The organism is Mesotoga sp. Brook.08.105.5.1 (assembly GCF_002752635.1).
Classification (GTDB): Bacteria; Thermotogota; Thermotogae; order Petrotogales; family Kosmotogaceae; genus Mesotoga.
Map to the genome: position 1 here is coordinate 1 of NZ_AYTW01000006.1, position 115,343 is coordinate 115,343.

Annotated in this window: 103 protein-coding genes, 3 tRNA genes and 1 pseudogene (1 of these 107 running past the window's edge); 60 read left to right on the forward strand and 47 right to left on the reverse strand. The window is 45.5% G+C overall.

Annotation, left to right across the window (positions count from 1 at the left end; genetic code table 11):
- Window positions 1-204: 204 nt before the first annotated feature.
- The 12 genes from V512_RS03185 to V512_RS03240 all read right to left on the reverse strand — a co-directional run bounded on the left by V512_RS03185 (window position 205) and on the right by V512_RS03240 (window position 12,183).
- A complete protein-coding gene (locus tag V512_RS03185) occupies window positions 205-1,476 on the reverse strand; it encodes a pitrilysin family protein (RefSeq protein WP_099829021.1) in 1,272 nt (423 codons plus the stop codon).
- 7 nt (window positions 1,477-1,483) lie between these two features.
- Window positions 1,484-3,667, reverse strand: coding sequence for a polyribonucleotide nucleotidyltransferase (locus V512_RS03190; RefSeq protein WP_099829022.1), 2,184 nt, complete (start codon window positions 3,665-3,667; stop codon window positions 1,484-1,486).
- Window positions 3,668-3,770: 103 nt separating this feature from the next.
- Window positions 3,771-4,031, reverse strand: coding sequence for a 30S ribosomal protein S15 (rpsO, locus tag V512_RS03195; RefSeq protein ID WP_099829023.1), 261 nt, complete (start codon window positions 4,029-4,031; stop codon window positions 3,771-3,773).
- A 169-nt stretch (window positions 4,032-4,200) separates the two neighbouring features.
- Entirely contained in the window at window positions 4,201-5,070 is an 870-nt protein-coding gene (locus tag V512_RS03200; protein ID WP_099829024.1) for an L-serine ammonia-lyase, iron-sulfur-dependent, subunit alpha, read from the reverse strand.
- Window positions 5,067-5,735 (reverse strand): L-serine ammonia-lyase, iron-sulfur-dependent subunit beta, encoded by a 669-nt coding sequence (sdaAB, locus tag V512_RS03205; protein ID WP_099829025.1) that lies wholly within the window; start codon window positions 5,733-5,735, stop codon window positions 5,067-5,069. Before sdaAB ends, V512_RS03200 begins: the two co-directional genes overlap by 4 nt.
- Window positions 5,736-5,794: 59 nt before the next feature.
- The gene (eno, locus tag V512_RS03210) at window positions 5,795-7,078 is read right to left on the reverse strand and encodes a phosphopyruvate hydratase (RefSeq protein ID WP_099829026.1); all 1,284 of its coding nucleotides are present in this window, start codon (window positions 7,076-7,078) and stop codon (window positions 5,795-5,797) included.
- Between the two features lie 13 nt (window positions 7,079-7,091).
- Window positions 7,092-7,793 (reverse strand): uridine monophosphate kinase, encoded by a 702-nt coding sequence (locus V512_RS03215; protein ID WP_099829027.1) that lies wholly within the window; start codon window positions 7,791-7,793, stop codon window positions 7,092-7,094.
- Window positions 7,794-7,839: 46 nt separating this feature from the next.
- Window positions 7,840-8,445, reverse strand: coding sequence for a translation elongation factor Ts (gene tsf / locus V512_RS03220; RefSeq protein ID WP_099829028.1), 606 nt, complete (start codon window positions 8,443-8,445; stop codon window positions 7,840-7,842).
- Between the two features lie 78 nt (window positions 8,446-8,523).
- A complete protein-coding gene (gene coaD, locus V512_RS03225) occupies window positions 8,524-9,000 on the reverse strand; it encodes a pantetheine-phosphate adenylyltransferase (protein WP_099829134.1) in 477 nt (158 codons plus the stop codon).
- Window positions 9,001-9,062: 62 nt separating this feature from the next.
- A complete protein-coding gene (locus V512_RS03230; protein ID WP_099829029.1) occupies window positions 9,063-9,527 on the reverse strand; it encodes an Rrf2 family transcriptional regulator in 465 nt (154 codons plus the stop codon).
- A gap of 2 nt (window positions 9,528-9,529) precedes the next feature.
- Window positions 9,530-10,441, reverse strand: a complete 912-nt coding sequence (gene ftsY / locus V512_RS03235) for a signal recognition particle-docking protein FtsY (RefSeq protein WP_099829030.1) — start codon at window positions 10,439-10,441, stop codon at window positions 9,530-9,532.
- Window positions 10,441-12,183: a proline--tRNA ligase gene (locus tag V512_RS03240; RefSeq protein WP_099829031.1), complete on the reverse strand. Its 1,743-nt coding sequence runs from the start codon at window positions 12,181-12,183 to the stop codon at window positions 10,441-10,443. The genes ftsY and V512_RS03240 overlap by 1 nt, the downstream gene beginning before the upstream one ends.
- Window positions 12,184-12,303: 120 nt before the next feature.
- Here V512_RS03240 and V512_RS03245 point away from each other — a divergent pair, with 120 nt between their 5' ends.
- Window positions 12,304-13,152 (forward strand): purine-nucleoside phosphorylase, encoded by an 849-nt coding sequence (locus V512_RS03245; RefSeq protein ID WP_099829032.1) that lies wholly within the window; start codon window positions 12,304-12,306, stop codon window positions 13,150-13,152.
- 23 nt (window positions 13,153-13,175) lie between these two features.
- Here the strand turns inward: V512_RS03245 and V512_RS03250 are convergent.
- Window positions 13,176-13,250, reverse strand: a tRNA-Val gene (locus tag V512_RS03250).
- A gap of 173 nt (window positions 13,251-13,423) precedes the next feature.
- Here V512_RS03250 and V512_RS03255 point away from each other — a divergent pair.
- The 5 genes from V512_RS03255 (at window position 13,424) to V512_RS03275 (ending at window position 19,535) form a co-directional block, all read left to right on the forward strand.
- Window positions 13,424-15,265: an ABC transporter substrate-binding protein gene (locus V512_RS03255; protein WP_099829033.1), complete on the forward strand. Its 1,842-nt coding sequence runs from the start codon at window positions 13,424-13,426 to the stop codon at window positions 15,263-15,265.
- Window positions 15,266-15,378: 113 nt separating this feature from the next.
- On the forward strand, window positions 15,379-16,413 hold the full coding sequence (locus tag V512_RS03260) for an ABC transporter permease (RefSeq protein ID WP_099829034.1): 1,035 nt from the start codon (window positions 15,379-15,381) through the stop codon (window positions 16,411-16,413).
- 14 nt (window positions 16,414-16,427) lie between these two features.
- A complete protein-coding gene (locus tag V512_RS03265; protein WP_099829035.1) occupies window positions 16,428-17,309 on the forward strand; it encodes an ABC transporter permease in 882 nt (293 codons plus the stop codon).
- A gap of 13 nt (window positions 17,310-17,322) precedes the next feature.
- On the forward strand, window positions 17,323-18,339 hold the full coding sequence (locus V512_RS03270) for an ABC transporter ATP-binding protein (RefSeq protein WP_099829036.1): 1,017 nt from the start codon (window positions 17,323-17,325) through the stop codon (window positions 18,337-18,339).
- Complete coding sequence (locus V512_RS03275) at window positions 18,336-19,535, forward strand: oligopeptide/dipeptide ABC transporter ATP-binding protein (RefSeq protein ID WP_099829037.1); 1,200 nt, start codon at window positions 18,336-18,338, stop codon at window positions 19,533-19,535. The genes V512_RS03270 and V512_RS03275 overlap by 4 nt, the downstream gene beginning before the upstream one ends.
- A gap of 1 nt (window position 19,536) precedes the next feature.
- Here V512_RS03275 and priA read toward each other — a convergent pair whose 3' ends face one another.
- The 3 genes from priA to miaB form a co-directional block, all read right to left on the reverse strand.
- Complete coding sequence (gene priA / locus V512_RS03280; RefSeq protein WP_099829038.1) at window positions 19,537-21,813, reverse strand: primosomal protein N'; 2,277 nt, start codon at window positions 21,811-21,813, stop codon at window positions 19,537-19,539.
- A 3-nt stretch (window positions 21,814-21,816) separates the two neighbouring features.
- The gene (locus V512_RS03285; protein ID WP_099829039.1) at window positions 21,817-23,100 is read right to left on the reverse strand and encodes a nucleotidyltransferase; all 1,284 of its coding nucleotides are present in this window, start codon (window positions 23,098-23,100) and stop codon (window positions 21,817-21,819) included.
- A gap of 1,283 nt (window positions 23,101-24,383) precedes the next feature.
- The gene (miaB, locus tag V512_RS03295) at window positions 24,384-25,694 is read right to left on the reverse strand and encodes a tRNA (N6-isopentenyl adenosine(37)-C2)-methylthiotransferase MiaB (protein ID WP_099829041.1); all 1,311 of its coding nucleotides are present in this window, start codon (window positions 25,692-25,694) and stop codon (window positions 24,384-24,386) included.
- Window positions 25,695-25,880: 186 nt separating this feature from the next.
- Here miaB and V512_RS03300 point away from each other — a divergent pair, with 186 nt between their 5' ends.
- The 5 genes from V512_RS03300 (at window position 25,881) to V512_RS03320 (ending at window position 32,314) form a co-directional block, all read left to right on the forward strand.
- A complete protein-coding gene (locus tag V512_RS03300; RefSeq protein WP_099829042.1) occupies window positions 25,881-26,660 on the forward strand; it encodes a trypsin-like peptidase domain-containing protein in 780 nt (259 codons plus the stop codon).
- 110 nt (window positions 26,661-26,770) lie between these two features.
- The gene (locus tag V512_RS03305) at window positions 26,771-30,031 is read left to right on the forward strand and encodes an Ig-like domain-containing protein (protein ID WP_165775333.1); all 3,261 of its coding nucleotides are present in this window, start codon (window positions 26,771-26,773) and stop codon (window positions 30,029-30,031) included.
- Between the two features lie 20 nt (window positions 30,032-30,051).
- Window positions 30,052-30,774 (forward strand): hypothetical protein, encoded by a 723-nt coding sequence (locus V512_RS03310; RefSeq protein ID WP_099829044.1) that lies wholly within the window; start codon window positions 30,052-30,054, stop codon window positions 30,772-30,774.
- A gap of 33 nt (window positions 30,775-30,807) precedes the next feature.
- Entirely contained in the window at window positions 30,808-31,854 is a 1,047-nt protein-coding gene (locus V512_RS03315; protein WP_099829045.1) for a hypothetical protein, read from the forward strand.
- A 25-nt stretch (window positions 31,855-31,879) separates the two neighbouring features.
- Window positions 31,880-32,314: a hypothetical protein gene (locus tag V512_RS03320; RefSeq protein WP_099829046.1), complete on the forward strand. Its 435-nt coding sequence runs from the start codon at window positions 31,880-31,882 to the stop codon at window positions 32,312-32,314.
- Window positions 32,315-32,454: 140 nt separating this feature from the next.
- Here the strand turns inward: V512_RS03320 and V512_RS14540 are convergent, their stop codons facing one another.
- A complete protein-coding gene (locus tag V512_RS14540; RefSeq protein WP_165775334.1) occupies window positions 32,455-32,607 on the reverse strand; it encodes a hypothetical protein in 153 nt (50 codons plus the stop codon).
- Between the two features lie 462 nt (window positions 32,608-33,069).
- Here V512_RS14540 and V512_RS03325 point away from each other — a divergent pair, with 462 nt between their 5' ends.
- Window positions 33,070-37,401, forward strand: a complete 4,332-nt coding sequence (locus V512_RS03325) for a hypothetical protein (protein WP_099829047.1) — start codon at window positions 33,070-33,072, stop codon at window positions 37,399-37,401.
- A gap of 93 nt (window positions 37,402-37,494) precedes the next feature.
- On the opposite strand, the gene V512_RS03330 is transcribed toward V512_RS03325, so the two are convergent.
- The 3 genes from V512_RS03330 to V512_RS03340 all read right to left on the reverse strand — a co-directional run bounded on the left by V512_RS03330 (window position 37,495) and on the right by V512_RS03340 (window position 45,740).
- Complete coding sequence (locus V512_RS03330) at window positions 37,495-42,597, reverse strand: FxLYD domain-containing protein (protein WP_099829048.1); 5,103 nt, start codon at window positions 42,595-42,597, stop codon at window positions 37,495-37,497.
- Between the two features lie 582 nt (window positions 42,598-43,179).
- A complete protein-coding gene (locus tag V512_RS03335) occupies window positions 43,180-45,249 on the reverse strand; it encodes a M6 family metalloprotease domain-containing protein (protein ID WP_099829049.1) in 2,070 nt (689 codons plus the stop codon).
- The gene (locus tag V512_RS03340; protein ID WP_099829050.1) at window positions 45,246-45,740 is read right to left on the reverse strand and encodes a hypothetical protein; all 495 of its coding nucleotides are present in this window, start codon (window positions 45,738-45,740) and stop codon (window positions 45,246-45,248) included. The genes V512_RS03335 and V512_RS03340 overlap by 4 nt, the downstream gene beginning before the upstream one ends.
- Before the next feature lie 662 nt (window positions 45,741-46,402).
- On the opposite strand from V512_RS03340, the gene V512_RS03345 reads away from it, so the two are divergent.
- From V512_RS03345 to V512_RS03355, 3 genes are all read left to right on the forward strand, one after another.
- Window positions 46,403-50,455 carry a hypothetical protein gene (locus V512_RS03345; RefSeq protein ID WP_099829051.1) on the forward strand — a complete coding sequence of 1,351 codons (4,053 nt, stop codon included), beginning with the start codon at window positions 46,403-46,405 and terminating at the stop codon, window positions 50,453-50,455.
- Between the two features lie 187 nt (window positions 50,456-50,642).
- Window positions 50,643-52,430: a right-handed parallel beta-helix repeat-containing protein gene (locus tag V512_RS03350; protein WP_099829052.1), complete on the forward strand. Its 1,788-nt coding sequence runs from the start codon at window positions 50,643-50,645 to the stop codon at window positions 52,428-52,430.
- Window positions 52,431-52,592: 162 nt separating this feature from the next.
- Window positions 52,593-53,750 carry a cytochrome C biogenesis protein CcdA gene (locus tag V512_RS03355; protein WP_099829053.1) on the forward strand — a complete coding sequence of 386 codons (1,158 nt, stop codon included), beginning with the start codon at window positions 52,593-52,595 and terminating at the stop codon, window positions 53,748-53,750.
- Window positions 53,751-53,812: 62 nt separating this feature from the next.
- On the opposite strand, the gene V512_RS14545 is transcribed toward V512_RS03355, so the two are convergent.
- From V512_RS14545 to V512_RS03405, 11 genes are all read right to left on the reverse strand, one after another.
- Complete coding sequence (locus V512_RS14545; RefSeq protein ID WP_165775335.1) at window positions 53,813-53,974, reverse strand: hypothetical protein; 162 nt, start codon at window positions 53,972-53,974, stop codon at window positions 53,813-53,815.
- 81 nt (window positions 53,975-54,055) lie between these two features.
- Window positions 54,056-54,592, reverse strand: coding sequence for a DUF4350 domain-containing protein (locus V512_RS03360; RefSeq protein WP_099829054.1), 537 nt, complete (start codon window positions 54,590-54,592; stop codon window positions 54,056-54,058).
- Between the two features lie 293 nt (window positions 54,593-54,885).
- Complete coding sequence (gene rpsB / locus V512_RS03365) at window positions 54,886-55,695, reverse strand: 30S ribosomal protein S2 (RefSeq protein ID WP_099829055.1); 810 nt, start codon at window positions 55,693-55,695, stop codon at window positions 54,886-54,888.
- 78 nt (window positions 55,696-55,773) lie between these two features.
- Window positions 55,774-56,142, reverse strand: a complete 369-nt coding sequence (rsfS, locus tag V512_RS03370) for a ribosome silencing factor (protein WP_243392232.1) — start codon at window positions 56,140-56,142, stop codon at window positions 55,774-55,776.
- A 125-nt stretch (window positions 56,143-56,267) separates the two neighbouring features.
- Window positions 56,268-58,094 (reverse strand): glutamine--fructose-6-phosphate transaminase (isomerizing), encoded by a 1,827-nt coding sequence (gene glmS / locus V512_RS03375; RefSeq protein WP_099829057.1) that lies wholly within the window; start codon window positions 58,092-58,094, stop codon window positions 56,268-56,270.
- A 1-nt stretch (window position 58,095) separates the two neighbouring features.
- On the reverse strand, window positions 58,096-59,094 hold the full coding sequence (plsX, locus tag V512_RS03380; RefSeq protein ID WP_099829058.1) for a phosphate acyltransferase PlsX: 999 nt from the start codon (window positions 59,092-59,094) through the stop codon (window positions 58,096-58,098).
- Between the two features lie 3 nt (window positions 59,095-59,097).
- Window positions 59,098-59,280, reverse strand: coding sequence for a 50S ribosomal protein L32 (gene rpmF / locus V512_RS03385; protein WP_099829059.1), 183 nt, complete (start codon window positions 59,278-59,280; stop codon window positions 59,098-59,100).
- Window positions 59,281-59,297: 17 nt separating this feature from the next.
- The gene (locus tag V512_RS03390; RefSeq protein WP_099829060.1) at window positions 59,298-59,834 is read right to left on the reverse strand and encodes a DUF177 domain-containing protein; all 537 of its coding nucleotides are present in this window, start codon (window positions 59,832-59,834) and stop codon (window positions 59,298-59,300) included.
- Between the two features lie 58 nt (window positions 59,835-59,892).
- The gene (locus tag V512_RS03395; protein WP_099829061.1) at window positions 59,893-60,582 is read right to left on the reverse strand and encodes an ABC transporter ATP-binding protein; all 690 of its coding nucleotides are present in this window, start codon (window positions 60,580-60,582) and stop codon (window positions 59,893-59,895) included.
- A complete protein-coding gene (locus V512_RS03400; RefSeq protein ID WP_099829062.1) occupies window positions 60,566-61,327 on the reverse strand; it encodes an ABC transporter permease in 762 nt (253 codons plus the stop codon). The genes V512_RS03395 and V512_RS03400 overlap by 17 nt, the downstream gene beginning before the upstream one ends.
- Window positions 61,311-62,231, reverse strand: coding sequence for an ABC transporter substrate-binding protein (locus V512_RS03405; protein WP_099829063.1), 921 nt, complete (start codon window positions 62,229-62,231; stop codon window positions 61,311-61,313). The genes V512_RS03400 and V512_RS03405 overlap by 17 nt, the downstream gene beginning before the upstream one ends.
- A gap of 216 nt (window positions 62,232-62,447) precedes the next feature.
- Here V512_RS03405 and V512_RS03410 point away from each other — a divergent pair, with 216 nt between their 5' ends.
- The 5 genes from V512_RS03410 to V512_RS03430 are packed head-to-tail and all read left to right on the forward strand — an operon-like array spanning window position 62,448 to window position 68,258.
- Entirely contained in the window at window positions 62,448-62,720 is a 273-nt protein-coding gene (locus V512_RS03410; protein WP_099829064.1) for an HU family DNA-binding protein, read from the forward strand.
- A 48-nt stretch (window positions 62,721-62,768) separates the two neighbouring features.
- Window positions 62,769-63,665, forward strand: coding sequence for a DUF881 domain-containing protein (locus V512_RS03415; protein WP_099829065.1), 897 nt, complete (start codon window positions 62,769-62,771; stop codon window positions 63,663-63,665).
- A gap of 5 nt (window positions 63,666-63,670) precedes the next feature.
- On the forward strand, window positions 63,671-65,488 hold the full coding sequence (locus V512_RS03420; RefSeq protein WP_243392233.1) for a peptidoglycan DD-metalloendopeptidase family protein: 1,818 nt from the start codon (window positions 63,671-63,673) through the stop codon (window positions 65,486-65,488).
- Complete coding sequence (locus V512_RS03425; RefSeq protein WP_099829067.1) at window positions 65,485-66,582, forward strand: hypothetical protein; 1,098 nt, start codon at window positions 65,485-65,487, stop codon at window positions 66,580-66,582. Before V512_RS03420 ends, V512_RS03425 begins: the two co-directional genes overlap by 4 nt.
- 14 nt (window positions 66,583-66,596) lie before the next feature.
- Window positions 66,597-68,258 (forward strand): hypothetical protein, encoded by a 1,662-nt coding sequence (locus tag V512_RS03430; protein WP_099829068.1) that lies wholly within the window; start codon window positions 66,597-66,599, stop codon window positions 68,256-68,258.
- Between the two features lie 11 nt (window positions 68,259-68,269).
- On the opposite strand, the gene cysK is transcribed toward V512_RS03430, so the two are convergent.
- The 3 genes from cysK to V512_RS03445 are packed head-to-tail and all read right to left on the reverse strand — an operon-like array spanning window position 68,270 to window position 70,940.
- Window positions 68,270-69,157, reverse strand: coding sequence for a cysteine synthase A (cysK, locus tag V512_RS03435; RefSeq protein ID WP_099829069.1), 888 nt, complete (start codon window positions 69,155-69,157; stop codon window positions 68,270-68,272).
- A complete protein-coding gene (gene epsC / locus V512_RS03440) occupies window positions 69,154-69,717 on the reverse strand; it encodes a serine O-acetyltransferase EpsC (RefSeq protein WP_243392234.1) in 564 nt (187 codons plus the stop codon). The genes cysK and epsC overlap by 4 nt, the downstream gene beginning before the upstream one ends.
- Before the next feature lie 59 nt (window positions 69,718-69,776).
- The gene (locus tag V512_RS03445; RefSeq protein ID WP_099829070.1) at window positions 69,777-70,940 is read right to left on the reverse strand and encodes an MFS transporter; all 1,164 of its coding nucleotides are present in this window, start codon (window positions 70,938-70,940) and stop codon (window positions 69,777-69,779) included.
- A gap of 46 nt (window positions 70,941-70,986) precedes the next feature.
- Here V512_RS03445 and V512_RS03450 point away from each other — a divergent pair, with 46 nt between their 5' ends.
- Together V512_RS03450 and V512_RS03455 are read left to right on the forward strand one after the other, a co-directional pair.
- The gene (locus V512_RS03450) at window positions 70,987-72,366 is read left to right on the forward strand and encodes a hypothetical protein (protein WP_243392235.1); all 1,380 of its coding nucleotides are present in this window, start codon (window positions 70,987-70,989) and stop codon (window positions 72,364-72,366) included.
- A gap of 12 nt (window positions 72,367-72,378) precedes the next feature.
- The gene (locus V512_RS03455) at window positions 72,379-74,010 is read left to right on the forward strand and encodes a capsule assembly Wzi family protein (protein WP_099829071.1); all 1,632 of its coding nucleotides are present in this window, start codon (window positions 72,379-72,381) and stop codon (window positions 74,008-74,010) included.
- Between the two features lie 828 nt (window positions 74,011-74,838).
- On the opposite strand, the gene V512_RS03460 is transcribed toward V512_RS03455, so the two are convergent.
- Window positions 74,839-75,933, reverse strand: a complete 1,095-nt coding sequence (locus tag V512_RS03460) for an AI-2E family transporter (protein WP_099829072.1) — start codon at window positions 75,931-75,933, stop codon at window positions 74,839-74,841.
- An 82-nt stretch (window positions 75,934-76,015) separates the two neighbouring features.
- Between V512_RS03460 and V512_RS03465 the strand changes: the two genes are divergently transcribed.
- Window positions 76,016-76,660, forward strand: coding sequence for a hypothetical protein (locus tag V512_RS03465; protein WP_099829073.1), 645 nt, complete (start codon window positions 76,016-76,018; stop codon window positions 76,658-76,660).
- 84 nt (window positions 76,661-76,744) lie between these two features.
- On the opposite strand, the gene V512_RS03470 is transcribed toward V512_RS03465, so the two are convergent.
- From V512_RS03470 to argF, 3 genes are all read right to left on the reverse strand, one after another.
- Entirely contained in the window at window positions 76,745-77,296 is a 552-nt protein-coding gene (locus tag V512_RS03470; RefSeq protein ID WP_099829074.1) for a TetR/AcrR family transcriptional regulator, read from the reverse strand.
- Window positions 77,297-77,387: 91 nt separating this feature from the next.
- A complete protein-coding gene (gene arcC / locus V512_RS03475; protein WP_099829075.1) occupies window positions 77,388-78,326 on the reverse strand; it encodes a carbamate kinase in 939 nt (312 codons plus the stop codon).
- An 8-nt stretch (window positions 78,327-78,334) separates the two neighbouring features.
- Window positions 78,335-79,276, reverse strand: coding sequence for an ornithine carbamoyltransferase (gene argF / locus V512_RS03480; RefSeq protein WP_099829076.1), 942 nt, complete (start codon window positions 79,274-79,276; stop codon window positions 78,335-78,337).
- 163 nt (window positions 79,277-79,439) lie between these two features.
- Between argF and argS the strand changes: the two genes are divergently transcribed.
- From argS to V512_RS03505, 4 genes and pseudogenes are all read left to right on the forward strand, one after another.
- Window positions 79,440-81,071 (forward strand): arginine--tRNA ligase, encoded by a 1,632-nt coding sequence (gene argS / locus V512_RS03485; RefSeq protein WP_099829077.1) that lies wholly within the window; start codon window positions 79,440-79,442, stop codon window positions 81,069-81,071.
- Window positions 81,071-82,387, forward strand: coding sequence for a 23S rRNA (uracil(1939)-C(5))-methyltransferase RlmD (gene rlmD / locus V512_RS03490; protein WP_099829078.1), 1,317 nt, complete (start codon window positions 81,071-81,073; stop codon window positions 82,385-82,387). The genes argS and rlmD overlap by 1 nt, the downstream gene beginning before the upstream one ends.
- Window positions 82,388-82,773: 386 nt before the next feature.
- A pseudogene (locus tag V512_RS03495) lies at window positions 82,774-82,878 on the forward strand (PspA/IM30 family protein); the annotation flags it as partial.
- Between the two features lie 446 nt (window positions 82,879-83,324).
- Window positions 83,325-84,230 (forward strand): bifunctional enoyl-CoA hydratase/phosphate acetyltransferase, encoded by a 906-nt coding sequence (locus V512_RS03505; protein WP_099829080.1) that lies wholly within the window; start codon window positions 83,325-83,327, stop codon window positions 84,228-84,230.
- Window positions 84,231-84,436: 206 nt separating this feature from the next.
- Here V512_RS03505 and V512_RS03510 read toward each other — a convergent pair whose 3' ends face one another.
- Window positions 84,437-85,288 (reverse strand): PHP domain-containing protein, encoded by an 852-nt coding sequence (locus V512_RS03510; protein ID WP_099829081.1) that lies wholly within the window; start codon window positions 85,286-85,288, stop codon window positions 84,437-84,439.
- On the opposite strand from V512_RS03510, the gene V512_RS03515 reads away from it, so the two are divergent.
- Window positions 85,265-86,194, forward strand: coding sequence for a serine/threonine-protein kinase (locus tag V512_RS03515; protein WP_243392237.1), 930 nt, complete (start codon window positions 85,265-85,267; stop codon window positions 86,192-86,194). The genes V512_RS03510 and V512_RS03515 overlap by 24 nt on opposite strands.
- Window position 86,195: 1 nt before the next feature.
- Here the strand turns inward: V512_RS03515 and V512_RS03520 are convergent, their stop codons facing one another.
- From V512_RS03520 to thiI, 4 genes are read right to left on the reverse strand one after another with little or no spacing between them, the layout of a single operon-like run.
- Complete coding sequence (locus V512_RS03520; protein ID WP_099829082.1) at window positions 86,196-87,035, reverse strand: polyprenyl synthetase family protein; 840 nt, start codon at window positions 87,033-87,035, stop codon at window positions 86,196-86,198.
- Window positions 87,022-87,552 (reverse strand): bifunctional nuclease family protein, encoded by a 531-nt coding sequence (locus V512_RS03525; RefSeq protein ID WP_099829083.1) that lies wholly within the window; start codon window positions 87,550-87,552, stop codon window positions 87,022-87,024. Before V512_RS03525 ends, V512_RS03520 begins: the two co-directional genes overlap by 14 nt.
- Window positions 87,553-87,562: 10 nt before the next feature.
- Window positions 87,563-88,315 carry a lysophospholipid acyltransferase family protein gene (locus tag V512_RS03530; protein WP_099829084.1) on the reverse strand — a complete coding sequence of 251 codons (753 nt, stop codon included), beginning with the start codon at window positions 88,313-88,315 and terminating at the stop codon, window positions 87,563-87,565.
- The gene (gene thiI / locus V512_RS03535; RefSeq protein ID WP_099829085.1) at window positions 88,290-89,504 is read right to left on the reverse strand and encodes a tRNA uracil 4-sulfurtransferase ThiI; all 1,215 of its coding nucleotides are present in this window, start codon (window positions 89,502-89,504) and stop codon (window positions 88,290-88,292) included. The genes V512_RS03530 and thiI overlap by 26 nt, the downstream gene beginning before the upstream one ends.
- Before the next feature lie 81 nt (window positions 89,505-89,585).
- Between thiI and V512_RS03540 the strand changes: the two genes are divergently transcribed.
- From V512_RS03540 to lepB, 22 genes are all read left to right on the forward strand, one after another.
- Window positions 89,586-90,302, forward strand: a complete 717-nt coding sequence (locus tag V512_RS03540; RefSeq protein ID WP_099829086.1) for a tetratricopeptide repeat protein — start codon at window positions 89,586-89,588, stop codon at window positions 90,300-90,302.
- On the forward strand, window positions 90,302-90,796 hold the full coding sequence (locus V512_RS03545; protein ID WP_099829087.1) for a hypothetical protein: 495 nt from the start codon (window positions 90,302-90,304) through the stop codon (window positions 90,794-90,796). The genes V512_RS03540 and V512_RS03545 overlap by 1 nt, the downstream gene beginning before the upstream one ends.
- Window positions 90,789-91,592: a carbon-nitrogen hydrolase family protein gene (locus V512_RS03550; RefSeq protein WP_099829088.1), complete on the forward strand. Its 804-nt coding sequence runs from the start codon at window positions 90,789-90,791 to the stop codon at window positions 91,590-91,592. The genes V512_RS03545 and V512_RS03550 overlap by 8 nt, the downstream gene beginning before the upstream one ends.
- A 49-nt stretch (window positions 91,593-91,641) precedes the next feature.
- Window positions 91,642-91,717 (forward strand) — tRNA-Lys (locus V512_RS03555).
- A gap of 124 nt (window positions 91,718-91,841) precedes the next feature.
- On the forward strand, window positions 91,842-92,408 hold the full coding sequence (gene infC / locus V512_RS03560) for a translation initiation factor IF-3 (RefSeq protein ID WP_258001819.1): 567 nt from the start codon (window positions 91,842-91,844) through the stop codon (window positions 92,406-92,408).
- A complete protein-coding gene (rpmI, locus tag V512_RS03565) occupies window positions 92,377-92,580 on the forward strand; it encodes a 50S ribosomal protein L35 (protein ID WP_006491740.1) in 204 nt (67 codons plus the stop codon). The genes infC and rpmI overlap by 32 nt, the downstream gene beginning before the upstream one ends.
- Window positions 92,581-92,603: 23 nt before the next feature.
- Window positions 92,604-92,963, forward strand: coding sequence for a 50S ribosomal protein L20 (rplT, locus tag V512_RS03570; RefSeq protein ID WP_099829090.1), 360 nt, complete (start codon window positions 92,604-92,606; stop codon window positions 92,961-92,963).
- 40 nt (window positions 92,964-93,003) lie between these two features.
- Window positions 93,004-93,426, forward strand: a complete 423-nt coding sequence (locus tag V512_RS03575; protein ID WP_099829091.1) for an OsmC family protein — start codon at window positions 93,004-93,006, stop codon at window positions 93,424-93,426.
- Window positions 93,423-94,229: an Mrp/NBP35 family ATP-binding protein gene (locus tag V512_RS03580; protein WP_180977924.1), complete on the forward strand. Its 807-nt coding sequence runs from the start codon at window positions 93,423-93,425 to the stop codon at window positions 94,227-94,229. Before V512_RS03575 ends, V512_RS03580 begins: the two co-directional genes overlap by 4 nt.
- Window positions 94,229-95,275: an S-methyl-5-thioribose-1-phosphate isomerase gene (gene mtnA / locus V512_RS03585; protein WP_099829092.1), complete on the forward strand. Its 1,047-nt coding sequence runs from the start codon at window positions 94,229-94,231 to the stop codon at window positions 95,273-95,275. The genes V512_RS03580 and mtnA overlap by 1 nt, the downstream gene beginning before the upstream one ends.
- A gap of 21 nt (window positions 95,276-95,296) precedes the next feature.
- Window positions 95,297-96,586, forward strand: coding sequence for a serine hydroxymethyltransferase (gene glyA, locus V512_RS03590; RefSeq protein ID WP_099829093.1), 1,290 nt, complete (start codon window positions 95,297-95,299; stop codon window positions 96,584-96,586).
- A complete protein-coding gene (gene upp / locus V512_RS03595) occupies window positions 96,573-97,211 on the forward strand; it encodes a uracil phosphoribosyltransferase (RefSeq protein WP_165775336.1) in 639 nt (212 codons plus the stop codon). The genes glyA and upp overlap by 14 nt, the downstream gene beginning before the upstream one ends.
- Window positions 97,180-97,974, forward strand: a complete 795-nt coding sequence (locus V512_RS03600; RefSeq protein WP_099829095.1) for a carbohydrate kinase — start codon at window positions 97,180-97,182, stop codon at window positions 97,972-97,974. The genes upp and V512_RS03600 overlap by 32 nt, the downstream gene beginning before the upstream one ends.
- Window positions 97,975-97,978: 4 nt before the next feature.
- The gene (locus tag V512_RS03605; protein ID WP_099829096.1) at window positions 97,979-98,545 is read left to right on the forward strand and encodes a thymidine kinase; all 567 of its coding nucleotides are present in this window, start codon (window positions 97,979-97,981) and stop codon (window positions 98,543-98,545) included.
- Window positions 98,546-98,788: 243 nt separating this feature from the next.
- Window positions 98,789-100,105, forward strand: coding sequence for a signal recognition particle protein (ffh, locus tag V512_RS03610; RefSeq protein WP_099829097.1), 1,317 nt, complete (start codon window positions 98,789-98,791; stop codon window positions 100,103-100,105).
- Between the two features lie 31 nt (window positions 100,106-100,136).
- On the forward strand, window positions 100,137-100,427 hold the full coding sequence (rpsP, locus tag V512_RS03615) for a 30S ribosomal protein S16 (protein WP_099829098.1): 291 nt from the start codon (window positions 100,137-100,139) through the stop codon (window positions 100,425-100,427).
- Window positions 100,427-100,660 (forward strand): KH domain-containing protein, encoded by a 234-nt coding sequence (locus tag V512_RS03620; protein ID WP_099829099.1) that lies wholly within the window; start codon window positions 100,427-100,429, stop codon window positions 100,658-100,660. The genes rpsP and V512_RS03620 overlap by 1 nt, the downstream gene beginning before the upstream one ends.
- Window positions 100,657-101,217 carry a ribosome maturation factor RimM gene (rimM, locus tag V512_RS03625; RefSeq protein ID WP_099829100.1) on the forward strand — a complete coding sequence of 187 codons (561 nt, stop codon included), beginning with the start codon at window positions 100,657-100,659 and terminating at the stop codon, window positions 101,215-101,217. The genes V512_RS03620 and rimM overlap by 4 nt, the downstream gene beginning before the upstream one ends.
- Window positions 101,214-101,957 (forward strand): tRNA (guanosine(37)-N1)-methyltransferase TrmD, encoded by a 744-nt coding sequence (trmD, locus tag V512_RS03630; RefSeq protein ID WP_099829101.1) that lies wholly within the window; start codon window positions 101,214-101,216, stop codon window positions 101,955-101,957. The genes rimM and trmD overlap by 4 nt, the downstream gene beginning before the upstream one ends.
- Window positions 101,947-102,531, forward strand: coding sequence for an RNA methyltransferase (locus V512_RS03635; RefSeq protein WP_099829102.1), 585 nt, complete (start codon window positions 101,947-101,949; stop codon window positions 102,529-102,531). The genes trmD and V512_RS03635 overlap by 11 nt, the downstream gene beginning before the upstream one ends.
- Window position 102,532: 1 nt before the next feature.
- Window positions 102,533-102,880 carry a 50S ribosomal protein L19 gene (gene rplS, locus V512_RS03640; protein WP_099829103.1) on the forward strand — a complete coding sequence of 116 codons (348 nt, stop codon included), beginning with the start codon at window positions 102,533-102,535 and terminating at the stop codon, window positions 102,878-102,880.
- Window positions 102,881-102,886: 6 nt separating this feature from the next.
- Window positions 102,887-103,729, forward strand: coding sequence for a signal peptidase I (gene lepB, locus V512_RS03645; RefSeq protein ID WP_099829104.1), 843 nt, complete (start codon window positions 102,887-102,889; stop codon window positions 103,727-103,729).
- A gap of 18 nt (window positions 103,730-103,747) precedes the next feature.
- Here lepB and V512_RS03650 read toward each other — a convergent pair.
- Window positions 103,748-103,836: transfer RNA gene (locus V512_RS03650), tRNA-Ser, on the reverse strand.
- Window positions 103,837-103,886: 50 nt separating this feature from the next.
- Between V512_RS03650 and folE2 the strand changes: the two genes are divergently transcribed.
- From folE2 to V512_RS03670, 4 genes are read left to right on the forward strand one after another with little or no spacing between them, the layout of a single operon-like run.
- Window positions 103,887-104,651 carry a GTP cyclohydrolase FolE2 gene (gene folE2 / locus V512_RS03655; protein ID WP_347708250.1) on the forward strand — a complete coding sequence of 255 codons (765 nt, stop codon included), beginning with the start codon at window positions 103,887-103,889 and terminating at the stop codon, window positions 104,649-104,651.
- Between the two features lie 3 nt (window positions 104,652-104,654).
- Window positions 104,655-105,332: a 16S rRNA (guanine(527)-N(7))-methyltransferase RsmG gene (gene rsmG / locus V512_RS03660; protein WP_099829106.1), complete on the forward strand. Its 678-nt coding sequence runs from the start codon at window positions 104,655-104,657 to the stop codon at window positions 105,330-105,332.
- A complete protein-coding gene (rsmI, locus tag V512_RS03665; protein ID WP_099829107.1) occupies window positions 105,329-106,033 on the forward strand; it encodes a 16S rRNA (cytidine(1402)-2'-O)-methyltransferase in 705 nt (234 codons plus the stop codon). Before rsmG ends, rsmI begins: the two co-directional genes overlap by 4 nt.
- Window positions 106,023-106,661, forward strand: coding sequence for a site-2 protease family protein (locus V512_RS03670; protein WP_243392240.1), 639 nt, complete (start codon window positions 106,023-106,025; stop codon window positions 106,659-106,661). The genes rsmI and V512_RS03670 overlap by 11 nt, the downstream gene beginning before the upstream one ends.
- On the opposite strand, the gene V512_RS03675 is transcribed toward V512_RS03670, so the two are convergent.
- Both V512_RS03675 and V512_RS03680 read right to left on the reverse strand, forming a co-directional pair.
- A complete protein-coding gene (locus V512_RS03675; protein WP_099829108.1) occupies window positions 106,658-107,641 on the reverse strand; it encodes a bifunctional oligoribonuclease/PAP phosphatase NrnA in 984 nt (327 codons plus the stop codon). The two genes, V512_RS03670 and V512_RS03675, sit on opposite strands and share 4 nt — an antisense overlap.
- Window positions 107,641-108,462, reverse strand: a complete 822-nt coding sequence (locus V512_RS03680) for a purine-nucleoside phosphorylase (RefSeq protein WP_099829109.1) — start codon at window positions 108,460-108,462, stop codon at window positions 107,641-107,643. The genes V512_RS03675 and V512_RS03680 overlap by 1 nt, the downstream gene beginning before the upstream one ends.
- A gap of 136 nt (window positions 108,463-108,598) precedes the next feature.
- On the opposite strand from V512_RS03680, the gene acpP reads away from it, so the two are divergent.
- Genes acpP through V512_RS03705 form a run of 5 tightly spaced genes read left to right on the forward strand, consistent with a single transcriptional unit; the run spans window position 108,599 to window position 113,834 of the window.
- Window positions 108,599-108,850 carry an acyl carrier protein gene (acpP, locus tag V512_RS03685; RefSeq protein WP_099829110.1) on the forward strand — a complete coding sequence of 84 codons (252 nt, stop codon included), beginning with the start codon at window positions 108,599-108,601 and terminating at the stop codon, window positions 108,848-108,850.
- A gap of 29 nt (window positions 108,851-108,879) precedes the next feature.
- Window positions 108,880-109,785: an RluA family pseudouridine synthase gene (locus tag V512_RS03690; RefSeq protein WP_102818924.1), complete on the forward strand. Its 906-nt coding sequence runs from the start codon at window positions 108,880-108,882 to the stop codon at window positions 109,783-109,785.
- Window positions 109,782-110,546, forward strand: a complete 765-nt coding sequence (locus V512_RS03695; protein ID WP_099829112.1) for a hypothetical protein — start codon at window positions 109,782-109,784, stop codon at window positions 110,544-110,546. Before V512_RS03690 ends, V512_RS03695 begins: the two co-directional genes overlap by 4 nt.
- Window positions 110,474-111,985 carry a DUF5693 family protein gene (locus V512_RS03700; RefSeq protein WP_243392241.1) on the forward strand — a complete coding sequence of 504 codons (1,512 nt, stop codon included), beginning with the start codon at window positions 110,474-110,476 and terminating at the stop codon, window positions 111,983-111,985. The genes V512_RS03695 and V512_RS03700 overlap by 73 nt, the downstream gene beginning before the upstream one ends.
- A gap of 25 nt (window positions 111,986-112,010) precedes the next feature.
- Entirely contained in the window at window positions 112,011-113,834 is a 1,824-nt protein-coding gene (locus tag V512_RS03705) for a PEGA domain-containing protein (protein WP_099829113.1), read from the forward strand.
- A 31-nt stretch (window positions 113,835-113,865) separates the two neighbouring features.
- On the opposite strand, the gene V512_RS03710 is transcribed toward V512_RS03705, so the two are convergent.
- On the reverse strand, window positions 113,866-114,603 hold the full coding sequence (locus V512_RS03710; protein ID WP_243392242.1) for a pseudouridine synthase: 738 nt from the start codon (window positions 114,601-114,603) through the stop codon (window positions 113,866-113,868).
- 64 nt (window positions 114,604-114,667) lie between these two features.
- Here V512_RS03710 and recJ point away from each other — a divergent pair, with 64 nt between their 5' ends.
- Window positions 114,668-115,343 carry the 5' end (the start) of a single-stranded-DNA-specific exonuclease RecJ gene (gene recJ / locus V512_RS03715; protein WP_099829114.1) on the forward strand. Its footprint extends 2,468 nt past the window's final position, so 676 of the gene's 3,144 nt are visible here — the first part of the coding sequence; its start codon is at window positions 114,668-114,670; the stop codon falls past the right edge of the window.

The window sequence follows — 115,343 nt, forward strand, 5'->3', positions numbered from 1 at the left end:
TCAAACCCTCCATCCATGACTCATCTTTTTCGAAACTCGCTGGATTGCTATCCATTTTTCAATGACCCTTCTTCCTTCGCTCGCTCTTCCCGCTAACGCTAACTTCGCGTCAGCAATTCCTATATTACCAGTACCCCTACCCGCTGTCAAGTTACAGGTTCGTTTCCTCTAACTCCTTCTTATAGTGAATTCATGCGGATTGGCTCAAATCTCAAAGCTCTCTTCTGAAAGGAATGTTGACTGCTGCTTCTTTTCAGGGAGAAGGAGGGAGACATTCCATTTGCCGGCAATATACTTCTTGATCGAAGCATTCACATCATCAATCGTGAGACGGTCTATCCGTGCAATCAAATCTTCTAGAGAATCGGGCTTCCCGCAAATCACTACATCATCCAGGAATCTGCTGAGAGTCAGGAGCGTTCCTTCCGTGGACATCAGCAGTTTGCCCCTCGCCCTTTCTTTTCCGTAGTTAAACTGAGCTTCCGTTGCTCCATGGACGATCAGCCTATCCATTTCCTTTTTCAATGAGCTTACAAGATTATCGAGGTTCTTCGGACTTGTGGTGGCATTTATCATAATGGCTCCAGAATCAGCGTAAGAAACGAACTCCGAACTAATATTGTACACCATTCCCAGTTCTTCTCTAATGTTGTGAAAGAGTATGGAACTCATACCACTACCAAAGAGGGTGTTGAAAATCTTGAACGCATCAAAATCCGCTTTGTTTTTCCTGCCTGGGGCATCTCTTGTCAGCAAAATGTGAACCTGCTGAAGGTCCTTCCTTCTTTCGACAATCCAGAGAGGTTCGTCAGCAATCACCGGAGATTTCGCTGCAGATGTATGACCGTTGCTCTTCATTGAGAGAAGTTTATCTTCCACATTTCTCAGCAACTCATCGCCGTAATTGCCTGAGACTGCAAAGATCGCGTTGTTAGCCACATAGTTTTGGCCGTAGAAGTCGGAGACTTTACTCCTTTCCAGCCCTTCTATCGTTTCTTGATAACCAAGGATCGGCCTACCAAAATCCCTATCCCATACTTTCTCAATAGTCATGTCGTATATTCTGTCGTATGGGTCGTCCTCGGCAGAGGCTATCTCCTCGAGAATTACGCCTCTTTCGAGATCCAGGGACGGTTCATCGAAACGGGGCGAGGTGATCAGATCAAAGAGGATCTCCATAGCTTCTAGAGAATATGTATCTGGGACCTTTGCGTAATATACTGTAGAGACTCTCCCGGTGTATGCGTTGAGACTACCACCTATTCTCTCTATCGGTTCCTTGATTTCGAATGCGTTTCTTTTGAGAGTTCCCTTGAATAGAGCATGTTCTATGAAATGGGAAACTCCGCTGATGGCATCATCTTCATCAGCGGAGCCTACCTTCATTGCGAAAGCCATTGAGACGGTTCTCGTCTCTTCCTTTCGCTCTCCAATAATAACTGCACCATTTGGCAGTTCAATATAGTGATTATTCATCAACTTCCTACTTTCTGTTTCGATCTCCTCGATTTCTGTCGTTTCTGGGACTAGGTCTTCTGTTGTCTCTCCGCTTATCTTCGGTAACCTCTACACCTTCGAGTTTCAGACTTATCTTGCCCATTTGATCAGTCCCTGCAATCTCAACCGGAATAGTGTCACCAACTTTGTGCTCTTTCAAGAAGTCCTTTCCGTTAGCGCCCATCTTCGAAATATGAAGAAGACCGGTCTTTCCTGGTGCGAGCTCTACAAAGAATCCGTAGGCTTCTGCTCTAGTGATCTTTCCTTCAAAGAGTTGTCCGGGTTTGACTTCAGATATTATCGCGTCAATAACCTTCTCAAGCTGGTCAAGCTTCTCTCTATTGCTTCCAACGATTTTCGCCTGGGACTTTTCGTCATCTATGAAGATAGTCGAGTCATACTCGCTAGAGAGTTTCTTTATTACCTTTCCTCCAGGTCCGATTATTTCTCCGATCTTCTCGTATGGTAGGTTGATTGTTCTGATAATTGGAGCATAGTCAGAGACGAATTTCCTCGGTTCTGAGATAGCTTCATTCATAAGGTCAAGAATCTTCAACCTCGCAAGTTTCGCCTGGTCTAGTGCCTTTGTCATTATTTCGCTGGAAACTCCCGAGACCTTGACGTCCATCTGGAAGGCTGTGATTCCGTCGCGTGTGCCTGTCACCTTGAAATCCATGTCGCCCATGTGATCTTCATTTCCAAGAATATCGGTGAGAACGACGGTTTTCTCCGGTTCCTGAATCATACCCATTGCCACTCCCGCAACATGCTTTTCCATTGGAACTCCTGCAGCCATCAGTGCCAGTGATCCAGAACATACCGTGGCCATCGAAGAGGAGCCATTCGATTCAAGAACTTCAGAGACAACCCTAATTGTGTAGGGGAAAGATTCACCTTTGGGAACGATGTTCTTGAGGGATCTCTCCGCCAGATGACCATGTCCTATTTCTCTCCGGCCGGGGCTGCGAAGCCTCTTGACTTCTCCTGTGCTGAAGGGAGGAAAATTGTAGTGAAGCATAAACGACTTAGAACCCTCTTCAAACATAGTATCGACGATCTGTTCATCCATCGTGGCTCCGAGAGTGACAATACCAAGACTCTGAGTTTCGCCTCTAGTAAAAAGAGCGGAACCATGAGCCCTTGGAAGAAGATCGAGTTCAATGGTGATTGGACGGATTTCGTTGTGTTTTCTGCCGTCCATCCTGACATCGTCTTCTATAACTCTCTTTCTCATAACTTCTTTTTCTATGTCGTGAAAGAGATTTTTGACAAAACCAATATTCTCGTCGATCTCTTCTTCAGACCACGTCTCCTTTGCCTTTTCAATGAAGAGATCAATTAGCTCGTCTCTGTATGTCTTCAGAGCTCTATCCTTGTTTTTCTTGCCGGAGGTTAGCATGATCTCGGCAAGCTTCTCTCTGTCCACCATTGCATTGAATGGTTCGAGGAAGCCCTCAGGAGCGACGGGGATTTCTGCTTCCCATTTTTCTATCTCGAACTCGCTTATGATTTCCTTCTGAAAGGCCACAAGAGACTTAATCGCTTCATGAGCAGCTTCCAAAGCTCCAACCATAACTTCTTCGGAGACTTCTTTTGCCTCTCCTTCAACCATCGCGACTGCGTTCTCGGTTCCCGCAACTACTATATCGAGTTCTGATCTGTCAAGCTCTTCTGCGGAGGGGAAGATTACGTATTTTCCATCAATGTAGCCTACCTGAACTCCCGCAACGATTCCTTCGAAGGGAATAGGCGAAATATTCAGTGCCAGTGAAGAGGCCGTTATTCCCCAAATGTCGGGAGGATTATCCGGATCGGCCGAGAGAACGGTTATGATAACCTGGATCTCGTTTCTCATTCCATCAGGAAAGAGAGGTCGGATAGGTCTGTCAATTATTCGCGCAGAGAGAACCGCGTTGTCACTAGGTCTACTCTCTCTTTTTAGAAACCCCCCCGGAATCTTTCCGGCGGCATAGAACTTCTCCTGATATTCAACAGTTAGCGGTAGAAAGTCAGTTCCGGGCATTGCCTTCTCATTTCCATTTACTGTAGTAAGCAAGACTGAATCGGCATATCTTAGAACAACGGCACCGTCCGCCTGCTTAGCCATCTTCCCGTTTTCTATAACGAGTTTCTGGCCGAAGAATTCCCTTTCCCATCTCTTGTAACTCACAATAACACCTCTTTTTTCAATTCATCAAATAACCAATTATATCAGCTGTGTGAAATCCACGCAAAAAAGGAGCGGTATCCCGCTCCCAGCGATTTCTACTCTATCAACCTCTCAGCCCGAGTTTGCTTATTAGTTCGAGATATACTTCAGGCTTCTTGGTCTTTATGTATCTCAACATCTTTCTTCGTCTTCCGACAAGCTTTAGAAGTCCTCTTCTGGTATGAAAATCCTTTGGATGCTTCTTAAGATGCTCGGTAAGATGCCTGATTCTTGCAGTCAATATTGCAATCTGTACTTCGGTTGAACCGGAGTCGTTTTCGTGGATCTGGAATTCCTTTACCAATTCTTGTCTGTTGACTTCCATGTATCTGCCTCCTAATATAATCCTCATATCCAGGAATGGGCTGCGCCTCAAACCGAGAATAGGGCAAGGCAATTCTAAACCTATCAGGCATTATTGTCAACTCTCCGATTTTGAATAGATTCTATTTTGATGCATTAACTCTCTCTTGAGTAGATTTAATTATGATGCATTACGCTCCGCCCAGGAAATCCGCTACCATCTTCTTTGCCGTCGGAGTAATTGCAATTCCTCCTCTGGCAGTCTCTTTAAGCTCTTCAGGCAATCTTCTTCCTACTCTTCCAAGAGAGTCTGCAACTTCTTCAAAGGGGATGGCAGACTTTATTCCGGCTAATGCAAGCTCCGCCGCGGTGAAAGCTATCGATACACCAAAAGCATTTCTTTTAACGCAGGGAATCTCTACGAAGCCACCAACAGGATCGCAGACTAGTCCTAGCAATGACTTCAGAGCGAGAGCGGGGGCGTTTTCCAGTGCATCGTATTCCTCGGGGTGTGTTGCATAGATTATCGCTACAGAAGCCATCGCAGTGGCAGTTCCCACTTCTGCCTGACAACCGGACATTGCTCCGGAAATGGAAGCCCTTCTCTTGATCCTTTCTCCAACTGCTCCGGAAACGAGCAAAGCATTCCCAAGGGTGTCAAGATCAATACCCAGATTCATATGAAGTGAGAGCAGCGCTCCCGGAACGACTCCGCATGCTCCCGCGGTTGGGCAGGCCACTATTTTTCCCATACTGGCGTTATGCTCCGACATGGAGAGTGCAATTCCGACTCCCGAAAAGACTAGCGGGCTTAGAAACTCAGGGGTATGGTTCCTTGCCTTCGCATCGTTATCTCCAACCCAGCCGGTAAGAGACTTCTCAGGCCTGTCGAGTCTGCTATGATAGGAACCCAGCATTTCTCTTACTAACTCTTTCGCAGTCTCTTCAGCAGCTTTCGGATCGTTCCCCGTATTCATCATATACCAATCGGAAACCACTTTATGTAGCGGAGTCCTCGAATCTTTTGCGGCCTTCACAAGATCTTCGAACTTCATTATCATATTGACGAATCTAGCCTTTCGAGATAGGATACTTTCTTTACTACGTGCAGCCTCTTGATTGCACTTAGCAAGCTTTCGTCTGGTTCATTATCGAGTTCAACGACGCAAAGGGCCTCTCTTCTGAAAGGGTCAACCCTTGAGAGGAAGAGATTGCTGATGTTCATATCGCTTGAAGAGATCTCACCTACTATCTGGGACAGTGCCCCAGGGACGTCAGAGTTCAAGATTACGAAGGAAGGGTACTTACCAGAGACGTCAGTATCAAAATCATTTATCGAAGTGATCCTTATCGAACCACCGCCAATCGAAGCGCCGGTCATGCTAAGAAATAGCTCTCCAGTACTTCCGTTTATCCTAACTGTGTTTGGATGAAGATCGCCCATATCTTCTTCCTCAAATGTGAAGTAAATTCCCTTTTCTTTGGCAATCCGGAAGGAATCTCTTAGCTGCGGGTCGGACTCCTTTATTCCCATTATGCCGCCTATGAGGGCTCTATCGGTTCCGTGTCCCCTGAAGGTTGCATACAGGGGAGAATTGAGGACAAACCCAACCTCCGTAGGTGTTCTAGCAAAGAGGGATCTGAAGGCTCTGCCTAGCCTAGCCATACCTGCCGTATGAGAACTCGACGGACCGACAATTGCCGGCCCAATTATGTCTAGCAACATCTTTCTGCCTCCAATGAAAACGCGGAACCGTTACGGTTCCGCGTCACCATATATATTGGTCAAAGATTATAAAAGGAGCTCTTTCCTCTATACTCGGCCTGCTCACCAAGTTCTTCTTCGATCCTCAGAAGTTCGTTGTACTTTGCTATCCTATCCGTTCTTGAAGCAGAGCCGGTCTTTATCATACCTGTATTAGCTGCGACGGCGAGATGAGAGATGAAAGTGTCTTCGGTCTCGCCTGAGCGATGAGAGATCACGCAAGTCATCCCGTGCTTTTGCGCATACTCTATTGTGTTTAGAGTCTCAGTAACGGATCCGATCTGATTCAACTTAATGAGGATCGAATTGGAGGATTTTTCTTTCACTCCTCGCTCCAGTCGCTTGATGTTTGTCACGAAAAGGTCGTCTCCAACAATCTGAATAGTGTCTCCAATTTCTCTCGTGAACTTTGCGAAGTTTTCCCAGTCCTCTTCGGCAAAGGGATCTTCAATCGAGATTATTGGATATCTCTTCGTAAGATTTGAATAGTATTCAATGAGCTGATCAGGTGTCAGTTCATTTCCATCGACACTGTATAGACCTCTTTCTTCACTGTAAAATTCATTTGCTGCGCAGTCGAGAGCTATCATTATCTCTTCGCCCGCTTTGTAGCCGGCCGCGTCAATTGCGTTGATTATGTATTTCAGCGCAGCTTCGTTGTTCTCAAAACTAGGCGCAAAGCCACCTTCATCGCCCACAGCCGTCACGTGACCGTTATCCTTGAGTATCTTCTTGAGATTGTGGAAGACCTCGACGCCAGCTCTGAGGGCATCCTTGAAATGACTGAATCCTGCAGGAACTATCATGAACTCCTGAATATCAAGGTTGTTGTCGGCGTGTTTGCCGCCATTCACAATATTCATGAAAGGAATAGGAAGTGCTTTGGCATTGACGCCGCCAAGATACTTATAAAGAGGAGTATCTATGCTGTCGGCAGCGGCTCTGGCAACGGCCATTGACACTGCAAGTATCGCATTGGCCCCCAGCTTGTCCTTGTTTTCTGTCCCGTCAAGCTCAAGAAGAGCAGTATCCACGGTGATTTGGTCAAGTGCGTTCATACCGACAATCTCTGGAGCTATCACTTCGTTAATATTCTCAACTGCCTTGAGGGTTCCCTTCCCGAGGAATCTTTTCTTATCCCCATCTCTGAGCTCTAGGGCCTCAAACTTGCCTGTCGACGCTCCCGAAGGGACGATTGCTCTTCCATGACCGCCGTCATCCAACCAAACTTCGGCTTCAACCGTAGGTGTTCCCCGTGAGTCCAGAACCTCTCTCGCTATTAGATCTACAATTTGAGCGTACATTCTTCCACCTCCACTAGTCAGGTAAAACCACCGTACCTGTTTTCCCGCCTATTATAGCATCGAACAGATTTCCCTTGATAAAGAAATCGATAACTCTTACCGGCAGGCCATACCTCTGGCAAATAGAAAAGGCCTCCATATCCATCACGTTGAGCCGATCGCGTATTGCTTCGGAAAAAGTTGTTCTATCGATCTTCTTAGCATCTCCGTTCAATTTCGGGTCTTTGCTGTAAACCCCGTCAACCTTCGTGCCCTTTATAAGAACATCCGCAGCAATCTCCACTGCCCTGATGGCCGCCGCCGTATCGGTTGTGAAGAAAGGCAGATATGTTCCTCCGCCAAAAACGACAACCTTTCCATTATTCAGAGCACCTTCGATAATATCGTATCTGTGTTCAACGAGAGACGGAAGTCCAGCTGCTGAGGATACCGCAATTGCTTCAAGTCCATTCATACATAGTAATTCTTTCAAATAAAGAGAATTCATTATCGTGCCAAGAATACCTAGCTCATCGGCTCTGGAACTCCTCATCTCCGACAGGTCCCGGCCACGGACAATGTTACCCGCGCCGATTACTATCGCTAGCTGAACACCCTTTTCTATAACGGGTTTTAGCTCTTCAATCAAGTACTTTGCCATCTCTGAAGCAAAGCCTCTACCACCTTCTCCGCTCAAGACCTCGCCGCTGAGTTTCAAGAGTACTCTCCTATACATAAGCACCTCCAATAAAAAAGGTGAGCACCGGGCTCACCTTCCTAACTCAATTTTCTGACTCTCCGACTTGCCAGCGGACGAATCTGCTGAGCTTGATGTTCTCTCCGGTCTTCGCAATAAGCTCAATAAGAAGATCATTTATCGTTTTCCCGCTTTCAAATACGTACTCCTGTTCGAGAAGACAGTTGTCTTTGTAGAAACTCTCGAGCTTGCTCTCAACAATTCTTTCAACAATATTGGCGGGCTTTCCGCTTTCTTTCATCTGCTCTGCATATATTTCCTTTTCTTTATCAATTACTTCTTGAGGCACGTGTTCTCGGGAGATGAATCTGGCTCCCATTGCTGCAAGCTGAAGAGAGATCTTATGCGCGAGTTCTTTGAATTCTTCCATTCTTGCCACAAAGTCCGTTACGCAGTTTAGCTCAAGTAGCACGCCGAGCTTGCCATTGTGATGAATATAAGAGTAAACGAGTCCCTCGGCCGTCTCTCTTCCCGAAACCTTATCTGCCTTGAGTATACCCTTCTTTCTCAGATAGTCCTTTGCCTGGTCGAAATCACCATCTGTTTCGACTAATGCTCTCTTGCAATCCATCATGCCTGCTTGAGTGGCATCACGGAGCTTTTTTACCATATCACTGGTAATATTTGCCATCTTTTAAGTCCTCCTCCACTAAAACTCCAAGGAAAATTATAACTCAGTTGAGCCGACATTAATTTCCGCGATGTTAAGTCATCTTCCGAGTTTCTTTCTGAACTCTTCTCGTACGCAGGGCGGAACCCATTTTGAAATATCTCCCCCGAACGCCGCAATCTCCCTCACCATGGACGAAGATATGAAGGAGTTTGTGGTCTCAGTCATGAGAAAGAGGGTTTCAAGTTCAGGAAGCATTGCTTTGTTCGCGTGGGCCATCTGAAGTTCTAACTCAAAGTCAGACACAGCCCTAAGACCACGAATGACTACCTTAACATCATTTTCTCTGGCAAAATCAACGAGTAGACCGCTGTGAGTTGTTATTGTAACATTTCTTAGATGAGACACTCCCCTTCTAACCATGCCAATTCTTTCTTCATGATTGAAGAAGTGTCTCTTGTTAACGTTTTCCATAACCAGTACAACAACTTCGTCGAAGATTTCGCTACACCTTTCGACTAAATCTATGTGTCCATATGTTATTGGATCGAAAGAACCTGGATAGACGGCTTTCATCTTCAAATAGCGCCAAGTCACTCCGATCATTTGGAGACAGGCGCCCCTCCTTTCATAGTCTGCTACTCAGGGTTCTCAAATATTTTATAGGATCCCGGGGGAGTCTCGCTAATCTTGTCGCCGTAAATAAGAAGATTTTCAAGCGTCATGGAACCCAATTCCCTCATCATTGCGTTATATAATTTAAACCATACATACTTTACGGTGCAGTCGGGATCTTCAAGACACTTGCCGTTCTGCTGAAGACAGGCATACGAGTTCATTGGTCGGTCGAGTTTGAGTATCACGTCTCTCAGAAGAATCTCATTGGCCGGTCTTGCCAAACAGTATCCTCCGTATCTGCCTCTCACTGCCTTTATTATTCCAGCCTGTCTCAACTCTCCGAAGATCTTCTCCAAGAAGTCTCTTGGGATCTCATTACCCTGAACGATCTCCACAAGCGAGAGCTTTTCCTTTCCTTCGCGGGCCGACTTCGCCATCTTATAAAGCGCTCTCAGTGCATAACTGCTCTTCAGCGTAAAACCCATGCTTATACCTCCTCTGAACCCTCTTCTCCGGAAGATAGAAGGGCGTTCACGAATTCCCTGCTGTCGAAAGGCTTCAAGTCGTCTTCCTTCTCTCCGACGCCTATGTACCTCACCGGTATTCCGAGTTCCTTGACGATTGCAAAGATTATTCCTCCCTTTGCAGTGCCATCGAGTTTAGTTAGCACAATTCCGGTAACGTCGACTGCCTCTTTGAACTTCTTTGCTTGCACCAGGCCATTTTGTCCAGTTGTGGCATCCAGAACAAGCAAAACTTCACTCGGAGCTCCGGGTGATGCCTTTCCGATCACTCTATGCACTTTCTTCAGTTCTTCCATTAGATTGCTTCGAGTATGCAATCTCCCCGCAGTGTCGATTATGACGATATCTTTCCCTTTGCTCACCGCATGATTTATCGCGTCGAAAGCAACCGCAGCTGAGTCTGCTCCTTGACCCTGGCTGATGAAATCAACATTCGCCCTCTCACTCCAGATTCTCAGCTGTTCAACCGCAGCAGCTCTGAACGTATCACAAGCTGCGAGTACAACTTTGTTTCCTTTTCCGGAGTAAAGCTTCGAAAGCTTTCCTATTGTCGTGGTCTTTCCTGTGCCGTTTACACCTACCACAGAGACCACGTGCGGTTTTGCCTGTGGAACTTCAAATGGTATGTCAAGAATTTCTATCAGCACTTCCTTCAGTACCTCTACGGGCTCTCTACCTTTCTCGGTTCTCTCTCTCAGAGCTTCAATTACCTCTTCGACAGTTTCAGAACCCATATCTGATAGTATAAGAAGCTCCTCTATTTCTTCAATAGCATCTGCATCAAGCGTTTCGAGAGAGAGGAGCTTCTTCACTCTCTTGAAGAAACTTTCTCTTGTTTTCTTTAGGCTATCCTTTAATTCAGAAAAGATACCCATCATTCGTTCTCCAATATGCTAACTGGTTTATACACTGACAACTCTTTCCTTATTTCCTCGAGAAGAAGGTTGAATCCTTCTTGGATACTGACTTCTAGCGGTTTCTTTTCAGTTCTGGCTTTGACCTCAACAATGCCCTGTTGAAGTTTCTTTCCCAGAGTCACTCTGATGGGAATCCCAATAAGATCGGCATCCTTGAACTTCATTCCGGGAGAGATATCTCTGTCGTCAAGGAGAACATCGTAGCCCTCCTTAATTAGAAGCCCATATATTTCCTCAGATTTCTTCAAGACATCAGGATCCTTAGCATTTACGGCAGTTATTATGATTTCAAATGGAGTGACAGACAGAGGCCAGATTATTCCGTTTTCATCGTGCAACTGTTCAACTACAGCACTTATTGTTCGCGAGACTCCCCACCCATAACAGCCCATAATATAATTAATACTATTACCCTGATCATCGGTAACATATCCGTTCATTTTCTCCGAATACTTGGTTCCAAGCTTGAAGATGTGTCCCACCTCTATGCCTTTCACGGACTTCATAGGGATTCCGCACTTAGGACACGGATCTCCCTCTGTCACCATTTTCAAATCATGCCAGGAGTCTATCTCGAAATCACGGCCGGGAAGAACTCCATGGTAATGGTACCCTTCCTTCAGAGCCCCACAAACGGCATTCTTCAGTCCTTTAATCGTTTTGTCCGCGATTATTGTAATGTTCTTGTTGAGCCCTATTGGGCCTACAAATCCTATCGGTACACCCAGCAGGTCCATCACTTCCTGTGGCGTTGCCATTACTAGCGTTTGATCCTCAAGAGTAGCCCTAAGTTTCGACTCGTTGAACTCTTCGTTTCCGCGAATCAAAGCCATATAATAGCCCTTTCTACCTTTATATATAAGGGATTTGACGATTTCCTTTGGAGTTACACTAAGACACTCCGCCACTTCATCGACGGTTCTCGAGTTTGGAGTTGGTACCAGCTGCAGCTCTGAGATCGGTCTCTCCTGAGATTCCTCTTTGAAAAGGTATTCGGCCTTTTCGTCGGAGGCCGCATAACCGCAGTCGCAATATAGCAGTGTCGATTCTCCGTAGTCCGCGAGAACGTTGAACTCGTGAGACTCGTTACCTCCAATTGCGCCTGAATCGGCTTCAACAACCAGAAATTCGAGTCCTATTCTCTCCAAGATCCTGCTATACGCTCCATAAAACTGTCTATATGTTTCGTCAAGAGAAGTCCATGAATCGTGAAAACTGTAGGCATCCTTCATCAGGAACTCTCTTGATCTCATGAGGCCGAATCTAGGGCGAATTTCATCTCTATACTTCATCGCGATTTGATAGAGTGAAACAGGGAGCTGCTTGTACGACTTGAGTTCATTTCTAAGCAAATGAGTGATGATTTCTTCGTGAGTTGGCCCTAGCGTGAAGAACCTCTCGTGCCTGTCCTGCATTCTCATCATTTCGGGGCCATAGTCGTCCCATCTGCCCGTCTCGTGCCATAATTCTGCCGGCTGTATGATTGGCATCAGAATCTCTTGAGAACCGATTGCGTTCATCTCTTGACGAACGATCTCTTCAATCTTCTTAAGAACCCGGAGACCAAGCGGAAGGAATGAATAGATACCGGCAGCAACTTTTCTGACAAATCCACCTCTGACAAGAAGTTTAATACTTACTAGGTCGGCATCGGCCGGAGCATCTCTTAATGTTGGAGCATAAAGCCGTGAAAACCTCATCAGATCTCTCCTCTCGAAATTCAGCTAATCAGGACTAATTCAGTGAGATTATAGCATAGTTCCTGCAAGCTGTTTGACGTTTTGATATAATAAAGTATATGACTTATAAGGAGGACGAGCATGAGTATTTCTGTACTTCAAGAAGAGCTCAGGGAATATGTTGAAAACGTAAAGAGAGCTGCTCGTTTCATTGAAAAGGAAGTTGAGCTGAAGCCAAAAGTTGCAGTGATTCTTGGCAGTGGACTTGGAGATGTTTCTAATAGCCTTGAGAACGCAGTATCAATTCCTTACGATGAGATTCCCGGCTTCCCGTTGTCAACTGCTCCCGGTCATAAGGGCGAGCTAACTTTCGGGAATGCCCTCCACCACAATGTGATGCTCATGAATGGACGTTTTCATTTTTACGAAGGTTACTCCATGAAAACTGTGACTTTTCCAATAAGGATAATGCAAGAACTGGGTGTAGAAGTACTTCTGATCACCAATGCTTCGGGCGGTTTGAACCCTGATTTCGAGGTGGGGAGAGTCATGCTGATAAAAGACATCATCAACTTCATGGGCGACAATCCTCTTATAGGTCAAAATGTCGATGAATGGGGTCCACGCTTCCCGGACATGAGCGATGCGATAGACAAAGATCTGTTGGACAAGGCGCTTATTTCTGCCAAAGAGCTTGGTATAGGCGTCTATGAAGGAGTTTATGTAGGTGTGGCAGGTCCGAATTTTGAGACTCCTGCGGAACTCAGAATGCTGAGACGATTCGGTGCGGATTCTGTCGGCATGTCGACCGTACCGGAAGTTATAGTTGCGCGTCACGCAGGTATCAGGGTGCTCGGCCTTTCTGCGATATCGGACAGAGCCGTTCCGGACGATTTGAAGCCTCTTACAGCCGAGGAGGTCCTTGAAATGGCTAAGAGGGCTGGAAGCGACCTGAGTAAGCTGATATTGAAGACTTTGGAAAAAATATAGGGAGAGACAATCTCTCTCCCCTCTGGTGGGTGCGGTAGGGATTGAACCTACGGCCTCTTCCTCGTCAAGGAAGCGCTCTTCCACTGAGCTACGCACCCGAACAAGATTGATTCTACCATCGTCTTAAGAGCGTTGTCAATACAATTAAGTCGCGAAGTTGATTTGGATTACGAAATAATACGTGCAAGTTAACGGCATTTTGAATTTATAGGCTCCATAGATTATAATTGTACTATCACACTCATCTCTATTTCGAAAGGGGGCAACATTAGTGAAAAAGATTTTGCTGGTAACACTTACTATGCTTTTCTTAGCGTTTACTGCGTTTGCAAGCGACCCAGAAACATTTGTTACCCTAACCATCAGCGAGCCAGAGACACTAGATCCCCTGCAGTCTTATGACACTGCAAGTGGTGAGGCAATTCAGAACCTCTATGACAACTTGATTCAGTACGATGGACAGTCCATGAGCGAGTTCCTCCCTATGATCTCCACAGAAGTACCATCGGTGGAAAATGGACTTCTCTCTGCGGATGGAAGAGTCTATACTTTTCCGATAAGGGAAGGTGTCAAGTTCCATACCGGAAACACACTTACTCCGGAAGATGTTGAGTACTCCTTCGAAAGATACATCCTTGGAGATCCATCGGGTGGGCCTCACTGGATGATTATCGAAGCTTTTACCGGTGCCAATTTCGCAAGTATTGAAGACTTGTTCGAAGATTACGCTGGGATGCCCTATTCGGAGGCTGTGGATGTTGACAGGAACCCGACGTCCGAAGAAGCTAAGGCAAAACTGATCTCTTTCTATGAGGAAGTCGTAGATCCTCTAGTGGAGGTTGTAGACAATACTGTGGTCTTCACTCTTGAAAGCGCATTTGCTCCATTCATGAATATCATCTCGCACTTCGGCTCTTGGTCCGCTATTGTGGATTCGAAAACAGTCAAGGAACTCGGTGGCTGGGACGGAAATGCAGATGGCTGGTGGAAATGGCATGATCTTGAGGTTGAGGAATGTGTGTTGCATAACTTCGATGCGGGATCAGGCCCATTCAAGCTTGTTGAATGGGACAGGGCACAGCAGAAGGTAATACTTGAAAGATTTGACGATTACTGGGCAGGCCCCGCAAAGCTGAAGACAGTCGTTATTTGGGGTGTTGATGAATTCTCCACAAGGAAGGCAATCTTTGAAGCCGGTGACGCAGACATTGTGTATTTTCCTGCACAGTATCTTGATCAAGCCAGAGCACTTGAGGCTCAGGGTAAAGCGATAGTCACTCTAGGTTATCCTCAGGCAACCATTACTTCGCTCCACTTCAACTGGCTTGTGGTTGAAGGCAGCGAATATGTTGGCAGTGGGAAGCTTGATGGGAAAGGCATTCCGAGAGATTTCTTCTCCGATATTCATGTGAGAAGGGCCTTCACACATGCCTTCGATGCGGTTACATTTATCGAAGAAGTAGCAATGGGTCAGGGAAGACTTGTTCCCACAGACCTCCCCGAAGGATTCCTCGGTTTCGATGAGACCCTACCCCTTACCGAATTCAATCTAGCGAAGGCAGCTGCAGAATTCAAGCTTGCCTGGGGCGGAGAAGTCTGGGAAAAAGGCTTCACGATGCAGCTGATGTACAACACTGGTAATGAAGCCAGGCAGACTGCTTGTGAAATGCTTGCCTACTTCGTAAACTCGCTGAATCCGAAGTTCAAAATAACGACACTAGGCGTTCAGTGGCCGACGTACCTCAGCACTTATCAGAACGGATTGCTTCCTGCATTTGTAATAGGTTGGCAGGCGGATTATCCCGATCCCCATAACTTCATTGCTACCTACTACGCAAGCAATGGCGTTTATGGCAAACCTCAGGGAGAGCTTTATCAGGAATGGGCAAGAGAAAATGTTGATGAGTTGATCAGTGCTGCAATCAAGTCAACTGACCTTAAAGAACGAGAGGAACTCTACAAAGAAATCCAGAGAAGAGTCATTGACGCAGTTGTTGGATTGCCTATTTATCAGCCTACAGGTATCAACGTAAGAGCACCATGGGTTGAGGGTTGGTATCCGATGCCCGTCAGATCCAATTACTACTACTATCATCTTTCCAAGAGCAACTAAATGAACAGTTAGCTTTTGAGAGCCGGGAGTTTGCCGCCCGGCTCTTTTTTTGAGAAGAAATTTGGACTATAATTGGAAATGCAATCTCTTTTGGTAAGAGGGGTGATACTCAGGTGACTGCTTTCATAATCAGACGGCTCCTACTTATGCCGCTTATACTGATAGGCGTGACTTTGTTAATTTTCTCAATGATCTGGGCGCTGGGACCTGACAGACTTCTAGCTTCGTACATAAAGAGTCCTGAAGCACTTAAGACTCCGGATGCAGCGGAGAGACTCATCAGAAAGTATGGTTTGGATGAACCGATGCCTGTCCAGTATATCAAATGGCTTGGTAACATTCTGCAGGGCGATTTCGGTTATTCGATGGTGGGTAAGAAGGGCGTACTTCCAGCCATGCTTGAGCGTTTCCCGCATACTTTGGAGTTGACTATTTATGCGATTATTCCAGTAATATTGGTGGCAATATGGTTGGGAGTGATCTCTGCGGTTCATCAAAACAAGTTCATTGACCAGTTCATTAGGGTAGTTGCTCTAATAGGTTGGTCACTTCCCGATTTTGTCTTTGGACTCTTGCTGCTTATGCTTTTTTACTCAGTTCTGGGGTGGTTCCCGCCAGGAATGGCCAGCACTCAGTTTGATCTTGTGATGCGAGGCGCGGATTGGAAGACAATTACTTCAATGACTACGTTTGACGCGTTGTTGAATGGAAGATTCGATATATTTGTTGATGCGTTGCGTCACATCTTTCTCCCTGTGCTGACTCTAGCGTATTTGTGGTGGGCGTATCTTCTAAGAATTACGAGATCAAGTATGCTCGAAGTTCTCAGAAAAGACTACATAAGGACCGCAAGAGCAAAGGGAGTATCTGAAAAAGTGGTAATCAAGAAGCACGCAAGGAAGAATGCGTTAATTCCTGTCATAACAGTTTCCGGGGCTTCGATAATAGGGCTTCTTGGCGGTACTGTATTCGTTGAAACAATCTTCTCACGAGTCGGAATGGGTAGGTTCCTTGCCGATGCTGCGAGCCTTTTGGATTACTGGTCAATAATTGGCGGAGCTCTGTTCTTCTCATTTATTATGGTTGTTGGCAATCTGGTTGTTGATATCTCTTACGCCCTTGTTGACCCGAGAATAAGGCTAGAGTGAGGGGGAAGCTATTGATGCCTGCAAAGAGAAAGAGTGAATTCAGAAAGATAATGAAGAAATATTGGACAAACGGAACGGCAGTTCTTGGTACTTGTCTGCTGATCTTCTTCATAATCATAGCGATCTTTGCCCCTCAGATTGCTGGTGTTAATGAAATGGGTGACAATTACCAGATTCCAAGAGTTTCGTGGTCGTCGAAACCGATAGCTCCTTCAGCCGAACACCCGTTTGGGGTTATCGGTGGGAGAGATGTTTTCTATGGTGTTGTCTGGGGAACTAGAACTGCATTTAGACTGGGTCTAATCATAACAGGCTTTGCATCTTTGATTGGAGTCATTGTGGGATCTATAGCCGCATACTTTGGTGGTTGGGTCGATGAAATCCTCATGAGGATAACGGATATATTCTTGTCGATTCCCTTCCTGGTTGCTGCAATGGTTATGACAACGATTCTGGGCAAGGGTCTAGACAAAGTTATAATTGCTTTGATAATCTTCGGTTGGATGAGCACAGCGCGTCTTATTAGGGGAAATATCCTTCAAGCGAGAGAAGAGCAATATGTGCTCGCAGCAAAAGCTCTCGGACAGAAGGATTGGAAGATTATTATCAAGCATATCCTTCCAAACACGATCTTTCCGGTTGTCGTTCAGATGTCAATGAGAATAGGTTCTTATGTTATTACTGCAGCAGGATTGAGCTTCCTAGGGGTTGGGGCAGAACCTGGTTATGCTGACTGGGGAACGATACTTTCCTATTCAAGGAACTGGATGACGATGCTTGACCAGTCATGGTTTGCAATTGTCTTCCCCGGTACTGCCATGGTGCTCTTCGTTCTTGCATGGAACCTTGTCGGAGATGCCTTGAGGGATATCTTCGACCCGAGAATGAGAAGCTAAGGAGGTTTGAGTCATGGTTAAGAAGAAAGCACTGTTGCAGGTTGAAGATTTGAGAACCTATTTTCACACAGAGGATGGAATCGTGAAAGCCGTCGATGGAGTGACGTTCGAGGTCTTTCCAGGAGAGACGCTTGGAATCGTCGGTGAATCTGGCTGCGGAAAGAGTGTCACCTCTCTTTCGATAATGAGACTTCTTGACGAGAAGGGGGAAATTGCAGGCGGTAAGATAATCTTCGACGACCAAGATGTAATGGCGATTCCGGAATCCAAGATGATGAAGATCAGGGGAAACGATATGGCTATGATTTTTCAGGAACCCATGACGGCTCTGAATCCAGTTTTTACGATAGGATTCCAGATAATGGAAGCTATCTTGCTTCATCAGGATGTTGACGAAAAGAAGGCCCGGAAAATGGCAATAGATATGCTTAAGAAGGTTGGAATTCCCGAACCTGAAAAGCGGATCGATGAATATCCCCACGAACTCTCTGGAGGGATGCGCCAAAGAGCTATGATAGCGATGTCTCTCTCCTGTAATCCCAAACTGCTTTTCGCAGATGAGCCCACGACTGCTCTTGACGTGACTATTCAGGCGCAGATACTTGAGCTCATGAAGTCTCTTCAGGATCAGTATGGTATGGCTCTAGTAATGATTACTCATGACCTGGGAGTCATTGCCGAGATGGCCCAGAGAGTCGTAGTGATGTACGCCGGAAAGGTTGTTGAATATGCCGACGTTCATACCCTATTCAAAAATCCAAGGCATCCATACACCTGGGGGCTAATGAATGCGATTCCCAAGCTGGATGAAGATAAAGAGGTTCTCTATAACATTCCCGGTGTCGTTCCTGACCCTCTTGATTTCCCAGACGGATGCAGGTTCAATACGAGATGCCCTCTCGCTACCGATAAGTGCCGAAAGGAAGAGCCGCCACTGGTAGAGATAGAAAACGAACACACTGCTGCCTGCTGGCATATCGATAAGCTCATTGAAACTATCAAGGTATCTAGGGCAGGTGAGACTGCATGAGTAAATCCAGCGAAAGCAAACTGCTTCTCAGATCAGACAGACTAATAAAATATTTCCCAGTAAAAGCAGGAGTCTTCAGAAGAGTTGTTGATCAGGTGAAGGCCGTGGATGACGTCAGTTTCAATGTATATGAGAAGGAGACACTTGGGCTAGTCGGAGAGTCAGGTTGTGGAAAGACAACTGCTGGGATGACTGTTCTAAGATTATATGAGCCGACTTCGGGAAGAATAATCGTTGGAGACGAAGATACGACGCATTTCTTCATGCCGGCTTTGAAGGCAAGAAAGTACCTGAAAAGTACGTATATTGATAAATTCGTCGATTTGAAAGCAAAGGCAGGGACTGTTGAGGGCGCCCTTAACTCTATTGAAGATGAGTTCGATAAGAGTATGGCTGAGAAGTATTTCAAAGAGTTCAATGAAGACAGGAGTGAGTTCATCAAGAGTCTTCTGGGAAATAGAGAAGAGAAGAGGAAGGCTTTTAGAAGAGATGCTCAGATTATCTTCCAGGATCCCTTTTCTTCGCTTAATCCAAGAATGAGGGTTAAGAACATAATCGGCGAGGGAGCAAGAATTCATGGTCTTGCAACCGGCCGTGACGTTCTGGACAAAGTCGCCGATATTATGACAAAAGTCGGTCTGTCAAAGGATCATATGTCGAGGTTCCCTCATGAGTTCAGCGGCGGGCAGCGACAGAGGATAGGAGTTGCCAGAGCGCTAATTCTGAATCCAAGGCTTATTGTATGCGACGAGGCCGTCTCCGCGCTTGACGTTTCGATCCAAGCCCAGATTCTAAATCTTCTAAGTGATCTTCAAAAGGAGTTCGGACTTACATACCTGTTTATTGCACACGATCTTGGTGTCGTGAAGCATGTCAGTAAGCGCGTTGCAGTAATGTATCTTGGAAAGATCGCCGAGCTATCAGACAAGAAGAAATTATTCGATAACCCTCTCCATCCGTACACGGTCTCTTTGATGTCTGCAATTCCCGAGGCTAACCCTGAAAAGAAGAAACAAAGAATACTTCTCGAAGGGGACGTTCCCAGCCCAATAAACCCACCCTCTGGCTGTAGATTCCATCCGAGATGTCCGATAGCGAAGGACGTTTGCTCAAAGGAAGAACCCAAGCTTCAGGACGTAGGTGGAGGGCATTTCGTGTCCTGTTTCTTCCCCGGAGAACTGAAGAGAGGTTTATGATCTATACCATTCCGCCGATGCCGTTGATGATTATCTGGATATCGGCGGGATGTTTCTTCTGAATCTTCTCTAGGAAACCATAGCTTCCATCTATTGGCATCTTCACCACTAATTTCATTCTATAAGAGTTCTTAAGCTTGGAGAGAAGAGGGGCTAGGGGCCCGAAGACTTCTAGAGAGCTGACTCCTGACTCTTGTATCTCCTTTAAAACCCTTTCTGCCAGTTCTCCGCTTTCATCCTCTGAACTTCCATAACAGATAATCTCGGCGATTCTACTGAACGGCGGGTTGTTCAGTTTCTTGCGAAGGTTGATTTCGCCTTCATAGAAGGACTCGTAGTCTCTTTCACAGGCTGCTCTCATAATTCTGTTGTTTGGATTGAAAGTTTGAATGAACGCTTTTCCTACACTTGCCCGGCCTGAGCGCCCACTAACCTGAGCGATATGCTGAAAGGCGGTCTCGGAACTGTCGTAACTGGGGAAGCTCATCAGTCTGTCCGCATCGACGATAAGAACCATCTCAACATCCGGAAAGTCAAGGCCCTTCGTAATCATCTTTGTTCCAACAATTACCTGGCAGTTTTTTCTGGAGATCTCTAGCAAGGCCTTTTCATAAGCAATCGGGTTGTCGATCGTCTCTCTATCCATCCTCATGATTTTCGTGGACGGAAAGAACTTTTGAAGATCGTGTTCCACTCTCTCCGTTCCAAAGCCCCTTGCAGAGAGAGTCATAGATCCGCATTCTGGGCAGACTTTCGGGATCGCGCTCCTGTGACCGCAGTAATGGCACTTAAGCAAATTATCGTTTCTGTGAAAAGTCATGGATACCGAGCAGTGAGGACAGGTGATAGTCTTTCCACATGTGTAGCAAACGACGTAATTCGAATAACCTTTCCTATGCACAAAAACGAATACTTGTTTTCCTTCCGAGACAGTCCGCTTTATCTCTTCAAGTGCTTGTTTGCTTATTATGGGATTTTTCTCATCTTTCATGTCGATTACTCTAATCGTTGGGAATGAGCCGACAGGTCTTTCGGTAAGAGATAATAAGGAAATCCTGCCTGATTCGGTAAGATGGTAGTGATCAACTCTTGGAGTCGCAGATCCTAGAATCACAGGTATGTTCCCAAGTTCTGCTTTGCGTATTGCAGCCTGAACCCCGTCGTAGAAAGGCACACTCTGCTGATAGAAACTCGAGTCATGCTCCTCGTCTACGATTATTAGACCTGTATTCTTCATTGGTACCCAGAGCGAGCTCCGCGTACCAACCAGGATGTCTACATTCCCTTCAACTGAATCGAGCCAGATCATCTGGCGCTGTACTCGGGTCATGTAACTGTGGTACTGTCTAACATCTCTTCCCGGAAAGGCTCCCCTGATCCTTGCGAGGAGTTGCGGAGTCAACGACACTTCGGGGACAAGATACAGTATCTGCCGGCCTCTATTTAGCCAGTATTCCATAACCTTGAAGTAAACCTCTGTCTTTCCGGTGCCTGTCAACCCGTGGAGAAGAAAGGACTTTGAGTCGCTTTCCATTATCTCTCTGTATACCTCTTTCTGGCTGACACTTAGCTCATCGACGGCGGGAATTACCCAGTGGGAGTCGTCTTCCTCAATTTCCTCTACCAAAAGAATTCCTTTTGAGATCAACGTATCAATCGGACTTCGACTTCTGAGCTTGAGTTTCTTTTCCAGCTCGGTTATCTCTTCCGATTCGACTGAAAGCAGATAATCAACTACGATCTGCCATAGCGGGGTGAGCTCTTCTTCTATAATCCCTGTCTTCTTTGCTAGCGACACTCTCCGTGTCTTTCGTTTCTTCGGAGTCTTTCGGTCAAAGCTATGCATGATCTTCACTTTTCTGGAGGCGAGAAGTTTTTTGAGATAGTCTTCGCCAAACTCCTTGATGAATTTATCCTTTTGAGTAGGTGGAAATCCAAGCTCGTCTGAAAAGGCAACAACGTAATCATCGATTGAAAGCAGCTTGCCCGGCGGAAAGAACAAATCAAATACTTTGCCTGGGGGTGCCAGATACTCTCTCATTACAAACTTTGCGAGTTCGAGATCCACTTGTGAAAGAAAGGAACGATCATCGACTTTCTTGTTCACACTCTTGATCTTGAAGGGTCCTCTTTTTTCTTCCAATGATACTACATAACCAATGGTATTTCGCCCGGCGAAATTCACTTCGACCCTCTCACCCGGTTCAACAGGGGCGTCGATTTTGTATGTGTACGTATCATGCAGAGGAGAATTGGAAATCGCGATCTGAATAAGCATTGGCTATCGCTCCTGTCTGTGGTAAACAATTTGTGATAATAGATCAGAGCCTCCTGCTCTGCTTTCGGGATACTTGTAGAGACTTGAGTAAAATCTTACGGCTGTGAAATCCCTCTTCAGCTGTGCCTCAAGCAAGTCAACATCTATCTTCATTTCATCTTTGAGAGATTTGTCTACTACTTTTCTCCATAAAGAAGCCGTGGTTATGATTGGGATATTCGTTGAGCGCTTGATGTTCGAAAGATGAGTTCTTCCCTTTTCATTGAAGCCCAGTATCCGAATGTATTGAGGGCCGAGTTCGTTGCTTCTTCTTATTAGGTCGTCTGTGAATCTAAAGATGGGATAGTACATAAGCCGTCTGATTCTAGATAAGGTGAACCGCTTCGATTTGACGCAGTGCAGAAACCCTTCAAGACTACCTTCTATGGAACATTCTTGAAATCTCGCGTCTAGACCTTCGACGAACCCATAATATCGGCAATAGTCCTCTCTTGATAAGAGCCTGAAAAAGGAAATGAAGAAGGATTCAACATCCTCCTTGAAGACGGGACCTCTTCCGCACCTGATTTCCCGAAGGATTATATCAAGGGATTCCTTTGGCATTGTTTGAGAAGCGCTCTCGATATTGCCATTTTGAATCAGCCTTCTGATTGCCGTTGCGGAAGAAAATTCTCCACGATGCTCTTCATCAGTATAAGAAGCTCCGACTCTCCTTATTGAGTGGGGAATCATCTTGCTCTTTATCTCTTGAATCGCTCTCAAGTATTCCACACCCAGGATGTTGTTGGATGAACCTATCTCTTCAATTCGGTGTGAAAGAGCCGCATTTTCAGTATGTATAAAGTCTCTCAGAGCATACTTTCTGGCATTAGGAAATGAATGACCTGTCTTAAGATGTTTCTTCAAAAGATCCTGATAGTGTTCGGGTTCTTTGATCAAAACTTTGGACACGGCCTTCATCAGGTCGATATCGTCTGTCTCGCTTCCGAAAACGACATCTGTTGCTCCCACATGGTCAAGTGTCCATATTGATCCCGTTGCGAACCCTCCGGCGTCCTGCAAGGAATACACTACCGGCAATTCGAGAACCAGGTCGACACCTTGCTCCAGAGCTGCTTCTGCTCTTGCAAACTTCTCGACAATTGCAGGCTCTCCTCGCTGAACAAAATTGCCGCTCATAACCGCAACGGTGACATCCGGCTTCACAATCTCTTTCGAATGTGAAAGATGATAAAGATGACCATTATGAAAGGGATTGTATTCAACAACGAGACCAAGCACCTTCATTTACGGACCTCCAATTTGAAGAACATATCGCGTTGCTATTCCTATTATCGATAACACAACCCGTTACTATGGAGCCATTATCACAAGCTCAAGCCAGATATCTTCGGTGGAAAAGGGCGTCTTTGGATCAGATCATAATCAATTTAGAGGTGAAAAGGTAGAGGTCCGAAGATCAAGATTAAACGTAACGCCAGGTCAGGCTGAACTTGATCAAACATCTAGCCCCTGCTTTTTTCCTCTCGAGTGTATATTCACTACCTATTCTGCTATTGATTCAGTCATGACAAAAAGCCTGTCAACCGCCCTTTGAAAGAGCCGCTGCACGCTGTATTTAACCTCCTTCGATAAGAGTCGCTCAACGCTTGAGAGAACAAGCTGTTCGCTGAAGACCACGCTGCCCGTCACAGGTCGCCGTTCTCTGAGAAGACCGGTTAGAAATATCCCATCGGCGATGAAGTGATTGACGCCCCTCTCGAGAGCTCATCATTACCCGCATCATCTCTTTGATGCCAAATCATTTTGCTTCTTAGTTCCAGAATCAGTCATCACTATCAAATAGACCTGACTATGCGAATATCTACACTCTTGTTCTTTAGCCCCCCGCTTGAGCACCTTATCATTCAACACATCATCTTCTTTGGAGTTCGATCATCTCGCTTCTTACTTCCAGAATTGTCATCATTAGCAAATGAACCTGGCTATATGCTCTTGATCTACAATCCCAATTTGAGCGGGGCGGGTGTTTGCGGCCTGAAGATCCGCTTATCAAAATACGCTGCACGCTGAGTGTTGTGAAAAGCCAAGAAGCAAAAACAGAGACTGGCGGGGTCCTGACGTCTGTCCCGTTTTTTGCTATCTATCTTCAAAGGCCAACACCCTCCGCCACTGCGTGGCCCTCCTCCCTCAAGGGAGGACTTAAGATCAGGATCATCAAGAGCCAAACGCAGCGTAATGCATCATAATCAAATCTACTCAAGAGAGAGCGCACAGCGTACCTTGCTGAGGGAGAAGGAGTATCATATTATTCCTCACTAACTCCCTAACTAAAGATAATAATGAGTCTCTCGAAAGAGGACTCAAAAGCAAGGTCGTTCTGAGAACCTCACATGCCGTCATGCTTAAGAGATCCGTCCTTGGTCCTTCGTCAAGACCATGAAACCGTCCTTCGAAGAACGGTTCTTCGTTCCGACGCCACGCGTCCAGGTTCTTCGTAAAACTGAGGTCAGAGGACAGAGATGAGAGGTTGGAAGAGCGATAAGATCTTGACTCTCTAACCTCTAACCTCACCCCACTCCCACGATCTCTCCATACAACGGTCCCGCGGATACTCTATCTACTTTGATCTTAACAGATTTGCCGATCAGTTCGGGTTGTGCTTCGTAGATGACGATTTTGTTGTTCATTGTTCTTCCGTAGATCTTGCCGTTTCCTTTGATCTTGCCTTCGCCGATTACATCTATAACTTTGTCAAGATACTTCTCGTTTTCTTCCCTGTTGATGTGTTTTTGCAAAGCGAGAAGATCATTGAGCCTTCTAGTCTTCACTTCTTGTGGAACATCATCAGCCATCTTTCTTGCAGATATCGTGCCTTCTCTGGGTGAATACATTGCCAGGTTGATTCGTTCAAATCTGATTTCCTTCACAAGCGAAACCGTTTCTACGTACTCCTCTTCTGTCTCCCCGGGAAAGCCGATAATAATATCACTGCTCAAGGTTGCATCAGGAATTCTTGTTTTGACACGTTCGATGAGATCTAGATAGTACTCTCTCGAATAGCCCCTGTTCATTGCTTTCAAGATTCGATCGCTTCCCGACTGAACGGGCAAGTGGATGGAGCGAGATATCTTTTCGGATGAAGCAATTACTTCAATCAACTCGTCGCTGAAGTCTCTTGGGTATGAAGTGAGAAACCAGATTCTTTCAATTCCATCTATCTTCGTCGTCTCTCTTATAAGCTCTGCAAGTGAAGACCCATCCTTCAAGTCCTTTCCGTATGAATCGACATTTTGTCCAAGGTAGGTTATTTCTTTATAACCTTCAGCTACAAGTTTTCTTGCCTCGGATAGGATGTCTTCCATTTCCCTGCTCTTCTCTCTTCCTCTTGTATATGGCACAATACAGTAAGAACAGAATTTGTCGCAGCCAAATATTATGGTAATCCAGGCGTGATGCGAGCTAGTCCTAATTCTAGGAGTATCCGAATCGAGTTCATCGATGAAGTCGCCCATCTCTATGAATCTCTCGCCCGACTCCGCTCTTCTGAGCAATTCATCTACTTTCGTAATCGAGCGTGTCCCAAACACGAAGTCAACCTCTTTGTGAGTAAGCAGTTCGGTGGCATTCTTCTCGGCTACACATCCGCAGACACCTACCAGAAGTCTCCTATTCTTCTTCTTAAGCGCCTTCAGTTGGCCTAGTTTGCCGTACAGCTTGTTCTCAGATTTGCCTCTTACGGCGCATGTGTTTACGATGATTGCGTCTGCTTCTTCCTCATTGCCTGCAATCTTGTGACCGGCGTCAGAGAGAATACCCATCATAGCTTCTGTATCGTTCATATTCATCTGGCAACCGAATGTCCTGAATGCTACTTTCAAGTGATCACTCCTAATCCGATATCATTGATCAGCTAAATTGTACCGCATTAAGTTAGGACGAGAAACCCCGGTATGTTACCATTCTAATGTGTCTCTTTGTACGAAAGTGCAAGCGAAAAGTCTCTGGATAGAGACTATCGGCTAAGAGCAGCATCTGAATTCAGGCAACGCTACTGGAGGTGCGAAGTGTTTTCGGAAGCTTTTAGGATAGCAAGTCAGTTCACAAGACCGGTCATAGTTCTGACGAGAAGCGGTACGGGCAAGGTGTCCGCAACTTGCGGGACCTTCATGATACTTAATCGAGAAGGCTGGATAATAACAGTTGCTCACCTGTGGCAATCGTATTTCTTATACAAACAGCAGCAGACGAAAAAGGAAAACGATCCGGAGAAGAAGATTGAAAATCATTCGTTTTGGTGGGGTGGAGATGGAAAGAGCCTGAAGGATATAAAGCCATTCCCAGAGTCCGATCTAGTTGTTGGTAGACTTGACCCGTTCGACCCCTCTGAGATCATGGAGTATCCCGTTTTCGTGACACCTGAGGAAATGAGTATTGGAACTAGCTTGTGCAGGGTCGGTTATCCCTTTTCTAGAATAAGAGCCTCCTTTGACAAAAAGAACTCCAGATTTTTGATGGACAGCAAGAGCTTGCCTTCGCTCTATCCGATTGAGGGAATATACACAAGAACCGTAGTGGCTCCTGCATTCAAAGAGGCAAAGAAGATTGCGAAATTCGTTGAGACCTCTTCGCCAGGTCTTCTTGGCCAGAGCGGCGGGCCAATAGTGGACATGAAAGGGAAGGTCTGGGCAATCCAGAGCAGGACGGTTCATCTGCCGCTGGGCTTCAGCCCGAAACTCAGAAGAGGCGGAAAGGAAATTGAAGAGAACCAGTTTCTCAACGCTGGTTGGGGAGTTCACATAGAAGAAATCCGTGAAGCCCTGCGCTACACTAATAAACCCAAATAATCGTTGATATTCTAGGGTACCCCGCTTTGTTGAATAAGATGACAACATGGTAAAATATCTTAATAGCAGGTATTCTGAAATTACATATTTCCTTCAAGGAGTAGATTTCTGTGAAAAAGACCTCATCAGTTTTACTGGCTATTTTGCTTGTTCTTGTGGTTTTCTCAACCCAAGGTTGCTTTCTTTTTCGAAACGTAACTCTGTCAATAGAGAATTCTGAGCTATCCATTGGGATCGGGGAGTCAGAACAGATTCAGATCAAGGTGAAACCCGAGGATGCTACCGTGAAGTTCTCTTCCAGCAATGAATTGGTAGCGACAGTTTCAACTTCCGGAATGGTAACAGGCGTTTCTTTAGGAGAAGCAGAGATTACGATCGAGGCTACCAAAGACAAATACAAGAGCGCTTTGAAGAAAGTCAGCGTTCAAGTTGTGGGAGAAGAATCATTTTCCGTAACGTTTTCAGTGATTGATTCATCCGGAGCCGTGCAAGGAGCGAACGTCACTTTCAATAGTGAGACAAAGACCACAGACGCGAGTGGCAAAGCAGTGTTTGATGGTGTGTTGGCGGGGAACAAGGATTACACTGTGAACAAGGCAGGCTACAACGAAGCTATTGGAAGTGTTAACGTGGATGAGGACAAAACTGTAGAAGTAACTCTTGAAAGGAAGACTTACATTATCACTGCGACAGCAGGAACCGGAGGAAGCATAAGTCCGGCTGGAAATGTCTCCATCGAGCATGGGGCGAACCAGACTTTCACTATGTCACCTGCTGTGGGTTATAGCGTAGAAGATGTTCTTGTAGATGGAGAGTCGGTTGGGCCAAGATCTACTTACACCTTCAATAATGTGACTTCAAATCATACGATATCTGTTAGTTTCACGACCTTACCTCCCGATACATACACGGTGACCTTCAATGTGAGCGATTCGGAAGGAGCATTGCAAGGAGCGAACGTCACTTTCAATGGCGAGACAAAGGCGACGAATGATGAGGGGATGGCCGTTTTTACTGGGGTACTTGCGGGAAGTAGAGCGTACACGGTCAGTAAAGAGGGCTACAATAACTCAACCGGAAATGTAAACGTGGAAAGCGACGAGAGCGTCGATGTCACGCTGACCAAGAAAACCTACACAATAACTGCGGGCGCAGGAAGCGGTGGAAGTATAGATCCTACAGGTGAAGTGATAGTTGAGCACGGATCGAGCAAGACATTCACTATGAGTCCTTCAGATGGTTACAGTGTGAAGGATGTTCTTGTAGATAACGAATCCGTTGGGCCAAGAGCTACTTACACTTTCAACAATATAACTTCAAATCATACGATATCTGTTAGTTTCACGACCTTACCTCCCGATACATACACGGTGACCTTCAATGTGAGCGATTCGGAAGGAGCATTGCAAGGAGCGAACGTCACTTTCAATGGCGAGACAAAGGCGACGAATGATGAGGGGATGGCCGTTTTTACTGGGGTACTTGCGGGAAGTAGAGCGTACACGGTCAGTAAAGAGGGCTACAATAACTCAACCGGAAATGTAAACGTGGAAAGCGACGAGAGCGTCGATGTCACGCTGACCAAGAAAACCCACACAATAACTGCGAGCGCAGGAAGCGGTGGAAGGATAGATCCTACAGGTGAAGTGATAGTTGAGCACGGATCGAGCAAGACATTCACTATGAGTCCTTCAGATGGTTACAGTGTGGAGGATGTTCTTGTAGATGGAGAGTCGGTTGGGCCAAGATCTACTTACACCTTCAATAATATAACTTCAAATCATACGATATCCGTTAGTTTCAAGACCTTGCCTCCCGATACATACACGGTGACCTTCAATGTGAGCGATTCGGAAGGAGCAGCTGTTCAAGGAGCGAACGTCACTTTCAATGGCGAGACAAAGGCCACGGATACCGAAGGAATGGCCGTTTTTACTGGGGTACTTGCGGGAAGTAGAGCGTACACGGTCAGTAAAGAGGGCTACAATAACTCAACCGGAAATGTAAACGTGGAAAGCGACGAGAGCGTTGATATAACACTCATCAGACAAACCTATACCCTCACAGTGAATGCTGTCGGAGAGGGGACGGTCACTAAGAATCCCGACAAGGCAACATACACTCACGGAGAAGTCGTACAGTTAACAGCCAACCCGGCTGAAAATTGGATTTTTGCTGGCTGGAGTGGAGACCTAAACGGCTCCGCGAATCCAATAAACATTACGATGAACACAGACAAAACAGTGACAGGTAATTTCGCAAGAGTATATACGGTAAGCTTCAACGTGAGCGATACAGGTGGAGCAGTTCAGGGAGCTAACGTGGCCTTCAACGGAGAAACCAGGGCCACGGATGGCCAGGGGAAGGCAGTTTTCACCGGAGTTCTTGCCGGCAGCAAAGCCTATACAATTACTAAAGAGGGTTACAATAACGCCAATGGAGAAGTCAACGTCGATGGTGACAAGGCCATAAACGTTACCCTCACCAAGAAGACGTATACTTTTACAGTGAACACCGTAGGCAAGGGGACGGTCACTAAGAATCCTGACAAGGCGACCTATACACATGGTGAGGTAGTTCAACTGACTGCAAACCCGGACTCTGGCTGGAATTTCGACTCATGGAGCGGTGATCTTACTGGATCGACCAATCCGGTAAACATAACAATGAATGAGAATAAGACAGTTACAGCGAATTTCAGCGAGATAACTTACACCATAACCTTCAATGTGAGCGATTTGGAAGGAGCAGCTGTTCAAGGAGCGAACGTCGCTTTCAATAGTGTGACAAAGACCACAGATAGTCAGGGGAAAGCCATATTCACGGGCGTCACAGTAGGTGAAAAACAATATAGAGTGAGTAAAGATGGCTATGGCGATGTCTCGGGGAGTGTCATTGTTGATTCTAGTAAAAGTGTAGATGTTGTTCTGGAGAAAAGGCCTATGATTGAAGTGGTAGACAAAACCTTCTCAGTGAGCGAGCCTCTTCCAATATTAATTAGGGCTCAGAATCTTGGAGAGGTCAATCTAATTGAAGTTGTTATCCAGTATGATACTGAATATTTTGATGCTTCGTGGTTCTTCTCTGTCAGGTTGTCGAAGTGGCAGCCAGTTTTTAAAGATCCTGGCAACGGTATTATTCATATAGGACTTTCTCCTAATGAGGGGGCCACGAAGCTCATTGATGAGTTAACTAACATACTATCAATAGAGCTAACCCCGAAAAAAGCCGGAACGACAGAACTTGCATATACAAGTTACACTTCTGAAGGTGGTGTTCCTTTCGAGACGAATATTATCACCACTGGAGGGATAAGACTCAGCGGTTCAGATCTGATACTTGATGAAGGTAAAATAACCATCACAAACTGATTCTTTGAGAGGCGATGACTATGAATCGAGCAATTAAGATCTGCCTGATTTCAGTATTTATCATTTCAATCATCTCGTTGACCGGATGCATAAAGCCAACATTCCAGGTTGTGGTACAGATAACACCGGCTGGCGGAGGCAATGTGACAGGGAGCGGAAGTTACAAGAAGGGTGAGATGGTTACATTGAACGCGATTAACTCCGAAGGTTATCGTTTCCTGCATTGGAAAAGCGACGATGCTTTCCTTACAGACCAGAACCCATACTCTTTTAAGATTACGAGTAATGCCAGTCTGGAAGCAGTTTTTGTTGCTGACGCAGGCGAAATATCGATCGAAGACGCCAATTTTGTTGTTGATGAAGAGGGCCACGTAAAAATAAATGGAGTTGGGCTTGGGGCAGTGAATCTGATTGAAGTCGTAATTGATTATGACCCTAATGTTCTCAGCTGGGAAGGTAGTAGTTGCAGAGTAGCCGGTTGGATAACCATTGAAAAGAATCCCTCCCCTGGAATAGCCCATATAGCCATATCGGGTGTGTCAACCCAAATAAACGAAGAGAAAGAGTTAATTCGTATGTATCTTCTGCCTAAGAAAGCAGGAATAAGCGATATCGAATTTGCGACCTACGAAAGTGAGGGTGGCGTGTTTTTTGAGACAAACTACATCACCGCCGGAGGGCTGAAAAAGACTTACCCAGAACTGGGGCTTAAGAAAGGTGTAATAACAATAAATGAAAACTGATTCTGAGAAATTCAATGATGGGGGCGTGCGACCATGAAAACATTCAGAAGTTTTGTTTTTGTGCTTCTCATGGCGATCTTACTTTCCGGTTGCTACATCAAGCTTTATGAAGAGAACGGTTTGGAAACAAGGTTAGATGGCAACGACATGGTTTTCATACTAAAATCGGAAGCTGATGCGATTGAATTGTTAATTGACGAGACGATAGATTTCTCAAAATTACTTGTACCTGATGACTATCTGAAGATAGTCAAGTATATCGATGAAAGTACTCTCATCGCCCTTGCAAGAGGGTCAACGATGAACCAAGGTGAAGAGGTACTGAGAATTGAAGGACTTACAGAAAAAAAACTTATTACTTCGATCAAGATATGGAATACCCAGGATATTTACCATGAATCAAACGGAACGGAACCAGAATTGCTGGGCGATTTCACAGGAGATGGTCAGGTCGAGGGATTCGATTTCATACCCTTTGCTCAGAGCTATGGAAATGCGCTTGGTTCTCCAGGTTATGATGCAATTTACGACATGAGCTCGTTGGGAAATCTTGCCAGCAAAACATTTTCGGGAATTTGGGAGAAGATATATTCTCAGGAAGGAGTGCCTGACGGAAAGATCGATGGGCCAGATTTCATTGTCTTCGCCAACAACTACGGCTTCGCCAATCCATATCTCGGAACATGGACGTTCACCGGAGCAATTGATTATGAAAGTTCTTCATTCGGACAGGTCGATGCAACTGGAGAAGGTACTGCAACTATTCAGTCTTCAAATTTCAACTTCGTTGGAAGTGTAACTATGTCTTTTGAGGCCGATTATGAGGACGAGAGTGGAAATCCCCTTCATTCAGAGATGACCACAACGATCAACAATGTCAGTTTTAATTTCGATAACCTTGTAATGACAATTGACGCAACTGTTGAAGATCCCACAGGTTCAGGCAGTACATACGATGTTCAGTTGAGAGGTTCATTAAGAACCGACGGGAATGCAGTCTATGCCGAAGTACCTTCCGGGGATATCTATCTTCTGAATCCCGAAAGAAAAATCGGCACTTGGTCTGGAAGCAAACAATGAAACTTCATTTGAGAAGGTGAGGATTTTGAAGCGAGTACTGCTTCTATTAGTTGTTCTAATGATACTTCTGCTATCCGGGTGCATTTTCAAGTCAAATCCCGCCGGTTTTGTGGAAGTTGCCGGCGCCTGGTCCCTCTCGGGAAGGGTTATCTACGGTGAGACCGACGTATCGGGTACAGGAACTTTATACGTAACGAAGCAGGATGGAAGCTCCTTCAGTGGTACCGGATGGTACTTTGTCCTCAGTGCACCTGTAGAAGGAACAGTCTCCGAAAGACCCGAAAACTATCTTGTAATGCATGCAACGGTTACTTATGGTGATCAAGAAAGGACAGTCTACTTCACAGGACATGTTAAGGAATCCGAGAGCAAGGTCTCAGTCGAGGATGGTGAGATCTTCCTTGATAATCTTACGAAAAATGTCGGCACGTGGACTGGAGAGAGGACAGTCGCACCGTGACAGCAGAACTTAGGCCCGTTATTTCCTCATGGTTACCGTGTTTGCTGCAGAATATAAGTAGCAGTTGAGTATTCCTCGCATGTTTTCCCATGATACTTCGTACGCTTCTGATTGGGTTCGCACTTTGGAAATCAGATAGCTCAAAACTGGAATAGATAGTGTTCGTTCTTACTGTCTCCTTCAGAAACGCTACCCCGCAGATCTAACTGCTTCGCGTCTTCGAGCAATAATCCATTTGGTACAGGAACCTCGATATTTACAAAGAATCCTTCTGGCACCAGAACTGTTTTCACAGCGCATTCACTTCATGAACTTCGGTACCGCGACCCCTACACAGTCTTCACGATTTTCACGTAAATCTTGATGAATAATCAAAAGTACGGTAGAAAATTCCCGTGTGTTTCTCTTAGAACCTGCTACAAATCCCGAGGTTTTTGGTCCCTTACGCCAACTTTCAGCAGAAGAGTCAAGTGTAATATCTTCCTTAAGTTAAAATTTACAATTCAGTCTTAGTGAAAGTCTGCAGCGATTAAATACTCATTCGTACGTTCTTAGTTATAGACAGACTTACTTGCATCTCCCTTAATGATGTATACACGAACAGAACACTTAGTACAAAGGACAGCGTAAATTGCTGAGAAATTCAAGCAGATGATGATGTCTTTTGTTGTGATCATAGCTATGATACTTATGTATGAAGCGTGTATAATAAAACTGTACTTGAAGTTACTCGCCATCGTTTCGGAGGAGATCCTATGATTAGATACAGGAATGCAATTCTAATGAGTGCTTTACTTTTCATAGCGTTGATATTCAGCAGTTGCGTTCCCAGGATTCAGTGGTTTACTGTTGAGGTTGTTTCTGAACCGGACACAATTTCGATTGCCCTTCTAAAAGATATCGAACAGGCGAATTATGAAGCTTCGGATGTTCAGAAAACACCGCTAGTTCTTAACCTAAGACCCCAGGAGACTGTAGTAGTCAAAGTTATAGATGAAGAACCACTTGAAGAAACCGATGTCGTTCATGTTTTTGATAGCTGGGCTGACGGATCTGTAGCCAACCCAAGGGTGATTACGGCGGATTCAAACAAGAAATTCGAAATCAAGACGAAGAAAACTGTAAGAGTTTCTATTACATCAAATCCGAAAGGTCTTGTTCAAATCGAAGGAAGCGGTTTCTACCCTGTGGATACTGTACTGACACTGGTAGCTCCCGGTGAAGTCAGTGAATATCACTTCTCCCATTGGAAGGTCAATGCAATCGCTGATTACAATCACGAACTGACCATAAAGCTTGATTCTCCTGTCATGATAGAGGCTGTGTACGAAAAAGAGGTTCTTAGGGCCCTCAAAGTTGAGACGGAGCCGAAAGGACTAGAAGTTACCATAGATGGCAAAGAGGTCGGCAGTCCTTATGTTGCTGAGGTTGAAGACGGAGCCTCACGTACAATTGGATTCGTTACTCAGGAGAAGGATCTCAATAGCTTAGTTGGTGGTCCAGATACTCGGTATTCCTTCAAGTCATGGACTGATCAAGATAGAACCAACCCCAGAAATGTGGTTATGAAAAGCGATCTCTCTCTAGTAGTGGTTACAGGAACTGAATACCTTGTTCAGGCTTCAACGGTTCCTGAGGGAATTGCTACTCTGAAGGATTCAAACTGGTTTGCAAAGGGATCTTCGATTTCCTTCGAGGCCCCGGTGGTATCCGGCTATGAGTTTTCGCACTGGGAAGTGAACGGTGAGCTTATAGATGGCAGAAGCCTAGCGCTGATTGTTGACTCTCCCAAAAGAGTCACTGCCCACTATGAACAAAACGGGTATGTTTTTTCCGTCAACACAGAACCCTCTGGACTTGAGGTGAGAATCAATGGAGTGACGAAGACTTCTCCGGCCTCCTTTTCGGGTACTCATGGTAGCTCTGTGACTGTCGAGATTCCGGGTCCGCAGATGATGGATGGATCGGAGTTCGTCCCTGGATTCGATACTCGCTACACATTCAGTAAATGGAGTGATTCCAATACAGCCAATCCGAGAGTAGTCTTACTAGAGGCAGATATGGAGCTTTTCGCAAATCTAAAGACAGAGTATCTTGTGCAAACGGCTACCTATCCTGAAGGGATTGCAGAAATCCATGGAACTGGTTGGAAAGTCAGAGGTTCTTCTTTTTCTTACGAGTCAAGTGATTCAATCGGCTATAACTTTTCACACTGGGAAGTGAACGGTGAGCGCGTAGATGGAAGGATAATCGTCCTGGAAACGAACAGCCCGATGATGATTGTTGCGGTCTATAAGAGCAAGGAAGAGTCAACGCTTGAGGTTCTATCAGATCCTTCAGAGTTGGTCTTTAATCTCAATTCCGGAACCTATTCATCGCCGAAAAGTTTCGTTTTTGAGAAGGGCACTTCCGTTCAAATCTCATTCCCTGCTTTGCAGGAGAAGGACATAGATGCGGAGTTAGTTGGAAACGATACTAGATACATATTCTCAAAATGGGCAGATGGATCGACAACAAATACAAAGACCTTTGAACTTGGAGCCGATACGGGGCTAAAAGCCATTTACACGACGGAGTTTCTTGTAGAAGTATCATCTGAATTTGCTCAGATTGATGGGAGCGGCTGGCACAAAAAGGGAAATGTTCTTAGTCTTACGGCTCCAGAGGTATCGGGTTTAAGATTCACAGGCTGGCTAGTTAATGGGAGTACAAAAGAGCAAAACCCCGTAGCAGTGACGATTGACTCGCCCAAAAAGGTCGTTGCAGTGTACGAGAAGATAGAGGAAACAAATAAGACTCTGAGAGTCTCGACAACTCCTGAAGGACTTTTGATAAAGCTCGATGACAAACAGATTGTGTCACCTTTCGAGTTAGTTGCTGAAGAAGGAAGCACACATTCTTTCTCGGTCATTTCACCGCAAGAGAAAGACTTATCGAATCTTGTTACGGGCACAGATGTAAGATACGTGTTTACCTCCTGGAACGATGGGGGGACTTCTGTAAACAGAACGGTGGAGCTGGATTCAGACTTCTCCTTTACTGCGAACATGAACAAGGAATTAAAGGTAGAAACTGCGACTCAACCTTCAGGTTTAGTTGAGATAAGCGGCTCAGGTTGGTACTCTGAAGGTACCAATATCTCGTTAAAAGCAAGTTCAGTGGCGGGATATAACTTTATGTACTGGATCATCAACGGAGTTAATGCAGGTGACAGTACCTCTATCGAGTATGTAGTAGCCGTGCCTCTTTCAGTGAAAGCCGTCTACAACTCTATTCCTGTTGTATCCTTTGAGAATGTGAGCATTGCCAAAGGAGATACACTGAGATTAACTCTTTCCGATTATGCAAGCGACAAGGATGGCGACAGCCTAGAGTATACGCTTCTTAGCGGGCCGGGGTCGGTATCAAAGGGAATATACACAGTTGATTCTTCAGTGATCAATGCGGGAAATTACGACATATCAATCCGAGTAACTGATGGCAGAGGTGGATCAGTTACAGGGATGTTCACTTTGACCGTTACCGAAGAGAATAGCGCGCCAACTGCTCCAAATACGCCGTTCCCTGTTAGTGGTTCGGTCGATCAAGAATTGAGCCTAACGCTCTCATGGGAAAGTGTGGATCCAGACGGCGATCAGTTGGTCTTTGATGTTTACTTTGGAACCTCTTCTGATCCAGCAAAAGTAGCCACGGGCATTTCTTCCGGAACCTGGCAGACCGGAGAACTAACAGAGGGAACAACCTACTTCTGGAGAGTAGTTTCAAGAGACACTAAAGGAGCCACTGCTGAGAGCTCTCTTTGGTGCTTCATAACCAGGGACAGCGTTCCTGCTGACGGTGTGGACAAAGTTGGCCCGGTCTACACAGGAGATGTGCTCTTGGTTAGTAACGAGAGTGAAAGTGGAACAAGCAGAGCATTCACTGGAACTCTTTCTGAAAGCTTCCTCCCGACCTCTTTTACCACTGCTGGCAATCTCGAACGAGAAGCATATATGGTCAATCCTGAGATTCCGCTTCCGTATGAGGCTTTTCCAGAGAATATCGCTTCTCCATCAGATACGTTTGAGTTGGCTGGTGTAGGCGATACAAGATCATTCTGGGTCCTAAACTTTGCGACGAACAAGTATTATCAGCTTACGGCGACACTGCTGTACGTCGGGCAACACTCTGAGGTTTGGGTAGAGAGCACTGACGTTATTACGGAATCAAAAGCTGCAGAATTGGGAAGTGAATTTGACAGCGCAATTTACCCGCTGGTAGCCGAGTATTTCTACACACCTTCCGATGTAGATGGAAACGGAAGGGTTCAGATTCTCTGCTTCGACATACAGGACAACTTCGCGACGACGGGAGCGTATGTGGGCGGCTATTTCTCTTCTGGAGACCTTTTCAACATCAGTAACTCAAATAGAGCTGAGATATTCTACATAGACACATATCCGACGATGCATTACCCGAAGGACAAACATGTGGATGTTTCAAAGGCATACTCCACTCTTGCGCACGAATTCCAGCACATGGTGAATTTCAACAGAAATTACCTGGTAGAAGGCGGAGACCCAATGCCTTCCTGGATAAATGAAGGTCTTTCGATGGCAGCTGAGCATCTATATAGTGGTGTCCTTACGAGAAGGATCTCCTACTACAACTCCTCGACGAATATCCAGAACGGTCACTCGTTGGTTTATTGGGGGGACAACAACGACACATTGTCGAACTACGCGTTGTCATATCTTTTCCTGCAGTACATACGAGCTCAGGTGGGAACTGAGAGTGTATACAAAGATATCCTCCTGGATAAGAATAACGGTTCGGGGGCTATCACAAATGCTTTAGCCAAATATGGAATGGTTAAGACACTGGGAGAAATAATGACTGATTTCAGACTGGCTCTTCACCTGAAGAATCCTACAGGTCCGTATGGCTTTATGGATGACTCGGACTTCGATGGTATAACTGAGAGACTTTATACAGGTTCGGCAAAAGAGCTAAGAGGAGGATCCGCGATCTTCAAGAGCATTTCCGACTCATATATAGAGCCAGGCGATCAGGGATCAACTATTCAGTATGCAGGAATAAGCGGGTAGGTAGCTAATACAAGTTGAATAGAGCAAAGGCCCTCAACGAGGGCCTTTGGCGACAGCTTTCGGAAGTGCTGGATATCGAGTTTACTTGTCTGTTTACTGCTTGACTTCAACATCCAAGTGGATTGCATAATATCTTGCAGGACTTACAGAAATCACAAGATCCGAACCTTTTATTGTCATTTTTCCCGGAGCTGGACTGCTAGAAGGCAGAGAACCCTCTGCATACCCCTGAATCTTAACGGGGTCAGAAACACTTTGCAACCGCATGTTCGGTCCCAAGACTATCGTCAGTTTGCCATTCTTATAGGTAACAGAAGCTCCTTCAACTTTTTTCTGACCTGCATAGATATCTTGAGTAGAAGGCCCCTGCGTGTCGAAGTAATACCACCACGTTGCCCCAGCTCCTGGATGATAGTCTCCACCCCAGGCGGTCTCTTCCTTCCAGACTTGGGGATCTGTGGGAGTAAGCTTTATCTCGACAACCGCATCGTCCCAGAGTTCATCAGTCCCGGTTACAAGAGTTGCCGTGTTCTCAAGTGTGAACTCCTGCACTTCGCAAGGCAATACTGCTTCCAGTATCAGGTTCTGCTTGTTTGAACTCAATGCACTTATGAGAATCACATCACCACAGCCTGGAAGGAAATCTTCGTCTGCAGTATCAATAATGGTTTCAACGAGCGACTTGTCCCCATCCGGGACATCTGGGTTGAACATAGTTCTCCACGAGCTCCAGTTAATAGAACCTTCCATTATCGTCCATATGGCAATTTGAATGTGCCTGTAATCAACACCCGGATAATCACCGTCTCTGAATCTGTTTAGAATATAGTTGATCCTGGCCATCTGTGTACTTGGTGCGCCACCCTCGTAAACGTCCACTATTGTGTATGGACCTTCAATACCAGGAACATTTACCTCTGTGCACCAACCGGGGTATGTTCCTTCCATGTAACCCGAAACTGTTGCACTTATGTAGGAATCTACGCCCATTACGTAAGTAATTCCACCTGAACCGTCGAATGAGAATTTTCTCAACGTGATCGAGAATTGTATAACTGCAGAATCTGTCAGCTCCATCGGGAAAGGCAATGGGTCGGGGTCGGTACCGACTATCTGGAAGCCTTCAGGAATATACGTGAACTCATCGTCCAGAGTCGCAGTTGCATTTGTTGAGGTACTGTTAGTGATCTGGAGCATCGAACTGTAGGAATCATCTGCTGTGTTTGCTGGTGCATCAGCCGAAGCTACTACAACTATTCTGTGTTCAGCGGAAGCATCTACTGGTGTGAAGAGTGAAGGTCCGAAGCCGTGAACAGTGGACAATCCGGATGCCAAATTGCCGAGAGAGACTTGTGGAAGCGTCTCAATGGTGATCCAATTGGTGCCATCGTAGTATTGGAGTTCTATGAGCAGTTTCACATTCTGAGCTTCACTCAGGCCGCTATTAGTAACCGTTACGGCCCCTTGATAAGAGTGCTCACTAACATCTGATTCAAGTGTCCTCGTTGCCGTTATTGTGTAGTCGATTTCCTTTTCGAATTCATCCACGTCGTAGGTTATAGAAGTTGGATTAACTTCCTTGTCTATCTCCCATGAATATAGCTTGCTTCTATTCCAGAAGAATTCAGCTTCAACTTCAGCTTCTAGTGTGACTGTATCTGGTACGATTATAGTCACAGTCTCGTCGTCAGTATCATATTTTGTATTTGTATCTTTACCAAAGATATCGGCTGTGTTGTGTAGAGGGTATTGACCTGGAGCACCGCCCATGTTGGCTACTGAGACAGAGTAGGACTGAGTCCAGCTAGCAGTCGTCACTTGCCAATCTCTTTTAATATTTCCAGAAAGAGTGAGTCCTGCAACCGAGAATGGATCAAAAGTATCCTCTACATATGCGTTCTCGTCTATCTCGGTTACATCAGGAGATGGTACTGTCTGAGTTGTTTCAAGAGTATCGGAGGCGCCGTCTATTGCATTTACTACAACCTTGAAAGGAGCAGCGTAGGCTCCGGGATTGAACCCCTTAAAGGAATATGGAATAGTCTGTTCGTTCCCAGGTGCGAGAGAAATAATTATCGTATTATAACTCTTGATTGTACTTCCGTTGAAATCTTTAAGAACTATCGATACAGCTATATTGCTGAGTGTAGTATTGCCTGTATTGGAAACAGTAGCTACACCGGTAAGGGTTGCTATGTTTGTCTCCTCAACAGACCTGGTAGCCACCAGGGTGTAATTGAAGGTACCGGAATCACCCGTACCTAGAGTGAGACTCTGAGGGGTAACACTCTTGTCTATTATCCAGCTGTACTCCTTAGTCTGATCCCACTTCATGTCATGTTCGTTTTCTATGTCTAGATCGTTGTCTGGAGGAACAATAATGAAGACTCTTTCTTCATCACTATCGAGTATTTCTTCAGAATCCTCACCGTATATATCTACCGTGTTATCAAGAGGGTATTCATCAGGTGCGGCCCCCGTGTTGGTAGCTCTCACGCTGTAGCTTACACTCCAGCTGTTAGTGAGAGAATTCCAGTTTGCACTTTCTGTTATGTTGAACCAATCACGATAGATGTTTCCTTCGATCTCAATTCCAGACACACTGAATGAAAGGAAGGTATCCTTTACAAATGCGTCTTCATCATACTCTGTAACATTTGGAAGCGGCAGGGGCTGATCCGTCTCAAGATCATCTGAAGCTCCGTCATTTGCCTTCGCAAATACCTTAAACGGTGCCTTGTACGAGGTAGGATCAAATGTGAAGGAGTAAGGGAATCCCTTTTCTGCTCCAGTTGCCAGAGTAGCTATTGTGTCGGTGAAAGTACCTATCTCCACACCGTCTGCATCTTTAAGAACTATTTCGACATTTATGTTTGTAAGAGCTACATTACCCGTGTTAGTAACAGTGGCAAGGCCTGTTAGAGTTGCGATATTCGTCTCTTCCAGGGTCCTGGTTGCCAGAATGGTATAAGCGAAGGTGCCGTCTTCTCCTTCATTCAGTTCTATACTTTCAGGTACTGCGCTCTTTTCAATTTCCCAGCTGTACTCCTTAGTCTGATCCCATTCCATGTCATGTTCGTTCGCTATTGCCAGGTCGTTGTTTTCCGGAACCAGTATCGTGACAGTTGCATCGTCGCTTCTTTCTTGCTTTGTATCATCTTCAACGAGAGTCACGGTATTTGGAAGCTTGTACTCTCCCTCTTCTTTTTCCAAGTTCATTATATTAAATGTATAGGTAGTTGCCGCCGGTGTCTCTGAAAGAAGCCAGGGCCATGCATAATCTGAATCGGGAGTAACTTCAAATCCTACCGGCCCCATATAAGCATCATTCACAGTGGCTGTCTTGTCGAACTCTAAAAGGGTTGTAGGCGAAATCGGACCGGCAAGAGCTCCCGTATTGGTCTTTGATACAGCGCCGGAAACGACTTCTGCCTTGACGCTATAGTAGTATCCTTCAACAAACGAGTAATTGGAGAAATCGAAGTTTCTGGTTACCACATCTCCTGGATTCAGTCCAGATAGTGTCTCGGTGACTGTTGCCTGGACAGGATTGAACGTTCCTCCATCACTTGACTCCAGAAGGCTTATCGTCAAATCGACATCTGCTGGAATCGTTGAAACAGAAGAGTTACCTACTTCGACTTGCCCTTTGTAAGAAAAAGTATTAGTAGAGTTCTCGGTCAGCGTTCTTGTAGCATTAATTGAATATGTGACATTTTTATCTTCCTCTATATCCAGATAAACTGTCTCAGGAGCTACAGATTTTTCAATTTCCCAATCGTATTCGATTTCTTTTGCCCAGGAGAATGTTCCCGTAACGGTTGCTTCAAGAGTAAGAATATCTTCCTGGGGTTGGGGTGTGGAAACCATGACTCTTGCAAAGGCTTCTCTCTTGGTTAAGGTGTCATTTTCAGTCAAGGTCGCATCGTTTGTAAGAGTATAACTTCCAAGAGGAGCATCAACATTTGTTATGACAATTGAGTACTTTTTTGATCCACCATTTACGTCTGTCAGTACCCAAGGTGAAACGCTCCAAGGCCATGTGCCTGTATTATCGACCGAGAATCCGAGATTCTCGAATTCAACAAGATTTCTCGGCATGTCAATTACTGAAGCACTTTCATCAACGAATGTCTGTGATGAAGGCGAAATCGGAATCAGATGATCCTCAAAGTCATCCACGATCTCTGGCCAATTATCAGTTGCTTCTGCCAGAATTCTGATCTCTGAATAATTACCTGGATTGAAAACGAAAGTGAAGGGCTTTCCAATTCCAACCAAGTCGCTTGCAGCTACAGCCGTATTTGAACTCGTTTCTATAAGGGTCTTAGAATCCATCTCAACCCAGTTGCCGCCATTCTTCCCCAAAAGAAATACTTTCAGCCCAAGCTGATCTGCTTGAAGAGAACCTTCGTTGGTAACGGTAGCGATCCCTGTTAAGCTGTATGTGTCAGTTACCGCAGGGGTGAGTCTGGTCGCGGTCAATGTGTATTCAACGCTCGCAGAATCTCCTTGCTTGAGATTGCTGATTACTTCCGGACTTGCCTCCTTAGTTATCTCCCAATCGTAATCAGTCACTCTTGAAAGATCAACTTCGCCTTCAACATCCACTTTTATTAAAGGTCTGACTTCAATATTTGGATCAGTTCTAACAGGCACAAAGTACACACAAGGTCCGAAAGAATAACCCTCGATAGTTTTGCTGCCAGAAGATCTCTCAAAATAGCCTACTATTGCAAAATATATACCTCTTACATCTTCCGAAAGAATCCCGAGAGGTATAACTATCTCTTCTGTTTGAGAGAGTGCCGGATCGAATTGAAAGATGTTCGGCAGTCCATCGGGATCAATGAAACCGTTTTTTGAGGGGAAAGATTGATTGTTCAGAGCCGTCGCCGCTCTTGTTTCCTTTATTCTCCAGCTATCGAACATTTCGTACTTTAAGTAGAGCGATGCGCCGGAATCTACATCGTTCTCAACACGGTAAATAAGCTTACCTATAACTGTAAATTTGTTAATATGCACAGAACTCTCATAAAATCCCTCATCGTTCTGCATGGAGTAATTAATCTCAAGTCCTGTATTGAAGTTACCAAGATCAATGGAATCGTATTCACTATCTATTGGTCTTACGCAACTACTAAAAAAAACTAAAAGTAGTGAAATCATTCCAGTGAAAATCAAAAACTTTCTCATCTAGTACACCTCCCTAATGTATAAGGAAACTCCACCCCAAAAATTGAAAAGAAAACAGTCGATCTAACTTATTCCTTATTTGCTTATATTCTATAGTAAGTAGCCGGAGAAATCATACGTACGCTAGACAACGCACAGTAACGTTTGAGTAACTAATACCAGAGTAACTAATAACAACCGAGTGAGATGGAAAGAAATTGAGAAGGATAGACGAAATTGTATAAGCTTAACTGAAAGCGCGACAGGGAGAACCGCATATTAACAGATTCAGGATTTGTCTGTCAAAGAACGGCAGTCAAATAGGCAGTTGGTCAAACATATTCTAGATGTGAAATAAACGAACGAAAGATTATATCGCGCAACATTTTAAAGATTACTCGACCACATTATTCTTACTGGGTAAGGGATCTATGAATTTGGAGATACTCAAGTTATTAGCTATTCTAATCAAAACGGCATCCCATTTCAATACATGTTTGCCAGTTTATCGGGTATCCTCAGCGTGTACATTCACTATGAGAGTCTTAGAATTATCGATCAATTCTGACGGTGAAAGAATTGCAGTGCAGGCAGCATTAGAACTTACTGCTTCGAGTAGATTCCAAAGAGCGCAAGATCGGTCAAATTGGCGCCAACTGCGTCATCATTGTCTAAATCACACAGAGAGGCAATGGTGTCCCAATTTCCGTCACCAATTCTTTTGAAGTAATTCTTCTTGAATAGCTGGAAGTCGGCTTCATCTATGTAGCCATCATTGTTGATGTCAGCGGGATTGATTCTTCTTTCGACGACACAGTCGAGACTGGGTTCATCCTGATATGAACCGGAGAGTCTGACGGACTTCAAAACGGAACTGCTCGGTTTGCCCGTCAGATGAAGAGTAACGATAGCGCCGGGTATAGCCGAATCAAGACCGGCGAAGTTCAGAGAAAGCTCGATATGGGTGCTTTCATCAGAAGTGATTATCTTCCTCTGCTTTTCGTCCCACCTCTCGTTTACTGAAATCTCTACAATGTCTGCTGCAGCGAGTTCGAGAGAAACCGTAATCGACGATATGGGAAGTGCGGTTTCGAGCATCTTGAGGGCAACAGTTCCTGTACCGTTCTTCATCAAAAGCGGGCATAGAACGCCTATCTTAGTTTGGCCATTTCCAAGAGTGAAATGAACCTGGTTCTCTTCATAAGTTATTAAAGACATGAAGAGCCCGCTATCTGTCTCGTCGTACCAGTTAGAATTTGGGCTGGTGTTCGAGTTCAAGGAGGTATTGTTTGTCGAACCGGGGAAAGGATCTCCATCATCGCCTCTGTTTTCCCGAGACGAGGAATCCATAAGCTCATCCCTCCCGTCGGCCTGGAGCAAATAAACTTGCTTGCGAGTACCGCTATTCCCGTAAACGGAATCGTCGATATGATAAACAAGGAGACCTTCTCCCGGGAGAGCGTAGTCGAATCCGGATTTTACTCTATTTTCGAGAAGAAAATACTCATCTGGTCTGCTGCTGTTCGAGAACTTGAAAAGTCTGCCGCCGACTTTTACATCTTCAAGGAAGAAATCGCCACAGAACCCCGAGATCTCAAGAGGTACAGACCAGCCTAGTTTCGCTTTGGACCACGCGGAGAAATGCGCAGGCAAATCTCCCGGTCTTTCAACGTAGTTCCAACAACCGTAAGCCATAATTCCCCAGTATCCTATGCCCCATGTCGCTCCCGAATAGTCGTAAAGGTCTGGGAGGCCGAATAGGTGACCTGTTTCATGTGCCATTACACCAATCGTCGCAATCCCTCTCACCGGAGCTCCGCCTATTTCCGTTGGCCAGTCAACCCTCTCAGGCTGAATTGTGAAGAGGTCTGCGGTTACTCCGTCATTCGTCGCGTAATCGAACAATCTCGACTGAAAAGACCAAATATCCAGCTGATCTCCAGAGAGTTCTCTCCCCATCCCTTCATGAATAACTATTATCATATCGACAACCCCATTATCATTATTATCATAAAGTGAGAAGTCTATATCCTTGTCGGCCTTTGAAATAGCTTCCCTAACGAGTTCGAATTCATCTTGCGCATAAAAAGCCTTAGATTTGTCAGCGGTATACCAGCCATACACTTCTCCGTACAAATTAAGCGAACCATTAGACACTTCGCTATAATAGTCTCTCACAGAACCCAAGGGAGCGAGTTCAGGATAAGAAGAGAAGATTATCTCTTCAAAGTCCTCTGGCAAATACTGATGGGGGTAATCGGGGTAATCAATGAGAATTACTGGTACCCTGATCGTTCCTTCTTTGTTAACCGGTTCTTCGCGGATTTCGAAAGCCGTTTGAGTAGTGAAGTTCAACGATTCGAAAAGCTGCCAAGGTTCAAATGAGGGAATGCCGACAGGCTGATCGATCCCTTTAAGGCGATCTGATCTGCGTATCTCTCCCTCGACAACTACTCCATAATGCCAGAAACGGCTTGAAGGATCTTGCTTGAGCGGCCTTCCATGAAGATCTAGGATGAAGTTATGGTACTCGTCACCAAATTGTCTGAATTCGATCCGCGTACCGTCCGGCTGATAAGCAGCTATGACTCCGTCAAAACTGGGTGCTCCAGTAAGAACAGCTGAAAAAAGAACGACTGCAATGATGCAGATAAGAAAAGATCTGCCGATCATCTGACAGTCACCTCAACTGTCGAAGAATCCGACTTCACATTGACGACGGACAAATCAACGTCCAGCGCATAATGCGAACGAATCCTTAACGTGCCACTTTTTGTGGCGCGGATTTCGATTTCGATAAGGGCTTCACTTCTCGCTTCTTGCTGATCGTAAGGGAAAGCACCGTGGATGACTGCCTGTGAACGGGTATGACAGTCGGCAATCAATAATAGCTCATCCAATAGAGACTTTACGGCTGTTATCTCAACTCCGCCAAAAGCCTCGAGCACTACTTCAAAAGCGTAGATCCCGTCGAACTTATTCGACACTAGGCGGATTACGGAATCTGAGCCTTCTTCGATTGTGAATCTCGATCTATCAAAACCTATTTCAGCTTCCTCCGTAGGCTTCTTGATAATCCAGCATCCGGAAGCCAGGAGAAGAATGATTAAGATCTGTATAAGGAAACACCTCTTAACCCAGTAGCTGCTTTTCGAAGAATTCAAGCTTCTCATAATACGAATTATACATTAATTAAGTGTGGAGGATTCAGAAGTTTCGCTATGCTAAGGAAGATCGATTCGTATTATCGACAAGGGAAATCACAGAATATCCTCCAAAGACATTAACCAAAGCGAACAAATGAATCTTGAATCCAAGAAGAAAGGATGATAAATGTCCGAGCTACCCACTCTTTCCGGAGTTACTCTCTCGAATTTCATCCAATAGTGATTTGCGCCTTCTAAGAGTTCTGCTAGCTCAGCAAAATACTGTGAGAACACGAAGGCATAATCTGCGCTCAGTTGGTGTATAATTTATCTCACGAAGGCTATTCGAAGCAAGATGAACCATCCAGCAGTACTCGTAGATCTAGCAGTTGGCTTTGTTATTGCTTTGACTCGCTCAAAGAGACGGTTTAGCCGCGAAAATAGTTTGACATGTGCTTATTGGAAATGGTACAATACTCTTGATTCATCTTGTTTCTAGTCGTTTCATTGTGGTATATAATTATTGAGATGTGTTCGCGATTTACAAGTTATCTTTAGCTTTTCACCTAAATTCGGGATTGTTCAAAGTGCTTTTGAGTCAATATATGAGTCTCTATATGTTCTTTATGTTCTTTAGCAAATACTTTTCACAACCAAACGCCTTATAGGGGGTGTGTGCAGTGGCAAAGAAACTTTTGAAACTTACTACGTTGCTTTCTGTTCTGCTATTAATGCTCATGCTGACTGGTTGTCCACCAAAGGTGGTCTACTATCAGCTGACAGTAACGACAGAAGGTGATGGTCATGTCGACAAGAATCCCGAGCCTGAAGAAAAGGGATATTTGGAGGGAGTGACAGTTGAGCTTACAGCAGTTGCTGATGAAGGCTGGGAATTCGAGAAGTGGGTAATTGGCGAGGAGCAGGATACAAATAATCCTTACACAATTACCATGGATTCTGACAAATCAGTTAAAGCGGTCTTTAAGGCAGAGGAACCACCTGTCGATCAATTCACTTTGACCGTTGCAAAGGCCGGAGACGGAGACGGGGCGGTCGACCCAGCGGTTGGCGATCACGTTTACAATGAGGGCACCGTAGTAACGCTGACGGCTACGCCCGACGCAAACAGCGACTTCGTCATGTGGGTAGTCGATGGTGTAGAGTTTGAAGAGGCTACAGTGGTCGCAACGATGACGAAAGACATTCTCGCAACCGCTCACTTCGATCTCAAGGAAACAGAGAAACCCGAGGTTTACGTTGAATGGATAGGCGGTTCTCTGATGATAGTCGAAGCGCCGTGCACTTATCCGGCCAACGGTACTGGACTTCAGTTCCAGTACAAGGTTGACGATACTAAGAAGTCCCTGACAGCCGCTTCCTGGAGTATCCTTAAAGGGGAAGAGATTGTCTATACCAAAGCCATAGAAGCCGCCAAATTCTACAATTTCGTCTTCGGAAATCTACTTGCGGATTTCTTGGGCGAAAACCCGGAAGGTGGACTCTATCATCTGGCGGTAACGGCAACGAACTCCGGTGGAGGAACGACCACCGTAAAGATCCCGTTCTATGTTCATGTTGACCTCGCACAAATCGTTGATTACGAGTTCACCAGCGGTATAGTCACTTATGACGGCATGAACATAATACCGATAGCCGGAACCCCTTCAGCTACGCTTGAAGCCACGATAACCCTTGATTCGAAAGTGAGAGTTAGAATTGTAGCTTTCGTTGGTGAAGAATGGGATTGTGAGTGTCCTGATAATGTAATACTTTATGACAAAGTCATAACCAGAGATGCCTCTTCTACCGAGAAAGAGACTTTCGATCTCGATCTAACCAAGCTCAAGGAGGGCGTCACATATCGTGGAATACAGATAGTCCTTTACAACGAAGGCTGTGGACCGTGGCCATGTGGCGTCTGCCCCGATGACATGGAAACTATAAGCATCTACTTCGATACCGAAGTAAGCCTGGAATGTATTCCCTGCGTTTGCAATCCATGTGATCCCTGCTGGCCGGGCTATGTTGAACCGGGTCTAGAAATCTCAGGACTACTCTTTGCGGACCTCGGCGAATTCTTCGAAGTTTCCGCCACCGTAAACGGTCAAACCGTCCCAGAAGGAGATATAACTTACTCCAGCGGCAAGGCATTCTTCAAGATATTCGAAGGCATGTTCGATCCTGAACTGAACGGCGATGTTTCAGTGCTCTGGGAAGTCACCACGATAACCGGTCAGGCTACCGAAGTGGAATGCGAGTGCGAAATCGACTTCGTTCCTCCGGAAGTCGAAATCGATCTCGATTGCTGGCCTTGTGATGATGCTACGAAGGTCGTTTCCTTTGATTTCCGCGATGATGTTGGTCTGAGAAAGGTTGGAGCTAAGTTTGAAAACGTCGCCGAAGTTACGTTCAGTGCAACTCCGACCGGAAAGACAAAGACAACATTTACCGATCCTGCGGGATGGTTCTTCTTTGACCGCAAATTCGCAACTATCGATGCCACAATAACTGTCAATACTGTCGGCGAGGGTCAGATAGAGGAAGTCGAGTACTCTGTTTACGGTTGGGCAGAAGATACTTTCTGCAACACATTCGAGGCTTCAAAGACGTGTACTCTCGACACGACTCCTCCCAACGTCCACTTCGGTCTTGAATGCGAACAGTGTGTTCTCGAATGCGACGCGACCAATACTGTTCTGGCTTGGTACATAGAGGATGCGGGAGACATTTCCGGTACAATAGAAGTCAATTTCGGCAAGTTGAACGGCAAAGCCGAACCATTCGAGTTTGAGACTAAGTCCGGAACGGTTCTCTGGGAATTCGAGGATTTCGAGTGTGGTACGATCGTTGCCACCATAACAGTTCTCGATGACTGCCTGAACGAGACTGAAAAAACCTTCTCAGCCGAGATTGATAATGTTGATCCCGTAATAATCCTCAACGCGGACAACTGTTTTGATTTACTAGAATGTGATTCGACAAATACGACGCTCTTCTGGGAGGCCAGTGGTGAATGTGATGTAGAAGTGTTCATATCCGTGAATGTTGGAGAACTCTACATTGATGGCAAGTTAGTTTCCACCTACGCTACCACGACGCTCATGGGTGAGATAGAATGGCGATTCGGACCTGAATACGAGTTCGATTGCACCTATATTGAAGCTCGCGCACTTGTTAAGGACGATTGTGGTAACGAAGGTAAGGACTCTGTAACGAGCTATGACGTTGGTGTGAAGGTCGATCATCTTCCCCCAGCTGCGACCATTTCGGTTGTTGATGCAGACGAAGATGCCCCCAGTTGTGACGCCAGTTGCGTTTATATCGACTGGGAAGTCGAGGAGAACTGTCTTGAATCGGTAGAAATCTGGGCGAACTACCCGAATGTCACCTGTGGTACGAATGTTCCCGCAATCGAAGGCGAATACCTTATCTTCAAAGCCGTCGGTGCTGAGTTGGACGAATACAGGCAAGACTACCCTCCTCAGGGTGGGAATGGTTCCGATAGAACTTTGTACGGTGATGAAATAAAGATCTGCCTGCCGATGATTGATTGTGATACCTATGTTGCAACCATCGTTGCCTATGATACCTGCGGCGCATCAGATACTGATTTTGACGTAACTCACAGCATCGACAGGTTGCCGCCGGTTCTTGAATTCGGTTGGGAAGAAGTGCCGACTTCATGTGCGACGGAGGCTACCCTTACAGTTAGTATTACAGACGGTTCCTTCCCATGCAAAGTATGTGGTGAAGGTGAATGTCAGATCGGTTTACTTGAATGGGAATTCAGGCCGGTTAATGGCAATGTCATACCTGGCTCGCCACTCGAGATATTCGACAATGATTTGGATATCTTCCCTGATACACATACTTACTCAGGTTCTCTATATCTCGAGGCTCCATTGAACGTCGATTGCGGAACTTATGTAGCGACCTTCACTGCATACGACTGCTGTTGCTCGCTGGACCTTTCAAACAAAGTTTCTAAAGCGGTAAGTGTTTACGTCGATACTAAACCCCCAGTAGTAGGACAATTCGACTTCTCCGACAAAGATGGAGGTACTGTACAATTTGCAGGGTGTAACGCGACAAACACCTACCTCACGTGGGATGCTACCGATGCTTGTTTTGACAGAATTGAGATCGAAGTCAGCCACGGCGAGCTGGTGTGGGGAGACTGGACCACACTTGACGCAACAGGCGTAGTTGAGTGGAGATTCGGGCAGGTATCCGGTGAGACAGTGATAGCAACCTTGACCGCCTACGATGAATGCAACAAGACGGTCAAAGAACCATCTTTGAGTGCTTATATCAGAAACACCGGACCGGTGCTTTGGAGTGGTACCAGTTTCAGATTTGACGCTCAGTCAGATACGGTAGTGCTCAGGTTCAACGAAGAAGTCGTGACAGATGATGCGACTGCCGTTCTGTACTTCAGAACAAATCCCAACGATGATTGGCTGGCGATGGCGACTTACAGCGGCTCCAACGTCGGTGGCACTAACGGTATCCATTCAGGTGGAACTGGACCTGACTACGTTGTCGTAGATGTCAATGTATATGATGAAAAGAATATCGTGAGCGATCCCGAGATAGTTCTTGGAACTCAGTATAAGCTTGAACTCTTTGACGTCTATGCAGCTGATGAAAAATGTTTTGGTGAAGAGTTCTATACTGAACCAAATCCAATAGTCGTTGAAGGGCAGGGAACTGCTCTGTCTCCAGAGTTATAGAACTCCGAGTTCTGCAAAAAAACCCCGGCGGTGCCGGGGTTTTTTCTTACCAGGAATCGATTTTTAATCTAACTTTCCCGTTGTTATTTCCAACAGAAGAGGGTCAGGGCTCACCTTAAACGGTTGGTGCTGATTCAACTCCGTCTTGATGGTATAATACTTTAAATCCTCTCAGGGAGTGGTGTTTATGCGTACAGGCAAAACTTCAATCGGTATTTCTCTTATTTTGTTTGTGCTTATCTCGATTCTAATCTCATCGTGTGGTGCTTCAACAGCACCAGAAGTTGTCATCCCCGACCAGAGCGCAAAGCAACATGAAACGCTAAGGGTCGATCTTTCAGGCTTTGTTTCGGACAGCAAGAGCGATCTGCTCTTCTCTCTGGAGCAAGGACCGGGAAGGATCGTCGGGTCTGTCTATGAACTCACTCCCGGCTCCGACCTTTCCGGGCGGGTTCGGGTGTCCATTAGACTAAGAGACAAAAAGGGAAACGACGGCAACTCGTCCTTCTTTGTGAATGTTGCCCAGGTCAAAGCCTCCGTGGCTGAAGGGCATGAACTCGGATTCGCCGTCCCCGAACAGTATGCCGAAGTTGGTGATGTCGTCAGGATAGGGCTTAATGGGTTCAGAGTAACTGGTGAAGAGCTGCGATTTGAGATCGTCGAAGCGAACGCTTCACTCAACGCCAGAATAGAGGAGGGGATACTAACGCTAAATCCTGCAGACGGCGCGGTCGGTCAGGAGAAAGTCATAATAAGGGCTTCGGCTGGCGAAGAGTCTGTCGAATTCGAAGTGCCTTATCTTGTGAGGAAGAGAAACATGCCGCCGACTCTGAATGTTGGAGATCAGAGAGTTGTAGAAGGTGGCACGCTTAATGTCGATCTTACGCTGGGGGCGAGGGATGTCGATGGCAGTATAGTCTCTTACAGTCTGGTTAGCGGTCCCGGTAAGGTTAGCAGAGAAGGAATTTTCACTCTCGAGGTACCTGTCGGGTCGATTGGGACGCATACGGTGGCGGTCGAGGTTCTGGACGATCGTGGCGGAACGGGCCGCGCCTCTTTCAATATAGTCGTCATGCCCGGCGAATCGGCAGACAGGCGCACCCTTTCCGTAGGCGGAGACAACTCCCTTTACACCACAATACAGAGTGCCATAGATCAGGCGGGCGACGGCGATCTGATCCTGATTCAACCGGGTTCTTACAAGGAAAACCTTCTGGTGAATAAGGCCGTCGAGATAAGAGGGGTGTCCATAGATGAAGTCATCCTTGAAGCAGCTAATATAACAACACCGGCAATACTCGTGAGAACGGGAACAGGCTTTTTGATCTCAAATATTACCGTAAAGACTGCTTCTAGCGGTATACAGGTTTCGCGAGTCTCGGGAGAGATAAGGAATTGTGATATTGTGGGTGGCAGATACGGGATCGCTTTCAGCGGTTCTGACAGCTCTGATTTGCTTGTAAGTGGATGCAGGATCTCTTCTTATGATGCACTCACTACGGGCGATGTCCCGCCGACTAGAAACGTCGGTATTTACGCGTACGGTTCCGGTGTCGTAAGAATTGAAGAGAGTATTTTCGACAGGAACGGAACTGCGGTGCACGTGAGCAACGACATTGTTTTCAGAGTCGCTTTAAGCGAATTTATGAGTAATAGAATAGCCATAACAGTTGGGAGCAACTCGTCCGGTAGTTTTGTGGGAAACTCCGTGACCCGCAGTATAGAGAACGGAGTCCTTCTCAATACGACCGGCCATGTTGAGCTTATCAATAATGAGATTTTCGCCAACGTAAGGCACGGGCTCGACCTCTATCTAAGAGAGTGCACTGATTGCGGTTGCGGTGGAACTGTCTTCCGCGGCACAATAAGCGGTTCGGGAAACATCCTTGATCAGGTGGCTTCAATCTGCCCTGCAAGCTTCGCGTGGCCCGAAGACTTTTACACTCTCGACGAGTCTCTCGGAAAACCTCAATAAGAGAGCGGGTGAGGCTAACCCGCGTTGTTAATGTAAGGATAAGCAGGGTAAAAAGAAGTCCTTCCGGTAGCTACTCCGGGGAGTTCGGCAGCCTGTCTCCCGGGTGGTATAATCTTGGAAATCCACAACCGACAAACTTTGTATGATTAACGGGGTGCATGTATGAAACGGAGTCTACTTCTTATTTTCTTTAGTCTTATTTGTCTTTCGGCAGCCGCTTCGGTGATTATCGACTTTTTCGGAGTTGCGACATGTCAGGAATGTCTCGAGGCCGAGATGATGATAGACAGTCTGAGTTACGAAGTTGAAGAGGCTGTGGTCGTCAACAAATTCATGCTCAATGAGTCCAAGAATCAAGAGCTAAAGCTTAAGTATGCCAGAGTTTACGGTGTAGATGAAAGCGAGCTGGACTTGTATCCAATGATTTTTGTCGGCAAGGACGCTTTTACTCCCTCAAATATGAGACCGGACTTACTTCTTGAGAGCATGATGAACTACTCTCAAGAGGAAAGAGACATAAAGCTCTCAGAGATAGAAACTTTTGGCGAAGATGTGAGTCAGAGGATTACAGATCGTTATGAGCAGTTCAGTGTCTTCGTCGTTCTCGGTGCTGGACTGATAGACGGTATAAACCCTTGCGCTTTTGTTGTGCTGATATTTCTTGTCTCATACCTGTACTACGTTGGCAGGGGAAGAAATGAGATTCTAGTTGCAGGGGTTTTCTTCGCTATTGGCATCTTTGTAGCGTACTTGGCAATGGGAACAGGGCTGCTAGGTGCAGTAGGCTACATTGAAAGCATCTCTAGGTTATTTCAGCTAATCTTTTATCCTGCGATGGCAGTTTTCACCGGCGTTCTTGCCATACTGTCGGTAGTAGACTTCTACAGAATGAGATACAAGAACAAGAAGGCTATCCTGGAGCTTTCACCGGGTTTGAAGAAGAAGACACATGAGATAATTCGAAAGAACGCCAGGGCGAAGACCATATGGATTGCTTCACTTGTTACCGGGATTCTAGTTTCTTTTGTCGAGTTCATGTGTACCGGGCAGGTCTACCTACCGACGATCGTTTATATAATCAACAGTGCCGGAGTTTCGGGAAGGGCTCTTGGTTTCCTCGTGACATACAATCTTGGGTTCACTGCCCCGATTATTGCGATAACACTCGTCGCTTACTTTAGCTCCTCGACCAAGAAAATACAGGAGTTCATGACATCGACTCAGGCAGCTGCAAAGATCAAGCTGCTTATGGGGGCGCTGTTTGCCGTGTTTTTTGTGATAATTCTGAACATAACATTGAGAACCTTCAATCTGATTTGATTGCAGAAGTCTGTTCTAGAAATGCCCAGATGTCTCTAACAACTCCTTCATCTATGAGAGTTTCACCAATCGATAATATTCCGAAGAAGCTTCAGGTTGTCCATGATATCTATGTAATCGTCGATTCCTGGAAAATCATCCTCAGTGTCATTTGCGAAAACATTTGTATCTCCAATAGCGATTACCCTTCCTGAGGCGGAGTTTGCAGCAGCGATTATCGTCAACGACGCGACACTATCTTCACCCTCAGGGTGAGCAGTGGTTTCGGCATAGGAAAGGGTCTCTGCGCTGCTTCCAACTCTGAGCTAGCAAGCTCCAAAGAGAGCAATCTCATCAAGACCCGAAGTGATTCTGTGAGACTCAAAAAGAGAAGTTGTAACCCAATACTCAACGAAGCCGTAATTGTTGCTTTCATCGACGATCTTATTGTTGCTGAACTGAATATCTATTCCGAGTGCACTGAGAAGAGTATTCAGTATTGTATTGTCGTAATACTCAAACCATTCTCCAAGGACTATGATCTTTCCTCCCCTACTAAGAAGAGCAGAGAGATCCGCGATTTCTCCAGCCGAGAAGGCATCGCCTGGTGTTGCTACTAGTACTACTCCGTAGTTCTCAGGTGAGAATCCTTTTACTGATGCCAGGTCCACTGTATAACCTTTCCCCCTGAATTCTTGTATGAGTGTTTCGTATCTTTTTGATGGTTCAAACTCCTCAGTATAGTTTGAGTGGATATCATCTATTAGCAGAGACTTCGGAACTTTCGGGCCTGACCCGGGGAAACATGAAGACAATACTAGCAATGCCATAGTGATGGAAAGAACGATGATCAACCTTTTCATCAGACACCTCCCGATTCACCAATAAGCTTCCATTAAACCGGTAGATTCTACGAGCATCCGTATCAGGCTATTCCACTATAATATAGCCTATCAGAAAGCGAACCTAATACTCGCTAGCGTTGCAGACTCGTTCTGGGGGTTTCGCGGCCGGAATCTTCTTCGCTCTGCAATCATGGGAGTATGAGCAGCAAATACAGGGGTTTTCAGATAATAGCTTCATTGTGCTAGTTCCTGTCAATCAGAAATGGGAGCCAAAAGGCTCCCCGACTTACTAAAGGCGCAAATTGCTTCTATTATTCTTCGTCCTCTGAATCATCTGAGTCATCGACTAATTCTTCGGAGGGTTTTTCTTCATCTGAAGAGATTTCGACAGTTTTTTCGGCAGTCGATTCTTTCTTAGTTTCGAGAGCAGCGGCGTTTAGACCCTCTCTGCCCTCAAGAATAGCATCGGCCATGGTATGAACGATCAACTGAATTGCCCTTATGGCGTCGTCGTTTCCGGGGATAATGAAGTCTATTACATCTGGATCACAGTTGGTGTCTGCGATACCGATAACCTTAATGCCAAGTTTGTTGGCTTCTGCAACGGCAATTTCTTCCTGTTTGGGATCAACTATGAAGATCACGTCTGGAAGCTTCTGCATTTCCTTAACACCGCTGAGATTCTTTCTAAGCTTATCGAGCCTCTTGTTGATCATACTCTGCTCTTTCTTGGGTAGGGCGGCGAGCTTCCCCGACTCCTCCATTTCTTCGAAGTTCTTGAGAGCCTCGATTCTCTTCTTGATCGTGGTGAAATTCGTCAAAAGGCCACCGAGCCAGCGGCTGTTGACGTAAAAGGAGTCACATCTCTTCGCTTCTTCCTGTACGATTTGCTGAGCCTGCCTCTTTGTGCCAACAAAAAGGAACGTAGCACCTTCCTGAGCAGAATTTCTCACATACTCATAGGCCTCTTCAATGAGCTTAAGTGTCTTCTGAAGGTCTACGATGTAGATGCCTTTTCTCTCACCATAAATATACGGCTTCATCTTGGGGTTCCATCTTCTCGTTCTGTGACCGAAGTGAACTCCGGCTTCGAGAAGCTGTTTCATAGATACTACCGACACAAATACACCTCCGTTTTGGTTTTCCTCCGGCTTTGCGCCGATCGACCCCTACAGAAGGGGCACCGGGATCGACTGCGATTACTGCCGTGTGTTGTCCTCGTCAGCGACGAGATCTCTATATGTGTATCTCTTTGCATTCAACCAAAGGTCTTCGAGAGAATAGAACTCTCTTCCCTTCTTACTGAATATGTGGACGATGAAGTAACCACCGTCGATTACCATCCAGTCATATCCCTTTCCTTTGTCGTAGTAGATGATCTCGACGGTTTCCTTTTCGATGTACTCGAGTATCGCCTCTCGAAGAGCACCCATATGGGGGTCAGAATTGGCAGTTGCTACGACAAAGTAATCAGATAGATTTGACACCTTGGAGACGTCCAGTATTACGATGTCTTCCCCATGCTTTTCATCCAAAATGTCTGCGATTTCCTTAACTACGTTATCCAAATTGATTCTCCTGTTCATATTATGGTCATCTGTTGACAGTTCAACGTACTCCGCAAAAACCCTTCAGAAAACGATCCATGCAAAATCACTTCCAAAACCGCGCCAAAATCGATCTTGATACTTATCTATTCAACAGTGACGCTCTTAGCCAGGTTTCTCGGTTTGTCTGGATCTAGCCCTCTCTTAACCGCGATGTAGTATGCGAAGAGCTGCAGATAAGGTGACATCACCAGCGGATATAGGGGATCGAGAACACGAGGAACCTCGATACGGCTATTAACGGTCTTTGAGACTTCTTTGTCGTTCTCTGAACAGATAGCCAGAACCTTTGCATCTCGAGCTCTGGTCTCCATTATGTTGGAAATCATCTTCGACTTCAATTCATCCTCAGGAACTATAGCAAAGACCGGAAAGTCCTTATCCAGTAAAGCTATAGGGCCATGCTTAAGCTCTCCGGCTTGATAACCGCTTGCGTGAATATAACTGATCTCTTTGAGCTTCAAGGCGCCTTCCAGGGCAGTTGCATAGCTATACCCTCTGCCCATGTACATGAAATGTTTGAAATCGGAGTATTCCGCTGCCAGTCTTTTACACTGTTCGTTAGCGGCTGGGAGTGTATTCTCAAAAACCGTGGGCATCCCTTCCAGCTCATTAACAATCTTTGCGATATCTGAACTGCTTTGACCTATGATGCTGGAGATGCCGGCTCCCAGAAGAACCAGGACTGCAACCTGTGCGACGTAAGTTTTGGTGGCTGCCACACCTATCTCCGGACCGGCATTTATATAAATCACTGCGTCGCTCTCTCTCGAAATTGTGGACCCAACAACATTTGTAAGAGATATGATTCTGGTTCCAAGTCTCTTCGCCTTACGAATCCCCTCAAGAGTATCTGCCGTCTCACCTGATTGGGAAATAGCTATGACAAGGTCACTGAATCCTTCCGGCAATCTTCTGTAACGAAATTCTGAAGCCACTTCAACTTCTATCCGAATTCCAGAATAGTCCTGTATGAATCTCTGGAAGACTAATCCTGCGTGGTAACTTGTTCCGCAAGCCAGTACAGTTATCGATCTAGCCTTCGCGATCTCTTCTTTCAGATGATCAATCTCTTTGAAACTGGGAGCTCCATCCTTGATTCTGGACATGAGAGCATTTCTAAGAGTCTGTGGCTCTTCGAATATCTCTTTGAGCATGAAATGATCATAGCCGCCCTTTTCAGCCGAGTCCTCGCCCCAGGTTATCCTTGTTGATGATTTTCTAACAGATGTGCCGTCCAATCTGGATATACTTACACTGCCTGGACGAATTACGGCAAGTTCTCCATCATCGATGAAGTAGACGTCTCTAATATGCTTCAATAGAGGCGTAACGTCTGAGGCAAGATAGCCGCTTTCGCCAGTAGATCCTACGACAAGGGGACTCCCTTTGCGAGCTGCTACGATCACGTCGGGATGGTCCTGATGAACAACGCCAATCGCATACGCACCTTCAAGATCCACCAAAGTATGCCTTACGGCTGAAACAATGTCACCGGAATAATGGTCTTCAATGAGATGGGCTATTACCTCTGTGTCGGTCATCGATTTGAAAATGTGGCCCTTCTTTTCTAGATCTATTCGCAGAACGTCGAAATTCTCGATAATACCATTGTGCACAACCGCTATCTTTCCCGTGCAATCGGTATGAGGATGTGCATTGAAATCGGAAGGCCCTCCATGAGTTGCCCATCTGGTGTGGGCAATTCCCTGAACAACGTTCGAATCCAGCTCTTCTCCAAGAACCTTTTCGAGAGCGGAAATCCTTCCAACGGCCTTCGTTACTCTTAGACCTTCTCGACCGTTCACGGCAACTCCTGCGGAGTCGTAGCCTCTATATTCGAGCTTCTTCAGGGCATCTACAAGTTTTCTTATTGTGAGGTCTTCTCCAACCATTCCAACAATGCCGCACATACTACTTTTCTCCAATCTTCATTTCGAGGCTCTTAACTAGATCGCCCTTGACTCCCTGGTAAGCAACTCGAATTGCGTTCTTTATGGCGAGGGCATTAGAATTGCCGTGGGCCTTCACAACGGCCCCTTTAACACCAAGGATGAAAGCACCTCCGTACTCACTCGGGTCCATAGCTCTTTTCAGCCGTCCCAGCGCACGTTTGAGAAAGAGAGCACCGATCAGTCCGAAAAGACCGCTCCTCTTGATTTCTTTCTTAAGCGTTGCTGAAATCAGCTTTCCCGCTCCTTCCATCGACTTCATAGCTATGTTGCCGTCGAATCCGCTGCAGACAACTACATCTACATCTCCGTAGTTGATATCACTGCCTTCAACATTCCCAACAAAATCATCGCCAAGTTCAGCTTTCAGATAGTCAAATGCCTGCTTAGTGAGTTCAGTACCTTTCTCTTGCTCTTCACCAACATTAAGCAGCCCAACCTTCGGGTTGGTTCTTCCGAGAAGCTTCGCGTATTCATAGCCCATTGTGCCGAAGTCGCGCAGGTGCTCTGACCTGACTTCGGAGTTTGCCCCGGCATCGACCAGTATGGTGAATCCATTCTTGGAGGGAGCTAGAACGGCGATAGCGCCTCGATCAACGCCTTTTATTCTTCCCACAACAAAAAGTGCGGCGGCAAGAACCCCACCCGTATTCCCTGCAGAAACAAGAGCATCGACCTTTCCGTCTTTCACCTGCTGTGCGGCTTTGTAAAGAGAGGTCTCCTTTTTTCTTAACAAAAGAGAGGGCTTCTCCGACATCGGAAAAACCTCTCCAGCATCAACTATTCGAATTCTTGAGCTTTCAGGCGTCTCTTTCAGCAAAGGCTTGAGACTTTCTTCTTTTCCTACCAGAACTATCTCAAGATCGTGAAACTCTTCGATAGCAAGAAAAGCACCGTCTATGTTAACTTCGGGAGCATTATCTCCACCAAAAGCATCGAGGGCAATTCTTACGCCTTGCATCTGTTACTCACCAATCTCAAGAATCTGTCTTCCTCCATAATAGCCACAGTGCAGGCACACTCTGTGTGGCTGTTTTGGTTCGCCACAGTTTGGACATGTAGAAACAGCCACTTTGATCGCACTATATGTCTTTGCGCGCTTCAAGCGGGTTCTGCTCCTGCTTCGCTTTTGCTTTGGAACGGCCACTCTAATCCCTCCTATATCTAACTCTTCAATTTCTCTCTCAGGTCGGAAATAGCCTTATGCCATTCATCCTGAATCTCTTCCCTCTTCTGGCACGAATGGTTTTGCTCATCGTTAAGGTTTGCTCCACAATACGGACACAGACCTGCACAGTCTCTTTTGCACAGAACCTTCTGAGGAACCTCAACAATTATAGCCTCAATAACGCGTTCTGACAAGTCCAGCAGATCTCCCTCAAGCCTCAGAACATTATCCAGGTCGGCGCTTGTGCGGTCTTCTTCAAAAACAACACTGTCTTGAAGGACGTAGGTGGCTTCAATTGTTCCTTCAATCGGGATTGAGACTTCTTTCAAACACCTTGCGCAGTTCTCTTCGAGGATTGTTTTCACCGAACCTGTTACAATGATCGAATCCTTATCTTTATACAATTCAATGTGGGTCTCTGCAGCGCTTGTCAGTTTTATCTCTTCTGTGAAATCAGGGTCCAGAACGACATCTATCGTCTTCTTGAATTCGAAGCTGTTCAGATCAACGATTAACTCATGGATTTTCGCCATTTCAATCACCTCTGTGCCAGCAAATACTACATCATAGCTATTTCAATTTACTCACGTTTCATTGAACAAATGAAGAAGATTCCTTCATTCTAGATAACAGGCTCCGAGCTATTCGATCGATTTCGTCCATTGTTCTCTCTTCCGGACTGCCGAGATCTATAGAATCAGTCTTCGAAAGTTTGTCCTGTATGATTATTATGTCTGTCGAGAGCCTCGCTGCTTCCGCAGGATCATGTGTAACCATTATCACACTGATTCCCCGCCTCATCCAGATTTTCTGGATGTCTTCCATCAGCCTGTCCTTAATTACAACATCTAGAGAACTGAACGGCTCGTCCAAAAGAATGATATCAGGGTTGAAGGCTAACGCCCTCGCTATATTGACTCTCCTGCGCATCCCGCCGCTTAGCTGAGAAGGATACTTGCTCTTATGCTTCTTCAGTCCAACAAATGAGAGAAACTCAACCGGGTCGCACCCAGGTGAGACAATGGATATATTCTGGGCAGCCGTCAACCACGGGATTAACCTATCGTCCTGGAATACAAATCCCAAGCGTTTGCTGTCAAGTTCAACAGTTCCGCTATCGGGCTTCAGGATACCGCCGATGATTCTCAGTAGTGTGGTTTTACCGCAGCCGGAGCTGCCGAGGATCGTTAGGAAGAAATCACCGTCTATAGAGTAGCTGAAACCATCTATTATCTTCTCCCCGTCAAACTGCTTATGCAGGTCTCTAATTCTTAAGTGCATAGCGGGCACTCCTTCCTATTAGCAGATCTAGAAGCTTCTCGGTAAGTATGCCGAGAATCACAAGGATCAGAGTGTAAGCGAAGACTCTGGTAGTGTTTATTGAGTACTTCGCATCGGACATTGCTCTTCCTATACCGGATGCCCCAACCATGAACTCAGCTACTGCGACTGATTTCCACATGATTCCAACCCCCACTCTCATTGACGACACTATGAAGGGAAAGGCAGAGGAAAGATAGATCTTCCTGAGAACAACCTTCCTGGAGAGCCTGTAAACTTTTGCCATCTCTACCAACTTCTTGTCTACGTTTCTGACTCCCTCTGCAATATTGATTGTGAAGATAGGAAATAACGTAAGCAATACAATATATACTGGAGAAGAGAACCCTACCCCCCACCAGAAGATCGCCAGAGCAAGCCAGGATACGATAGGAATAGACTGGAGAATCACTACCAACGGTCTGAGCAATTTATACAATACATCGATCAGACCCATAAGAAACCCGGTCACCATGGCCATCCCCAGCGCGAGAAAAAGCCCAATAAAAGCCTTTGAGCATGTTTCGGCAATATTCGACCAGCCTCTAGCGCTTGAGAGTATTTTCGTGAATTCCGCTATTGTTTCGCCTGGACCAGGCAATAGAAGGTTGCTTGAAACCAGCAGAGATGCGACAAACCACACCAGTAGAAGAAAACCTACCGAGAGAATTGGCGCAAGCTGTTTTCTTCTAGAAGAAGAGAGCATCTAGATCAATATCACCCGTCAGTTCCTGATCGAGTTCCCGCAGCTTTTCAATATATATCGTTGTTTCTTCCCTGGCTTTCTCGGAGTCTGCAAATAGAAAGCCTGCTGTATCCATTGCCTTTTGCAGTACAGGAATGGGGAAGCCACCCATTTTTTCTGACACTATCTCTGCAGTCTTCTCCCTATTAGCGAGCGACAGGCTCATGGACTGCTGGTAAAGGAGAAGAAATGATTCGACAACACTTCTATCGAGAGAACCGCTTACGAATATCCCCGATGTAGGAATGTTGATTCTCCTATCGTTGAAGCTTTCCCATAGATCTTCAATCGGCATGGACCTTATTACACTCTGAACACGAGCCTCGGCAAGAGAAGCAAACGGTTCAGGTACAAGTATGAGCTTGGCTTTTCCGCTCGCAAGAAGCTGCACAGCCTCGGCGCCGCCTACGTAGACTATCGACACGTCTCTTCCGACTTCATATCCACGGGACTCAAGGGCGCCGCGAAGAATGGTGTCTGCTGTCTGACCGGGTGCCTGCAAGGTGTAGATCACCGTTCCTACCAGGTCTTTTATATCATCTATCGACTTCTCTGTAGATAAGAAATAGAAGCCATTCCACATGCTCACTGCCGCGAGCTTAATATCTACTCCAGAAGCTGCCAGCTTAACTCCAACGGTTACGGGAAGAAGGCTTATCTGTGCCCTCCCTGTAACCAGCATTGAAATCGCTTCGTCGACGCTTCTCCACAAATTGATTTCGAGACCCGGGATTTCATTAGAGATATCCGAGGAGAGTAATTCAGCAATCGGAATTAGAGTAGGACCAACTGGATTCATGTAATTGATGCCAAAAGACACGAGGGCTAGAGACAGCACAAAAACTGTAATAACGAGTTTCCTCATATAGAACCACCTCCACTAACAATTATACACTCAATTCACCAGCCTGACGACGGCTTAACAGCTTTGAAGGCCAAATCGCGAGCCTGAAGCAGAATCAGCACTCTCAGGGCCGATTTCTTCCCGATGAAGGCTAGAATCGCCCTCTATAAGGAGTTTGGTAATTTGGGCTCTGAGTGGTAGAATAATAGCGACATCTCATGCGAAGGGGGGAACAGTATGAACAAAAAAGAACTCATCGCTGAAATCGCTGAGAAAACGGGTGTTACTAAGAAAGATGCTGGAAAGACCCTTGACACAGTGATCGAGATCATCGAGAAGACACTGTCTAAAGGTGATGTTGTGAGACTCGTTGGTTTTGGCACATTTATGGTAGCTACAAGGAAGGACAGAAAGGGTGTCAATCCGAGAACCAAGAAGCCCATTACGATACCGGGCGGAAAAGTTCCTAAATTCGTACCTGGAAAGGAACTGAAGGAAAAGGTAAAATAGTGTCGTAGACTCTGCGGCGGCCGGAGTTGCCGCCGCTTTTGTTTTGGAGTGAAAGACTTGAAAGGAATCTGGGTTCTCTTTGTTATCTTCATTATTATTGTGGCTTTGGGTGCTTTCTTGAACATCTACTTTCTCAGGCAGTTTGGCGACGAAATGGTTTCGAGTCTCAGCACAAAGGAAATAGAGAACAAACTTCAAACTATGTCTGAAAGAGTTTCCCAGCTCAACATGAATCTCGACTCCCTCTCTTCGTTTGAAGTGAGACAGGATCTTTCGAAGATAATCACTGATTTTCAGGGGATAATTACGAGCCTGAACTCTGTCTCGGCTGCAGTTAGCAGTTCTTCAGTTCTGGACTCATTGACAAATCTCTCAAATGATATGCAAAACATTCGGAATCAGCTCGCTTCACTGGACAGAAGAGAGACTGTAGACTACTCGACCCAGATAGAGGGAATAAGAGGAAAGATTGTCTCTCTTGAGTGGCAGGTGGAAGAGCTCAAGACGCTTGTAGAATCCAGTATGGTTGATGTCAAAAACGCCGTTTCGGGAACAGTTGTCTCTAACAGTCCTCGGAGTGTATTTTACGAGGAAGAGGTTGGAAAAGGCGTTCGAATAAGAATTGAATCTGGCTTCAAAGGAAGTAGCATTATCCATGACAGCGATATCCTTATGATTTTGAACGAAATATACGCTTTGAGAGCTACGAAGATTTCGTTAAATGGGAAGAGAGTATTACCATATACATACGTACGCTGCGTTGGGGCAACTGTTATAATAGATGGTGAGCCAACTCAAATTACGCCAATAGTTATTGAGGTGTTGGGCGATTACGATTATCTTGTATCCGGTCTGGGTCTCTTGAAGGAGTTTTTCAAGGGCAGGGAGATTGACATGACTTTTCTGCCTCTTGAGTTTATTACCATTCCCGCGGGAGGGGGTTGATTCAGTTGAAAAAGGTTACCCTTCTTACTCTTCTTATACCTGTTTTCGTGCTCTTCACGGGGTGTAACTCTCCGTTCATTACTAGAGATGATTTTCTTGCAAAGATGGATGCTATTGAAGAGAAGATTGACTCTATTGCTCTTAGTCAAAGGAAGATAGTTGAGCTTGAAGATGCTGTACAGGAGCTTGCCTTTCGCATAAACTTTGTTCAAGCAATAGAGCCCACCTATACAGGCTATGATGAGCTTGAAGCGCTGAGAGCAGAACTTCAGATAATAAAGAATATGCTTGCTGAATCGGTTATAGACTCCGCCTCGTCTGCAGCAATCGTTAAGACGCTCTATGACAAGATCGACGGAGTATTGACCAGCTCGGTAGAAACCAACATAATGACGCGGGAGATCGACGATCTTAACAGAAAAGTCCAGGCCCTAGAATCTCTGAACTCTTCAAGATACACAGAGCTCGTCCAGAGAATCTCCGAAGTGGGTAGCTACGACAGCTCAATTGATGAGGCGAAATTCGAAGAGCTCCTCAGAAGAATAGAAGAGATAAAGAACACTGAAGTTGTTGTTGTTCAACAGGAGCCTGAGCGAGATGACGGGAAATACGAAGAACTCGTGCGAAAGATCGAGCAGCTTGCAGCAAGAGCGGATACTTCAGCCATCGATAGCGCAAGATATGATTCGATTGCAAGGAGGCTTGCAGAACTTGAAGAGACTGTTGGATCGGCCGTTATAGATGCAGAGGTTTTCAACGAACTGGTATTGAGGATTGAGGAAATGGACTCCAGGACACGCGAGCTTGCGGTCAATCTAGAGGCTATTGAGCAACAGGAACAGCCTGAACAGAGGGATTATGTGACAATGACCACCTTTCTTGGAGAGATTTCCGATATTCGCAGCAGACTTGGCGCGGCAGCTTACGAGACCATAGAACCAATGTCTTACGTGTCATACATAGTCAAATCGGGCGACAGTCTGTGGAACATTGCACAGGCTTACGGTGTCACAGTAGATCAGCTGAAGGAAATGAATCCTCAGGTCAAGAACTGGGACCTAATATTCCGAGGGGATGAGATAAAGATACCTCTCTCACTGGATAATCTTATGGCCAAGGCATCAATCGCTACTCATTTCGGCTTGAGTCTTGGGGTTGACTTTCTCGTTGATTCAATTGAATCGAACTTCGGAAGCTATGATTACGGCTATGCCAACCCGGGAATGGATCTGACCGTCCCGCCGAATTCCAGGATAACCGCCTTTCTTCCCGGTAAAGTTATTCTCTCGGAGCGAGTAAACGATCTTTACGGTGAGATGGTTGTTGTCGATCATGGGAACAACCTTAAGACTGTCTATGCACGCCTGGGAAGCCGAACGGTTATCAAGGGTGATTTTGTAAGGGTTGGAGACACCATTGGATTGGCATCAGATGCAAAGGGAAATCTCCACTTTGAATTCTGGAAGGCAGATGTCCCTGTGAATCCAGCCGATATAATCTTCGATAATGTGGGGACTTTTGAGGTTACAATGTACACTGAGTGGGATGATGCAAAGAATCCTACATCGCCTTCTTTCAAAATGACTGCAAGTGGGGATTTCGTGAAGGGATATCGAACGGTTGCCGCCGATCCCAGCGTAATTCCTCTTGGCTCGATTGTCTATATTCCGTTTTTCTCGTCCTCTCCGAACAAGGGATTCTTTGTTGTTGAGGACACCGGTAGTTCTATAAGGGGTAACAAGATCGATGTTTACACCCATGATTTCAATATCGCGTCGAGTTTCAAAGAAGATCTTCTGGTATATGTGGTGAAGCGCCCTTGAAAAGATCAATAATGCTTTTTCTTCTTTTCATATTGATTCTTAAAGGTAATGTGTTCGGAACGATCACTTTCGGGCAAAGATATCCACTTGGAGTTATGCCCTCGAGAATTGTTGAGGTCGAAAACAGCAGCGGAACGTACTACGTTACTCTTGTGAAAGGCGACTCTGAACTAGTTGTTTTCGACGCCAGTTTCAGGCCCATTACGATTTTCGATACTATGAGAAATGACGGAATTAATGATCTCATCTATAGAGATGGAAAGCTGTACTGCTTTGGATTCTACAGCGGTAGGCTGGTTGTCGTGGATGCTTCTTTACATCCGAGTAGATGGAAGAAGATCGATGAGATTCCAACATCAAGCAGACTGATTACGGGATCGTTCATAGATGGAAAAATCGGAATACTCACAAATGATTATGAGTTCCTGGTACTGGATATTGCTAAGAGAGAGATAATCAAGAGGCACAAACTTCCGGTGATTGGACTCTCTGTGACAGAGGATTCAGAGCATTTCTTCATCTCGCTTTTTCACAATTACAATATGTTAACCCGGTCTCATGAAACCGAAAAGGGGCTGCTGGTATTCGATGAATGGGGAAATCTGGTAAAGGAAGTGAATATCGGCAAGAGACCTTCATACATACATCTCGAAGGCGACAGGCTCTTTCTTATCTCCTACGTTGAGGAGAGTCTAAAGATCCTTTCCAAAACTGATTTCAGCGAAATACACACAGTCTACCTTGGCCGGTATCCGAATTTCCCGATAGTCCATAATGGAAAGATATGGGTTGCTCTGACCGGCGAAGACCAGATAATGACTGTGGAACTTTCAAGTTACCGGACGGAGTATTATGATCTATTAGGTTGTGGCCCGATAAAAGTCTTTCACAGCGGGGAAAGAATTTACGTTCTTGAGACCATTACCGGAACACTTGAGATTTTGGATAGCAAAGGAAATACGATAGAATATGTAGAGTTAGATGGCTATCCGGTAGATATTGTTTTCAACGGGAAGGAAATCGCTGTTTTGCTTCAGGAAGACTGGCAGACAGGAAAGAACACAGGAGCTCTGCTGGTTCTCAAAGCACAATAAGTCGGAGGTTTGAAATGGGTCTTAAAAACATTCTGAGAATCACTCTTTGTTTGTTAATCGTTCTGATGGTTTCTTCTTCATGTCTGGTTCCCAGAGCTAGATTACTGAAGCAGATAGATCCTCAGGTTGTCACTGAGGGAGAAACTCTTGAATTATTGCTGGCCAGTTACATTTTGTCAGGGAACGCCGAAGATCTGAATTTCCAGGTTTTGGAAGGAGTTGGCGAGATCAAGGGAAGTTATTACCTTTACGCTCCCGGTTATGATGAAGCTGGAGAGTACTGGGTAAAACTACAAGCAAGTAACGGTAGTGATTCAGATTTCAGAAGGTTCAAGGTGACGGTTATAGATAACAATAGAGCTCCTTCTATAGAAATCAGCGATCTTCGGATTTCAGTCGGCGAGGAAATGGCCATAGACTTGAGTGAATTATCGACAGACCCCGACGGTGACTCTCTTACTTATGAGCTAGTAGGCCAGTTTGGGCAGATAATAGGAACAGAACTGTTTTTTGATGCAAGAGAAATGCAAGTTGGAGTGTACCAGGTAGAAGTTCGGGTGTCGGACGGCAAAGGGGGACAGGGGAGCTGCACTTTTCTGGTCACAGTGTTTGACTCGAATCAGCCTCCCGAAATAGTCATTCCTGATTTCATAATCAAAGAGAACGAGACCCTTTCTCTGGACCTTCTTGATTATGCATTTGATCCCGATGGGGATGAGATTACCTTCGTCTTAATCACCGGTGTGGGAATTATTGAAGGCATTCAATACGTCTTCGCTGCCGATTACGAGAGTTCAGGAACTTATGATGTTGAGATCGCTGTAAGCGATTCAGAAGGAGCGTCTTCTTCAGGAAGCTTCGAGATAACCGTAATTGATGTCAATAGACCACCTAGCACACCATTCGATCCTGTCCCCAAAATGGCCGAAACAAGTGTCCCGACAAACACTTCACTTAGCTGGTCATGCGAAGACCTTGATGGGGATTCTTTGTTGTACGATGTCTATCTCGGTAAGACTGCGAACACTGTCCTTGTTGCTTCAGGAGTTTCCGGAGAGACTTATACACCGGTTCACCTTGAGGAGGGAGCCCACTACTACTGGAAGATAGTTGCTTCAGACGGCGAAGACGATACAGAGGGCCCTATATGGGAATTCACCACCGTAATCCCGCCTGTGATTCTGGGAATTGTCTCCGACAAGGAATTGATAGTTTCGCCCAAGGTTTCTATTGATGGTCAAGACCTGAACATTCCATTGGATTATGTTGCTGAAAGGGATCAGACTCTAGTAGTTGAAATAGATGAACTTCAAGAGTTTGATTATAGAAAGCCTATCGGAGATGATATTAGGGTCAGCTTTATCGAGTGGGACGACGGGGAGACTTCACCACATAGAGAAATCCTCATGGATCATTCTTTGAAATTAACTGCAAGATTTTCAGTGACCTATTACTTGAATATTGCGACATCTGCCCGATATGAACAAGAAATACCTGGTGAAGGGTGGCATGATGAAGGGGCCACAGTTGTTGTTACCGCTCCGAAAATCGAGGGGTACACTTTCAGAGACTGGGATCTTAACGAGACTTATGGGATAGTGTGTGGGGAAGTAATCGTTGTCAAAATGGATTGTCCGGTGAATCTAGTAGCAAACTATACGCACGATTGCCCATAGGATCGATACTTCTAGGTCAGACTTAGGTATCTTTCATAAGTGTCCGGAGCAACGGTTGCGATTCTTCGAAAGCCCTTGTCGGCGAGTTTGAGAGCGCCGGCAACGTTGGCTCCGGACGATATTCCGACCATCAACCCCTCTTTTCTGTGAAGCCATTTCATCATAGAGAGAGCTTCTTCGTCCTCAACTGTTATTACTTCGTCCAGCACTGATAGGTCGAGGACCTTCGGTCTGAAACCGGGGCCGATCCCTTGAATTTTGTGAGAGCCAGATCTACCCTGCGAAATGAAGGGCGAACCTGCAGGTTCAATGCCGGCAATATGAATACGTTGAGCTTCCTTCTTGAGAAAGCGTCCAATCCCGGTCACTGTTCCTCCCGTTCCCATGCCGCAAATGAAAGCGTCAAGCTCTCGGTTGACCTGCCGAAAAATCTCAGGACCGGTAGTAGAGAAGTGAAAAAAGGGATTAGCTTCATTACTGAACTGATCAAGCATAAACGAATCAGGGTTTCTCGCGATAAAGGCTCTAGCTTCATCATATGAACCGGATATTCCTTTATCAGCGAGAGTTCTTATCACTTTTGCACCAAAGGCTTCCATAAGCTTAACTCTTTCAATACTTGCCGATTCGGGCATAAAGATAACCGACCCGTAACCTCTAGAAGCGGAAAGCATTGCGATGGCTATTCCCGTGTTGCCACTAGTTGGCTCCACTATGGTCATCCCGTTTTTGAGAGCGCCACTTCTCTCGGCTTCAAGAATCATTCCAAGCACCGTTCTATCCTTTATGCTTCCTCCGGGATTATTTTTCTCAATTTTAAGCATTATCGATGAAGCATCTCCGAGAGATCGAAGCCTAATGATCGGGGTGTTACCTATTAAAGAATCAACAGTTTTCATTGTCGTGATCCCAGTCTTTCAGATATCCTATGGACTCTCCCCGGTATCCCGGTAACAAGAGAGTCTTGAGGGACGTGTTCAAGCACCACGCTGTTCGCTCCGACTTTAGAATTGTCTCCCACATATATCGGGCCAAGAATCTTCGCCCCCGCCCCAAGTACAACATTTCGGCCAATATCCGGGTGACGCTTTCCCTTCATCACGTTCTTTGAGCCTAAAGTAACTCCTTGATATATCAGCGTTCCAGTTCCCACTGAAGCTGTCGAGCCTATAACAACGCCCACACCATGATCAATTACAACGCCGCCTTCTATTCGAGCTGAAGGGTGAATGTCCATTGAATAAAGTATCCTTGAAACGTAATGTAAGCCTCTGGCGAGGAAACCAAGCTTGTTTTTCCTGAAAAGGGTAGAAATCCTGTATAGCAAGAGGCCGTGAAAACCCGCAGAGAAGAGAATTATGTGCCATTTACCTGAAGCTGTCGGGTCCTTCTCAAGATAGGCGTCTATGTCCATAGAGATATCTATCATTGTTTGCTTTATGCGGTTCTTCCCTTTCACTGTATCACCCTCAATCGAAATTATGTATTTTAAGTATACCGTATTTATCGGCATTAGAGTTAACGCTTTGTGAAGGCAGTTCGTTTGTGAAACGCTGCAAATATCAACGAGAAGAAGATGGCAATCGCCATACCGGTTATTCCTGTAGCGTTGTACACTCTTACAATCCCAAATGTACGAATGAGCACCCCGCCAAGTACGGAGCCAAGAAGATAGCTCAGTCCGGTAGTCGACATCCAGTAGATTGTGAGCGCCCTGGTGACTTTGCTGGCTTCAAATCTAGTGTGAATGTAATTCATGACAGAGTAATAGACTACGATGTAGTTTATGCCGTGAAGCATTTGAAGAAGAAGAAAGATGGGAAAAGAAGTCGCCATAGATGTCAAAAACCATCGAAGACCAGTTGCAAAGATTCCTATCACAAGAAGGCGCGTGTTACCCAGTCTCTCAACCAAATTTTCTGCGAAGAAAAGGAAGGGAACTTCCGAAAAAGCCATCAACGAAAATGCGAACCCTGCTGAGGAAACACTGAAGCCCCTTTCACTAGTCAAAACAGGCAGAAAAGTTGATCCGAAGGCTCCAATAGTAATGGATGCGACACCGGCAAGTACAAGCAGGTAAAACTGAAGTGGCAAAGAAGAACGATCGGTCTCTTCATCTGTCCTTTTTAGCTTCCGGCCAGTCGGATAGGCTCTACTAACCAAGGCTACTGTAGAAAATGACACTGTGGCCATTATGAAGAAAAAGACAAATCCGTACTTCAATACTATTCCCGAGATAAGGGCGGTAAAGGAATAGCCAACCGTTCCGAACAATCTCACGCGATCAAAGCGTTTGCCTTTGTTTCTCAAAGAAGGAACGACCACAGACTCAGCGATAGGTATTATGCTCACAACAAAGAATGAGAAGAAACACATTGCGATCAATGAAGTTTCAAAGGTTGGTGAGAAGAAAACTGCCCAGACAGAGACTGCCGAGACAATAGAGACCATTCCCATGACAGTTGGTCCGCCTGTCCTGCTTGATTGCCTGAACCAAAAAGGATTTGCAATAATTGAGAGGGTAGGAGTGACGGCCATCAGAATCCCGATCTCTATTGCAGAAAAGCCTTTGCTGTAAAAAAGCTGACTAAAGAGAGCGGTGATGCTGAGATTTGAATATATGAATATTTCTGTAAAGATCTCACGGATGCTGGAAGAGGCTCTAAAAAGAGAAACACGCACTGAATATCAAACCTCCTGGTGTAGAATTCTAGTGGGGGTGAATCTCTTGTCGAAAAAACGTGCGCTGCTTTTGATGCTTATCATACCACTATTGGCTCTTGGGAGCACTGGACTTCATGTGATTCTGTCACCATCACTGTCGTTTAACAGCTTTCCTGCAGTCAGCAACAGCTACAAGCCAAGCCTGGAAGACCTTAATCGCTATTTGAGTGTTCCTGCAATCTTCTCGGGCGGCATGCAGATTTCCCTGGGGAAGTCAAGGCTGTATTTGAATATGGATCTGAGACAGGAGTTTTCCGATTACTTGATGGGCAACTGGTTCTCGAATCTCCCGCTGTCGACGACAAATTTCCTTCCTTCGGTAGACATGAATTTTCCCAGGCTCGGTTACTTCGAGAGAAGAGATGAGAATTCGCTGATCTCTTTGGGCAGGCGAAAACTGAGTCTTGGTGGTTCTACTTACAGTTTTGTTCTCTCAAATACTCCGCCGTATTTTGATCACCTGTGGATTGAGTTGAATGGAAAAGCCAAATCAGGAGAGTATCTTTATAATTTCTTTGTTATATCTTCCGACAGAACAGTTAGCGGGGGACCCAAGACACTTCTTGGTCACCGGTTCGGATATATGAACGACAATCTCAAGGTCACTTTTGGCGAAGAAAATCTCGTTTACGGTGTCTATCCTGATCTGCAGGATATTGGGCCTTTTCTAATCTATCATCATACCTATCAGGATCATTCAAACGTAACTGCAACCATAGCGGCAGAGGTTAAGATTGACCGCGCTATTGCCTACGGTGAGTTTACACTTGATGATTTCAGACTTTCGACGGAGAGTCCTAATTCAAATCCCACGGCCTTTGGTTGGCTTGCAGGTTTTTCATGGAAAATATCTGATGGCTTGCCCTATTCCGGACTGAGATTCACTGAAGCGGAGAACGAAGTCAGAGATCAAACACTTCTGAATAGCGGCGGACTTAGAGTGCGGATGGAACACTACCACGCAACCACCTATCTCTACAATAGGGGTATAAGCATCGGCAAGTTCACTTATCAATACCGGTTCAATGTCTTGCATCTTGATTCTTGGCCAGTTATCACTGGTTTTTTTGGATTTCCTTTTGGACCTGACTCAACGTTGAGCCTTGTCGGCATCGAGTACGAGAGTCAGAATATATCTCTTAGCGTCAAGGCGGAGCTTCTCAGAACTGGCTCAGCCAATATCGATTCTCCTTATGAGCCACCTTTTGACCAGAACTGGTACGGTCCAAAGAACCCGATCAACAGATCTCTGATTCTGTCTTTGACTTGTTTCTTCGCATACTGCCCAGATACAGCGCTTTTTGCTGGCGGTAAAGTAATTTTCGCCGATCACATTGATTTCTGGATTAACGTGGGTTTCATCAAAGGTTTTTCACTATTTTAGGGAGGTAATTCCATGAAGAAGATTGTTTTGCTGTTTTTCATGGTGTTGTCGATGGCAATTCTTGCAAGCCAGGGTACGTTGATATTCAAGGGTACAGATCAATATGACTTATTTTTGGGCAGAAACTTGATTGAAGGAAAGACGCTCTTTACACCTAATACAGGGATTCCTGAGGGTTTTGCTTCAGTCCAGCTTAAGCAGCCCGTTGTGAAGACTTCTCCAGGAACAGAAATCCACTTGAGAGTTACTCCACAGTTCCTCATCCACAATTTCGAGCCTTTCAAGGAGAAGGGCTGGCTAAAATCCGTGGTTCCACTTTACTTGAGATACCGTTATGATACTCTTAAGCCCTGGCTTGTACTGGGTTTTGAAAGCGAAGTATCCGACCATATCACAGGGTATATAAATCTCGATATTCCAAAAGACTATCGGAGTTACATCAGTCACGGCGATAATTTTGATTCGAAGCCCTACATGAATTTTCCAGTGGAGCTTTTTGAAGGAAAAATCGAGGCGCTCGATATGAGCTGGCCTACTTTCGGCTATGTAACCTACGCAAATGAAAGCTTCTACGCTTCTCTAGGTAGATATAAACTTGCCTGGGGTCCGATGAGAAATGGGCTTGCAATAAGCGATGCGTCATCTTATTACGATAATATCTCTTCTTCATATACTACTCCCCTCTGGAAAAACGGCCGGTTCACGTATTCTTTTCTGGTCATTACCCCGACTTCTCTCCTGAACGATGAAGAATGGATAAAGCAGGGAAAGGTGTGGGATCTCAATCAAAGAAGACCATACACTGAAGGAGCGAAGACGATCATCGGGCATCGGTTCGATGTTCAGTTTGCAAGCTGGGGAAGGGTCGGGGTAGGCGAGATCAATGTTGTCGGTGGGAAGCACCCCGATCTGAACGATGCCAACCCATTCATCATCTTCCACAATACTTACGGTGAAGATTTCTCCAACGTCATGGCTTCGCTCGATTTTTCTCTAGCGCCGTTTAAGGGAATCGAGGTCTACGGGGAAATCGCCATCGATGACGTTTCGTTCGGTTCGACAGAGGCCGGAGCGCGTGGCAAACCAACGGCCCTGGCTTATGGTGGGGGTCTTAGATACGCGACGGATATAAAGGGAACGTTGCTTCTTGCCTCTGTGGAGCTCTATCATACAGACACGTGGATGTACAATCGCTGGCAGCCGCTTCTCACATTTACAAACAGAATCTACACAAAATCCGAACTTCCCGGAAGCAGGGATTTCACGGACTATCCGCTCGGCTTCAAATATGGCCCTGATCTGAAAGGTTTTTCTCTTATGGCAAGTGCGATAATGACTAACGGGCTTTCGATCTCCTTCGTTTATGATCATTTCAAACAGGGAGAGGTTACTCTTAAGACACCATACTTGAACATGGAAGAACCTGAAGACGACCCCGGTCAGTTTACTAATCCGGAAGATTGGAGTGGCCCCGTCGGTGAGACCGTAAATGCAAATATCATGAAACTTAACATAATGATTCCTTACAGGGACTTCACTTTCGGAAGCGATTTCTCGATTTATTTCGGAGGTTATTTCAAGAAGAACGGTGGTTATGACAAACCGATTTTCGAAATAAGGCCTTATGTATCTTATATCTTCTAGGTTGTGGTGGGACCGGGCGAGCAAGCCCATGAAGCTCAGATGTCTGCTGTCGCTGCAAAGCCGCCCGAGCCTTCAATGGTCAGCGTTTTCTGAATTCAACGAAGAGGCTAGATGCCGAATTAAGTATATCTAGAGGGGTAAGATTCCGAGCGCGCGTAGAGTTCAGAGGTTTGAAAATCAAGATCGGCAGGCTTCAATTCGAGAAAAACCATATTCGGGACTACCAAGAGCAGGAAGAGGAAGCAGATCCTTTACGGTATCGTTACTGACAGTACAAAAGGGGTGAAAAACGGTATAGATCAAAGGAACCGGTCAGTCCCTGTTTTCATGAGAGCACACACCCCATAGCGAGAGGGCCCCCATCAAGTGGGAATTTAGATCAAAAGTGTAGAGATTGCGAAGCAGTTTTTTGTTTGACGATAATAACGATCCTTGAAATAAGGAACGAAATGTTTGAGAGCCATATAGAGATCATCTAGGTAATGATGAGCCATAAGAGCCGCTGTTCGCAGTGAGATAAAGTTCTCCGTCGACGAGTGAGCCTTTCTCTCTTCTATCCCTGTAACTTGCATCTTGTTACGTGCAACCGGTTTCTTCCTGGAGGAGGACTGCTCACGGTCAAGGGATCTTGGGCTTCAAAGCGCTCAGCTTCTTCAATTAAGCGTCCGGCGGCTATTCTAGAAGCGAAGCCCTTGACAACGATCTCTCACGGTGCCCAGTGCGCAGCCGAAAAAGGCCTTTACAGCTTTCTTTTTGAATTGCATGAGCTGTCTCAGATAAATCCAAAGACAAGAAATCCGATCACGAAGCCAACTATCAGTCCCAGGATCAATCCTCTTGTGAATTTGTCTGGTTTTCTTCCTGGAGTTGGGGATTCTCCTCTTTGACTTTCTTTGTACCAGTCTCTATCGTAGATTCCCAATCATGATCACTCCTCTCTTTTATGATAAACTCCTTCCAGAATCGCTTTATGAAGAGTATCAGAGGCACGGCGAACAATACGCCGAAAATTCCGATAAGCTCTCCAAAAGCCACCAGCGATACCAGAATAACAAACCAGTTTATCTTAACACGATGAGAGAGAATTCTTGGTGAAAGCAGCCACATATCTATCTGATTTGCTATCAAGAGCACAATCGCTCCACCAATAACACCCCAGATGCCGTTTTGAACATAGCCGAGAAGCAGCATCGGGATAGTTGTTACAACAACTCCCAAGAAGGGTATGAAATTCGTCATTCCTGCAAGAAGTCCCAGGAAGAGAGCGTTCGGGATTCCCACAATCGCTGCACCTGCACCTATCATAATTCCTTCGATTACCGATATTAGAACCTGGCCAGCGACATAGGTCTGAAAATCAGTGTACAGAGAATTGAGAAAACCGGTTACCCTGGATTGATCGCAGCTGGGGAAGATAATAGGAACCTTCCTTCTCAAGATTCCGGTTCTTCTTGCAATCACGAAGGCCGCTACTATCATGAGAATAATCCCGGTAATCCATGATGTAATGTTTGAGGCAACATATCTTCCCAGTTCAATAGCACCACCAGTTAACAATTGTGAAGCTCTCTGGGCAAGGTCCGTAACGGAATCTGCAATAAACGGAGGAAGTCTTTCGAGCCACTCTTCAAAACTTCCGTCCATGAAGAGGGCATCCATCTCAGTGGCAATACTACGGATTCCGTTGATCGTAATCGGAATGGCGCTGTACACAAGAAAGAATAAGAAGAATAGCAATACCATTCCAGTAATGATTCCAAGAGCAGTCTTCGATGTTTTCTTTGTAACGAATGCGGATGGTGCACTAATTATTAGAGAGAAAAGAAAAGCAAGTCCGATGACCCGCGAGGTCATTGGAAAGAGAAATAGTGTGGAGAATATCGCAATGAAGTATCCAAGAATCCATAGCCTAGTCTTTTCCATATTGGCGCGCCTCCAGAGCTGAGAAGATTTGATCTGCTTTGTGTTGTATACTGAATATGTGCTTTCAATAAAGAGGTGTCCTATGAGAAGAGTATATATTATGGTGATCGTGTTTTTTTTAATTTCTGTGATGTCATTTGGATCAACTCACTCTTCAAGAATACTGTCTCCCGGATCGGTGAAGGCTATGCTGGGTTTCAAAGATGTGGGATTGAGGATCGGCATACTTCCCTTTCTAGAGGCCGGTTGGTTCATCGATGAGGGTTCATACTTCACTCTTGGCTACGATGGCAACTTTCATGTCGCGTCCCGCGTCTCATTTTCTTCACTGGAGGAAGCGAGGGTGGTTGCAGAGTTAGGATATGACTTCAATGTTGTGTATCTGGAAGTTAGCGGCCTGTATGAATATTCTGCGCCTGACGCATCCTTCCTTGGTGGGCAACTGAAAACAGAAGTATTCTTTGACAACTATTTGAGTACTGTCAGTGCCACTCTGGGAAGATTTCAGAAGGTAGCCGGTGAGACTGAAAAGAAAAGCTACACCTCTGTGGGGTTCTCAGCGAGGAGAAGACTGGATATTGACAAGAAGTTCTACTTTGTGAATATTGAAAGTATTGAACTGGCCGGCACACTGAAGTGGGAAATCAAGGATGATCTCGCCTCTTTCAACCCTTTTCCTGCTTACAGTTTCGTGGGGATGCAGCTGAACCTAGGATTTCTTAACTGATAAACAAAGTCTTTTCCTGCTCCTTGTCAGGAATGGCGATATTTGTATCTGCTTTAGTGATGAATAATCCTCATACCGACAAGTTCATGAAAGGAGTTTTGCTATCTCATCTACTTCTTTTTCGTCGGACATCTCTCCATCGACGGACATCTCCATAACCTTGCCCGCCATGTAAGTTAAGAGGCGATGGGATACCTTGGAAGCTCTTCTCATGGACATAGAAGCTCCTAGAGCCCTCTCGACTCTATCGTAGAAGTCGGCTCTTGCGTTGATTAGAATCTCTCTTACCCTTTTGTTCTTCATTCCATGAAGCCAAAGATAAACAAGAGAAACCATTATGTCAGATCTTTCGGAATAAAGCTTTAGCACCTCGGCATAGAGATCCCTGGCAATCTCAACGGGTTGTTTGGCTTGATCGATGAGTGGTTCGAGTCTTGGAAGTACGTAGTTGTTCAGAATGTGCCTGGATAGATCTATGAGCATTCCCTCTTTGGAGCGATGGTGATAGTGAATTGCAGCAAGATTGACTTCTGCGATGCTTGAAACCTTTCGTGTGCTCAGTCCCTCAATTGTTTCCTCAGCGATCACCTGTATAGCGGCTTCCATAATTCTCTCTCTCGTTTCTTGTCCACGCACTGTCGTCACCCCTTTCAATCATTCGTATAACACATTATATCACATTGTGTTTGAAAGTGAACGGCGAAGCCGGGAAATACCCGGCTTCTTTTTATGGAATAATCCTTGTGCCCGACTTTCCCCTAAGTGCCTGGTCGACCTTCTCCAGAGAGGTTATTATTGCTTCCTTTCCCGTTCTTGAAGCAAATTCAATTGCTGATTCTATTTTCGGCAGCATGCTTCCCTTTGCGAAGTGACCGGCATCGATCAACATTTTACCTTCTTCGACAGTAACTACCCTCAGTTCTCTTTGGTCTTTCTTTCCAAAGTTGATGTATGCGTGGTCGACACCGGTAAGAATTACTAAGGCATCGGCATCAATCAGTTTCGCAAGCAGTGCGGACGCTCTATCTTTATCGATGACCGCCTCTACACCTTTTATCATTCCCCTCTCATCTCGAGCAACCGGAATTCCTCCACCGCCTGCCGCTACAACAATTGTCCCATCGTTGATCATCTCTCGTATCGGTTCAATCTCCAGCACATCAAGTGGTATCGGAGAGGGGACTACACGACGAAAACCCCTACCCGCATCTTCTTTCACAGTCCAGCCTTTGGTTCTTTCAAGTTCCTTAGCGGTCTTCTCATCATAGAACGGTCCGACCGGCTTTGAAGGGTGCAGGAATCCCTCGTCTTCCCTATCTACTACGATTTGAGTCAGAACGCACGCAATGTCTCTTCTTTTGCCTCGCTTCAGAAGCTCATTGTTCAGGGTCTGAGTAATCAAGTAGCCGATAGATCCCTGAGTCATTGCATCGTTTACATCGATCGGAAAAGGAGGGAATACGTCTTTTGACATATCCTGTTGAACCAACAAGTTGCCAACCTGCGGGCCGTTTCCGTGTGTGATTATCAGTTCATAACCTTCCTCTACAAGATCTGCGAGATAAGAGGTAGTTGAGAGGAGGTTCTTCTCCATAATTTCTGCAGTTGGTTTTTCGTTTGGTTTATTTAGAGCATTGCCACCTATTGCAACAACGATTCTCTTCATTTTTCCCCCTATAGCAGTGTGGCTATCATAACTGCCTTAATTGTGTGCTTTCTGTTCTCGGCTTCTTCAAAGACTCTTGAAATGGGACTCTCAAAGACATCTTCAGTCACTTCGTTTCCTTTGACTGCGGGGAGGCAGTGAAGGAAGATCGTCTCCGCCTTTCCAGTCTTTCTCATCATCTCGGCATTTACCTGATAGGGCTTCAAAAGGGCTATTCTTTCCTGCAGCTTTGCTTCTTCTCCCATAGATGCCCAAACATCGGTGTAAACCGCATCGGCATCCATCAGTGCCTTCTCCACGTCTTCAGTAACCTCAATTTTAGCTCCAGACTCTTTCGCAAGCTCCCTGCACTTATCAACTATCGCCGGGTCTGTGTGAAGGCTCTTTGGGCCGCATGCAACGAAATGCAAACCCATCTTCGCAGAACCTATCATAAGAGAGTTGGCCATGTTGTTTCTGGAATCGCCAACGAAGACGAGTTTTCGCCCCTTCAAAGTCCCGAGTGTCTCTTCAATCGTCATGAAATCGGCGAGAATCTGAGTTGGATGGTACAGATCTGTTAGGCCGTTGTACACGGGAACGCCTGACCACTGAGATAGCACTTCAACGGTTTCCTGTTTGAAGCCTCTGAAAGCTATCGCATCAAACATTCTTCCCAGGACTCGTGCGGTATCCTTAAGGTCTTCTTTCACTCCCAGATGAATGTCGTCTTTCGAAAGAAAGACAGCATGCCCACCTTCTTCTCCGAAGGAAGTCTCGAATGCAGTTCTTGTTCGTGTGGAGCGCTTTTCAAAGACAATTGCCAGAGTCTTCCCTGCAAATCTGACGGTTGGTGTTCCGGCTCTCTTCTCGACCTTAACCTGTCTGGCTACATCCAGAAGATAACGAATCTCGTCGCTTGTGAAATCAAGTAGCGTCAAAAAGCTTCTCCCTTTTAAGTTTACGCCCATCTTAACCCTCCTTGTTTTGGTTATCTCTAATATAATACATATATAAGTTCCGGCTTTCAATTGCGTTTATTGGCTCGAGGAAACGTGGATTAAACCATATCACAACAATGCGGTGTTATGCTTTTGTATGCTAAGGTATATTGCCCTAATTCGGAGGTGCCCGGTGTTCAAGGAGAAGTTGGAAAGTTCAGTAAAAAATGCAATTAGGGAGTTCGCCATTGAAGACGAGACGATTGACTTCAAGATCGAGATGCCTCCTGAGGGATTTGGGGATTTATCGACAAATGTTGCTTTCATGCTGTCAAAGACTCTCAAGAAAAGCCCGAGAGAAATTGCCACATTGATTTCGGAGAGTCTCAGCAAGGAGCTAGATTACAGCAGAGTTGAGGTAGCTGGTTCGGGGTTCATAAATGTTGATTTCTCTTCGAAATATGTTTCATCGGTCTTGGAGAACATTCTTCAAACTCCGGATTTCTGGAAAAAGACAGGCGAAACAAGCATTCAACTCGAATTCGCAAGTGCAAATCCAACCGGTCCCTTCACTGTTGGCCATGGTCGTCAGGCAGTATTCGGTGATGTTCTATGCAGGGTCTTCTCTTCAAGGGGTTTCAGGGTTCAGAAAGAGATGTACATAAATGATGCCGGTCGACAGATAGGGCTTCTTGGGAGATCTCTTTGGGTAAGGTATAATCAACTCCTCGGTCTGGAAGAGGAGCTTCCTGAAGATGGCTACCAGGGAGGGTACCTAATTGACATTGCGCGAGATCTTGCTGGAGAAGTAGGTGAGCACTTCAAAGGTGTCTGGAATGACGACTCTGAGAGTTACTTCAAGAAGTACGCTCTTGGGAAGATGCTTGAAGATATTCTTGGAACCTTGAGGACATTGAGAGTGGAATTTGACAACGTGTTTTTTGAGAGTTCGCTAATTGAAGATGGAACTGTGAAATCAGTCATTGAGATTCTAGATCGAAAGGGACTTACATATGAATCAGAAGGTGCAAAGTGGCTAAGAGTCTCAAGTTTTGTTGAAGATGACGATAAGGTTCTAGTCAGATCTAACGGGACAAACACGTACTTCATGACCGATATTGCATACCACTACAATAAGCATCAAAGGAATTTCGAGAAAGTTTTCGACATTTGGGGAGCGGATCACATGGGTCACATACCTAGAATGAAGGCCGCAATGAAAGCTCTCGGAATTGAAGACGATTTCCTCAATGTGATAATTCACCAGTATGTGAACCTGAAGAGAGAGGGCGAAGTTGTCAAGATGTCAACTAGAAGAGGTGAATTCACGACACTCGATGAACTTGTAGAAGCGGTCGGTGTCGATTCGACGAGGTATTTCTTTGCGATGTTTGATCCCGATACTCACATGCTGTTCGATATTGACCTGGCAAGACAGAAGTCCAATGACAACCCGGTATTCTATGTCCAGTACGCAAATGCAAGAATAAGCAACGTCTTCAGGACTGCACAGGAGAAGAGCGTAGCTGTTTCAGGCGATTCTCTAGAATTGCTTGACAGTCAGGATGACAGAAGAATTATAAAATTGCTGACCATCTTCCCTGAAATACTTGATTCAGTAGTTGCCGATTACAGGACGAATCGCCTGACTTCCTATCTAGAGGATATATCAAGAGCTTTTCACGCATACTACAACAAAAACATAATTGTCGATCCCGCGAATCCGGCTTTGTCGGGGGCTCGATTAGCTTTGTGCAAGGCGCTTCAGAATATTCTCAAAAGCGGGCTGGAGCTTCTTGGCGTTGAGGCTCCCGACAGTATGTGATGGAAGAACTGAGGATCGAAAAGCTTATCGCAGGTGGGTTCTCACTTGCCAGGACAAAAGACGGGAAGGTTGCCCTGCTTGATGCCGGTTATCCCGGAGAAGCTGTGCTTGCTAGCAGAAAGAAGGGGAAGAGCGATTTTCGCCTGATGAAAGTTGAGAAGATCATAACACCTTCAAATTCAAGAAGAGAGAGACTCTGTAGAAGCTTTCCGACATGTGGGGGTTGTGATTGGCAGACTCTGGAATACCCGGAGCAGCTCTTATGGAAGAAGAAGGTCATTGCGGAGCAGTTCGGCAGAGTTGGCAAGATCGATCTAGACGAGTTCGATATAGTCGCTTCACCGAAGGAGATCAATTACAGACTGAAAATGGAGTATGTTTGTTTTCAGGGAAAAAACGGACTCTCTCTTGGGCTTTACAGAAGAAAAAGCAAGTCACCGGTTAGCTGTCAAGGATGTGTATTGGGTCTTGAAGGTTTTGAAAAGGTGAGGGCCTTTATGGAAGGCATTTTGAGAAGAAGCTCAGTCAGACCCTATAACCAGGCGAACGGCAAAGGCGAACTCAAGCACCTAATTCTCAGGGGTAATGGAAGCGGGATAATGGCAATACTGGTTACGAAGGGTGAGCATCTCCCTGATGAGAGCAGGTTGGTTCATGAGGTGAAGAATAGACTTGGAGAGGTAACTACTCTTGTACATCTCATGAACGCAAATGACAGGGTTGTTATGCGTGGGGTTTCGAGAACGCTTTTTGGAGAAGGTCTCCTCGAACAGGAGCTTTTTGGAAAGAGATTCGAGGTTCCTCCTGCTGCATTCTTTCAGAATAATCTCCAAATAACAGAGTCGATTATTAGGCACATATCTTGCGAACTTGGGTCATCTCAAGGCGATTCACTTCTTGATCTATACAGCGGGATAGGAACCTTCTCCATCACTATTGGCAGCCAGATGAAGAACGTCACATCCGTAGAATCAAATCCAATTTCAGTAAAGGCTCTCAAAGCTAATTCGAACATCAATGGAATGTTCGGCGCTGACCTGATTATGAGCGATACCATTGAATACTTGAAGTCGACCGAGACCCACTTCTCGACGATAATCCTTGATCCTCCTAGGTCCGGAGTCGGCGATGATATTGTACTGCTCCAAAAGGTTAATCCTTCTATGATATTCTATGTTTCCTGTGATCCGGCTACTCTTGCGAGAGATGTTTCCAGGTTAGTAAAAGCAGGATTCAAAATCTCTTCGATAAAGGCCTTTGACATGTTTCCTCAAACGTGGCATGTGGAGACTGTTGTCCGTCTCGAGAAAGGCTAGCGGCTTGAGAAAACCGTTTTCTTGCAGTTGATAGCCGAAAGAGTAGACTTTTGGGGAAAGAAAGACGAGTATATTTGCGGCGATTCTCACTGCCCCGAAAATGCGGTAAACGCAACAAAGCCAACGATAGAAAATATGTGGGCGGTTGCGGATTTAAAACCCACCGGGATAGGTTGGGAGCGATAGATATTATTTCCGCAACTGTGGGAGATGGTTTAGCGCAAGCGATAGTCTGCCAGCCCTAGGAGCTAATGTGCTCTGCCTAGGGACGGGCTGATGGCACAGCCCTGAACTTGGGGTCATACTCCGATACCAGAAATGGACTTCGGTTTAATCACCCAAGAATCCCTTGCCTTTACGCATGAGAAGTGTCAAAGGAGGAGAAAATGGGTATTCTCGGCAGGTTCAGCGACATTATTAAGTCAAATGTTAATGCTCTTCTCGACAAAATGGAGGACCCTTCGAAGATGATCGATCAGTATCTTCGAGACTGAGAAGTCCGAGGAGCTCAGTCTAAAGGCATTTTGGCAACCGAACAGCGAATACCGGGTTTTGGTAACGGCACTTTGCAGGATATCTTATGGACTGCGGAGCTTATCCAAAGGTAAAGGCTATTAAACTCCATAAAGAACGTGCTCAAGAACGTGGCCGACAACGGTGGTAGGGAAACTGAAAGAGACCTGTTTGGAAAAGCTGGTGAATACACGACGAAAATCGGAAGAACTACCTATGGTGAGCCCTCTGCCCTAGATGAGGCAGAAGGATTGAGAGAAAGGATTATTTGGGGCAAGATCTTCTTCTGCCCTAAATGTCAAAGGATATAACCTTCATTCTCGTTGGCTAGAGAGATAACTCCGTTCAGTACACGGTTTGCATAGAATTCTCCAATCATGAGCTATACTTATAACGAAAGTAGTAAAAGCGAGGAGGGTTTCAGTTGAGAGATTTTTCTGAGATGATTTCTTTGGCTAAAGCAAGGGGGCCACGAAAGGTAGTTCTTGTTGGTTCTGACGACCGCGAGGCCATCAGGGCTCTTAAACTTGCATCCGATGAAGGAATAGCGAAGCCTTTTCTGGTTGGAGAAAAAGAAAAGACTAGAGCTATTCTCAGTGAAGAGGGACTCTATGGTGAAGTAATCAATGCGTCAACTCCCGAAGAAGCCTGCGAGAAGGGTATTAGACTTGTGAGGTCAGGAGACGCCGACATTGTTATGAAAGGCCTTGTCAAGACATCGACACTGCTCAAGGCTGTTCTTAACAAGGATTGGGGTCTGAGATCGGGGAAAGTTCTGAGCCATGTTGCGGCTCTAGATGTTCCGGTACTTGATAGGGTGGTTTTTGTTACTGATGGCGGTATGGTGATCCGACCAGATTTGCCGACAAAAGTATCGATAATTGAGAACGCGGTCGCCTTTCTGAAGTCCATCGGGTACGAAAGACCAAGAGTGGCATTGGTTGCTGCTGTAGAAGTTGTAAATGAAGATATGCCGGAAACGCTTGATGCTGCGGTTATCTCGAAGATGTCTCAAAGAGGACAGCTCACCGGGTGCGATGTGGATGGACCTCTAGGAATGGATAACGCACTATCGATTATAGCAGCAGAGATTAAGAGGATATCTGGTCCAGTTGCAGGAAAGGCAGATCTGCTTGTTGTTCCGGATATCGTAAGCGGAAACATCTTGGGAAAATCGGCAGTATACCTTGCAGGCGGAACAATTGCGGGGCTGATTCTCGGAGCTGCGGCGCCCATCGTCATTGTTTCCAGAGCCGACTCCGCTCCTTCAAAACTTGCTTCGATAGCTTTGGCCAGTTATTCCATACTTTCTAGTAACAAAGATGACTGAGTCTACTTCTGGCAAGTCGGAAAGCATGAATGACTTAGGTCGCTGATCGGTCGAGAAAGAAGGTTCTCGCCAGTTTAGCCGTGCTGAAGAGATGAAGCTTCACTTTGAAAGAGAGCGCCTCGAAGAACCGCTTTCCGCTGCACTTAAAGGACACAGCAAAAGATTCAGGTATGCTCTTCCGATCTCTTCACACCGATCTCAAAACGCTATTGAGACTTTTGAGGAGCTTTATCGTCCGCAGATAGCGACTCAAGAAATCTGCAAACAATGTCGTCTGGAATCTCTATGCCCAACTCCAGATTCTTTTTGTGCTCTCCATGGTAGTCGCTGCCTCCCGATGCAAGCAACCCCAGATCTTCGGAAATCTGAAGAAGCTCGTTTCTCGTCTCTAGATCGTACACCTTGTAGAAAACCTCGATCCCTCTCAATCCGTAGGACATCATTCTCTTAATCATCTCCACTGTATCCTCTCGATTAAGCATCATGGAAATAGGATGAGCAAGGACCGGAATCCCCTTTGCAGAAAGGATAAGTTCAATCGCTGACTTTATTGACAGCCTCTCCTTCTCAATATATGCAATTCCGTATTTGCCAATGAATCTTTCAAAGGCATCTTCATTTGATTCTGCGTAACCCTTCTTGACAATCAGGCTTGCAATGTGAGGCCTTCCAAGACTCTCGCCCGGAAACGAGCTTTCCAGCTCTTCATCAGTTATATCGATTCCAAGTGAACGCAACTTATAGAGAATCCTTGTATTTCTTAGGTTCCTCTTTAGTCGTATCTGTTCAAGATGTTTTTCGATTGAGTCTTCTGTAGAAACCATTCCGTAACCCAATATATCCAGAGTCTCGTGAAAATCACAACCAATCTCCACTCCTTTTACGTAAGCAATACCCATCTTCGAAGAAAGCTCTGCAGCATCTTTCTGACCGGAAAGCGTATCGTGATCTGTGATAGAAAGAACAGATATAGCTTTTTCATGAGCCTTCTCAACTACTATCGTAACCGGGTCAGTTCCGTCCGAATGATCGGAATGACAGTGAAAATCAACTACCATTTGTCTACCGCCTTTTCTTGCAATGATGATATTATTCTACTAGAGGTGATCATAATAGAATACTACCTCGGCGAAGGGACGATTTTGAAGAAGCGCTACAGAGTGATCGAGCCATTGGGGAGGGGCGGGTTCGGGCTGACCTATTTGTGCTCGGATTTTCACATGGGAACTAAAGTGGCCGTGAAGGAGTTCTTTCCAAGAGGTGTTGAAAGAGAAAACAACAATGTAAAGCCAGTAGACAGTGATCTGAAGGATGTATATTATGAGAAACTTTCTTCTTTCTCAGAGGAGTTCACTATTCTGTCCAAAATCGAAGATGATAGGGTTGTGAAGGTTCTTGATCTTTTCACAGAAAACAACACCGCCTACTACGTTATGGAGTTCGTAAGCGGAAAGACCTTGAGAGATGCAGTAAGAGCAGATGGGGCAATGGAGGATTCGAGGGCTTATGAAGTAATCGATGAGATTCTGAAGGGAGTCGCATCTATTCACAATAGAGGCTATATTCACAGTGATCTAAAACCAACAAACGTGATGATGACGGACTACGGTAAAATCAAGGTGATGGATTTTGGTGCGGCCTGTCTGAAGGATGTCTACCTTATCAACTCTCTCTCGAAAGTGGTCTCCCTGAGTTATGCCTGTCCTGAGAGGTTCTTTTCGTCCTCGCGTCCCAGTTCTTCATGGGATGTCTATTCTGTAGGAGGGATTCTATACTTCCTTCTTTGTGGAAGAGATCCAGTTCCTTCGACAGATAGAATGAAAGGAATTCCGCTTTTATTTGATGAGTTCACAAGAAAAGCGAGGCGCATTCTAGACAAATCAATGTCTCTGGTTGCAGAGAAGAGATACTCAGACGCAAACGATTTCAGAAGAGCCTTGAAATCAAGGTTTCTTGGGTTTTAGCTTATTTTCTCGTGATGAGGTCGTAGATTTCCACCATCTCGCTCTTTAGATCTGTGAAGACGGATATTTCTTCTAGAAGCTTATGAAACATCCCTTCAACTCTTGACTGAGCACTTTCAATCGATTCAAATGAAAGAATGGTCAGTTTGTCTTGGATTCCGTCTTTTCCCGGAGTCTTTCCGAGTTCTCGCTCTGTGGAGGTTACGTCTTTTATGTCGTCCAAAAACTGAAATAGCTTACCGAATTTTAAGCCTAATCGATGCATCTCATTGAGCCTCTGTTCGCTCTCTACCACAAATGGAGCCGCGAAGCAGAAGCCGAAAAGGGCGCCGGTCTTTGCGGCATGAATTCTCTCCATATGTTCTCTGGATCTTTCTTGGGGAAACACATCTTCAAATTCGCCTTCAACAACTTTCAGCGAAGTCTCATGCCATAGTTTGATCAAAGTCTGTTTGAAATCACAGTCGAGGTTCAGAGAAGAGAGGAGTCTTTGAGGTAACAACATAAGATAGTCCCCGGCAAGTATGGCTTTGCACTCGCCGAACTTCACATGACTAGAAGGCTGACCACGCCTAATACTGTCGTTGTCTATTTCAGGTAAGTCGTCGTGGATGAGGCTTCCGCTGTGGAAGAGTTCGACAGCCATGCCGACTGTCATGGAGTTTTCATCTCCAAAAGCCGTAACCTTTGAGAGCTCCCAGATAAGATATGCTCTAAGTCTCTTTCCCCCTGATAGAGGAGTGTAAGAAACGACCTCTTTCAAGGGTCCGGCGACCGGCAACCCATCTAGAAACTGTTCGAGTCTTCGATTGAAGAATGGTATGAACTCAGCTAGTCTCATTATCCTGGTCTCTTCTGAAGTGTTTTTTCAGTTCTTCGATGTCAAGGTTTTCAACGAATTTCTTGAAGCTATCATTGTCTTCTTCTTGACCCTGGTGAAGAGCATCGGCCTGAAGACTGCTCAAATCAATAGAGCTTTCCATGAAAACGGCATCTTCCACGAATATCGGAAAGCCTTTCTTCACTGCAAGCACCAAACAGTCTGAAGGACGCGCATCAATAACATGCAGCTGACCGTTTCTGTCCTGTAAGTGCAAGGAAGCGTAGTATATGTTGTCTTTCACCTGGCCGATAACCGCCTTTTCGAAAGTCCCGCCAAGCTGTAAGACTGTATTCAAGAACAGATCGTACGTCAACGGTCTGGGAAAGTCCTTTCCACTCACTGCAAGGGCAAGAGCCTCAGCTTCAAACGGACCTATCCATATTCCAAAGCCTTTGTTTGTCTTTTCGACTTCTAGTATGACTACCGGAGAATTGCTCTGATCAAGAGCCAGACCTCTGAGTCTTACCTGTAACATAAAACCCACCTCAATTTCTAAGTGATTCCAGTGACCCCTTAATTATATTATAGACTGCTTCACTGAACTCTTCCTCGGATTCGAAATCTTCGGGCAAGACCGGTTTACATATCGAAAGAGATATCCTTGACGGAGTTATTAGGAAGCTATTCTTCTTAAGGAGATTTCGTGTTCCGTCCAGGGCAACAGGCAGAACCCTTATTCCAAGCTTAAAGGGTATTGAAAGACTTCCCTCTTTGAATTCCCCAATCTCACCGCCGGTGCTCCGCGTTCCTTCTGGAAAGAGCAGAATCGTTCCGTCTTCTTTCAGTATCCGGAATATTTTTCTCATTGCTCCTGCGGTCTGCGATTTGTTTCCCCTTTCGATGTACACTCCGTCGAGAGCGCTAACAAACCAATTGATTCCCGGAATCTTCGATAATTCCTTCTTCGCAATAAAAGAGATTTCTGCGTACACATAGCCGGGAATCAGAGGAATGTCGAATGCGCTCTGATGATTTGCGACTATCACCATAGAGCCTGTCTGCGGCACGTTTTCTTTGCCTACTACCTTAACTTTTGAACCTGAAAGAATAAAGGCCGCACGGCCAAACCTCGACACTTCGCGGGATATGAATGTCTTCCGCTCTTTCTTCCCCTTGAGCTTACCTATGAGATTTCCGATTAGAATAATGATTCCCCCGTAAACGTAGATGTAAAGAACCCCGATTACGGCTATCCAGATCGTAACGAGCAGACTAAGAATCTTCTTGAGGAACCCCAATGACTCCTACCTCCAATACCTCTCCATTCTTCAACCTGTACATTCTCGACTTGTCAAGTGCTATTGCACCTAAGTCTTCGAAGTCAAGACCGGCCTCAACCCTGTTGATATCAAATAATCTCGCTTTGGTAGCTGGATTTGAAGGAACAAACACAGTACAACAATCTTCATACGGCAGTATCGATGTATCGAATGTGCCAATTCTCTTCGCCAGTTCTATCGTCTCGATTTTATCGTAAGTAACGAGCGGTCTGAGTACGATCAGACCTGTCTGTTCTTCTATGACCCTAAGGTTTTCCAGAGTCTGGCTGGCAACCTGCCCAAGGTTCTCTCCTGTTACGATAGCAACTATCCCATTATTCTCGGCAATCTTGCTGGCGATTCTCATCATGAGCCTTCTCTGGCATAGAAGGCTGTATCTCTCTTCAACGTGCTTATGGATAGCAATTTGAGCTTCGGTGAAGTGAACGGAATACATTCTGAACTCCCTGCCCCCGTTGTACAGAGAAAGCGTTCTTGCAAGAGAGAGAACTTTGTCAAAAGATTTCTCTCCCGTGTAAGGTGGACTGGAGAAGTGAATGGCATCTAGATCCAACCCCCTTTTCTGAGCGAGCCACCCTGCCACAGGACTGTCTATACCTCCAGAAAGCATAAGCATTGCTCTGCCACTTACTCCAACCGGGAGACCTCCGCTCGCGGTTGTCTTTCCGCAAGAAACGAGAACTCCCTCATCTCTTATCTCGATCTCGATTTTGAAATCGGGGTTGTGAAGATCAACAGATGTCTCAGGGATTTTCTCAAGAATCCGCTCACCTACTAAAGGGTTCAGTTCAATGCTCTTAAGCGGGAATCTCTTGTCCAGCCTCCTTGTTTCAACCTTGAAGGTTCTTCTTCCTCTCATAATCTCTTCATGAGCGAGGTCAACGGAAGTTCGATAGATGTCCTCCAGATCATATGAAGTCCATGTGCCGACACTGAAGTTCTGAATTCCGAATGTTCTTGACGCAACTTCTGTAGCAGCTTTGAGTCTCTCGGAGGGTACCGAAACAATGATTCGCCCTCTGATTCTTTCTACTGTGGAGCTTCCAAGCTGTCTCTTAATGTTGTTCACCAGGGTTTTCTCAAACAACTTCCTGTTTCCTTGCTTAAGGGCGATTTCTCCATATCTAACCACTAGAAATTTATCCATCAAACTTCCTCCGGCATCTTTTGATCATGTAGTTATATAATATTCCTATCATACAATCTTCTTTGGGAGGTGTACCTTTACATGAAGAAACTGCTTACAGTTGTATTTTTGATCGTGTGTTCAGTCATGATCCTCGCTTCTGATTATGAGACTCTGTATTCTGAATTCGTTGGAATAAGAGCTTTAGAGAATGTAGAGATGATGTCAGCGTTCATAGGAAAGCTTGAGTTGGAGGACATGGGAAACATAGAGATTCTTACTTTGCTAGCTGATTCGCACAGAGAATACGCGAACTGGATCGAAGACAAGAAATCGAGAGAGACTCATTATAAGAAGGCAAGAGAGCTTGCCGAGAAGGCTATAGAGATGGATGCCTCTTACGGAATGGCATATTACGTGAAAGGGGCGGCAATCGGTCAGCTGGCACAAATGGCAGGCATAATCCAGTCGATGTTCCTGATATCTGACTTCGACAAGAGTATTGACAAAGCTATGGAACTGATGCCCGACAGCCCGTTTCCGTTTATTGCTAAAGGCATGAGAGATAGGGATACTCCCTGGCCATACCGAAATTACGGAAAGTCGGAAGAACGATTCCTGAAGGCCATTGAAAATGATCCTGAATACATCAACAGCTACTACGAGCTGGCCGTTCTGTATGAAGTATGGAAAAAGAAAGATCTGGCGGCGCAGTACTACAAAAGGGTTGTTGAGTTGGATCTGCAACCGGCTTTTGTTGCTCAAGGACAGGAGTCGAAGGAAAAGGCCCAGAAGTGGCTTGAAGATAACGGTTACTGATGCTTTATAGGATACTTTTCTCGCTTGTTCCGCTTTTCCTGATGCCATTTCTCAATTACCAATTCTTAGACTCGGTGATAGCCGTGTTAGTAATCCTTCCGGGAATGATTCTCGGAAACAAGACGGATCGAGTGGCTAGAATACAGAATCTCACGATGATTCTTTTCTATGTGGTTCTCATATTCGGCTACTTTCATGATACAACCGGCACAATCTACAGAACCGAGGTCATGATTCTGGTTGCGGCTCAAGGTGTGTCTGGCTTTTACGGCTTACTTCACCAGAAAAGACTGCTGGCAGTGGTCTTCTCGCTGGGATACTGGATTCTGGTAGGAGTTGCTATGGGAAGAATAGCTTATTTTCGGCTGGGGAATAGTGGAATCGTTCTTACGGTGGTACTAATGCTGCTAGTTGCTGCGCAGGATGTCAGAAGGATTTTCAAACCTTTGGCTAAGAACCCTTTTATGCAGGGTGGTGAAGACAGTAATGAGTAGTGCAGGTAAAGTAAGAATCGGAATCGTGCAGTTTAGAGCGTATAACGATGAACCTGGAGAAAACCTTGAGAGAGCGACTAACTACATAGAGAATCTAGTAGAAGAAGAAGTGGATCTAGTGCTCCTTCCCGAGATGTTCAATAGTGGATACGGAACGGACGAGACCACAGTGAACAACGCGATTGAGATGCAAGAAGAAACCGTGGAAGTTCTGTCTGCACTTGCGGATTATAACGATATCGCCATAGTAGGTGGGATGGTCAACAGAAAGGATGGGGTCGTTTTCAATTCCACTGTGATAATGTTTCCGTACCTCGAACCAATCTACTACAACAAGACTCATCTCTTTCGAGACGAGAAAAAGGTCTTCACTCCTGGAAGCGAATTCAGGTCATTCGAGTATTCTGGAGTCAGTTTCGGAGTGCTGATGTGCTACGAAGTAGGATTCCCCGAAATCTCAAGAAAACTCTGTTTGAATGGAGCAGAGATTCTATTGATTCCCTTCGCTTTTGGGAGAGAGAGAAGAACGATTTTCGATGTTGCAACGAGAGCTCGTGCGATAGAAAACGCATGTTTTGTCGTTGCTGCAAGCCAATGTGGAGTCGGTAGATCGATTAACTTCGTCGGAGAGAGCAGAATTGTGTCTCCCTCAGGCGAAATTCTTGTAGATTGCGGTGGTGCAGAAGGCTTCGCTTCTACCGATATTGATACCAAGCTTGTGAAGAAGTACCGGTACAGTGAAACCCGCGATTCACACGGGTATTTTTCTAACTTCAGGAATGACCTTTATCGTTGAAACCCGGTTGACAGGTTCATTCGCATGGGATACAATAAATACCGTCAGTGGGCCGTTAGCTCAGCAGGCAGAGCGATTGATTCTTAATCAATAGGTTGCAGGTTCGATCCCTGCACGGCTCACCAGAAAGTAGTATTAAGTGGAGATCTTCTCCCACCCCCGCCCAAAGGTTGAGGGGTCAATAGCTTGAAAACTGGTTATTGACATGGCGGGTTGTTCCGCCAATTTTTTTATGAGAGGTGATGTAGTATCGTAAGAGGTGATTCAACACCGAAAAACAACGAAATAATGACGAAGACTGTTAGACTCGTTGACATTGACGGAGAACAGCTTGGAGTAGTACAGACAACGGAGGCATTGAGAATCGCAAGAGAAAAAGGACTCGATCTGGTTCTTGTTGCTCCATCAGCAAATCCTCCTGTAGCAAGAATTATGGACTACGGTAAGTATAAATACGAAAAGGACAAGCGCAAGAAGGAAGCAAAGAAGAAGACGAAACAGTCTCAACTCAAAGAAATGAAATTCAGGATCAGGATCGATGAGCACGATTTCCAGACGAAGACGAACAGGATCAAAGAGTTTCTTGAAAAGGGAAGCAAAGTTAGGGTGGTCATAATGTTCAGAGGAAGGGAGATCGTCTTTTCAGATAAAGGGAGAGAGATTCTCGAAAGAGTTGCAGACCAGCTTCAACTAATTTCCGATATCGACCGTCCTCCAAAGTTGGAGGGAAGAGATATGTGGATGATTCTTAAGCCAAAGGCAGCTCCTCAAGGAGGTAAAGATAATGGGCAACAAAGTAAAGATGAAGACTCATAAGGCAAGTGCGAAAAGATATAAGGTAACCGGTAGTGGAAAGATAATGAGAAACCAGTCTGGAACTGGTCATAATACCGGTAAGAAGAGCGAAAGCAGCCGCCGAGAGGCCCGAAAATGGAAATTGGTCGAAGGCGGATACGAGAAGAAAGTAAAGAAAAGCCTGGGCATTTGACCCTTCTGAGAGGTGAGATTTAGATGCGAGTAAAAGGTGGAGTGAACTCCAAAAAGAAAAAGCTGAAATACTTGAAGGCCGCGAAAGGCTATAGAGGTGCGTTGAGCAGAAGATACAGACTTGCAAAGCAGTATTACATAAGATCTGGAGTCTACGCATATGCTGGAAGGAAGATCAGAAAGAGAGATTTCCGAAAGCTATGGATAACCAGGATAAATGCTGGTGCTAGAATTGCCGGTACGAAGTACAACGATCTCATTCACGGTTTGAAATTGGCCGGTGTGAACATCAACAGAAAGATGCTTGCTGACCTTGCAGTTAATGACTTCAATACGTTTAGGGAGTATTGCGAGATTGCCAAATCGGCACTGAACGGAAATTAAAAGGGGCTTAGGCCCTTTTTTTTTGAGAGGGGATGAGACAATGGAATACTCTGCTAAGAGAATAGGGAAGATGGCCTTCTACGCGAAGACTCCTTCTGGCCATGACATACATATGGATGCAAAGGAAAGTTCTGGAGGCGATGGATCGGCACCGACTCCAATGGAGACGGTAATAGCTGCCTTGATGGGTTGCACTTCAATGGATGTTGTTTCGATTCTTTCCAAGATGAAGGTTACAGATTACGAGTACTGGATTTCTGCAAACTATGAGTATGCGAAGGAACATCCGAAGGTTTTCACGAGTATCGAACTCGTGTATCACTTTTCGGGCAAAGATCTGCCGAAGGATAAGATTGAAAAGGCAGTTGTCCTTTCTCAGGAAAGATATTGCTCCGTCTCGGCAATGCTAAATAAGACAGCGAAAATGTCAATGAAGATTGACTATGAAGGTGAAGAGAAGTGAATCCACAAGAGATGGCTGAGAGGATGGAAAGCATAAGAGAAAACGTTAAGTCAATAAAGAACAAAATACTAGTGATGTCAGGTAAAGGCGGAGTTGGCAAGTCGACGGTCGCGGTTAATCTGGCGCTGGCTCTTGCGGATGAAGGCTTCAAGACGGGTCTGATGGATATTGATCTTCATGGACCAAACGTTGCCAGGATGGTAGGTCTGAAAAAGCAGCCCGAAGTCGTAGAAGGACAGATTTTTCCTCCCGAAGTTCTACCAAATCTTAAGGTAATAAGCATTTCAAGTTTCGTTGAAGAAGATGCTCCGGTTATTTGGCGTGGTCCAATGAAGACAACGGCGATCTATCAGTTTCTTGGTGATGTTGCGTGGGGAGAGCTCGACTTCCTCGTAATTGACTCTCCTCCAGGTACCGGTGACGAGCCTTTGACAGTTCTTCAGAATCTTCCTGATATAATGGCGCTTGTAGTTACTACACCTCAAGCCGTTGCAGTTCAGGATGTGAAGAGAGCGATCAATCTGGTAGAGACAATGCACAGGAACCCACTGGGAATTGTGGAAAACATGTCATATATGAGATGCCCGCACTGTGGAGAAATCACGAAGTTATTTGGAGAAGGTGGAGGTAAGAATCTCGAGACCCTCTTCAGCATCCCCCTTTTAGGGTCGCTCCCCTTCGATCCTACGCTAGTAGGTTTTTCGGACAACGGCAAAAGCATCGTTACTCACATGAGAGGGTCTGAACTTGAAGTCGCATACCGCTCAACGGTGAAAGAGATCGTTAAGAGGGTGAATATCTAGTGGGAAAGTTCAAGAGTATAACGCTTGAATGGAAAGAAGATCGACTGATACTAATAGACCAAAGAAAACTACCTTCAGTTGAAAAGTATGTTGAATGCCAAACCCACGAAGACGTGTATCATGCGATAAGGGATATGGTTATCCGAGGAGCCCCTGCGATAGGAGCAAGCGCGGCATTTGGTTATCTCCTTGGTGCTAAAGAGGTTCTGGCAAGCTCTAAGGAAGTGTTCTTCGACCATATGGATTTGGTGAAGAGAAGGCTCTCAGAAAGCAGACCTACGGCCGTAAATCTTTTCTGGGCTCTCAACAGAATGGAAAAGACACTCAACACCCTTCGTGAATTAGATAGAAAAAGGTTAGTAGAGAGTCTTGAGAGCGAAGCGCTTGCTATAGCAGAGGAAGATATTGAGATCAATATGACGATTGGGAAAAACGGTGCAACTGTTGTGAGAGACGGTGACGGAATACTTACTCACTGCAACGCAGGAGCACTCGCGACTGTGGATTATGGAACGGCACTAGGTGTGATGAGGGCGGCCGTGGAGCAAGGCAAAAAGATATCGGTTTATGCCGATGAGACTCGACCGTATCTCCAAGGGGCTAGGCTGACGGCTTGGGAGCTTATGAAATCAGGAATCGATGTTACTCTTATCTGCGACAATATGGCAGGATGGGTTATGAAGAAGGGGTTAGTCGATCTAGTGTTGGTCGGGGCAGATAGGATCGCCGCTAACGGTGATACGGCAAACAAGATCGGAACCTATTCGGTTGCCATTCTTGCTCAAAAACACGGGATTCCTTTCTACATTGTTGCACCGCTGAGCACAGTGGATCTTCTGACCAAAAGTGGTGATGGGATTCCGATAGAGGAGAGAAGCCATCTTGAGATAACGCAAATTGGGGATTATCAGATAGCCCCCGAGGGTGTCAAGTGTTTCAACCCTGCATTTGATATTACTCCATCAAGCCTTATAACCGGGATAATTACTGAAAAGGGAATTGCTCGTGCACCATACGATGTTTCGTTGAAGAAGATGTTTGAATAGAATCGTTAGGAGGTTTTTTGCATGTGGGAATCTTTGGAGAGAACCGATAGACAAGTATTCGATATTATGGTCAAAGAGCTTGATAGACAAAGAAATGGGCTCGAACTGATCGCTTCTGAGAATTTCGTCTCTAAAGCCGTCATGGAGGCGATGGGATCAGTGATGACAAACAAATATGCGGAAGGTTACCCGTCCAAAAGATACTACGGAGGCTGTGTTTTTGTCGACGAGGTCGAGGAGCTTGCACGAGAGAGAGCCAAAAAGCTCTTCGATGCGGGGTTTTCAAACGTTCAGCCTCACTCGGGCTCCCAGGCAAACATGGCTGCCTATCTGGCTATTGCCAAACCGGGCGATACTATAATGGGAATGTCTCTTAGTCACGGGGGCCACCTCACCCACGGATCAGCGGTAAACTTTTCTGGAAAGCTTTTCAACGTTGTCGCTTATGGAGTTGATGAGGAGAGTGAGGTAATCGATTACAAAGAAGTCAGAAGAATTGCCCTCGAGTCGAAGCCTTCAGTAATTGTGGCTGGCGGGAGTGCTTATTCTAGAATAATCGATTTCAAGAAGTTCAGGGAGATCGCCGATGAAGTCGGTGCAGTGCTGATGGTTGACATGGCGCATTTTGCCGGCTTGGTAGCGGCAGGAATTCATCCCAACCCGCTTGATTTCGCCCATATAGTAACCACTACTACTCACAAGACATTGAGAGGACCTCGGGGTGGAATGATACTTACCAATAGTGAAGAAATCGCCAAAGCGGTTGACAAGATGGTGTTCCCGGGAACTCAGGGCGGTCCACTGATGCACGTAATCGCCTCGAAAGCAGTATCATTTGGAGAGGCTCTCAGAGATGAATTCAAAGTCTATCAGCAGAGTATTGTCGAGAATACTCGTTATTTGGCGAAGTCTCTTGTAGAGAAAGGTCTAAGGATAGTCTCGGGAGGGACGGATACACATCTCTTCCTGGTAGATTTGACTCCAATAAATGTCACCGGTAAGTCTGCCGAGAAAGCACTTGAAAAGGCTGACATTACGGTTAATAAGAACACAATACCTAGGGAGACAAGATCTCCTTTCGTAACCAGTGGCATAAGAATTGGAACCCCTGCGGTTACTACAAGGGGAATGACTGAGAAGGAAATGCCAATTATTGCGGACTTGATAATCAGAGTCCTTAAGAGCATAGAAGGAGATAAGGGAGAGATATCTCAGACAAAGGTGAGAGAGATAAGTGAAGAGGTCAAGGCTTTGGCTGAGAAATTCCCGCTCTACCCGGATCTTGTTCACAGGAGTGATGCAGGTGTTTGATCAGCTCACGATAGTTAACCATCCGCTCATTCAGCACAAGCTAGGAATAATGAGAGATGATCAAACCGGTCCAAAGGAGTTTAGGGAACTCCTGAAAGAGATCACTCTGTTACTTACTTATGAGGCTACAAGGCATATTCCAACTTTTGAGAAAGAGATAACTACTCCACTCGTGAAGATGATCGGTCAAAGTATCGAAGATAAGAAGGTGACTGTTGTTCCGATTCTTAGAGCTGGATTGGGCATGGTTGAGGGCGTTCTCTCCCTAATGCCTAACGCATCAGTCGGTTATATTGGCATATACAGAGATCCCGACACGATTCAACCCGTTGAGTATTACTCAAAACTGCCAAAGATCGACGAAACGACTCAGATATTTGTGCTGGATCCAATGCTGGCAACGGGTGTTTCGTCATCTTGGGCCCTTAAACTGGTCAAGAAAGCAGGAGGGAAACAGATCTCTTTGATGTGTTTGATTGCAGCTCCCGAAGGAGTTAGTTTCATACAGAAGAATCATCCGGATGTGAAGGTCTTTACCGCAGCTCTTGATGAAAAACTGAATGATCATGCCTATATCATTCCTGGATTAGGAGATGCAGGTGACAGACTCTACAGAACGAAGTAGGGCACGGGCTCTTGTTGTCGGCGGATATCTAGAGGATATTGAGGTCTCAGGCAGTGGCCACAATGCCAGAATAATCCAGGCTACTGGAGGATCGGGCTTCAATGTGGCAAACTGCCTTTCCTTGTTAGGTGTTGATGTCCTTTTTCTGAGCTGTTTTGGCCCTGGTGAATCGAGCCAATGGGAGTTCAATTCTATCCCAATTAGATCAGAGTGTTCAAGAGGAAAGTTTCTTTTTAGGAAGAATGAAGTTCTCGCCGTGGAAAAGCCGTCGATAGTCGGTATTGAAGAAGAGCTGATCGGCATTTTGCTAAAAGAGGAGTTTGATCTCATTTACAGTACTCTAGAGATAGGCCAGTCGGCTGCTGCGACGGCGAGCGCCATTAAGTCACGTTTGAAGGTGCTCGATCCTTCTCCTGGGCACGAATATAGGGGGAACGGGGGACTTTCGTTGTACGATCTTATTCTCGCCAATGATTATATGGCCTTTGACAAGAAAGACAGGAGAGTGATTACTAAGGCATCCTCAAAAGGAGCCTCTTACGGGGGACATGATTACAAACCCCGTAGAATCGGTGAGAGTCGTTTCGGCAGCGGGGATTTGTTTGGAGCGATCTTGTCGATCATGATTCTTGCTGGAAGGGCCATCGATGGCGCCATAAGAGAGGCCGTTGAGATCAGCAGCGAGTTCTGCTATCAGGAACGAACGCTAGAGCAGTTCGTGCTTCATAAGAGAGCTGTCATTGATAACTCTATAAGGGGTTGAGCATATGTCTGGGAAACTAACAGTTGTTGCGGGACCAATGTATTCCGGGAAGACTTCGACACTTCTATCCATGATAGAGATATATACACTTGGAAGAAAGAGAATAAAGGTTTTCAAGCCGATAATTGATAACAGATACTCCTCTAATCATGTGGTTAGTCACTCGGGACAGATGGCAGAGGCCATTAACGTGGAAGACTCTTCAAAAATCCGAGAAATCGTTTCACTGGAAAAGGAGAAGCTCGACGCGATTTTCATAGATGAGACTAACTTTTTCGATCAAAGTCTGCTAGAGGTAGTGGAAGAGATAGTATTTAGCGGGATTGATGTCTTCTGTGTGGGGCTAGATCTCAGTTTCAAACACAGGCCTTTTACCGTCACTGCAAGTTTGATGGCGGCTGCAGATGAAGTCGTCAAAAAGAAGGCCGTATGCCACAGGTGTGGCGAGTACAATGCAACCGTTACGCACAGGATTTCGGGTTCGATAGATAGTGAGATAGATGTGGGTGGAATGGAGAAATATATAGCCGTCTGCAGGGATTGTTACAGAGAACTTAATTCATCTGACTAGATAGCACGCGCCGCTTCGATGCCATAATCTTCTTTAGAATAATGTTTAGCCTCTTCGCCATTTGGTGAATGATAGTATTGCTTAAGAAATTATTCGCAAGTACATAGGTGAATTAAGTATATTGATATTAGAGTGGTAATTAAAAATTAATATAAGTAGATGATAATCGCAGTTGTTGTTCAGATAAGTTCAACATTCTTGCGCCGGCCCGTTGTATACTTTTCAGGCTGCGGAGGTGTTTAGATGTTTGAGAATCTCCAGGACAAACTCGGCAGAGCATTTAAGCTGCTGAGTGGAAAAGGAAGGATCTCGGAAAAGAATATAGAAGACGCCGTTAAGCAAGTTAAGCTATCGCTCCTAGAAGCCGATGTTAACTACAAGGTTGTCAAAGAGTTTATAGGAGGGGTAACAGAAAAGGCTCTTGGCGAAGAGGTGCTGAAGTCTTTCACACCGGATCAACAGTTCATAAAGATCGTTAGGGATGAGCTGATCAAGATGCTTGGTGAGAAGTCGGTTCCGTTGAGGCTTTCTAGTCAGCCTGCCATAATCATGATGGTAGGTCTTCAGGGCAGCGGAAAGACGACGACTACTGCCAAGCTCGGTGCTCTACTGAGAAAGGAAGGCAAGAAACCTCTCCTTGTTGCAGCAGATGTTTACAGACCGGCTGCTATTGATCAGCTTATTCAGCTCGGAAAGCAGATAGATTTGCCCGTTTTCACCGGCGAAAGAAAGAATCCGGTGAGAATTGCTAAGGAAGCGGTTCAGCAGGCAGTAAAGAATATTAACGATGTGGTAATTCTAGATACGGCCGGACGGCTTCATATAGATGAAACAATGATGAGTGAACTCAGAGAGATCGTTGCCACGGTCAAGCCCGACGAGATCCTAATGGTTGTTGACGCGATGACTGGTCAGGATGCAGTGAATTCTGCAAAGGCATTTAATGAAGCGCTTGAGCTGTCGGGGTTCGTTGTGACGAAGCTAGATGGAGATGCCAGAGGCGGAGTGATTCTATCGATACGGCATGTGACGGGCAGACCGGTCAAGTTCATAGGGATTTCCGAGAAGCCCGATGGGATTGAGACTTTCTATCCAGACAGAGTGACCGGTCGAATACTTGGCATGGGAGACGTACTATCACTAATAGATAAACTGCAGTCGAACATAGACGAGGAAAAGGCAAAAGAGATGGAAGAGAAGTTTCTCAAGAACAAGTTCGATCTTGAGGACTTTCTAAACCAGCTTAAGGAAGTGAAGAAGCTGGGTTCCATAGCAGACATCATGGAAATGATTCCCGGAGCACCCAAAGATGTGGATCTTGCGGGAAGCGAGAAAAGCATGAAGCGAACGGAAGCGATTATAAGCTCAATGACCTCGAAAGAGAGGAGAAACCCCAAGCTTCTGAACTACTCAAGAAAACAAAGGGTTGCAAGAGGCAGCGGTACGACTATCCAGGATGTGAACAAGCTCTTGAAGTCATATGATCAGATGAGAAGCATGATGAAGCAGTTCGGAAAGAAGGGAAAGCTGTTCAAAAGTATGAAAGGATTTCCATTTTAGATAGTAAAGAATCAGGAGGTGTACGCAAAGAATGGTAAGAATAAGGCTAACAAGAATGGGTAGAAGAAACAGGCCGTTTTACAGGCTTGTCGTGGTAGATTCTCAGAAACGTAGAGACGGAGCATATATTGACTCTCTAGGTTTCTATGATCCCATCAGGGATCCGGGAATTATGAGTGTTGATGTCGACAAGGCCGTAGAATGGATTATGAAGGGTGCGCAACCAACGGAAACCGCGAGATCTATTCTCGCAAAGTTTGGAGTTATGAAGAAGGTTCATGAACTCAAATTCGTAAAAGAGTCAGGAGAGAAAACGGAGTAATGAAGGAAGTGCTTGAACATATTCTGAAGGGAATAGTTAGAAACCCTGATCAGATTGCAGTAGATCAGACAACTGACGAAAACGGAAACACGGTCTTTGAAATAAGTGCTGCAGAAGAAGATGTCGGCCAGATAATCGGGAAAGATGGCAGAACCATAAAGTCAGTGAATGTTCTTCTCAATGCTCTCGCAGGCTCGTCGAAGGAGAGTTTCATCCTAAAGGTGGTTCGATGAGCGATTTGAGAGGTGGCCTTTCTGAGGACATGATCCCTGTGGGAAGGATAGTCAAGCCACACGGTCTTCGGGGCGAGATGAAGGCCAAGATTTCTCTAGAAGACGAAGAAGTGTTCAGAGGTATCGAGGATGTCTTACTGTACAACGAGAAAACGGGATCTCTCCTTAGAGTATCTCTAGACGGAGTCAGGAAAGCACCAAAGGGATGGATTGTTCACTTTGACGGTGTTGACTCGATGGTTCAGGCAGAGAGGTTTGTGGGCTTCCACATATATATTGAAAGGCAGGCCTTGCCTGAACTTGGAGAGGGAGAGTATTACTACTTCCAGATTCTTGGTTGCAGTGTCTACGATGAAAAAGGTCGACTTATTGGTATGGTGAACGACATCATCGACACCGGCGCAAACGATGTTATGGTTGTTGTTCGAGATCAGAAGGACTTAACCGTGAAGGAAGAGCTGATACCTCTAATAAAGGATTACATTGTCGAGTTGAATCTAGATGGGAAGGCTATAGTAGCGAAGACTATGGAATTTGAAGAGGTTAAGTCTGGATGAGAATCTACGTCTTGACGATCTTTCCACGGCTCTTTGAAACGGTTTTCAGCTGGGGAGTCATATCTCGAGCAATAGAAAGAGAGATTATATTCTTTAGAGCCGTCGATATAAGAGATTTCACGGAGGATCGTCACAGGACCACCGACGACTACCCTTTTGGAGGGGGAAGCGGTCTAGTAATGAAGGCCGAACCAATTCTGAAAGCAGTTGAGAGTCTGTCCGACGAAGGAACCAAACCCTACGTAATCTATGCATCTCCTCAGGGTAAGGCCTTTGACAATAACAAGGCTCAGGAACTAAGTAGGTTAGAAAGTATTGCCTTCATCTGTGGTCGATATGAGGGAATAGACGAAAGAGTTATGAATGTAGTTGACGAAGAGCTTTCGGTGGGAGACTTCGTACTTAGCGGTGGAGAAGTTCCTGCAATGCTCATGATAGAGGCTATCTCAAGATTTGTGCCCGGTGTGGTGGGGGATATGGAGTCGGTGATAAACGATTCATTCTTCTCTGAACTCCTTGATCATCCTCATTACACAAGACCGAGAGAACTGAACGGTATGAAGGTGCCCGACGAGCTCCTTAGCGGGAATCATGAGATGATAGAGATTTACAGAAGGATCGAGAGTTTGAAGAGGACTATGGAGAGAAGACCGGATGTCTTTTTGAAGCATGATTTCGATTTGACGGATAAGAAGGCCTTGCTTGCGCTCTTCAAGGAGCTGAAAAGAGATGCTGAATAACATATACCTTGCTCTAATTCACTACCCAGTTTTGGGTAGGCATGGAAATATCGTTTCCAGCGCGGTTACTAATCTCGATGTGCACGATATTGCCCGAACATGCAGAACGTACAACATCAAAGGCTACTTCGTAGTGAGCAATCTTCCCGCGCAGAGAGAAATAGTAGATAATGTTCTTAATTACTGGCTTGAGGAGTTCGGAAGAGAGTACAATCCTAGTAGAAGTGAGGCCCTTACTGTTGTTAAGAGGGCGTCGTACATCGAAGACGTTATTGAAGAAATCGATAGGATTGAGGGTAAGAAACCGGTTCTTATATTCACTTCGGCCAAGAAGGGAACAGACAGACTAACTTATGAGGAAATGAGGAAGGTTATCATATCAAGTGAGAAACCTCATCTTCTTCTTTTTGGAACAAGTTGGGGCTTGCCCAAAGAAATTGAGAAGACTTGCGACTATTCGCTTGAGCCGCTGAGAGCAGATTCGGATTTCAATCATCTCTCGGTCAGGGCGGCGGTTGCGATAATATTAGACAGATTAATTCACGAGGATACAGTAGAAGTTAGGAGGGATTAAGATGGATCAGTACATAAGATCTCTGGAAAACGAACATTTGAGAGAAGATCTTCCACAGATTGGCCCGGGCGATACTGTACGGGTAAGCGTAAGAATAAGAGAAGGGAACAAGGAAAGGATACAGGCCTTTGAAGGTATTGTTATGGGCATCAGGGGCAGTGGAACGGGCAAGTCGTTTACTGTTAGAAGAGTGGGGGCTGCAGGAGTTGGCGTAGAAAGGATTTTCCCATTTACAAGTCCTTCTCTTGAAAAGATTGAGGTTCTGAGAAGAGGAAAAGTTAGGAGAGCGAAGATCTACTACATTAGAGACGTGCAGGGTAAGGTAAAGATAAAAGAGAAAAGGGACTGAGGCCTAGTGTCTGCTAAGAAGTCGGAAAAGGCCTCTGACAAAAAGGGATCGCGCTTTCTCCACGAAGTGAAGGAGTGGGGAAAGGCGATTCTTTACGCGGTTGTCTTTGGAACGATAATTCGTCTGTTTGTTTTTGAGACTATGCTAGTTCCGACGGGTTCTATGATACCTACCATAAATCCTCCCGCCAGGTTATTTGTGGAGAAGATCACATACGAATACAGACAGCCTGATTACGGAGATATCGTCGTATTCTGGACACCTTACGTAGACATCGAGTCTCAGAAGTATCTCAGGGCCTTCGACAAGTTTATGGATTTCTTCGCACCCGCAGAATATAGGGGCCACGTGAAATACGTGAAGCGGTTGGTTGGAAAGCCCGGTGATGTTCTTGAACTCAAGAGGGCTCCAGACTATACTGCTGCTAATCCAGTTTACCAGTTGTACGTTAATGGAGACATTCCTCCTTCGCTGGAGGAAAGGCGATATGTCAGGGAAGGGGTCTTTTATGATCCGATGTTCTTCTTTGGGTTGGCTCACCCGGATGACCCTTCGGTGAGGTTTTCGCCATATTACAGATTGTATCAGGCATACAAGGGGCTTATTGAGTACGCGGAGTTCTACGATACGGTGTTGCAACCGCTCGGTCTGGAAAAGTATATTCAGCAAGATCCTGCAACGGGAGAGGTAAAGGTTATTGTTCCGGAAGGGTTTAGATTCATGATGGGGGATAACTCTACCAACAGCTTTGACAGCAGGTATTTCGGTTTTGTGCCAGAGGAAGCTATAATTGGGAGTCCTATGCTCACAATATGGCCATTATCTGATTTTGGGCCATTAAGAAAATAACCGGGGAATCCCCGGTTCTGGCGGAGGCGGTGGGACTCGAACCCACAAGGGGCGTCAACCCCACCGATTTTCAAGACCGGCTCCTTAGCCAATTAGGATACGCCTCCACTTAGCTGATTATACCTCTTCGAAAGAGCAGATTCAAGGGGTGTTGATCTTGAGAGACGTACAGAATGAGAGGGACAAGAGAAACATCAGAATCAACATGGTCGGGATAAAGTCAATTGAATATCCCATCGTGGTTTTGGATAGGGAATTTGGAACACAGCATACGGTAGGCAATTTCGATCTCTTTGTGGATCTTCCGACGGATTTTCGAGGCACACATATGTCGAGATTCGTTGAGGTTCTTGAAAGACATCACAAGAAAATCACGCCGAAAAACATGGAATCGATTCTGAACGACATTAGAGATTCACTTAGGGCAGATGTTGCGCACATCAAGGTGCAATTTCCATACTTCATAAGAAAGAAGGCTCCTATAAGCGGCAGTGAGAGTTTCAGCTCGTTTGGCTGTTCGTTTTCCACAACGAAGGATGGAGAGTTCGATTTTGTGCTCGGAGTTAAGGTTCCGGTGATGACTGTCTGTCCCTGTTCTAAAGAAATCAGCGATAGAGGAGCTCACAATCAGAGAGCCGAGGTGTTCGTTTCCGTTCGAATGAACTCCCTCGTATGGATAGAAGAGATAATCGAGTATGTCGAGAAATCTGCGAGCGCTCCGATCTTCTCTCTTCTCAAGAGAGAAGACGAGAAATACATTACCGAGCACTCTTTCGATAACCCCCGATTTGTTGAAGACCTTTCTCGGGAGGTAGTTCTGTTTCTGCAAGAAGATGACCGCATCGATTGGTATAGAATCGAAGTAATAAGCCAGGAATCAATTCATAATCACGAGGCTTACGCTTGCATAGAAAAGGAATAGCACATGTGTTTCCTGAATGAGCAGATCGACCCGCCTAGTCGCATCAAACTAACAAGGCTTCTGGAGCTAATAACATCTTCTCAACACAACCTTACGTCTGTTAGAGACTTCGAGAGCGCTATGATTGTACACGTGGAGGATTCTCTAAAACCATTCTGCGATTCAACATTTAGGGGTCGCTTCGTGGATATTGGAAGTGGCGGCGGGATTCCCGGTCTTGTCTTGGCAATTGCCTTTCCAGAAGCGGAATGGGTATTGGTAGACTCTATTGCGAAGAAGACAAAGGAGATCGAGAGATTTGCCCATGAGCTGGAACTGAAGAACGTCGTTGTGAAAACAGCAAGAGCGGAGGAATTGGCGCTGGAAGAAAGAGAGAAGTTCGATGCAGCGTTCATGAGAGCTGTCGCCAGATGCGATACTTCTTTGGAACTGGCAACTCCTCTTGTGAAAACCGGAGGCATCGTATATCTTTACAAAGGACCGGGATGGTGTGAGGAGAGGGTATTCTCACGCGTTGCTGAAGAGAAACTAGGTCTTGGCCTGTTGCAGGAGAAGGAGTACTGTCTATCAGACGGATCTATCCGGTTCATGATAGTCTATGCAAAGAAGAGAGAGACCCCAGATGGGTTTCCGAGAAGGTGCGGAATGGCTTCAAAGTCTCCTTTGGGAGGTTCAAAGTGACTGCTGAAAAAGGGAAGCTTTGGATTGTGGGAACACCTATAGGAAATCTAGAGGATATGACCATAAGAGGAAAGAAAATTCTGGAAGAGGCAGACCTGATTCTCGCCGAAGACACTAGAAGGATGAGGTCTTTGCTTTCTTCTATGGGAATAGATAAGAAGGTTGTTCTGTCTCTGAACATGCATAATCAGGACGAAAGAGTTCCGTTAATAATTGATCGTCTGAGCAAGGGAGAGCAAATAGCGCTTTCAAGTGATGCCGGTATGCCTGTGATCTCGGACCCGGGAGCTCATGTCGTCAAAACTTGTCGTGAGAGAGGCTTCGAAGTGGATGTTGCGCCCGGCCCATGTGCTGTTTCATGTGGACTCGCGATAAGCGGCTTTCCGGGGACTCACTTCACTTTTCTTGGGTTTCTGCCAAGAGGCAAGAATCGCAGAAGGGTTTTCAGGAAGATTGCTCAGGGTCTTTATGGAGACGGCGTCATCGTCTTCTTCGAGTCTCCATTTCGGCTCCTAGATACCTTAGGAGAGCTTCTTGAGATAGTTGGCGATAGGGAGGTCTTCGTTGGGAGAGAGATGACTAAACTCTTTCAAGAGAGTTATTTCGGCAGTCTTTCTGACGTAGTTGAGAGATTCAAGGCGATCCAGCCAAAAGGGGAGATAACCGTAGTTCTCTCTGGAAGGGAGAATAATGATGCTTGAGATGATGAGGAACTTCTTCAGCCTCACCCCTGCCATAGCGGTGGCCATAATCTCTCACGAGTATTTTCGTTTCATAACCGCGAAGAGATTCGACGCGGTGAAACCCGAATGGGGAGGACCCGGATTCATAAAAAGGATAGACCCTGTAGGTCTGCTCATGTACTACTTCTTCAAATTCGGCTGGTCTCGACCTTTCCCTGTGAACTACTGGAAGCTGAGAAAAGCCGGATATTTCAAGGGTATACTCACAGCGATTTCTGGTTCTATTGCCAATTTTTCGATCGGTCTTATTGCCGGTCTAGTTTTCTACCTTTCGGGTCTCCACCAGTACTCCACGTTTATGCCGGAAGCCGCCAATTCATTTCCATTGAGCTACATCGCCGATGTAGTGTACTGGATGATGGTAATTGATCTCAATACAGCCTTGTTCAACCTAATTCCAATTCCGCCTCTTGACGGAGCAAACATTGTTACAATGATTGTTCCGGAGAACCAGGTCAATTGGCTGGTGAAATATGAACTCTACGGAATACTTACACTTCTAGTGCTTTCACTTATGGGCATAATACAGCTAGTAATGTGGCCGATAACGCAGTTCATTCAGCTACTAGCGAGGCTGATTGCTTAAGTCCTTTCATTTTGCAGTCGAGAGTCAATCATTTGAACTGCTTCGGAAAGCGCGCTCTTAAGGTCACCTTCGTATTTGAGGGTGAAGCCGGAAGCTTTCTGGTGACCTCCACCGCCAAATGCAACGGCAATCTCACTGACATCGAAGTATTTCTTCGATCTAAGTGAAACGTGTGCCTCGCCTGAACGGGCTTCTGAAGCAAAAAGAGCTACTTCTACGCTCTCTATTGATCTCAATTCTCCAACGAAACCCGTGAAATCATCGTCTGTAAGTGAATACTTTTCAAAATCAGCCAATGTCAGATATGAGTAAGCAAATCTGTTGTTTGAAAGCAGCGTGATGTTATCAATAGCATCTCTTTCAAGAAATAGCTCCTCAATCTTTCGGGTCTCGAGAATCGCTGTTGCCACGAAATCGGGATCGGCTCCCAAACTAACAAGCTCAGCAGCAGCTTGAAACACCGAGCTGTCAACGTTTGAGTATCTGAAGAATCCCGTGTCTGTTGCAATCCCTAAGTAATTCATCAACGCAAGATCCCTGTCATATTCAATATCCATAAGCCTCAGAAGATCGAGAATCATTTGAGCTGTCGACGAGTATGAAGGGTCTACCCAGCATTCGTTTGCGAAGTATGTGTTTGTTGCATGGTGATCGATCACTATCGAAGGAACTCCCATTCCGAGGAAGTTTTCAAACCTTCCGATTCTGTCCGGTGATGATGCGTCAACCACGATAATCAAGTCTGGCTTAGGAATCTCCTCGTCAAAACCTTTGATCCTTTCTATCCAGGGAAAGACTTTGAAGTTCGGTGGAATTTTCCAATCAATTGCGGGTGTGGCTTTCTTCCCGAATCTTTCAATACCCACCGAAAGCGAGACCACGGAAGAAATGCAGTCTCCGTCGGGCATTATGTGGCCAGCTACAAGGATGGTTTCAGCTTTTTGAATACATGAGACAACACTGCTTGCTTTTCTGATCATCATTTGCTCTCCAACAATGATTCGATGGCGTATCGAACTATAGAACTGAACTTTGGTCTGATTCTTCTGGCCGTGCTAACAACATCGGCATGGGAGAGTTTCTCCTTCAGGATTCCCGATGCCAGATTCGTAACGCAGGATAGAACAAGAAGCTTGATACCGCAGTGCCTGGCAGCGATTACTTCTGGAACTGTCGACATTCCAACGAGATCTGCTCCGAAAAACTCAAAGGCCCTTATCTCTGCCGGAGTCTCATAATTTGGACCAAGAGCCCAACAATAAGTTCCCTCCTTCAATTCTATCCCCGTGTTTTGAAGACGGTTTTTCAAGTCCGTCAGCCAGCGACTGTCTACGATTTCCGACATATCTGGAAATCTCACGCCATATTGCTCGTAATTGACTCCCCTGAGAGGATTTCGAAAGCCGAAATTCACTACATCAGTCACTGCAACGATATCTCCTGGAGAGAAGCTTCTATTTATGCCCCCCGCAGCATTCGTAATCAGCAGATGTTCTATTCCGAGCTCCTTGAACAAATACACCGGAGAAGTGACATCTCTGATGTTATGACCCTCGTAGTAGTGAAATCGTCCCTCCATTGCTACAACGGGAAGACCATGAAAGTATCCGAAGACCAATCTTCCAGAATGACCTTCAACGGTTGTTTGAGGAAATCCCGGAATTTCAGAATACTCTATTGCTATTGGTTCGGAGAAGTGTTCCGTCAGATAGCCAAGGCCGGATCCGAGAATTAGTGCCGCCTTTGGAGTCGTTTTGATTCGTTCAGTTACCTCTTCTTTCATCACTTCGAATATATTCATAGAAAACCTCCGAAAGTAAAGCCATTCAAATTATTATATAATAATGAATGCTTTTGGGAATCGAGACCCGTTTGACTTTGAAGCTCTCGGTTAATATAATTGTTCCGATTTTCAGAATTCGAAGGGAGGAAATCCTTTGACGGCCGATGAAGTTTTCGACAGAGTGAAGAACATAATTTCCGAGAAACTTGGAGTCGAAGAAGATGAAATCGCTATGGATTCCAGTTTGACAGAGGATCTCGGTGCCGATTCTCTTGATCTGGTCGACCTGGTGATGGCATTTGAAGATGAATTCGATTTTAAGGTCGAAGATGAGCAGATTGAGAGCATCTCTACGGTAGGAGATATTGTGGAAAGTATCAGCAAAGGTCTGGGAGTTGAAGACTGAGTCTTTCAAGGGGGCTTAAGGCCCCCTTAATGTTGAGTGGAGTGGTATCGATAGATAGAGAATTCAGAGTATCAAAAGAAAACTTCTATGAGAGATTGGACAGGTTCTTGAGAAGGGAGCTCTCAGACCTGAAGTTGTCATCTATCTACAAGTTGCTGAGAAAGGGAAATGTGAAAGTCAATGAGAAGAAAGTCAAGGATGGCTCCTTCAGGCTTGAGATAGGAGATTTAGTTCGAGTAGGTTTTTCTGGAGATCCTTCAAGACTGAAGCGTCTTAGAGAATCGCGTGAACTGATTCCTCACGAGATTCCCCTTAAGATACTATTCGAAGACGATTCAATAATCGCGGTCGACAAACCGGCGGGGATATCCGTTCATCCCGGAAAAGGCATCCAGATTGTAACGTTGGTCGAAGGACTCATGGCATATGGAGAGGCAAGAGGTTTCTTGCCGCGGCCCGTCCACCGGCTCGATAAGCATACCTCAGGAGTAATAGTCTTCGCCAAATCTCCAGAGTCGGCTAGAGAGTTGTCATCACTGTTTAGGCTGCGAGGAATGGAAAAGGGTTACCAGACGCTTGTGAAAGGAGTGCCGGAAGCTAAAGGAAGACTTGTTTCCGAGAGAGAGAAACACACTGAGTCATTGACGTTCAGAATTGAAAAGAGTTTTGCCTCGGTTTCACTATTGTGGATAGATCTTCACACAGGGAAGAAGCACCAGATACGTCGTCAGCTGAGCGAAGCCGGGTATCCAGTTGTTGGGGACGATGTCTATGGAGACAGATTGTTCAACAGGGAGTTCAAGAAAGAGACCGGGCTCAGAAGATACTTCTTGCACTGTTCGAGACTCTCCTTTATTTGGGAAGGTGGAAAGACGATCGAGATTCTTTCGGGACTTCCCGACGACCTTGAGAAGGTGTTGGTCAAACTCAAATGAAGTCAGCTCTTCTGCTTTTGACGGTCATTCTCATTTCGATCTACACATTCAGTCAAGTGGAGATCAGGAGAGAGATTGAAGAAGCAAACGCTGAACTCTCACAGATATACGGCTTTTCGGTCAAGTATAGTCTTACGATTCTCAAAGGCGAAGGCCATGAGCAGCCAGCAGCAATTGATGATAATGGAATCTACCAGATCTTTCTTTACACGACTTCCTATAGATCCGGAGTCGCAAGACATGAACTCGCACATGTCTATTTCTTTGAGTACCTTAGGAGCATCGGCTTCACTCCTAATGAGATTCCTGTATGGTACCATGAATTAATGGCGGAAGGCTTTCAGAGTCTTCATTCGAGGACGAGAATTCCGATACTCAGAGTTGCCTTCTATGATTTCACAGAGTTTGACAGAAGGTACCCTAATAAGGATGACCAATCTGTTTTCTATGGAGCTGTTTCGAGCTTCGCTGGATACATTCTGGAGAGGCATTCATATATTGATCTGACGATCGTCGCAGAAGAGTTCTTAGAAGAAGGGGATATGAGTGCAGCCTTTTCGAAGGTTTTTGGATCGAGTCTAGAGTCTATGATTCTAAAGTGGAGACTTATCTTCTTGCTTCCGTATTCTCCATTTCTCATCGGTGTAGTATTATTTCTTTATCTTCTGATTGGGAGGAGAGACAAGTATTGGCGGAAGTTCCCGTTAGACCTAGAAAGTCTCAGAGAAGACGAAGAAACGAAAAACAGAAGAGCGCACTAAGACTCGGCAACGGTATAGTCGTTGTTGCCTTCATTTCCGGATTGCTTCTGTCTTTGTTCTACATTCCCTGGAGAGTTTCCCTGGATTTCAACTACAACGATGCTGTGGTAATTACAGAGAAGGCGGTAGACGCAGTCCCTTCAAAGCAGCTGATTTACGTGGAAGATCTGGAGAACGTCTCGAATTTGGAGTCTTCGGTTATTCTGGTGGATCTGAGAGACGACTGGCATAGGCTGGAGGAGATATTGGCTCTGCAGATCCCGATGATCCTTACTGGAGTCTCCCCTTACACAGTCTCGGAGCTTGCATCGATTCTTGACAATCACTTCGCATACACGGGATACATGGAGTTTGACGAAAGAGGCCATTATGTCCTAGATGTGCTGAGGGCAAGGGAGAACAAATCTCTGGTGTTTCGAGTGCACAATCTGAAGAAGAAAGAGTATCCAAACTATGATGTTGACAAGGCAGTGACCAGGTACCTTAGAGCTGTCAGGGAAAGGAGCATTGATGCACTTCTCTTTTTGACTCCCGACAATGATTTTGACTATGATGAGCTGGTATCCCAAGTTTATGGAATACTCGACGGAATGGGATTAGTTTCGACCGAAGTAGTTTCTCCAAGGACTGGTTCATCCAGGTTCGCCTTGCTGGCATCCCTGTTTGTGTTTGTTCTCCTGTTATCTGTCAGTCCTTTGCTTGCAGCTGTTGTTACAGCGTTATTCGTGTTGTTTCCAACTGTTGGTCTTCCCGCGGCCGCTGTCTTCGGTGAGTTTGCCATATATCGGAGGGTTTCTTCCTTGAAAACCGGGGTGATCAAGGGTCTCCTTCTTTTCTTTTCCTTCTCGATCTTCCTCGGAATAGCAATCAACGCCTCGATGGTAGGTGCCTCCTATCAGAATGGACTGGAGCTCTTCAGAGGCGTGAAGATCTCATTGGTAGCCCTCCCCTTCTGGCTTTTTGTCACTGGTTTTGGTAGAAGCGTTTCGAAAAAGGTTTCTAGGGGAGATATACTTGTCGTTCTTCTTGCGGGGCTGGTAGCCGTCTATTACATCCTTAGAAGCGGGAACTTCTCTTTTGTGCTTGATGTGGAAAGAACAATGCGAGACTATCTTGACAACGTCCTCATAGTCCGTCCGCGTTTCAAGGAATTGCTCGCATATCCGCTTCTGGCAGTGATGATTCACTTCTCTTTTGATCTCAAAGGGAAACTCGGACCGATAATTGCTGCAGGTGGATCACTTGTAACTGTATCTATAGTTAATACCTTCTGCCACGCTACTGTTCCTCTGTGGACAGGCCTGCTGAGAAGTGCGTATGGTTTAATCTTCGGTACAGTGCTTTCACTTCTAATAATCGCGATCATCAAAAAGTATAATAGATCAAGGGACATCGCTAACAACTTGTTGAACGAGTCTGATGAAGACAAGTCTAATTAGCATCTGATGATGGGAGGGATAATCTATGAAGAAAACAATACTGGTTATTCTCAGTTTTTTCTTGGCAGTATCACTATTTGGGATTGTAACTTATGACATGCAGAAGGTAATTATTGTACCGGAGAAGCCGCAGGGGGGGCTGGAGGTTTCCATTTGGCTTGACAGAGATAACGGTTCTCTTTACTATTCAGGCGAAGAGGTTAAGACTTACTTCAAAGTCAATAAAGATGCATATATAGCGATATACGATATCACACCAAATGGAGAAATCCAGCTGATATTCCCTAATGGTTATGATCGCAGCAATTTCGTCAAGGCTGGAGTGACCTACACTCTTCCAACGGAGAACGCTACGACGAGATACCGTCTTCAGTTGACGAGTGAGACAGGTGGAGGAAAGGAGATCTTTCAGATTGTTGCATCGACGTCTTACCTTGGATTTCTTGACGATTTGATGGTGAGAGCTGAGGCAGGAGATATCTTCCCCAAGGCCAGTTCAGGGGCGGAGGACTTCGTAGTTTCAAAAGTAATACCTGTTATTGATAAGCAGGAGTATGCCGTTTCCACTGCCTGGTTCTATCTGGATGTGATGCCCAGCACAGGACGAGCGAGGATAACCACAACTCCGTCAAATGCAACCGTATATGTTGACGGAAAGATGGTCGGCAGGAGTCCCATTAACATAGACCTAGATGTGGGGAACCACATGGTCACAGCATACATGAACGGTTACAGGACCGAAACCAGACAGTTCACTATCGAAAGTGGGAGAACGCTGGATGTAAGACTTGATTTGCAGAAGTTAGCAAAAGAGTATCAATTCTCTCTTGTCACAAACCCAAGCGATGCAACTGTGCATATTGATGGCAGGCTTGTAGGAAGAACACCCCTGAATGTCACCTTGGAAGAAGGCACGAAGAGTATCAGCGTTTCTAAGGCTGGATATCAGACATACACAGAGACTTTTGTCCTGAATCGTAATATTTCCAAGTCTATCACTCTGACTTCTATGGTTCAGAATTATCAACTGTCGGTAATAACGAGTCCTTCAGGGGCAGATATTTATGTGAATAACGCTTACATTGGTAGATCCCCGTTGAATGTGACTCTGGAAGGCGGAACAAAGAACTTGAGAATTGAGAGATCGGGATACGAGACATACACTGAAAACTTCATTCTTGATCGCTCGATTTCGAAATCCATTACCTTGACTCCTCAAGTGAAAGAGTACAGATTGAGCGTAACGAGTTCACCTTCGAACGCCCTTGTCTACATAAACGGAACATATCAAGGCAGAACTCCGCTTACTCTTACCTTGAGGGAGGGATCTTACGCCGTCAGAGTAACCGCAGATGGCTATGAAGATTTCTCTACTAACGTAACACTTGCTGGTGATAGACAAGTAAGTGCCACTCTTTATGCAAAGAAGGCCAGACTGACAATAGAAACAGAGCCGACAAATGCATCAGTTTTTGTAGATAACGTTTATGTGGGCAGATCTCCGCTATCCGTTGATCTTGATGCGGGGAGGCATACGATCAGAGTAGAGAAGTCTGGCTATATAACTGACAGCAAAGATGTCAATCTCGCTGCCGGAACCAGTTCATCGACGAAAATCACTCTGATTGAAGAAAGGCCGGTTGCCAGGATTACAATTTCCTCTGATCCGAGCAATGCGAGAATCTTCATTAACGGAAAAGATTATGGTAGATCAAACAGGGTAGTTGAACTTGATCCAGGATATTATGAAGTAGTGCTTGTTCTGGACGGATATCGCGTGTCGGTTACATATAGATACTTTGGCAAGGGAGATCACAATCTCTCCTTCAACCTTTCAAGAATCGACTAATGTCTTTTCCTGTTACCCGAATAACCGGGACTCAAGTCCCGGTTATTCTTTTTCTGTCTGTCTCAGATAGGTATATCCACTTTCCGGGGCTCAATCGATCGGGAAGGTAATATGCGCCGATCCTGTTTCGGTGAAGGTTTCTCACCTTGTTTCCCACTGCCAGAACGAGTCTCTTGACTTCGTGATACCTGCCCTCCGTCAGTACAATTCTCAGATGAAAAGAATCTAGTTCTTCAACTGATACCGGCATAGAAAACTCTTCATCGCCTATTGAGACTCCTTGCGAGAGAAGTGAGATCTCATCTGAAGTAATCTCATTGACGGTCTCTACGAAATACTCCTTCTCGACCAGCTTGTTCGGCGAAATCACGTTGTGAATGAACTCGCCGTCGTTTGAGAGTATTACGAGTCCAGTTGTGTCTTTATCAAGCCTTCCGGCAATGGACAGTTCGGCAGAAAAGACTTCATCTACCAGGTCGAAGACATTCTCTCCCTCGTCTCTCTCTCTTGAGCAGACAAAACCTCCAGGTTTGTTCAGAGCTATGTAGACCATTCCAAAGGTTTTTATGTGCTTTCCGTCCAGAAGTACTTCATCGTTCGCGCTAACACTTGCAGACGGGGTATCGACGACTCTTCCATTAACGACTACTCTTTGACTTCTTATCATCTTTCTGCTCTGGCTTCTGCTGAAGCCAGAGAACTTAGAAACATAGCCATCCAATCTCATAAATAGATTGTACAATACACCTTCTTGAGGTACCAGTATCACGCACCTCCAAGCTATTGTGCATGATGTTATAATCTTTTAAAAGAAAAAGAGAGGGTGGATCTATATGAGAAAGGAGTGGCTTCTCCTAAAGCCCGATGATGAGGCCGTAAACAGATTGGTCGAATTCATGGGAATCGATGTGTTTTTGGCAAGATTACTGGTAACGCGAGGAATTGATGACGAAGTTGAAGCAATGAGGTTCCTGAATCCAGATAAGACGATTCTTCATGATCCCTTCATTCTTGAAGGTATGCAGCTTGCAGTTCGTACAATAATAGAGACTAGAGAGAGAAACGAGAGCATCGTTGTCTTCGGTGATTATGATGTCGATGGTGTAACCAGTACAGCGCTCCTGTATCTTGCAATGAAAAGAATGGGGTTCAATGTTAGTTATTACATTCCTTTAAGGCTTGAGGAAGGGTACGGTTTGAGCAAGGGCGCAATAAAGGATCTTAGAGAACAGGGCCATAAACTATTGATTACCGTTGACTGTGGAGTCACTTCGTTTGAGGAAATCAAGTATGCAAAGGAAATAGGATTCAATGTAGTCGTAACCGATCATCACGAGGTGAAGGATATTCTTCCGCCAGCCGACGCCATAGTCAATCCCAAAAGACCTGACGACAACTATCCCTTTAAGGGACTTGCTGGAGTTGGCGTAGCTTTCAAATTGCTTGTTGCGCTTAATGAGACTCTACACTGTCCTATCGATCCGGAGGAATATCTGGATATCGTGGCGC

Coding starts and splice junctions, on each gene's coding strand:
- V512_RS03200 (WP_099829024.1), bottom strand. CDS start 5,070: ATGATAATGAAGTTCGAAGATCTTGTGAAGGCCGCAAAAGATTCGAGG.
- glyA (WP_099829093.1), top strand. CDS start 95,297: ATGTGGGAATCTTTGGAGAGAACCGATAGACAAGTATTCGATATTATG.
- V512_RS03670 (WP_243392240.1), top strand. CDS start 106,023: ATGATGCTTGAGATGATGAGGAACTTCTTCAGCCTCACCCCTGCCATA.
- rsmG (WP_099829106.1), top strand. CDS start 104,655: ATGTGTTTCCTGAATGAGCAGATCGACCCGCCTAGTCGCATCAAACTA.
- V512_RS03455 (WP_099829071.1), top strand. CDS start 72,379: ATGAAGAAGATTGTTTTGCTGTTTTTCATGGTGTTGTCGATGGCAATT.
- V512_RS03635 (WP_099829102.1), top strand. CDS start 101,947: ATGCTGAATAACATATACCTTGCTCTAATTCACTACCCAGTTTTGGGT.
- V512_RS03315 (WP_099829045.1), top strand. CDS start 30,808: ATGAAAACATTCAGAAGTTTTGTTTTTGTGCTTCTCATGGCGATCTTA.
- V512_RS03360 (WP_099829054.1), bottom strand. CDS start 54,592: ATGAAAAGGTTGATCATCGTTCTTTCCATCACTATGGCATTGCTAGTA.
- V512_RS03400 (WP_099829062.1), bottom strand. CDS start 61,327: ATGCTCTCTTCTTCTAGAAGAAAACAGCTTGCGCCAATTCTCTCGGTA.
- V512_RS03265 (WP_099829035.1), top strand. CDS start 16,428: ATGCCTGCAAAGAGAAAGAGTGAATTCAGAAAGATAATGAAGAAATAT.
- V512_RS03390 (WP_099829060.1), bottom strand. CDS start 59,834: ATGGCGAAAATCCATGAGTTAATCGTTGATCTGAACAGCTTCGAATTC.
- V512_RS03275 (WP_099829037.1), top strand. CDS start 18,336: ATGAGTAAATCCAGCGAAAGCAAACTGCTTCTCAGATCAGACAGACTA.
- V512_RS03550 (WP_099829088.1), top strand. CDS start 90,789: ATGAGTAGTGCAGGTAAAGTAAGAATCGGAATCGTGCAGTTTAGAGCG.
- glmS (WP_099829057.1), bottom strand. CDS start 58,094: ATGTGCGGCATTGTTGGAATGGTTGGAGAAGACCTCACAATAAGAAAA.
- trmD (WP_099829101.1), top strand. CDS start 101,214: ATGAGAATCTACGTCTTGACGATCTTTCCACGGCTCTTTGAAACGGTT.
- V512_RS03335 (WP_099829049.1), bottom strand. CDS start 45,249: ATGATCGGCAGATCTTTTCTTATCTGCATCATTGCAGTCGTTCTTTTT.
- V512_RS03465 (WP_099829073.1), top strand. CDS start 76,016: ATGAGAAGAGTATATATTATGGTGATCGTGTTTTTTTTAATTTCTGTG.
- V512_RS03355 (WP_099829053.1), top strand. CDS start 52,593: ATGAAACGGAGTCTACTTCTTATTTTCTTTAGTCTTATTTGTCTTTCG.
- rpsP (WP_099829098.1), top strand. CDS start 100,137: ATGGTAAGAATAAGGCTAACAAGAATGGGTAGAAGAAACAGGCCGTTT.
- rimM (WP_099829100.1), top strand. CDS start 100,657: ATGAGCGATTTGAGAGGTGGCCTTTCTGAGGACATGATCCCTGTGGGA.
- priA (WP_099829038.1), bottom strand. CDS start 21,813: ATGCTTATTCAGATCGCGATTTCCAATTCTCCTCTGCATGATACGTAC.
- V512_RS03270 (WP_099829036.1), top strand. CDS start 17,323: ATGGTTAAGAAGAAAGCACTGTTGCAGGTTGAAGATTTGAGAACCTAT.
- thiI (WP_099829085.1), bottom strand. CDS start 89,504: ATGGATAAATTTCTAGTGGTTAGATATGGAGAAATCGCCCTTAAGCAA.
- ffh (WP_099829097.1), top strand. CDS start 98,789: ATGTTTGAGAATCTCCAGGACAAACTCGGCAGAGCATTTAAGCTGCTG.
- V512_RS03285 (WP_099829039.1), bottom strand. CDS start 23,100: ATGAAGGTGCTTGGTCTCGTTGTTGAATACAATCCCTTTCATAATGGT.
- rpsO (WP_099829023.1), bottom strand. CDS start 4,031: ATGGAAGTCAACAGACAAGAATTGGTAAAGGAATTCCAGATCCACGAA.
- V512_RS03600 (WP_099829095.1), top strand. CDS start 97,180: ATGCAGGTGACAGACTCTACAGAACGAAGTAGGGCACGGGCTCTTGTT.
- ftsY (WP_099829030.1), bottom strand. CDS start 10,441: ATGGGTATCTTTTCTGAATTAAAGGATAGCCTAAAGAAAACAAGAGAA.
- V512_RS03540 (WP_099829086.1), top strand. CDS start 89,586: ATGAAGAAACTGCTTACAGTTGTATTTTTGATCGTGTGTTCAGTCATG.
- V512_RS03545 (WP_099829087.1), top strand. CDS start 90,302: ATGCTTTATAGGATACTTTTCTCGCTTGTTCCGCTTTTCCTGATGCCA.
- rlmD (WP_099829078.1), top strand. CDS start 81,071: ATGGAAGAACTGAGGATCGAAAAGCTTATCGCAGGTGGGTTCTCACTT.
- V512_RS03575 (WP_099829091.1), top strand. CDS start 93,004: ATGGAATACTCTGCTAAGAGAATAGGGAAGATGGCCTTCTACGCGAAG.
- V512_RS03325 (WP_099829047.1), top strand. CDS start 33,070: ATGATTAGATACAGGAATGCAATTCTAATGAGTGCTTTACTTTTCATA.
- V512_RS03410 (WP_099829064.1), top strand. CDS start 62,448: ATGAACAAAAAAGAACTCATCGCTGAAATCGCTGAGAAAACGGGTGTT.
- tsf (WP_099829028.1), bottom strand. CDS start 8,445: ATGGCAAATATTACCAGTGATATGGTAAAAAAGCTCCGTGATGCCACT.
- V512_RS03230 (WP_099829029.1), bottom strand. CDS start 9,527: ATGGGTTTTACGCTGAAGAGCAGTTATGCACTGAGAGCGCTTTATAAG.
- V512_RS03430 (WP_099829068.1), top strand. CDS start 66,597: ATGGGTCTTAAAAACATTCTGAGAATCACTCTTTGTTTGTTAATCGTT.
- V512_RS03695 (WP_099829112.1), top strand. CDS start 109,782: ATGAAGTCAGCTCTTCTGCTTTTGACGGTCATTCTCATTTCGATCTAC.
- V512_RS03510 (WP_099829081.1), bottom strand. CDS start 85,288: ATGGTAGTTGATTTTCACTGTCATTCCGATCATTCGGACGGAACTGAC.
- rpmI (WP_006491740.1), top strand. CDS start 92,377: ATGGGCAACAAAGTAAAGATGAAGACTCATAAGGCAAGTGCGAAAAGA.
- V512_RS03240 (WP_099829031.1), bottom strand. CDS start 12,183: ATGAGGTTTTCACGGCTTTATGCTCCAACATTAAGAGATGCTCCGGCC.
- V512_RS03605 (WP_099829096.1), top strand. CDS start 97,979: ATGTCTGGGAAACTAACAGTTGTTGCGGGACCAATGTATTCCGGGAAG.
- V512_RS03330 (WP_099829048.1), bottom strand. CDS start 42,597: ATGAGAAAGTTTTTGATTTTCACTGGAATGATTTCACTACTTTTAGTT.
- V512_RS03520 (WP_099829082.1), bottom strand. CDS start 87,035: ATGAGACTAGCTGAGTTCATACCATTCTTCAATCGAAGACTCGAACAG.
- V512_RS03405 (WP_099829063.1), bottom strand. CDS start 62,231: ATGAGGAAACTCGTTATTACAGTTTTTGTGCTGTCTCTAGCCCTCGTG.
- arcC (WP_099829075.1), bottom strand. CDS start 78,326: ATGAAGAGAATCGTTGTTGCAATAGGTGGCAATGCTCTAAATAAACCA.
- eno (WP_099829026.1), bottom strand. CDS start 7,078: ATGTACGCTCAAATTGTAGATCTAATAGCGAGAGAGGTTCTGGACTCA.
- V512_RS03310 (WP_099829044.1), top strand. CDS start 30,052: ATGAATCGAGCAATTAAGATCTGCCTGATTTCAGTATTTATCATTTCA.
- V512_RS03185 (WP_099829021.1), bottom strand. CDS start 1,476: ATGAATAATCACTATATTGAACTGCCAAATGGTGCAGTTATTATTGGA.
- V512_RS03215 (WP_099829027.1), bottom strand. CDS start 7,793: ATGTATAGGAGAGTACTCTTGAAACTCAGCGGCGAGGTCTTGAGCGGA.
- V512_RS03395 (WP_099829061.1), bottom strand. CDS start 60,582: ATGCACTTAAGAATTAGAGACCTGCATAAGCAGTTTGACGGGGAGAAG.
- V512_RS03460 (WP_099829072.1), bottom strand. CDS start 75,933: ATGGAAAAGACTAGGCTATGGATTCTTGGATACTTCATTGCGATATTC.
- V512_RS03245 (WP_099829032.1), top strand. CDS start 12,304: ATGAGTATTTCTGTACTTCAAGAAGAGCTCAGGGAATATGTTGAAAAC.
- V512_RS03620 (WP_099829099.1), top strand. CDS start 100,427: ATGAAGGAAGTGCTTGAACATATTCTGAAGGGAATAGTTAGAAACCCT.
- coaD (WP_099829134.1), bottom strand. CDS start 9,000: ATGAAAGCCGTCTATCCAGGTTCTTTCGATCCAATAACATATGGACAC.
- V512_RS03690 (WP_102818924.1), top strand. CDS start 108,880: ATGTTGAGTGGAGTGGTATCGATAGATAGAGAATTCAGAGTATCAAAA.
- rplS (WP_099829103.1), top strand. CDS start 102,533: ATGGATCAGTACATAAGATCTCTGGAAAACGAACATTTGAGAGAAGAT.
- sdaAB (WP_099829025.1), bottom strand. CDS start 5,735: ATGTTGCTAGACATAATTGGGCCGGCAATTGTCGGTCCGTCGAGTTCT.
- V512_RS03515 (WP_243392237.1), top strand. CDS start 85,265: ATGACAGTGAAAATCAACTACCATTTGTCTACCGCCTTTTCTTGCAAT.
- rplT (WP_099829090.1), top strand. CDS start 92,604: ATGCGAGTAAAAGGTGGAGTGAACTCCAAAAAGAAAAAGCTGAAATAC.
- V512_RS03680 (WP_099829109.1), bottom strand. CDS start 108,462: ATGAATATATTCGAAGTGATGAAAGAAGAGGTAACTGAACGAATCAAA.
- V512_RS03525 (WP_099829083.1), bottom strand. CDS start 87,552: ATGTTACAGGTAAGACTCAGAGGTCTGGCTCTTGATCAGAGCAATTCT.
- cysK (WP_099829069.1), bottom strand. CDS start 69,157: ATGAAAACTGTTGATTCTTTAATAGGTAACACCCCGATCATTAGGCTT.
- V512_RS03675 (WP_099829108.1), bottom strand. CDS start 107,641: ATGATCAGAAAAGCAAGCAGTGTTGTCTCATGTATTCAAAAAGCTGAA.
- V512_RS03350 (WP_099829052.1), top strand. CDS start 50,643: ATGCGTACAGGCAAAACTTCAATCGGTATTTCTCTTATTTTGTTTGTG.
- V512_RS03705 (WP_099829113.1), top strand. CDS start 112,011: ATGAAGAAAACAATACTGGTTATTCTCAGTTTTTTCTTGGCAGTATCA.
- argF (WP_099829076.1), bottom strand. CDS start 79,276: ATGGGCGTAAACTTAAAAGGGAGAAGCTTTTTGACGCTACTTGATTTC.
- upp (WP_165775336.1), top strand. CDS start 96,573: ATGCAGGTGTTTGATCAGCTCACGATAGTTAACCATCCGCTCATTCAG.
- plsX (WP_099829058.1), bottom strand. CDS start 59,094: ATGCAAGGCGTAAGAATTGCCCTCGATGCTTTTGGTGGAGATAATGCT.